At 58.2% G+C, this 107,684-nt stretch carries 122 protein-coding genes (1 of these 122 running past the window's edge); 68 read left to right on the top strand and 54 right to left on the bottom strand.

Annotation, left to right across the window (positions count from 1 at the left end; all coding sequences use genetic code 11):
- The 6 genes in view from AC2FIC_RS16800 to AC2FIC_RS16775 are tightly spaced (at most 40 nt apart) and all read left to right on the top strand, a layout consistent with a single transcriptional unit that may run on beyond the window.
- On the top strand, positions 1-79 hold the 3' end of the coding sequence (locus AC2FIC_RS16800; protein WP_281995708.1) for an ABC transporter substrate-binding protein. It extends 1,409 nt beyond the left edge of the window; 79 of the gene's 1,488 nt are visible here — the last part of the coding sequence; the start codon falls outside the window, past its left edge; it ends in the stop codon at positions 77-79.
- Between the two features lie 27 nt (positions 80-106).
- A complete protein-coding gene (locus tag AC2FIC_RS16795; RefSeq protein WP_496692785.1) occupies positions 107-1,126 on the top strand; it encodes a hypothetical protein in 1,020 nt (339 codons plus the stop codon).
- 40 nt (positions 1,127-1,166) lie between these two features.
- Complete coding sequence (locus AC2FIC_RS16790) at positions 1,167-2,114, top strand: ABC transporter permease (protein WP_496692784.1); 948 nt, start codon at positions 1,167-1,169, stop codon at positions 2,112-2,114.
- The gene (locus AC2FIC_RS16785; protein WP_496692783.1) at positions 2,111-2,926 is read left to right on the top strand and encodes an ABC transporter permease; all 816 of its coding nucleotides are present in this window, start codon (positions 2,111-2,113) and stop codon (positions 2,924-2,926) included. Before AC2FIC_RS16790 ends, AC2FIC_RS16785 begins: the two co-directional genes overlap by 4 nt.
- Positions 2,923-4,521, top strand: coding sequence for an ABC transporter ATP-binding protein (locus AC2FIC_RS16780; protein ID WP_496870194.1), 1,599 nt, complete (start codon positions 2,923-2,925; stop codon positions 4,519-4,521). Before AC2FIC_RS16785 ends, AC2FIC_RS16780 begins: the two co-directional genes overlap by 4 nt.
- Positions 4,522-4,553: 32 nt before the next feature.
- Positions 4,554-6,005, top strand: a complete 1,452-nt coding sequence (locus tag AC2FIC_RS16775; RefSeq protein ID WP_496692781.1) for an aldehyde dehydrogenase family protein — start codon at positions 4,554-4,556, stop codon at positions 6,003-6,005.
- A gap of 3 nt (positions 6,006-6,008) precedes the next feature.
- Here the strand turns inward: AC2FIC_RS16775 and pncB are convergent, their stop codons facing one another.
- Positions 6,009-7,301 (bottom strand): nicotinate phosphoribosyltransferase, encoded by a 1,293-nt coding sequence (gene pncB, locus AC2FIC_RS16770; RefSeq protein WP_496692780.1) that lies wholly within the window; start codon positions 7,299-7,301, stop codon positions 6,009-6,011.
- Between the two features lie 165 nt (positions 7,302-7,466).
- Between pncB and AC2FIC_RS16765 the strand changes: the two genes are divergently transcribed.
- Complete coding sequence (locus tag AC2FIC_RS16765; protein WP_496692779.1) at positions 7,467-8,000, top strand: hypothetical protein; 534 nt, start codon at positions 7,467-7,469, stop codon at positions 7,998-8,000.
- Here the strand turns inward: AC2FIC_RS16765 and pncA are convergent.
- Positions 7,997-8,590 (bottom strand): bifunctional nicotinamidase/pyrazinamidase, encoded by a 594-nt coding sequence (gene pncA / locus AC2FIC_RS16760; RefSeq protein ID WP_496692778.1) that lies wholly within the window; start codon positions 8,588-8,590, stop codon positions 7,997-7,999. The two genes, AC2FIC_RS16765 and pncA, sit on opposite strands and share 4 nt — an antisense overlap.
- Before the next feature lie 96 nt (positions 8,591-8,686).
- Between pncA and trhO the strand changes: the two genes are divergently transcribed.
- Both trhO and AC2FIC_RS16750 read left to right on the top strand, forming a co-directional pair.
- The gene (gene trhO, locus AC2FIC_RS16755) at positions 8,687-9,592 is read left to right on the top strand and encodes an oxygen-dependent tRNA uridine(34) hydroxylase TrhO (RefSeq protein WP_496692777.1); all 906 of its coding nucleotides are present in this window, start codon (positions 8,687-8,689) and stop codon (positions 9,590-9,592) included.
- Between the two features lie 73 nt (positions 9,593-9,665).
- Complete coding sequence (locus tag AC2FIC_RS16750) at positions 9,666-10,169, top strand: potassium channel family protein (protein WP_281973307.1); 504 nt, start codon at positions 9,666-9,668, stop codon at positions 10,167-10,169.
- Between the two features lie 13 nt (positions 10,170-10,182).
- Here the strand turns inward: AC2FIC_RS16750 and AC2FIC_RS16745 are convergent, their stop codons facing one another.
- The gene (locus tag AC2FIC_RS16745) at positions 10,183-10,512 is read right to left on the bottom strand and encodes a hypothetical protein (RefSeq protein WP_142638625.1); all 330 of its coding nucleotides are present in this window, start codon (positions 10,510-10,512) and stop codon (positions 10,183-10,185) included.
- Positions 10,513-10,678: 166 nt separating this feature from the next.
- On the opposite strand from AC2FIC_RS16745, the gene betB reads away from it, so the two are divergent.
- Positions 10,679-12,133: a betaine-aldehyde dehydrogenase gene (gene betB, locus AC2FIC_RS16740; protein ID WP_281995702.1), complete on the top strand. Its 1,455-nt coding sequence runs from the start codon at positions 10,679-10,681 to the stop codon at positions 12,131-12,133.
- Between the two features lie 122 nt (positions 12,134-12,255).
- Here betB and AC2FIC_RS16735 read toward each other — a convergent pair whose 3' ends face one another.
- Genes AC2FIC_RS16735 through AC2FIC_RS16715 form a run of 5 tightly spaced genes read right to left on the bottom strand, consistent with a single transcriptional unit; the run spans position 12,256 to position 16,889 of the window.
- Complete coding sequence (locus AC2FIC_RS16735; protein ID WP_496692776.1) at positions 12,256-14,391, bottom strand: hypothetical protein; 2,136 nt, start codon at positions 14,389-14,391, stop codon at positions 12,256-12,258.
- Complete coding sequence (motA, locus tag AC2FIC_RS16730) at positions 14,388-15,257, bottom strand: flagellar motor stator protein MotA (RefSeq protein WP_496678419.1); 870 nt, start codon at positions 15,255-15,257, stop codon at positions 14,388-14,390. Before motA ends, AC2FIC_RS16735 begins: the two co-directional genes overlap by 4 nt.
- A 46-nt stretch (positions 15,258-15,303) precedes the next feature.
- Positions 15,304-15,879 (bottom strand): MotE family protein, encoded by a 576-nt coding sequence (locus AC2FIC_RS16725; protein ID WP_496692775.1) that lies wholly within the window; start codon positions 15,877-15,879, stop codon positions 15,304-15,306.
- Positions 15,876-16,382: a hypothetical protein gene (locus AC2FIC_RS16720; protein ID WP_496692774.1), complete on the bottom strand. Its 507-nt coding sequence runs from the start codon at positions 16,380-16,382 to the stop codon at positions 15,876-15,878. The genes AC2FIC_RS16725 and AC2FIC_RS16720 overlap by 4 nt, the downstream gene beginning before the upstream one ends.
- Positions 16,383-16,391: 9 nt before the next feature.
- On the bottom strand, positions 16,392-16,889 hold the full coding sequence (locus tag AC2FIC_RS16715; RefSeq protein WP_496692773.1) for a flagellar basal body-associated FliL family protein: 498 nt from the start codon (positions 16,887-16,889) through the stop codon (positions 16,392-16,394).
- Between the two features lie 119 nt (positions 16,890-17,008).
- On the opposite strand from AC2FIC_RS16715, the gene fliF reads away from it, so the two are divergent.
- The 4 genes from fliF to fliP are packed head-to-tail and all read left to right on the top strand — an operon-like array spanning position 17,009 to position 20,199.
- Positions 17,009-18,595 carry a flagellar basal-body MS-ring/collar protein FliF gene (gene fliF / locus AC2FIC_RS16710; protein ID WP_496692772.1) on the top strand — a complete coding sequence of 529 codons (1,587 nt, stop codon included), beginning with the start codon at positions 17,009-17,011 and terminating at the stop codon, positions 18,593-18,595.
- The gene (locus tag AC2FIC_RS16705) at positions 18,595-19,191 is read left to right on the top strand and encodes a FliH/SctL family protein (protein WP_496692771.1); all 597 of its coding nucleotides are present in this window, start codon (positions 18,595-18,597) and stop codon (positions 19,189-19,191) included. Before fliF ends, AC2FIC_RS16705 begins: the two co-directional genes overlap by 1 nt.
- Positions 19,184-19,471 carry a FliM/FliN family flagellar motor switch protein gene (locus tag AC2FIC_RS16700; protein ID WP_271952383.1) on the top strand — a complete coding sequence of 96 codons (288 nt, stop codon included), beginning with the start codon at positions 19,184-19,186 and terminating at the stop codon, positions 19,469-19,471. Before AC2FIC_RS16705 ends, AC2FIC_RS16700 begins: the two co-directional genes overlap by 8 nt.
- Positions 19,471-20,199, top strand: coding sequence for a flagellar type III secretion system pore protein FliP (gene fliP / locus AC2FIC_RS16695; RefSeq protein ID WP_496692770.1), 729 nt, complete (start codon positions 19,471-19,473; stop codon positions 20,197-20,199). The genes AC2FIC_RS16700 and fliP overlap by 1 nt, the downstream gene beginning before the upstream one ends.
- A 4-nt stretch (positions 20,200-20,203) precedes the next feature.
- Here fliP and AC2FIC_RS16690 read toward each other — a convergent pair whose 3' ends face one another.
- Positions 20,204-21,655, bottom strand: coding sequence for a sensor histidine kinase (locus AC2FIC_RS16690; RefSeq protein WP_496692769.1), 1,452 nt, complete (start codon positions 21,653-21,655; stop codon positions 20,204-20,206).
- Positions 21,652-22,389, bottom strand: a complete 738-nt coding sequence (locus AC2FIC_RS16685; protein WP_496692768.1) for a response regulator transcription factor — start codon at positions 22,387-22,389, stop codon at positions 21,652-21,654. Before AC2FIC_RS16685 ends, AC2FIC_RS16690 begins: the two co-directional genes overlap by 4 nt.
- Positions 22,390-22,603: 214 nt before the next feature.
- Between AC2FIC_RS16685 and AC2FIC_RS16680 the strand changes: the two genes are divergently transcribed.
- From AC2FIC_RS16680 to AC2FIC_RS16660, 5 genes are all read left to right on the top strand, one after another.
- The gene (locus tag AC2FIC_RS16680) at positions 22,604-23,848 is read left to right on the top strand and encodes an ABC transporter substrate-binding protein (protein WP_142638650.1); all 1,245 of its coding nucleotides are present in this window, start codon (positions 22,604-22,606) and stop codon (positions 23,846-23,848) included.
- Between the two features lie 57 nt (positions 23,849-23,905).
- Positions 23,906-24,778 carry a carbohydrate ABC transporter permease gene (locus AC2FIC_RS16675; RefSeq protein ID WP_142638652.1) on the top strand — a complete coding sequence of 291 codons (873 nt, stop codon included), beginning with the start codon at positions 23,906-23,908 and terminating at the stop codon, positions 24,776-24,778.
- The gene (locus AC2FIC_RS16670; RefSeq protein ID WP_271952391.1) at positions 24,771-25,670 is read left to right on the top strand and encodes a carbohydrate ABC transporter permease; all 900 of its coding nucleotides are present in this window, start codon (positions 24,771-24,773) and stop codon (positions 25,668-25,670) included. Before AC2FIC_RS16675 ends, AC2FIC_RS16670 begins: the two co-directional genes overlap by 8 nt.
- A gap of 4 nt (positions 25,671-25,674) precedes the next feature.
- Positions 25,675-26,772 (top strand): ABC transporter ATP-binding protein, encoded by a 1,098-nt coding sequence (locus AC2FIC_RS16665; RefSeq protein ID WP_142638656.1) that lies wholly within the window; start codon positions 25,675-25,677, stop codon positions 26,770-26,772.
- 92 nt (positions 26,773-26,864) lie between these two features.
- A complete protein-coding gene (locus AC2FIC_RS16660) occupies positions 26,865-27,197 on the top strand; it encodes a putative quinol monooxygenase (RefSeq protein WP_271952393.1) in 333 nt (110 codons plus the stop codon).
- Between the two features lie 2 nt (positions 27,198-27,199).
- Here AC2FIC_RS16660 and AC2FIC_RS16655 read toward each other — a convergent pair whose 3' ends face one another.
- Together AC2FIC_RS16655 and AC2FIC_RS16650 are read right to left on the bottom strand one after the other, a co-directional pair.
- A complete protein-coding gene (locus AC2FIC_RS16655; protein WP_496692767.1) occupies positions 27,200-27,808 on the bottom strand; it encodes an MlaC/ttg2D family ABC transporter substrate-binding protein in 609 nt (202 codons plus the stop codon).
- The gene (locus AC2FIC_RS16650) at positions 27,798-28,568 is read right to left on the bottom strand and encodes an MlaA family lipoprotein (protein WP_142638706.1); all 771 of its coding nucleotides are present in this window, start codon (positions 28,566-28,568) and stop codon (positions 27,798-27,800) included. Before AC2FIC_RS16650 ends, AC2FIC_RS16655 begins: the two co-directional genes overlap by 11 nt.
- A gap of 345 nt (positions 28,569-28,913) precedes the next feature.
- On the opposite strand from AC2FIC_RS16650, the gene AC2FIC_RS16645 reads away from it, so the two are divergent.
- From AC2FIC_RS16645 to AC2FIC_RS16630, 4 genes are read left to right on the top strand one after another with little or no spacing between them, the layout of a single operon-like run.
- On the top strand, positions 28,914-29,369 hold the full coding sequence (locus AC2FIC_RS16645; protein ID WP_142638661.1) for a RidA family protein: 456 nt from the start codon (positions 28,914-28,916) through the stop codon (positions 29,367-29,369).
- The gene (locus tag AC2FIC_RS16640) at positions 29,366-30,133 is read left to right on the top strand and encodes a glycerophosphodiester phosphodiesterase family protein (protein ID WP_496692766.1); all 768 of its coding nucleotides are present in this window, start codon (positions 29,366-29,368) and stop codon (positions 30,131-30,133) included. Before AC2FIC_RS16645 ends, AC2FIC_RS16640 begins: the two co-directional genes overlap by 4 nt.
- A 45-nt stretch (positions 30,134-30,178) precedes the next feature.
- Entirely contained in the window at positions 30,179-31,366 is a 1,188-nt protein-coding gene (locus AC2FIC_RS16635) for a GNAT family N-acetyltransferase (RefSeq protein ID WP_496870193.1), read from the top strand.
- The gene (locus tag AC2FIC_RS16630; RefSeq protein ID WP_142638667.1) at positions 31,363-31,656 is read left to right on the top strand and encodes a 4a-hydroxytetrahydrobiopterin dehydratase; all 294 of its coding nucleotides are present in this window, start codon (positions 31,363-31,365) and stop codon (positions 31,654-31,656) included. Before AC2FIC_RS16635 ends, AC2FIC_RS16630 begins: the two co-directional genes overlap by 4 nt.
- Here the strand turns inward: AC2FIC_RS16630 and AC2FIC_RS16625 are convergent.
- From AC2FIC_RS16625 to AC2FIC_RS16610, 4 genes are all read right to left on the bottom strand, one after another.
- Positions 31,653-31,964: a hypothetical protein gene (locus tag AC2FIC_RS16625; RefSeq protein WP_496692764.1), complete on the bottom strand. Its 312-nt coding sequence runs from the start codon at positions 31,962-31,964 to the stop codon at positions 31,653-31,655. The genes AC2FIC_RS16630 and AC2FIC_RS16625 overlap by 4 nt on opposite strands.
- A gap of 33 nt (positions 31,965-31,997) precedes the next feature.
- Positions 31,998-32,342, bottom strand: a complete 345-nt coding sequence (locus AC2FIC_RS16620; RefSeq protein ID WP_142638671.1) for an EF-hand domain-containing protein — start codon at positions 32,340-32,342, stop codon at positions 31,998-32,000.
- An 11-nt stretch (positions 32,343-32,353) separates the two neighbouring features.
- The gene (locus AC2FIC_RS16615) at positions 32,354-32,599 is read right to left on the bottom strand and encodes a glycine zipper 2TM domain-containing protein (RefSeq protein WP_271952399.1); all 246 of its coding nucleotides are present in this window, start codon (positions 32,597-32,599) and stop codon (positions 32,354-32,356) included.
- 102 nt (positions 32,600-32,701) lie between these two features.
- Complete coding sequence (locus tag AC2FIC_RS16610) at positions 32,702-33,187, bottom strand: peroxiredoxin (protein WP_142638675.1); 486 nt, start codon at positions 33,185-33,187, stop codon at positions 32,702-32,704.
- Positions 33,188-33,286: 99 nt separating this feature from the next.
- On the opposite strand from AC2FIC_RS16610, the gene AC2FIC_RS16605 reads away from it, so the two are divergent.
- The 4 genes from AC2FIC_RS16605 to AC2FIC_RS16590 are packed head-to-tail and all read left to right on the top strand — an operon-like array spanning position 33,287 to position 35,887.
- Entirely contained in the window at positions 33,287-34,498 is a 1,212-nt protein-coding gene (locus AC2FIC_RS16605) for an NAD(P)/FAD-dependent oxidoreductase (protein ID WP_496692763.1), read from the top strand.
- Positions 34,495-35,055 carry a 16S rRNA (guanine(966)-N(2))-methyltransferase RsmD gene (rsmD, locus tag AC2FIC_RS16600; RefSeq protein ID WP_496692762.1) on the top strand — a complete coding sequence of 187 codons (561 nt, stop codon included), beginning with the start codon at positions 34,495-34,497 and terminating at the stop codon, positions 35,053-35,055. Before AC2FIC_RS16605 ends, rsmD begins: the two co-directional genes overlap by 4 nt.
- On the top strand, positions 35,036-35,683 hold the full coding sequence (locus AC2FIC_RS16595; protein WP_496678389.1) for an HAD family hydrolase: 648 nt from the start codon (positions 35,036-35,038) through the stop codon (positions 35,681-35,683). Before rsmD ends, AC2FIC_RS16595 begins: the two co-directional genes overlap by 20 nt.
- 24 nt (positions 35,684-35,707) lie before the next feature.
- A complete protein-coding gene (locus AC2FIC_RS16590) occupies positions 35,708-35,887 on the top strand; it encodes a hypothetical protein (RefSeq protein WP_496678387.1) in 180 nt (59 codons plus the stop codon).
- Here the strand turns inward: AC2FIC_RS16590 and map are convergent.
- On the bottom strand, positions 35,875-36,687 hold the full coding sequence (gene map / locus AC2FIC_RS16585; RefSeq protein ID WP_271952408.1) for a type I methionyl aminopeptidase: 813 nt from the start codon (positions 36,685-36,687) through the stop codon (positions 35,875-35,877). The genes AC2FIC_RS16590 and map overlap by 13 nt on opposite strands.
- Positions 36,688-37,277: 590 nt before the next feature.
- Between map and AC2FIC_RS16580 the strand changes: the two genes are divergently transcribed.
- Positions 37,278-37,937 carry a sulfotransferase family 2 domain-containing protein gene (locus tag AC2FIC_RS16580; protein WP_496692761.1) on the top strand — a complete coding sequence of 220 codons (660 nt, stop codon included), beginning with the start codon at positions 37,278-37,280 and terminating at the stop codon, positions 37,935-37,937.
- A gap of 221 nt (positions 37,938-38,158) precedes the next feature.
- Here the strand turns inward: AC2FIC_RS16580 and AC2FIC_RS16575 are convergent, their stop codons facing one another.
- Positions 38,159-38,308, bottom strand: a complete 150-nt coding sequence (locus AC2FIC_RS16575) for a hypothetical protein (RefSeq protein WP_496692760.1) — start codon at positions 38,306-38,308, stop codon at positions 38,159-38,161.
- A 46-nt stretch (positions 38,309-38,354) separates the two neighbouring features.
- On the opposite strand from AC2FIC_RS16575, the gene AC2FIC_RS16570 reads away from it, so the two are divergent.
- The 5 genes from AC2FIC_RS16570 (at position 38,355) to AC2FIC_RS16550 (ending at position 43,001) form a co-directional block, all read left to right on the top strand.
- Positions 38,355-39,017, top strand: coding sequence for a hypothetical protein (locus AC2FIC_RS16570; RefSeq protein ID WP_496692759.1), 663 nt, complete (start codon positions 38,355-38,357; stop codon positions 39,015-39,017).
- Between the two features lie 215 nt (positions 39,018-39,232).
- The gene (locus AC2FIC_RS16565) at positions 39,233-39,463 is read left to right on the top strand and encodes a hypothetical protein (RefSeq protein ID WP_496750626.1); all 231 of its coding nucleotides are present in this window, start codon (positions 39,233-39,235) and stop codon (positions 39,461-39,463) included.
- Between the two features lie 688 nt (positions 39,464-40,151).
- Positions 40,152-40,718, top strand: coding sequence for an OsmC family protein (locus tag AC2FIC_RS16560; protein WP_496692757.1), 567 nt, complete (start codon positions 40,152-40,154; stop codon positions 40,716-40,718).
- 27 nt (positions 40,719-40,745) lie between these two features.
- Complete coding sequence (locus AC2FIC_RS16555; protein WP_496692756.1) at positions 40,746-41,981, top strand: NAD(P)-binding domain-containing protein; 1,236 nt, start codon at positions 40,746-40,748, stop codon at positions 41,979-41,981.
- A 12-nt stretch (positions 41,982-41,993) separates the two neighbouring features.
- A complete protein-coding gene (locus AC2FIC_RS16550; protein WP_496692755.1) occupies positions 41,994-43,001 on the top strand; it encodes an NAD(P)H-dependent flavin oxidoreductase in 1,008 nt (335 codons plus the stop codon).
- Here AC2FIC_RS16550 and AC2FIC_RS16545 read toward each other — a convergent pair.
- A complete protein-coding gene (locus AC2FIC_RS16545) occupies positions 42,998-43,699 on the bottom strand; it encodes a winged helix-turn-helix transcriptional regulator (RefSeq protein WP_496692754.1) in 702 nt (233 codons plus the stop codon). The genes AC2FIC_RS16550 and AC2FIC_RS16545 overlap by 4 nt on opposite strands.
- 145 nt (positions 43,700-43,844) lie before the next feature.
- Between AC2FIC_RS16545 and AC2FIC_RS16540 the strand changes: the two genes are divergently transcribed.
- The 4 genes from AC2FIC_RS16540 to AC2FIC_RS16525 all read left to right on the top strand — a co-directional run bounded on the left by AC2FIC_RS16540 (position 43,845) and on the right by AC2FIC_RS16525 (position 45,649).
- Positions 43,845-44,405 carry a carboxymuconolactone decarboxylase family protein gene (locus tag AC2FIC_RS16540; protein WP_496692753.1) on the top strand — a complete coding sequence of 187 codons (561 nt, stop codon included), beginning with the start codon at positions 43,845-43,847 and terminating at the stop codon, positions 44,403-44,405.
- Positions 44,402-44,809, top strand: coding sequence for a DUF6632 domain-containing protein (locus AC2FIC_RS16535; protein WP_496692752.1), 408 nt, complete (start codon positions 44,402-44,404; stop codon positions 44,807-44,809). The genes AC2FIC_RS16540 and AC2FIC_RS16535 overlap by 4 nt, the downstream gene beginning before the upstream one ends.
- Positions 44,806-45,342, top strand: coding sequence for a GNAT family N-acetyltransferase (locus tag AC2FIC_RS16530; protein ID WP_496692751.1), 537 nt, complete (start codon positions 44,806-44,808; stop codon positions 45,340-45,342). Before AC2FIC_RS16535 ends, AC2FIC_RS16530 begins: the two co-directional genes overlap by 4 nt.
- A 64-nt stretch (positions 45,343-45,406) precedes the next feature.
- Positions 45,407-45,649, top strand: coding sequence for a GFA family protein (locus AC2FIC_RS16525; protein ID WP_496692750.1), 243 nt, complete (start codon positions 45,407-45,409; stop codon positions 45,647-45,649).
- Here the strand turns inward: AC2FIC_RS16525 and sfsA are convergent.
- Entirely contained in the window at positions 45,633-46,349 is a 717-nt protein-coding gene (sfsA, locus tag AC2FIC_RS16520; RefSeq protein WP_496692749.1) for a DNA/RNA nuclease SfsA, read from the bottom strand. The two genes, AC2FIC_RS16525 and sfsA, sit on opposite strands and share 17 nt — an antisense overlap.
- 49 nt (positions 46,350-46,398) lie before the next feature.
- Between sfsA and AC2FIC_RS16515 the strand changes: the two genes are divergently transcribed.
- The 4 genes from AC2FIC_RS16515 to AC2FIC_RS16500 are packed head-to-tail and all read left to right on the top strand — an operon-like array spanning position 46,399 to position 49,314.
- Positions 46,399-47,121, top strand: coding sequence for a competence/damage-inducible protein A (locus tag AC2FIC_RS16515; protein ID WP_496692748.1), 723 nt, complete (start codon positions 46,399-46,401; stop codon positions 47,119-47,121).
- On the top strand, positions 47,118-47,846 hold the full coding sequence (locus AC2FIC_RS16510) for a GNAT family N-acetyltransferase (protein WP_496692747.1): 729 nt from the start codon (positions 47,118-47,120) through the stop codon (positions 47,844-47,846). The genes AC2FIC_RS16515 and AC2FIC_RS16510 overlap by 4 nt, the downstream gene beginning before the upstream one ends.
- Positions 47,843-48,415 carry a peroxidase-related enzyme gene (locus AC2FIC_RS16505; protein WP_496692746.1) on the top strand — a complete coding sequence of 191 codons (573 nt, stop codon included), beginning with the start codon at positions 47,843-47,845 and terminating at the stop codon, positions 48,413-48,415. Before AC2FIC_RS16510 ends, AC2FIC_RS16505 begins: the two co-directional genes overlap by 4 nt.
- Complete coding sequence (locus AC2FIC_RS16500) at positions 48,412-49,314, top strand: OmpA family protein (RefSeq protein ID WP_496692745.1); 903 nt, start codon at positions 48,412-48,414, stop codon at positions 49,312-49,314. The genes AC2FIC_RS16505 and AC2FIC_RS16500 overlap by 4 nt, the downstream gene beginning before the upstream one ends.
- Positions 49,315-49,317: 3 nt before the next feature.
- On the opposite strand, the gene AC2FIC_RS16495 is transcribed toward AC2FIC_RS16500, so the two are convergent.
- Positions 49,318-50,280: a sodium-dependent bicarbonate transport family permease gene (locus AC2FIC_RS16495; protein WP_271952066.1), complete on the bottom strand. Its 963-nt coding sequence runs from the start codon at positions 50,278-50,280 to the stop codon at positions 49,318-49,320.
- Between the two features lie 96 nt (positions 50,281-50,376).
- On the opposite strand from AC2FIC_RS16495, the gene AC2FIC_RS16490 reads away from it, so the two are divergent.
- Positions 50,377-51,294, top strand: coding sequence for a hydrogen peroxide-inducible genes activator (locus AC2FIC_RS16490; protein ID WP_496679081.1), 918 nt, complete (start codon positions 50,377-50,379; stop codon positions 51,292-51,294).
- 57 nt (positions 51,295-51,351) lie between these two features.
- Here AC2FIC_RS16490 and AC2FIC_RS16485 read toward each other — a convergent pair whose 3' ends face one another.
- Positions 51,352-52,257 (bottom strand): LysR family transcriptional regulator, encoded by a 906-nt coding sequence (locus tag AC2FIC_RS16485; protein ID WP_271952071.1) that lies wholly within the window; start codon positions 52,255-52,257, stop codon positions 51,352-51,354.
- Between the two features lie 228 nt (positions 52,258-52,485).
- On the opposite strand from AC2FIC_RS16485, the gene AC2FIC_RS16480 reads away from it, so the two are divergent.
- Together AC2FIC_RS16480 and AC2FIC_RS16475 are read left to right on the top strand one after the other, a co-directional pair.
- Complete coding sequence (locus tag AC2FIC_RS16480) at positions 52,486-52,926, top strand: DUF4399 domain-containing protein (RefSeq protein WP_281973795.1); 441 nt, start codon at positions 52,486-52,488, stop codon at positions 52,924-52,926.
- 127 nt (positions 52,927-53,053) lie between these two features.
- Positions 53,054-53,662: a LysE family translocator gene (locus AC2FIC_RS16475; RefSeq protein WP_142639979.1), complete on the top strand. Its 609-nt coding sequence runs from the start codon at positions 53,054-53,056 to the stop codon at positions 53,660-53,662.
- 51 nt (positions 53,663-53,713) lie between these two features.
- Here AC2FIC_RS16475 and AC2FIC_RS16470 read toward each other — a convergent pair whose 3' ends face one another.
- Complete coding sequence (locus tag AC2FIC_RS16470; protein WP_496693058.1) at positions 53,714-55,741, bottom strand: FAD-dependent oxidoreductase; 2,028 nt, start codon at positions 55,739-55,741, stop codon at positions 53,714-53,716.
- A 138-nt stretch (positions 55,742-55,879) separates the two neighbouring features.
- Here AC2FIC_RS16470 and AC2FIC_RS16465 point away from each other — a divergent pair, with 138 nt between their 5' ends.
- Together AC2FIC_RS16465 and trhA are read left to right on the top strand one after the other, a co-directional pair.
- The gene (locus AC2FIC_RS16465) at positions 55,880-56,365 is read left to right on the top strand and encodes an RNA pyrophosphohydrolase (RefSeq protein ID WP_496693057.1); all 486 of its coding nucleotides are present in this window, start codon (positions 55,880-55,882) and stop codon (positions 56,363-56,365) included.
- A gap of 1 nt (position 56,366) precedes the next feature.
- Entirely contained in the window at positions 56,367-57,014 is a 648-nt protein-coding gene (trhA, locus tag AC2FIC_RS16460; RefSeq protein ID WP_496693056.1) for a PAQR family membrane homeostasis protein TrhA, read from the top strand.
- A 56-nt stretch (positions 57,015-57,070) separates the two neighbouring features.
- Here trhA and AC2FIC_RS16455 read toward each other — a convergent pair whose 3' ends face one another.
- Both AC2FIC_RS16455 and nth read right to left on the bottom strand, forming a co-directional pair.
- Complete coding sequence (locus AC2FIC_RS16455) at positions 57,071-58,060, bottom strand: adenosine kinase (protein ID WP_496693055.1); 990 nt, start codon at positions 58,058-58,060, stop codon at positions 57,071-57,073.
- Complete coding sequence (gene nth / locus AC2FIC_RS16450; protein ID WP_271952085.1) at positions 58,057-58,701, bottom strand: endonuclease III; 645 nt, start codon at positions 58,699-58,701, stop codon at positions 58,057-58,059. Before nth ends, AC2FIC_RS16455 begins: the two co-directional genes overlap by 4 nt.
- 210 nt (positions 58,702-58,911) lie before the next feature.
- Here nth and AC2FIC_RS16445 point away from each other — a divergent pair, with 210 nt between their 5' ends.
- The 3 genes from AC2FIC_RS16445 (at position 58,912) to AC2FIC_RS16435 (ending at position 61,859) form a co-directional block, all read left to right on the top strand.
- Positions 58,912-59,955 carry a heme-binding protein gene (locus AC2FIC_RS16445; RefSeq protein ID WP_496693054.1) on the top strand — a complete coding sequence of 348 codons (1,044 nt, stop codon included), beginning with the start codon at positions 58,912-58,914 and terminating at the stop codon, positions 59,953-59,955.
- 76 nt (positions 59,956-60,031) lie between these two features.
- A complete protein-coding gene (locus AC2FIC_RS16440; protein WP_281973788.1) occupies positions 60,032-60,883 on the top strand; it encodes a bifunctional helix-turn-helix domain-containing protein/methylated-DNA--[protein]-cysteine S-methyltransferase in 852 nt (283 codons plus the stop codon).
- Positions 60,884-60,959: 76 nt separating this feature from the next.
- Entirely contained in the window at positions 60,960-61,859 is a 900-nt protein-coding gene (locus tag AC2FIC_RS16435) for a cation diffusion facilitator family transporter (protein WP_496693053.1), read from the top strand.
- A 12-nt stretch (positions 61,860-61,871) separates the two neighbouring features.
- Here the strand turns inward: AC2FIC_RS16435 and AC2FIC_RS16430 are convergent, their stop codons facing one another.
- Positions 61,872-63,311 carry an aldehyde dehydrogenase family protein gene (locus AC2FIC_RS16430; protein ID WP_142639996.1) on the bottom strand — a complete coding sequence of 480 codons (1,440 nt, stop codon included), beginning with the start codon at positions 63,309-63,311 and terminating at the stop codon, positions 61,872-61,874.
- 207 nt (positions 63,312-63,518) lie between these two features.
- On the opposite strand from AC2FIC_RS16430, the gene AC2FIC_RS16425 reads away from it, so the two are divergent.
- Positions 63,519-64,169 carry a peroxiredoxin gene (locus AC2FIC_RS16425; protein WP_142639998.1) on the top strand — a complete coding sequence of 217 codons (651 nt, stop codon included), beginning with the start codon at positions 63,519-63,521 and terminating at the stop codon, positions 64,167-64,169.
- A 70-nt stretch (positions 64,170-64,239) separates the two neighbouring features.
- Here the strand turns inward: AC2FIC_RS16425 and AC2FIC_RS16420 are convergent, their stop codons facing one another.
- The 14 genes from AC2FIC_RS16420 to rbfA all read right to left on the bottom strand — a co-directional run bounded on the left by AC2FIC_RS16420 (position 64,240) and on the right by rbfA (position 74,888).
- Entirely contained in the window at positions 64,240-64,971 is a 732-nt protein-coding gene (locus AC2FIC_RS16420) for a glycosyltransferase family 25 protein (protein WP_282027884.1), read from the bottom strand.
- A gap of 48 nt (positions 64,972-65,019) precedes the next feature.
- Positions 65,020-65,550, bottom strand: a complete 531-nt coding sequence (locus tag AC2FIC_RS16415) for a helix-turn-helix transcriptional regulator (RefSeq protein ID WP_142640002.1) — start codon at positions 65,548-65,550, stop codon at positions 65,020-65,022.
- A 23-nt stretch (positions 65,551-65,573) separates the two neighbouring features.
- Entirely contained in the window at positions 65,574-65,846 is a 273-nt protein-coding gene (locus AC2FIC_RS16410; protein ID WP_496693052.1) for a PepSY domain-containing protein, read from the bottom strand.
- A 174-nt stretch (positions 65,847-66,020) separates the two neighbouring features.
- Positions 66,021-68,171 (bottom strand): polyribonucleotide nucleotidyltransferase, encoded by a 2,151-nt coding sequence (pnp, locus tag AC2FIC_RS16405; protein ID WP_281973783.1) that lies wholly within the window; start codon positions 68,169-68,171, stop codon positions 66,021-66,023.
- A 236-nt stretch (positions 68,172-68,407) separates the two neighbouring features.
- Positions 68,408-68,776 (bottom strand): DUF1761 family protein, encoded by a 369-nt coding sequence (locus AC2FIC_RS16400; RefSeq protein WP_142640007.1) that lies wholly within the window; start codon positions 68,774-68,776, stop codon positions 68,408-68,410.
- Complete coding sequence (locus AC2FIC_RS16395; RefSeq protein ID WP_271952105.1) at positions 68,773-69,195, bottom strand: SRPBCC family protein; 423 nt, start codon at positions 69,193-69,195, stop codon at positions 68,773-68,775. The genes AC2FIC_RS16400 and AC2FIC_RS16395 overlap by 4 nt, the downstream gene beginning before the upstream one ends.
- On the bottom strand, positions 69,176-69,529 hold the full coding sequence (locus tag AC2FIC_RS16390; protein WP_142640011.1) for an ArsR/SmtB family transcription factor: 354 nt from the start codon (positions 69,527-69,529) through the stop codon (positions 69,176-69,178). Before AC2FIC_RS16390 ends, AC2FIC_RS16395 begins: the two co-directional genes overlap by 20 nt.
- Positions 69,530-69,845: 316 nt before the next feature.
- Complete coding sequence (locus AC2FIC_RS16385; protein WP_142640013.1) at positions 69,846-70,055, bottom strand: hypothetical protein; 210 nt, start codon at positions 70,053-70,055, stop codon at positions 69,846-69,848.
- 689 nt (positions 70,056-70,744) lie between these two features.
- Positions 70,745-71,014 carry a 30S ribosomal protein S15 gene (gene rpsO, locus AC2FIC_RS16380; protein WP_142640015.1) on the bottom strand — a complete coding sequence of 90 codons (270 nt, stop codon included), beginning with the start codon at positions 71,012-71,014 and terminating at the stop codon, positions 70,745-70,747.
- Between the two features lie 145 nt (positions 71,015-71,159).
- On the bottom strand, positions 71,160-72,173 hold the full coding sequence (locus AC2FIC_RS16375; protein ID WP_496693051.1) for a calcium-binding protein: 1,014 nt from the start codon (positions 72,171-72,173) through the stop codon (positions 71,160-71,162).
- 94 nt (positions 72,174-72,267) lie between these two features.
- Positions 72,268-72,771: a DUF1643 domain-containing protein gene (locus AC2FIC_RS16370; RefSeq protein WP_496693050.1), complete on the bottom strand. Its 504-nt coding sequence runs from the start codon at positions 72,769-72,771 to the stop codon at positions 72,268-72,270.
- 21 nt (positions 72,772-72,792) lie between these two features.
- Positions 72,793-73,698, bottom strand: coding sequence for a tRNA pseudouridine(55) synthase TruB (gene truB / locus AC2FIC_RS16365; RefSeq protein ID WP_496693049.1), 906 nt, complete (start codon positions 73,696-73,698; stop codon positions 72,793-72,795).
- 60 nt (positions 73,699-73,758) lie between these two features.
- Positions 73,759-74,496: a phosphodiester glycosidase family protein gene (locus tag AC2FIC_RS16360; RefSeq protein WP_496693048.1), complete on the bottom strand. Its 738-nt coding sequence runs from the start codon at positions 74,494-74,496 to the stop codon at positions 73,759-73,761.
- Complete coding sequence (rbfA, locus tag AC2FIC_RS16355; protein WP_142640024.1) at positions 74,493-74,888, bottom strand: 30S ribosome-binding factor RbfA; 396 nt, start codon at positions 74,886-74,888, stop codon at positions 74,493-74,495. Before rbfA ends, AC2FIC_RS16360 begins: the two co-directional genes overlap by 4 nt.
- A 91-nt stretch (positions 74,889-74,979) precedes the next feature.
- Between rbfA and dapB the strand changes: the two genes are divergently transcribed.
- A complete protein-coding gene (dapB, locus tag AC2FIC_RS16350; RefSeq protein WP_496693047.1) occupies positions 74,980-75,789 on the top strand; it encodes a 4-hydroxy-tetrahydrodipicolinate reductase in 810 nt (269 codons plus the stop codon).
- A gap of 25 nt (positions 75,790-75,814) precedes the next feature.
- Here the strand turns inward: dapB and AC2FIC_RS16345 are convergent, their stop codons facing one another.
- From AC2FIC_RS16345 to tmpA, 3 genes are read right to left on the bottom strand one after another with little or no spacing between them, the layout of a single operon-like run.
- Positions 75,815-76,483, bottom strand: coding sequence for an ureidoglycolate lyase (locus tag AC2FIC_RS16345; RefSeq protein WP_496693046.1), 669 nt, complete (start codon positions 76,481-76,483; stop codon positions 75,815-75,817).
- Entirely contained in the window at positions 76,480-77,070 is a 591-nt protein-coding gene (gene tmpB, locus AC2FIC_RS16340; RefSeq protein ID WP_496693045.1) for a (R)-1-hydroxy-2-trimethylaminoethylphosphonate oxygenase, read from the bottom strand. The genes AC2FIC_RS16345 and tmpB overlap by 4 nt, the downstream gene beginning before the upstream one ends.
- On the bottom strand, positions 77,067-78,203 hold the full coding sequence (gene tmpA / locus AC2FIC_RS16335; RefSeq protein WP_282022384.1) for a 2-trimethylaminoethylphosphonate dioxygenase: 1,137 nt from the start codon (positions 78,201-78,203) through the stop codon (positions 77,067-77,069). The genes tmpB and tmpA overlap by 4 nt, the downstream gene beginning before the upstream one ends.
- 98 nt (positions 78,204-78,301) lie before the next feature.
- Here tmpA and AC2FIC_RS16330 point away from each other — a divergent pair, with 98 nt between their 5' ends.
- Complete coding sequence (locus AC2FIC_RS16330; protein ID WP_496693044.1) at positions 78,302-79,159, top strand: LysR family transcriptional regulator; 858 nt, start codon at positions 78,302-78,304, stop codon at positions 79,157-79,159.
- Here AC2FIC_RS16330 and AC2FIC_RS16325 read toward each other — a convergent pair whose 3' ends face one another.
- A complete protein-coding gene (locus tag AC2FIC_RS16325; protein WP_271952127.1) occupies positions 79,160-79,342 on the bottom strand; it encodes a DUF1674 domain-containing protein in 183 nt (60 codons plus the stop codon). It lies immediately after the preceding gene.
- Between the two features lie 89 nt (positions 79,343-79,431).
- Here AC2FIC_RS16325 and AC2FIC_RS16320 point away from each other — a divergent pair, with 89 nt between their 5' ends.
- The 7 genes from AC2FIC_RS16320 to AC2FIC_RS16290 all read left to right on the top strand — a co-directional run bounded on the left by AC2FIC_RS16320 (position 79,432) and on the right by AC2FIC_RS16290 (position 87,892).
- The gene (locus AC2FIC_RS16320; RefSeq protein ID WP_496693043.1) at positions 79,432-80,688 is read left to right on the top strand and encodes an RsmB/NOP family class I SAM-dependent RNA methyltransferase; all 1,257 of its coding nucleotides are present in this window, start codon (positions 79,432-79,434) and stop codon (positions 80,686-80,688) included.
- A gap of 90 nt (positions 80,689-80,778) precedes the next feature.
- Positions 80,779-82,518 carry a heparinase II/III family protein gene (locus AC2FIC_RS16315; protein WP_496693042.1) on the top strand — a complete coding sequence of 580 codons (1,740 nt, stop codon included), beginning with the start codon at positions 80,779-80,781 and terminating at the stop codon, positions 82,516-82,518.
- 22 nt (positions 82,519-82,540) lie between these two features.
- Entirely contained in the window at positions 82,541-84,130 is a 1,590-nt protein-coding gene (gene purH, locus AC2FIC_RS16310; RefSeq protein ID WP_496693041.1) for a bifunctional phosphoribosylaminoimidazolecarboxamide formyltransferase/IMP cyclohydrolase, read from the top strand.
- A complete protein-coding gene (gene lspA, locus AC2FIC_RS16305) occupies positions 84,130-84,600 on the top strand; it encodes a signal peptidase II (protein WP_496693040.1) in 471 nt (156 codons plus the stop codon). The genes purH and lspA overlap by 1 nt, the downstream gene beginning before the upstream one ends.
- A 50-nt stretch (positions 84,601-84,650) precedes the next feature.
- Entirely contained in the window at positions 84,651-85,169 is a 519-nt protein-coding gene (locus AC2FIC_RS16300; RefSeq protein ID WP_271952136.1) for a DUF3035 domain-containing protein, read from the top strand.
- 81 nt (positions 85,170-85,250) lie between these two features.
- Positions 85,251-86,591: a M16 family metallopeptidase gene (locus tag AC2FIC_RS16295; RefSeq protein ID WP_496693039.1), complete on the top strand. Its 1,341-nt coding sequence runs from the start codon at positions 85,251-85,253 to the stop codon at positions 86,589-86,591.
- Positions 86,588-87,892 carry a M16 family metallopeptidase gene (locus tag AC2FIC_RS16290; RefSeq protein WP_271952138.1) on the top strand — a complete coding sequence of 435 codons (1,305 nt, stop codon included), beginning with the start codon at positions 86,588-86,590 and terminating at the stop codon, positions 87,890-87,892. The genes AC2FIC_RS16295 and AC2FIC_RS16290 overlap by 4 nt, the downstream gene beginning before the upstream one ends.
- 3 nt (positions 87,893-87,895) lie before the next feature.
- On the opposite strand, the gene AC2FIC_RS16285 is transcribed toward AC2FIC_RS16290, so the two are convergent.
- The 3 genes from AC2FIC_RS16285 to deoC all read right to left on the bottom strand — a co-directional run bounded on the left by AC2FIC_RS16285 (position 87,896) and on the right by deoC (position 92,148).
- Positions 87,896-88,627, bottom strand: a complete 732-nt coding sequence (locus AC2FIC_RS16285) for a Crp/Fnr family transcriptional regulator (protein WP_281996041.1) — start codon at positions 88,625-88,627, stop codon at positions 87,896-87,898.
- Positions 88,628-88,804: 177 nt separating this feature from the next.
- Positions 88,805-91,138, bottom strand: coding sequence for an aldehyde dehydrogenase family protein (locus AC2FIC_RS16280; RefSeq protein WP_496693038.1), 2,334 nt, complete (start codon positions 91,136-91,138; stop codon positions 88,805-88,807).
- 11 nt (positions 91,139-91,149) lie between these two features.
- Complete coding sequence (gene deoC / locus AC2FIC_RS16275; protein ID WP_496693037.1) at positions 91,150-92,148, bottom strand: deoxyribose-phosphate aldolase; 999 nt, start codon at positions 92,146-92,148, stop codon at positions 91,150-91,152.
- Between the two features lie 198 nt (positions 92,149-92,346).
- Between deoC and AC2FIC_RS16270 the strand changes: the two genes are divergently transcribed.
- From AC2FIC_RS16270 to AC2FIC_RS16245, 6 genes are all read left to right on the top strand, one after another.
- Positions 92,347-93,300: a metal ABC transporter solute-binding protein, Zn/Mn family gene (locus tag AC2FIC_RS16270; protein ID WP_496693036.1), complete on the top strand. Its 954-nt coding sequence runs from the start codon at positions 92,347-92,349 to the stop codon at positions 93,298-93,300.
- Between the two features lie 3 nt (positions 93,301-93,303).
- Complete coding sequence (locus tag AC2FIC_RS16265) at positions 93,304-94,107, top strand: metal ABC transporter ATP-binding protein (protein ID WP_282022375.1); 804 nt, start codon at positions 93,304-93,306, stop codon at positions 94,105-94,107.
- A 3-nt stretch (positions 94,108-94,110) separates the two neighbouring features.
- Positions 94,111-95,316: a metal ABC transporter permease gene (locus AC2FIC_RS16260; RefSeq protein ID WP_496693035.1), complete on the top strand. Its 1,206-nt coding sequence runs from the start codon at positions 94,111-94,113 to the stop codon at positions 95,314-95,316.
- Entirely contained in the window at positions 95,313-96,242 is a 930-nt protein-coding gene (locus AC2FIC_RS16255; RefSeq protein ID WP_496693034.1) for a metal ABC transporter permease, read from the top strand. The genes AC2FIC_RS16260 and AC2FIC_RS16255 overlap by 4 nt, the downstream gene beginning before the upstream one ends.
- A gap of 283 nt (positions 96,243-96,525) precedes the next feature.
- On the top strand, positions 96,526-98,376 hold the full coding sequence (mutL, locus tag AC2FIC_RS16250; RefSeq protein WP_496693033.1) for a DNA mismatch repair endonuclease MutL: 1,851 nt from the start codon (positions 96,526-96,528) through the stop codon (positions 98,374-98,376).
- 52 nt (positions 98,377-98,428) lie between these two features.
- Positions 98,429-99,658, top strand: a complete 1,230-nt coding sequence (locus tag AC2FIC_RS16245; protein WP_142640068.1) for a DNA recombination protein RmuC — start codon at positions 98,429-98,431, stop codon at positions 99,656-99,658.
- 60 nt (positions 99,659-99,718) lie between these two features.
- Here AC2FIC_RS16245 and AC2FIC_RS16240 read toward each other — a convergent pair whose 3' ends face one another.
- The gene (locus AC2FIC_RS16240) at positions 99,719-100,369 is read right to left on the bottom strand and encodes a ChrR family anti-sigma-E factor (RefSeq protein ID WP_281996048.1); all 651 of its coding nucleotides are present in this window, start codon (positions 100,367-100,369) and stop codon (positions 99,719-99,721) included.
- 10 nt (positions 100,370-100,379) lie between these two features.
- Positions 100,380-101,036, bottom strand: coding sequence for a sigma-70 family RNA polymerase sigma factor (locus AC2FIC_RS16235; RefSeq protein ID WP_496693141.1), 657 nt, complete (start codon positions 101,034-101,036; stop codon positions 100,380-100,382).
- Positions 101,037-101,183: 147 nt separating this feature from the next.
- On the opposite strand from AC2FIC_RS16235, the gene AC2FIC_RS16230 reads away from it, so the two are divergent.
- The 3 genes from AC2FIC_RS16230 (at position 101,184) to AC2FIC_RS16220 (ending at position 103,562) form a co-directional block, all read left to right on the top strand.
- The gene (locus AC2FIC_RS16230) at positions 101,184-101,960 is read left to right on the top strand and encodes a DUF1365 domain-containing protein (RefSeq protein ID WP_496693140.1); all 777 of its coding nucleotides are present in this window, start codon (positions 101,184-101,186) and stop codon (positions 101,958-101,960) included.
- A gap of 79 nt (positions 101,961-102,039) precedes the next feature.
- Entirely contained in the window at positions 102,040-102,357 is a 318-nt protein-coding gene (locus AC2FIC_RS16225; protein ID WP_142640076.1) for a DUF3775 domain-containing protein, read from the top strand.
- Between the two features lie 257 nt (positions 102,358-102,614).
- Entirely contained in the window at positions 102,615-103,562 is a 948-nt protein-coding gene (locus AC2FIC_RS16220) for a tetratricopeptide repeat protein (RefSeq protein WP_496789871.1), read from the top strand.
- A gap of 41 nt (positions 103,563-103,603) precedes the next feature.
- On the opposite strand, the gene AC2FIC_RS16215 is transcribed toward AC2FIC_RS16220, so the two are convergent.
- Genes AC2FIC_RS16215 through AC2FIC_RS16195 form a run of 5 tightly spaced genes read right to left on the bottom strand, consistent with a single transcriptional unit; the run spans position 103,604 to position 107,378 of the window.
- Positions 103,604-104,746 carry a saccharopine dehydrogenase family protein gene (locus AC2FIC_RS16215; RefSeq protein WP_496693138.1) on the bottom strand — a complete coding sequence of 381 codons (1,143 nt, stop codon included), beginning with the start codon at positions 104,744-104,746 and terminating at the stop codon, positions 103,604-103,606.
- Between the two features lie 22 nt (positions 104,747-104,768).
- Positions 104,769-105,017 carry a SemiSWEET family sugar transporter gene (locus AC2FIC_RS16210; RefSeq protein WP_496693137.1) on the bottom strand — a complete coding sequence of 83 codons (249 nt, stop codon included), beginning with the start codon at positions 105,015-105,017 and terminating at the stop codon, positions 104,769-104,771.
- A 12-nt stretch (positions 105,018-105,029) separates the two neighbouring features.
- Positions 105,030-106,076, bottom strand: a complete 1,047-nt coding sequence (locus AC2FIC_RS16205) for a saccharopine dehydrogenase (RefSeq protein ID WP_496693136.1) — start codon at positions 106,074-106,076, stop codon at positions 105,030-105,032.
- Positions 106,077-106,091: 15 nt separating this feature from the next.
- Complete coding sequence (locus AC2FIC_RS16200) at positions 106,092-106,706, bottom strand: glutathione S-transferase family protein (RefSeq protein ID WP_271952162.1); 615 nt, start codon at positions 106,704-106,706, stop codon at positions 106,092-106,094.
- 21 nt (positions 106,707-106,727) lie between these two features.
- On the bottom strand, positions 106,728-107,378 hold the full coding sequence (locus AC2FIC_RS16195; protein WP_142640087.1) for a histidine phosphatase family protein: 651 nt from the start codon (positions 107,376-107,378) through the stop codon (positions 106,728-106,730).
- Positions 107,379-107,684: the final 306 nt, after the last annotated feature.

Genomic DNA, 107,684 nt, shown 5'->3' with positions numbered 1-107,684 from the left:
CAAGGCTGGCGTTCAGGGCCTTTGGGAAAACGCACCCACAGCGGCCATCGACCTGACCGCCATCAGTTGGGCGGAATAAGACCAGTTCCAGAGAGGAGACCGGCGCATGAGAAGATCAACCCTCGTTGCGTTGATGATTGCGGTTTTAGCCGTGATTGCGCCGGTCGCCAAAGGGGATACGCCGCTTGAACAGGCGGTGACACTGTGGCTGGAGGGCGATGATGAACGCGCTCTGCCACTGCTGGCAGAACTGGCGGCTGATGGTGACGCGCAGGCACGTCTGCTGTTGGGGCGAATTGAAACCGCCGATCTTGGACCATCTCCGTTCCGCCAATCGCTGGGCCGAAAGGGTTCGCGCAAGCTGTTTCGTCAAAAAGACCTGACGGCCTTTGGCCGATCCTGGCTGTTGGTTGAGGCGAAAGGTGGAAATGAGCTTGCCCAAGCGCTGTTGGATGCCAAACGCCCCACACCAGACCCGAAGCTGATTGCACAGCTCAATGCGTTGGGAGAACATCAAGCTACGGACTACCCGACGCGAATTGTGGCGCTCTATGGCGATCCAGAAATGCGCGGCGATCTTTTGGCGGATGGGCAGCTGATGCAGGACCTCAAACCTTACCTGAGTTATCTGACGGTCAATCCCGAGCCGCGTGGCGACGGTCTGGCCGCGCTGCGCCACATTCAGCCTGATCCAGTTGACATGAATTCCGATCAGGCGCTGGGCATGGCGGGGTTGCTGGCCCTGGGGCTGGGATATGGCGATCTGTCTGTGGACAATAGCTGGCGCCCGGCGGTGGAAAACTGGTTGATGACATCCCAGTCGACCCGCCCCATCGCGCAGCTCTGTTCTGACCAATGCGGGGCCGAGGCACCAAACTGCGCCTTTGCCTTCCTTGCCCTGTTTGGCGGCTATTTCGAGGTCATCCGCATCGACAGCCCGCTGGAAACGCTGATCCCGCAGGAGCAGTTTCTGGACAGCCCTCGCGCGCGCCTGATGGTCCTTCGTCGGGCGGCACTGGCCCGGAGCGAGACAAATCTGGAAACGCTGGTGGACAGCGCACCCGCGGCGAAGCTTTCGACCTGCGCGACCGATTTAGTCCGGCAAGAGCAGCAGTCCTACAAGTAGCTGTTGCGTAGGCGCGGCTCGCACCCGTAACCTGTTTGTAATGCTACGCTATGCCCTCAAACGTCTGATTTCGCTGGTGATCAGCCTGGCTATCGCCTCGGTGGTCATTTTTGCAGTGATCGAGGTCGCGCCGGGCGATCCGGCATCCTTCATGCTTGGCGTCAACGCGCAGGCGGACACGCTAGCCGCGCTGCGGGCCGAGCTGGGGTTGGATGTGTCCAAACCGCAGCGCTATTTCAACTGGGTCAGCGGAATGCTGGTCGGGGATTTCGGCACCTCATACACCTATCGCACGCCGGTGTCTCAGATGATTGCGGACCGACTTTGGGTGTCGTTGCCGCTGGCGCTTTATGCACTGACCCTTTCAACCCTGATCGCCTTTCCCGCAGGGATTTACGCTGCTGCGCGCCGGGCGCGGCCCGGCGATGTGGCGGTCATGGGGGCCACACAGCTCGGCATCGCCGTGCCCAATTTCTGGTTTGCTATGATGCTGGTGCTGGTCTTTGCCATCAATCTGCGCTGGTTCAACGCTGGAGGGTTCGCAGGCTGGGACGGCGGGTTTTGGACCGGTCTGCACTCGCTGACCCTGCCAGCCATAGCGCTGGCTCTGCCACAGGCGGCGATTCTTGCAAGGGTCATGCGGTCGGCCCTGCTGGATATTCTGGGTGAGGATTTCATGCGCACCGCACGGGCCAAGGGCCTGTCCCGCCGACAGGCGCTGTGGCGTCACGGGGTGCGCAATGCGCTGATCCCGGTGCTGACTATCATCGGGCTGCAGTTTTCCTTTCTTCTGGCCGGGTCCATCATTATCGAACAGGTGTTTTACCTGCCCGGCCTCGGGCGGTTGGTGTTTCAGGCGATCTCGGCCCGCGATCTGATCGTGGTGGAATCGGTGGTCATGTTGCTGGTTTTTGCAGTGATCACGGTGAATTTTCTAGTTGACCTCGCCTATGCCGCCGTTGACCCCCGTCTGAGGAGCAGGACATGAGCCGCAACCTCATCCTTGGTTCAGTGCTCTCCTCGCTGGTGGTCTTGGCGGCGGCAATTTCCTTTGTCTGGACGCCCTATGCGCACGCCGCGCTGAATATTCCCGCCAAGCTGCAACCACCCAACGCACAGCACTGGTTTGGCACCGATCATTTTGGGCGGGACATGTTCTCAATGATCATGGTGGGTGCGCGCACTTCAATCGCTGTGGCCTTGGTGGCGGTGGGGATCGGAATGACATTGGGCGTGCCACTTGGTCTGGCGGCAGCGGCGCGCAAAGGCACGTGGCTGGATGAGGTGATCATGCGCGGCAACGATCTGGTTTTTGCTTTCCCGTCGTTGGTCATCGCCATCCTGATCACTGCCGTTTTCGGTGCCGGGGCGGTCAACGCCATCATTGCCATCGGTATCTTCAACATTCCGGTCTTTGCCCGTATCACCCGTGGCGCTGCGCTGTCTCTGTGGGAGCGAGAGTTCATCCTGGCCGCCCGGGTCTCGGGCAAGGGCGCGGCGCGGATATCGGCGGAACATATCCTGCCTAATGTGGCGAACTTGCTGATCGTACAGGGCACCATCCAGTTCAGCCTTGGCATTCTTGCCGAGGCAGGCCTGTCCTATGTCGGGTTGGGTGCGCAACCGCCTACGCCCAGTTGGGGCCGGATGTTGGCAGATGCGCAGACGATGGTCAGTTTTGCCCCGCATTTGGCTCTGATTCCGGGGCTTGCAATCATTGTCACTGTTTTGGGGCTGAACCTGCTGGGCGACGGTTTGCGGGATTGGCTGGACCCCCGAATACGGGTGGCGCGCGCATGAGCTTGCTGGAAATCGAAAATCTCAACCTGTCGATTCATGGCATGGACATCCTCAAACAGGTCAGCCTGTCTGTTGCGTCGGGTGAGATCGTCGCCGTCACCGGTGAAAGCGGTTCGGGCAAGTCCATGACGGCGTTGGCGGTGATGCAACTGCTGCCAAACGGTGCGGATGCCGCGGGCGCGATCCGGTTGGACGGGCTGGACCTGCTGAACTGTTCCGAGGATGAGATGTGCGCCCTGCGTGGCGCCTCGGTCGGGATGGTGTTTCAGGAACCCATGACTGCGCTGAACCCGGTCAAAACCATCGGGGATCAGGTGATGGAGACAATCCTGATCCACAAGGCCATGCCTACTGCACAGGCCCGGTCCCGTGCCGAAGAAGTGCTGACGCGCGTCGGCCTTCCACCCGAAAGGTTCCCTCTGTCCCGGTATCCGCATGAGCTGTCCGGTGGTCAGCGTCAGCGCGTGGTGATCGCCATGGCCATCGCGTTGCGCCCAAGGTTGTTGATCGCGGACGAACCTACGACGGCGCTGGACGTCACTACGCAGGCGCAGATTCTAGACCTGCTCACGGGGTTGGTGCGCGAATACGACATGGGATTGCTAATGATCACCCATGATCTGGCGGTTGTGGCCGATATGGCCGACCGGATCATCGTCATGCGCTATGGCGAAGTCGTCGAGGCCGGCGCCACCGAACCCTTGCTGCGGAACATGCAGCACCCTTATACACGCATGCTGTTCCGGGCTTCGGGCCATCAGGTCGACCTGCCGGAACCCAAGCCGGCACAGCCTTTGCTTGAGGTTGCACAGGTGGTCCGGGATTACCGTTTGCCCCGAAAGGGCTTGTTTGATGCGCCGCGACACCACAGGGCTGTGGCTGGGGTCAGCTTTACACTGAACAAAGGCGAGCGCTTAGGCCTGGTCGGAGAGTCTGGGTGCGGAAAATCGACCCTAACACGGGCTATCCTGGGGCTGGAAGAGGTGCAGAGCGGCCAGATTCTGCTGGACGGGCAGCCAGTATTCACCGGGCACAAACCCAATCTGGCCGTCCGGCGTAAGATGCAGGTTGTGTTCCAGGACCCCTATGGCAGCTTCAACCCCCGACACCGGGTCACGCGCCTGGTCACCGAGCCGTTTCACCTGCTCGAACATCCCCCAACCGGGTCCGAGCGGCAGGATCGGATCGCCGAGATTCTGACGGCCGTAGGTCTCAGCCCCGATGACGCGGGTCGGTACATTCACGAATTCTCGGGCGGGCAGAGGCAGCGTATCGCCATCGCCCGTGCCCTGATCATCCGGCCCGAACTGATCTTGTTTGATGAGGCGGTCTCGGCCCTTGATGTTTCTGTCCGAGCGCAGATCCTTGATCTGCTGGCCGAGCTCTGCGGCGCCTATGACCTGACTTATCTGTTCATCAGCCACGACCTAAGCGTCGTGCGCACCATTACCGACCGGGTTTTGGTGATGCAGGCGGGGCAGATTGTCGAACAGGGTGAGACCGAACAGGTCTTTTCCAACCCGCAGCACCCCTATACCCAAACCCTGATCGCCGCCGCACCGACCCTGCCGGATATCAGTCAAAATGTGGCGTAAACTACAAAGTTAGAGACGAAATGGAGCCTGACATGACCAATCCCCTGTGGTTCGATCCCAGCTTGTGCCTGATTGGCGGCGCGTGGCAGCGGCCTGCGTCTCAGGCCGATTTGCCGCTGATCAACCCGTCGGACGGGTCCGAGCTATGTCGGATCGCGCGCGGGGATGCTGATGACATCGATGCTGCGGTGAACGCGGCGCAAAAGGCGCTGGATGGGGACTGGGGCCGCAAAACCGCACTGGAGAGGGGCCGCATTCTGACCCGATTGGGCCAGATGGTGCTGGAACGTGTCGATGATCTGGCTGCGTTGGAGGCGATGGATGTCGGCAAACCCCTGACACAAGCGCGCGCCGATGCGGTGGCACTGGCGCGGTATTGTGAGTTTTACGGAGGCGCGGCGGATAAGGTGATGGGCGAAACGATCCCTTATCTGGATGGCTATACCGTCTATACCCTGCGTGAACCGCATGGTGTGACGGGCCACATTGTGCCGTGGAATTATCCTATGCAGATCATCGGCCGCTCTGTCGGGGCGGCTTTGGCGATGGGCAATGCCTGTGTGCTGAAGCCAGCGGAAGAGGCCTGTTTGACCGCGCTTGCCTTTGCCCATCTGGCGCAGCAGGCCGGGTTGCCGGCGGGCGCTTTGAACGTGGTTCCGGGGCTGGGGGCCGAGGCCGGGGCGGCGCTGTCGGCGCATCCGGGGATTCAGCATGTATCCTTCACCGGCTCCGTTGCCACCGGCGCGTTGGTGCAACAGGCCGCTGGGCATAACGTGGTGCCAGTGACGCTGGAGCTGGGCGGGAAATCCCCGCAGCTGGTGTTCGACGATGCAGATCTGGATGCGGCCCTGCCGTTTCTGGTGAATGCGGGCGTTCAGAACGCAGGGCAGACCTGTTCGGCCTCCTCCCGCGTTCTGGTGCAACGCGCAGTGTATGAGCAGGTCAAATCGCGCATGGCCTCGGCCTATTCCGAGTTGACCGTTGGGCCCGCGTCCGAAGATTTGCGCCTGGGGCCCCTGATTTCAGCACGCCAGAAGGACATCGTGACGGGATTTATCGACAAAGGCGCAGATCTGAATATCGTGGGCCAGGGGCCGATTGTTGGCCACGCACCCGAGTCTGGCGCCTATGTGCAACCGACCCTGTTTGCCGACGTACCCCCTGATCATGTTTTGGCACAGGATGAGATTTTCGGCCCAGTCCAAGTGCTGATCCCCTTTGAGACCGAGGAAGAGGCCCTGCAGATCGCCAACTCCACCGATTACGGGCTGGTTGCCAGCATTTGGACACGCGATGGCGCGCGGCAGATGCGGCTGGCGAAGAAGTTGCGGTCGGGGCAGGTGTTTATCAACAATTACGGCGCTGGCGGCGGTGTGGAGCTGCCCTTTGGCGGTGTCGGGAAATCCGGCCATGGTCGCGAAAAAGGGTTCGAGGCGCTGTACGGATTCTCACAGGTGAAAACCGTAGCCGCGTTCCATGGTTAGGGCCTAAACGATGACCTCGATTGGCTGTTGCACGCCAACGCCAAAGACACGTTTGTAGCGCTCGATCTGATCCGCCGGACCCATCGCTTTTTCCGGGTTGTCCGACAGTTTGACCGTCGGGCGACCATTGGCCGAAACCGCCTTGCAGACCAACGAGAAGGGTGCCAGCGCGTCATCGGGAACCAGCCCTCTGAAATCATTGGTCAGTAGCGTGCCCCAGCCGAAGGATACTTTGGTGCGGCCTGCAAACTGACTTTGCAGTTCGCGGATTTTGTCGACATCCAGACCGTCAGAAAAGATCACGCGTTTCTGTTTGGGATCCTCACCGCGCGATTGCCACCATTTGATCGCAGTTTCTGCACCGGTTGCCGGATCACCGCTGTCGATTCTGATGCCAGTCCATCCCGCCAACCAATCTGGCGCGTCGTCCAGAAAACCCTTGGTGCCATAGGTGTCAGGCAGGATGATCCGTAGGTTGCCGTCATGTTCCTCGTGCCAATCGCTAAGCACGTCATAGGGTGCCTGCGCCAGTTTCTCATCAGTATCAGCCAGCGCAGAGTAAACCATGGGCAACTCGTGGGCATTGGTGCCGATGGCCTCGACCTCGCGCCGCATGGCGATCAGGCAGTTCGAGGTGCCGGTAAATGCAGGGCCCAGACCTTCGATCATGGCTTGGACGCACCAGTCCTGCCATAGAAAGGAATGCCGCCGTCTGGTGCCGAAATCGGCGATGCCCAGCCCCTGAATCCCTCGTAGATGTTCGATTTTCTCCCATACACGGGTCATCGCACGAGCATAGAGAATTTGTAGCTCGAACCGCCGCATCGCATTCAGCACCGAGCGGGATCGCAGCTCCATCAGGACTGCCAATGCGGGAATTTCCCACAGCATGACCTCGTGCCATTTGCCTTCAAAGGTCAATTCGTACTGATCACCATTGCGTTCAAGGTGATAGGGCGGCAGTCGCAGGTTCTCGAACCACCCCATGAAATCCGAACGGAACATCTGACGTTTGCCATAGAAGGTATTGCCGCGCAGCCAAGTGCTTTCCCCCCGGCTCAGGCTGAGTGACCGAATGTGGTCCAGTTGTTCGCGCAGCTCTCCCTCATCAATCAATTCAGCCAATGGAATGTGATTCGACCGGTTAATAAGTGAAAACACCACATCCGTTTGGGGCTTATTTCGAAACACTGACTGGCACATCAGCAGTTTGTAGAAGTCTGTGTCGATTAAAGACCGGACAATCGGGTCAATCTTCCATTTGTGATTGTATACTCGCGTCGCAATATCGACCATTGGGAACTCCTGCGATTTCCGTTGTTAGATCAATAGGTGCGTGGAATGGCAAGAGTCGCTAAATTGATGACAATGACAAGGTCAAGTCACAATGCGAGCATATTGTGGGGTCTTTTCACCGGTTAGTGGAAAGAGGGGGATGGATAGTCGAGGTTTAGTTAGTGAATGGTTCTCGAGTACGACTTTGATATTGTAACGATCGCTTCGGGGGAAAACGATCCGGAGACGACCCCGTCCGGGGCGCAAAACGGACGCAAAGTGCGTGCGCTGTTTCGGAATGTGAAAACAGCCGATGCATTGCGGGCAGCGTCACCCAAAATACGCAAAATTTTTCACGATGCCGGTTTTGGTCTGGATTCGACGCGCAGCGAGATTACCCATGGATATTACCGTCCACAGGATACGGCGGACAGGGATCGCATTCTGCGAGCCTTGTTTCACAATATCCGGACGACGGGAGTCAAAGGCGAATATTGCGGCGAGTTTGATTTCCTGAAGTTCATGAACGATGTAAAAGCCGCCAAGCCGCGCGCCGGGCTGCCCAAAGAGGTTCCGATGTGGAAACCCAGGCCACAGCAGGCGGAATCGGCCGGACCAAATCGCCGAACTGTACCAGGCCGGGTTGGGTTCGCTTTGGGGTTGGCGGTGATTATCTTTGCGCTGCTCAAGTATCTGGCGGCTGCGGGGGCAACCCCTTAAATCAGCCGAACGCCTGCGTCTTTCATCGCGGTCTCTGCAGAGGCCAATGACCCATCCAGGTTAATTGCCCGGCAGGCTCTCATCTGAACTGACACGTCGAAACCCAGCCGCGCTGCGTCAACTGCAGAGTAGTAGACGCAGAAATCCGTGGCCAGCCCGACGAGTGTCAGTCTCTCGATTTCACGGGTGCGCAGATACCCTTCCAACCCGGTGGGCGTGGTCTGGTCGTTCTCAAAGAACGCCGAATAGCTATCGATGTTGCTGCGGAACCCTTTGCGCAGGATCAGATCGCCATCCGTACGCAGGTTCGCATGAAATGCTGCCCCATTTGTTCCCTGCACGCAGTGATCTGGCCACAAAACCTGAGGCCCATAAGGCATCTCGGTCATGTCATAGGGATTTTTGCCCGCATGGCTGCTGGCAAAGGACGAATGCCCCGCAGGGTGCCAGTCTTGAGTCAGGATCACCGTGTCAAAATCTGGCATCATCGCGTTGATCGGAGCCACGATCTCATCCCCGCCGGGAACCGCCAACGCACCGCCGGGACAGAAATCGTTCTGAACATCGATCACAATAAGGGCATGGGTCATGGGGACCTCCTTGGGTTGCGTTATCGGTAGTGGGCGCGACAAGGGGCGTCAATCCGGTCTCTTGCGACTCTGTCCGCGCGGGTTTAGACCGCGCGCATGTATACGATCGCTGCTCTCTATCATTTCACCCGGTTCGCCAACCACGAAGCCCTTCGTGCGCCCTTGCTTGAGCTGTGCCGCGCGCAATCGGTCAAGGGGACGCTCTTGCTGGCACAGGAAGGGATCAATGGCACTATTGCCGGACCCCGCGCTGGCATTGACGCGGTTCTGGCCCATATCCGTGCGCTGCCCGGCTGTGCTGATCTGGAGTGGAAAGAGGCCACGTCTGACCAACCGCCATTTGGCAAGATCAAGGTACGCCTGAAAAAAGAGATCGTGACCATGGGCCAACCGGACATCGATCCGCGCGCCCGTGTCGGCAATTATGTCGAGCCCGAAGACTGGAATGATCTGATCCGCTCGGATGATGTGGTGGTAATCGACACCCGAAATGATTACGAGGTGGCAATCGGTACGTTTGAGGGCGCGTTAGACCCTGAAACAAGCAGTTTTCGTGAATTCCCCACCTGGTGGGAAGAAAACAAGGACCGGTTCCACAATAAGCGTGTGGCGATGTTCTGCACGGGTGGCATCCGGTGTGAGAAATCCACCAATTACCTGTTGGGTCAGGGGGTCGAGGATGTCTATCACCTGAAAGGTGGCATCCTGCGGTATCTCGAGGAAATGCCCGTCGAGAACAGCACCTGGCAGGGCGAATGCTTTGTGTTCGACAACCGCGTATCCGTTGGGCATGGGCTGGTCGAAGGGCCGCACAACCTGTGCCATGGCTGCCGTCGCCCGATCCTGCCTGAGGATGTGAAACGTGCCGAATACGAACACGGCGTGTCCTGCCATCAATGCATAGAGGAAACCTCTGAGGTCGACAAAACCCGGTTCCGGGAACGTCAAAAACAGATCCTGCTGGCACGTCAGCGGGGACAGGAACATCTGGGCACGGACTGATTTTCTGAAATCTGGTTGCCACGCAGGACAGTCCACCGGATAATCCCGGAGATTTCAGCGCGTTGGAGGTTCCATGTCCCGAAAACCCACGACTTTGGAAGAATGGAAATCAACGCTGCTGGCGGCAGCCGCAATGGTGGTTGCCAGTTTCCTCGCATGGTTCGGTCTGTCCCGTCTGAGCGAGGGCACCGCAGGTGACACGATCGGTACGATCGCCTCTGTGGGGCTGGTTGTGTGGATGGTGTCTCAATCCTGGTTCTATATGACTCAGGTGAAATCACCGCGCCGCATTCTGTTTTTGATGGGTGTGTCCTTTATTCAGGTCGTTCCGTTCCTGTTCGCCGCTGCCTATGGCGCATTCGGGTACCAGGATAACTGCGTCATCGGGGCGCAAGGGCCCGCTGATATCCTGTATTTTTCTTATGTTACATTCACCACCGTTGGGTACGGCGATATGTCCCCAACCGGGCTGTGCCGCGCCCTGGCCGTGGCCGAGGCGGTGACCGGCTATATCCTACTGGGCCTGTTCGTCGCGGCGGCGGTGGCGTTGTATGCCCGCAATCATAGTCCGGATTAGGCTCTGATTTCGTCTATTTGTTTTGATCTATCCAACGCGACATCATCTGTTTGTCGCGAAAGCACTCCGACGGGATTGGGCGGCGTTTGCTGCGCGAGATACGTTCGGCAAAGGTAACCTGCTTGCCGGTCGGGTAATTTGCAAATGGCGAGGGATCATCAGGTTTGTGTTTGGAAATCCAGGCAGACATGGACTGACGGTCGCGCTGCGCCTCGACCGGAATCTCAAGAGCAGTTTGCTCCGCGATGGCGCGGGCATAGCGTATCTGCCGATCGGTGGCGGGCAGCAGGTGATAGTCGTTTGTCGGGCCGTGCGGGGCGGTGTTTCGCAATGAATGGGCCATCGGTTGATCCTCTGACTATGTAGAACATAAATAGAACATTAACCGAAAATTTCAAGCCGTGGCCTGTTGGATTTGGCAGGAAATCGCTCTGGATCAGTTTTATTGACTGCTGAGTCAATAAAATATAAACGCGGAGGAAACAGCTTCTGATCAGGGAATCCCCACAATGAGATTTCAGCCCAAGGCGAGCCATTTCATCAACGGTGAATATGTCGACGACACGACCGGAGCACCCATAGACGTGATCTACCCCGCAACAGGGGAAGTGATCGCACGGCTGCATTCTGCTACTCCGCAGATCATAGATCAGGCTCTAAACAGTGCAAAATCGGCACAGGCAGACTGGGCCGCGATGTCTGGGACCGAAAGGGGCCGTGTTCTGCGCCGCGCCGCGGACATCATGCGCGAACGCAATCGTGATCTGTCGATCATCGAAACCCACGATACTGGAAAACCGCTGCAGGAAACGTTGGTTGCCGACGCTACTAGCGGAGCCGATGCGTTGGAGTATTTCGGAGGTCTGGCGGCCTCGCTGACCGGCGAGCATATCCCGCTGGGTGGCGGGGATTTCGTCTATACGATCCGTGAGGCGCTTGGGGTTTGCGTCGGAATCGGTGCGTGGAATTATCCAACCCAGATTGCCTGCTGGAAAGGCGCGCCTGCTTTGGCCTGCGGCAACACGATGGTATTCAAGCCTTCCGAGACCACGCCCTTGTCTGCTCTGCAAGTGGCCGAAATCCTGGTCGAGGCCGGGGCACCAAAGGGTGTCTATAACGTAATTCAGGGTTATGGCGATGTGGGCGCATCACTTGTGACGGACCCCCGTGTTGCCAAGGTCTCGCTGACCGGATCGGTACCGACAGGGCGCAAGGTTTATGCCGCAGCAGCCGATGGCATGAAGCATGTCACGATGGAACTAGGCGGCAAGTCCCCCATGATCGTGTTCGACGATGCGGATATCGAAAACGCCGTGTCTGGCGCCATTTTGGGGAATTTCTACTCCTCGGGTCAGGTCTGTTCCAACGGCACCCGCGTTTTTGTACACAAAGGCATCAAAGAAGCCTTCCTCGATCGCCTGTCCCAGCGTCTGGCGAATGTGAAAATCGGCGACCCGATGGATGAAGAGGTTAATTTCGGTCCGATGGTTAGCGAAAACCAGATGAATATCGCTCTGGGTTATGTTGAAAAAGGCAAGGCAGAAGGTGCGCGTTTGGTCTATGGCGGTGCGCGTATCGAAGGCGACGGGTTCTACATTCAGCCCGCCGTCTTTGCCGATGTGACCGATGACATGGCCATCGCGCGCGAGGAAATCTTCGGCCCGGTTATGTCAGTGTTGGATTTCGAAACCGAGGAAGAGGTGATGGCCCGCGCCAATAACACCGAATTCGGTCTGGCAGCCGGTGTGTTCACCAAAGATCTGACCCGAGCCCATCGTATCGTGGCCGCGTTCGAGGCGGGCACCTGCTATATCAACACCTACAACCTCGCACCGGTTGAAGCCCCGTTTGGCGGGTCAAAAATGTCTGGGGTCGGGCGGGAAAACTCGAAATTGGCAATCAATCATTTCAGCGAGATGAAAACGGTCTATGTCTCGATGAATGATGTCGAGGCGCCTTACTGACTAAATCCACCAATTCAGGCTCTGTTCATGGGGTTTTCCCTCGGGAACAGGGCATTGGATGCCGCGGTTCGTCAGGAGATCAGCCCTGACTAAGTGGCCACCCTGAGTTTTTCCCAGACGTTTCAGTCCGCCCTCACAAGTGCGAGAAGCTGAGCGATGCTCTCTCGGGCGTTGGCCGTGTTTTCAAGCAGGGCAGTTGCATCCGCCAATGGTCGTTCTTCAATCCTGGTTACAGGTTCTGCCAATGCCAGAGTCGCCCGCCTGACCTGTCCAAATTTTTGGTCGACCTCAGGCTGCGGGACGTCTTCCATATCAGAAAGCCAGAACAATCTTTCTGCTTCGTTCACCCTGTCAAACTGCAACAATACCCGCCCTGCATTTTCAAACTCACCTATATCCAGATCGGCCTGCGCCCGAAGTGACATGGCCTTGTCCGAGGGGTCATCCCCTAACTCCAGCAAGGCTTTGTGTGGCTGGCCGGACAACAATGCCGCCTGCGCGCGCAAAAGGGCTCGGTCCTTTCGCCTGATAGTGTCCTGAGGTCGGTTGGACCAAAATAGCGTTGGACGGGCAAACCCCAGCGATGCCAACCTTTCGGCAATGGAGATTGCGGTTTCGGTTTTCAGCGATTGTGCCATCGGTTCGGGCAGGTTGAAGATGCGCCGCAAAAAAGTATCGTCGTCGGCGCGCGCAGTCAGTACTTGAACGGCCCGGTCCAGCGTTTCAGCTGAATTCGGAATATCTTCTAACAGATCAAAAGACTGGTCGAACTCTTGGCCCAAACTCAGCGCCAGCGCATATGTCCGTTGCATAAGTGGGCCGATCTCAGATCGGCGCAATTCGACCGTGTAAGATGCGGCAAGTTCGAGCTCCCGGGCGGAGGCTGACCCGCGTTCCGCCCACCGCTGTTCAATCAGTCGCGCCAGCGCCAGAGGCGCTTCGAGCCCTGCTTCCGAGCTGCCCACCACGTCTTTCAGCAAGGTTTCGGATTTCTCCTGATCGCCTTCGGCCTTTGCAACACCGGCCTTGGCCTGAATCGCGCCGGGGCTGGGTTTGGTTTCGATGCGATTAACAGCCCGCAAGACGCGCCGCGCGGCTTCAAGTTTTTGGGCTGCAACGAAAATGTCGGACAGCATGGGTCCGACTTGCCGGCGCAGATGATCCGGTAGTCGCGCAAACGATTGTTCCATAACCCTTATCTGGGCATCTTCGGCGAGCTTACCCTCGGTCAGAGCGGCCCAGATTGCGGCGTCACTTTCGCAACGCTGTAGGTCGCGGAATGGATTTGACCCTTTCAGTGGCCGGTTGTCCAGAACAGCGGCAATCGCAGAAATCCGGTTCGTTTCCGGCGTCTCTTCACCAATCCAGCCAAGGCTGCGAACCGCCTCGGCACCGAAGCCGAAATACGCATAGAGCTTGGCAAGCTTCATGGCCCGTCCTTTGTCAACGCGATCAAACTCCTGAAACAGGCCAGTGCGCAGCTCTGCCACCTGTTCGGGGAACAGGCGCCCATCGGACCAGCTGTCAAAGCCTAGCTCGGTGCTGGAAATGCAGGCCGGTTTCTTCTCCAGTTGTGGAATGGATGGTCCCAGCAAGCCATCCAGATCATCCAGTACCGAAGTGACCGCGATGTTCAGGTCCATGCGTGGCGGCATGTTCAGTGATTGATTGCCGTTCGAATCTCGTGGGCCGATCTGGGACAGTTCAAGATCAACCAGATCTCGGTCAGCGCCCTGCAACAATCGCGTCGATAGCTGGTCCTCAATTACCTGCGCATTGAGATTCAAAAGCGGCAATACCAGAGGATCAAGCGCCTGTGGCCCGGGCAGCGGGGCGTTTACCACTGCCGTTTTGGGCAGCGTTGGGGGTGGAATGTCGCTGCTGATCGGTGGAAGGGCTGCCCCCGGCGCAATATCCACAACGATCATCGTGTTTTGATGCAGAAATGCGGTGGCAAAGCAGTCGCAGCCGAATTCCATCTCTAACGCATCACCCGGGTTGGTCTGTGAGATCGCAGACAGACGGTTCTGCGACAGCCGCTGAAACACTGCCCCGGTCTGAAATTCGGCATCAAAAAGCGCTATGTCGAGTCTTGCGCCATTCTTCGTTTGCTTCAGACCCCATTCCGTTCCCGGGGGCACCTGCACAACAAGACGCGTATATCCGTCATGCTCGCCCGATCGCACAGAAATGTCGCGCGCGCCAGCCTGTCCAGCGGCCGTAAGCGCCGCTGAAACCATTAGGGCGTATCGGATCATGCCGCTGCCTGCTTTAGCTCTTTCAAGGCCTCTTCAAGTTCTGAGAAACCCGGCCTGTTATGGGTGGGAGTGTTCTGCCGTCCGACTTCGATGCACATGGCAGGGTTGTGGTTGTGCAGGTTGGCAACCAGAACCTCTTTGATCAACTGATAGAAATGATTGTCTTCCTCCACCACGGATTTGAGTTTTCCTGCAAATGGGCCGACCAACCCATAAGCCAGAAAGACCCCCAGGAACGTCCCGACCAGAGCGCCACCGATCAGCTTTCCCAACACTTCTGGGGGTTGATCGATCGAGCCCATCGTTTTGATAACGCCCAGAACTGCCGCAACAATTCCAAGTGCGGGAAGGCCGTCAGCAACAGTCTGTAGCGCGTGGCTAGAGTGCATGGCGTGGTGAAAATTCGCCTCCATCCGCTTTTCCAGCACCTCTTCGACCTGGTGGGGATCGTCATAATTCAAAGAGGCGGCCCGCATCGTGTCGCAGATCAAGTCGACGGCTTCTTTGTCGGCCTGAATTTTCGGATATGTCGAAAACAGAGGCGAGTTTTCGGGGTCTTCAATATGTTGTTCAACCTCGACCGGGTTGGCCTTGGCGATACGGATCAGCGAAAACAACAGGCACAGCAGGTCACGGTAGTCATCTGGTTTCCACTTCGGCCCTTTGAATACTTTTGCCATATCCTTGATCGTGTGCTTCACGGCGCTCAGGTCATTGCTGATCATAAATGCGCCGACCGCAGCGCCACCAATCATCATCATTTCAAACGGCAGGGATTTCATGATGATGGTCATTTTCCCGCCAGCCGCCAAATAGCCGCCGAACACCATGACGAAAATAACGACAATTCCGACAATTCCGATCATAAGAGGTCTCCGGCGAATTCCGATGCAGGGTTGAAAATCATGGGGGCTACTCCTGCGGAGCCGAAGCGTTTCGCCCGGCCATAATCACGCTGATTGTATAGGCAGCCTCGGGGTTCAGGCCTGCCAAAACACCGGCTGCGGCATCGGGCGGCATCCGTGACAGGAATCCGGCGGCAAAGGTCGGGTCCATCGTTTCAAACAGGGCGGCCGCATCTTTCGGCTTCATGTTCTGATAGACATCCGTCAGGCGCGTAAGGTCTGTCTCAGCCGCTTTTTCTGCAATGGCCAGCGTCTCACGCAGCGCCTCTTCTGCCTGCTGCAGGGCGGCCAGGCGGGTCTCGATGGCCTCATCGGCAATGGCCAGCGCCTTTTCCCGATCAATGGCTGTGGCTTCGCGTTTTTTCAACGCTTCTTCGCGCCGCAGCAATTCGGTCAGCAGTATCCGGGCTCCGGGCAGCTCTGCTGGGGTCTCTTTCGGTTTTGCTTCTGCCTGCTCGGCCCCTTTTGCCAGGGCTGGTGCAGCCTCAAACCCCAGCCGAATCGCGGCTGACCCAAGCATCAACAGTGAAATAACTGTCAGGACACCGCTTCTTGGTCGTTTCTCTTCAATGTGTCCGCTCATGTCGCGGCCTCTCCGCTATTGCGGTCGTGGCGGAAAAACATCAGCCCGCCCGGGCGTTTTTCCTGAGTGTCCTCAAATTTGGACGCCGTAGGATCCTCTGGCTTTTCCACCGCCTCGATTGGAACCTCTTCAGGCACAGGATCCGTCGTTGGTTCCTCGGCCTTGGGTTCTTGCGGCTTGGGATCTTCAACCTTGATGTCATTGGCGGGTTCTTCGGCCGGAATGACATCATGCATCGAAGCCATCATCAGTTCGAGCCGCTGAGCAACCGATTCCGCCCTTTGGGTCAGTGCCTCAAGTACAAGGCCCGACTGGTCCGAAGCAGTTCGTGCCGAATCAAGCGATTTCTTCAACTCATCCGCCTGAGATGACAGGACAGCGACCGCGCCACCGACACCTTGTTCCAGATTAGTGAACCGCTTTAACCGACGGGACAGCACGAAACAGTAAAGACCCGCACCCAGCGCACCTGCGACCAGCAAAATATCTGCAATCAGCTCCATCTCGGCCTCCTAATTCAATACGAATTCCATCACGAGGACATCGCGCACGCGCCCTTCCCCGACGACGATTTCAATGCGGCGCAAAAGGTGACCGCGGATGCGCATCAGTGCGAGCGAATCCTCCAGATCCGACACTTCGACCGCCCGCAGATACCCGTTCAGAACATCCATGATTCGCGGCTTCATCTTCTCGACATCCGAGGCGTAGCTGCTGTTCACCTCAAGCTGGGCATGGAATTTCAGGTGCCGCGAATCGCCGGCATTGACCGAGACGATCACCGCCGGCAGGTCGATAAAACCAACCTCAGGCAGGGCTTTAACCTCGGTCCCTTTGTCTTTTTCCTTGGCGTCTTCCGCGGCTGGTTGCCCGCCAAATGGCAGTAGCCCCGAAGTGGTCAGGAAATACCCGCCCGCAGCCCCGGCAACGGCCAGAATCACCCCAATGACCAATCCTTTTTTCCCCGATTTTTCCGGGGCTTCTGCCTGTTCTGCAGTCGCGTCAGTCATGACGTCCTCATTCATTCAGTCTGGGGATGTCATAACCCGGCAGGGACTAACCGATTGTTAAGGGCAATCGTCCAAACAGGGGGTGCGCCGGGCAGAATGTCGGTGAGTCGGAGGTGAGCGTGCAGCAGATCGGAACTGTCTGGGCAAGTTTGGACAGGCGAAAGCAAATCATTGTCGCCGGTGCAGTCGTGCTGGTGTTTTTGGGGGTCCTAGCGATGTCGCGGTTGGCGACGGCGCCGTCGATGACCCTACTCTATGCCGGGCTGGAAAGCGGCGCGGCGGGGGATATCGTTCGATCACTGGATCAGCGCGGCGTACAGTATGAGATTCGGGGCGGTTCGATTTACGTGCCCGGCTCGCAGCGGGACGAATTGCGCATGACTCTGGCCAGCGAAGGCCTGCCTGCGAACGGAAACCGCGGGTATGAGCTTTTGGATTCACTCAGCGGGTTTGGCACCACCTCGCAAATGTTCGATGCGGCCTATTGGCGTGCGAAAGAGGGTGAGCTTGCGCGCACGATTGTCGGCAGCCCTCATATAAGCCAGGCGCGCGTGCATATTGCCAACGGGTCGACGAATCCGTTTCAGCGCAGCGTCGCGCCGACGGCGTCGGTCTATCTGGTGTCCTCGGGTGCGGATATCACTTCGGATCAGGCCAAGGCGATCCGGTTTCTGGTCTCTTCCGCCGTCAGTGGCCTCGCACCCGAGAATGTGGCGGTGATTGATTCCAATGGTGCGGTCATTGGCGCAAAAGAGACTGCGGTGGCAGCAGATACCGCGGATGACAAGTCGCGCCAGCTGCGCGAACGGGTCCTGCGTCTGATTGAGGCCCGAGTGGGGGCCGGAAATGCAGTCGTTGAGGTCAGTGTTGATACGGTCACCAAAACCGAATCCATCCGCGAAAGGCGCTTTGATCCTAAGGGACGCGTGGCCATCAGCACCGATGTCGAGGAACGGTCTGACAGCGCCCGGAACCAATCGTCCGACGTCACGGTGGCGTCGAACCTGCCCGATGGGGATGGCGCGGGCGGGGACGCAACCAATTCAAATGCCACACAGACGCGGGAGCGGGTCAACTATGAAGTATCCGAGACTGAGTTAGAGGTTCATACCGCACCCGGGGCGATCAAGCGTCTGACCGTTGCGGTTCTGGTAAATGGAACGCGCTCGGTTGATGCCTCGGGTGCAGAAAGCTTTGCGCCATTGCCCCAGACCGAGCTTGACGCATTGGGAGAGCTTGTGGCCTCGGCCGTTGGGTTCGATGCCGAACGTGGCGACGTCATCACCCTGAAATCGCTGGATCTGCCCGCAGTAGAGCCTGGCGGAACTGTGGTTTCGTCTTCGATCTGGCAGCAGGTTCATTTTGACGCGATGTCACTGGTCCAAATGGCCGTTCTGGCGATCGTGATGCTGGTTCTGGGATTGTTCGTGATCCGCCCGATCCTGATGAAACCGGCCCTTGCCCCCGCCCTTTTGCCGGCGGGAACACCGCCAGAGCCCGAGGCGGTTCTGACCGGTGAGATCGCGACCGAAGAGGACGGGCAATTCGCCGCTATTCCGGGACATACCCCGGGGGATGTACCCGCGCTGGCGGCAAATCCGGGCGCTGATCCGGTTGATCGGCTGCGGGCCATGATCGGCGACAAGCAGGAGGAGACCGTGGAAATCCTGCGCAGTTGGCTTGAAGAAAGCGAGGAGCGTGCGTGATGTCGATAGCCCATCTTCTTGAGGATTTCACCGTACAGGCAGGCGGCGGCAAAGTTCATTTACTGGACGAAGAGGCGCTGGAAGAACAGCGGCTTGGAGCCTTCGAACACGGCTATCGCGCCGGATGGGACGATGCCCTTCAGGCCCAAGAACAGGGTCGTGGACAGGTATCAGACAACCTCGCCCGCGCGCTTGAGGATATGTCCTTTACTTATCACGAGGCGACGAGCCGGATGACACTGTCGTTGGAGCCCATGTTCCAAAGCCTGGTCAATCTGGTGTTGCCGGACACCCTGGATCGGGGGCAGGCCCCGCGGCTGGTCGAACAGCTTACCGAAATGGCCCGGGAACAGATTGGTCAGCCGATGCAGGTCTTTGTGCCTTCGGGTTTCGCGGATGCGGTCGAGGGGCTGTTGCCCCCTGAATTGGCCACCCCGACACGGGTTGTCGAGGACCCGTCTCTGGTGCCTGGTCAGGCGCGTCTGCAGGTTGGTACCTCGCAGCGAGAGGTGGATAGCAGCGCCTTGCTAGAGACAATCCGTTCAGCATTTGACGCTTACGTGTATGAGGCAAAAGAGGCATTGAACAATGAGTGACCCGCAATCCCCCAAACCCGAAAAAGCCAGCCCGTTTGATTCCGTTCCGATCGAGGTAACCGTGTCAGTCGGTCGGGCGCGCCCGCTAATCCGAGATCTGCTGAATATGGGGGAAAACGCTGTTCTCACCCTGGACAAACGGATCGAAGATCCTGTGGACCTATATGTTGGCGATCAACTGGTGGCGCGCGGTCTGCTGGAAGAGATGGAGGGTGATCAAGCCGGGCAACTGGCCGTGCGCCTAACCGAAATCGCGGATCTGCAGAACGGGATCGGGTAATGCGTTTCCTGTTTTGGGTGGCGGTGCTGCTGACGCTGACGCCGTCTCTGGCCGCCGCGCAAGAGGTGTCGCTGTCACTGGGCGAAGGCGGGTCGATTTCCGCGCGCACCATTCAGTTGATTTTGCTTATTACCGTGCTCAGCCTCGCGCCTGGGCTGGCGATCATGATCACCTGTTTCCCGTTCCTGATCACCGTTCTGGCCATCTTGCGGCAAGGGATCGGATTGCAGCAATCCCCCCCCAACATGCTGATCGTCAGCCTCGCACTGTTTCTGACCTATTTCATCATGGAGCCGGTCTTTTCGGAGGCCTGGACCACAGGTATTCGCCCCATGGTCGAAGAAACGATGGAGGTCGAACCAGCGTTGGAGCGCGCGTTGCAGCCGTTTCGTGCCTTTATGGCAGGGCGAGTTGATCCGGATACTTTCCACGCCATGGCAGCATTGCGACCCGGGGGTGATACGGTTTCCTTGTCGGCCGAGGCACCCTTGTCGATCTTGATGCCGTCTTTCATGCTCTCTGAGATAGCGCGGGCCTTTCAGATCGGGTTTCTGATCTTCCTGCCGTTTCTGATCATTGATCTTGTGGTGGCCGCTGTGCTGATGTCGATGGGGATGATGATGGTTCCGCCTGCAACAGTGTCGCTGCCGTTCAAACTAGCCTTCTTTGTCATTGCCGACGGCTGGTCGCTGATCGCAAGCGCGCTGGTGCGTAGCTATATGACATGAATCGTCACTGCCTGGTGATCTGCAGACGTGCGCGCAGGCCTTGCTCTCCGGCTTCGAAGCTGAGGGTGCCGCCATGCTGTTCCGCGATTGTCGCCGCGATTGTCAGACCCAGACCAAACCCATCCGAAGACCCGGTGTTTGACCCGCGCCGGAACGGGGCCATCAGGGCTTCGATATCCGAGACGGACAGATCGGCCCCTTTGTCCTCGACGGTGATGGTTGCTATTTTGGCATCGGTTTCCAGCTGAACCTCGGCATGGCGACCATATTTCAGCGCATTGTCGATCAGGTTGGTCAGGGCGCGCTTCAGCGAAATTGGCCTGCCGACGACCAGCATTCTCCGGGTCTCGGGCAGGGATCCATGCCCTCGGCGCGACATGAAAACGGAGGTGCCCCCCTGAACCGCCACCGGGGTCAGCTTTTTCAGGGTCACCGGCAGATCCATATCCTGATAATCCGCCACCAAGGCTTCGACCAGCGATGTCAGTGAAATCTGGCGCGGTTCTTCGATGCTCAGCTCGGACCTTGTGTAGGTCAGAACGCTTTCGATCATGCCGGTCATCTGATCGACATCGGCCTCAAGCTTTTCGCGCAGCTCTACATCCGGGATCAAAGCGGCACGCAACCGGACGCGGGTGGCCGGGGTGCCCAGATCGTGGCTGACACCCGACAAGACAGTGGCGCGCTTTTCCAGCTGCATGCGCTCGGCGTCCAGATGCTCGTTCACGGCCGAGACGATGTCGCGCAACTCGGCCGGGCCATCGGCCTCATAGCTGTTCGGCCCGCCCCGTCTTTTGCGGTCGCGCAAGGCAGTAGAGAAGCGGGTGAAACTGTCCGATACATTGCCGACCGAGGTAAGGATCACCGCCAGCGCGACAATGGCGACCAGAATCGTGGGCAGACGCAAGTCGGTTGGGGCTGCACGGCATCCCCAGATATCTGTCCCGTCCACCTGTTGCCATGCGCCGCGCCCATAGCGGGCGATCAGTATGGGTTCGCTGCAATAGGTCGCCAAAAGCCGGGTCAGGTTGCCCATTTTCTCTGGGCCGGTCTGGTCGATGCCGGAGAGGATGTCGGACACTGGGTAAACCAGCCGGTCTGACATCACAGCCAGCGTCAGCTCTCGGCCCGAAACCGGTGCCGAGCTGTCGGTCAGGATCGACAGGTTGGTGACAAAGCTGCGATCCGAAAACCCGGGGAGTTGTTCGAACTGCCCGGCGTCCGCCAGGCTGGCGGATTTGGGTGGCAATGGAGTAATGGTGATGCCCGGCGGTGGGGATTTACCGATGCGCAAATCCTCATAGACCGCGAACCCGGCAACATAGGCGCGTGTCTGGAATTCCTGCCATGCGCGGGCCGAGGCGAACCAAAGGCCTGCTGCCAGCAACCCCGAGGTAAAAGCGGCGCAGGTCCAGATCCAGCCCAGGCTGCGCAGGCGAGTGGCGCGGACGGTCATGCGGTTTCGTCCACAGAGACCTCTGCGGCAAAGATATAGCCCACACCGCGTTCGGTCTTCAGCATTTGCGGGTCTTTGGGGTTGGCCTCGATCTTGGATCGCAGCCGCCCGACCAGCATGTCGATGGCGCGCCCCTGGCCTTCGCTCTTGTCAGTAGCGCCTGTTACATCCAGGGCCGCGGCGATTTCATCCCGGGTCAGGGGAATATGCGGGTTGGCCAGAAAAACCTTGAGCATTGCTGTTTCTCGCTGGGACAGGGATACCAGATATCCGTCCGGCGAATGCACTTCGTCCCGTTTGCCGTCATAGAGCCAGCCGTCAAACCTAAAGGTGCGGGTGCGGCGGCGATAGGCAAGCGAAGGTGTACGACGCGCCCGTTGCATGACGGCGCGAACGCGAGCCAGCATCAGTTGCGGATTAAAAGGCTTGGCGATGTAATCGTCGGCGCCTACCTCATACCCGGCCATGCGTTGATGATCGGCGGACAAGGCCGAGACCAGAATGATCGGCACGTCCTGTTCGGCCCGCAGGCGGGCACAGATATCAACGCCGTTTTCATCCCCCAGCATCACATCCAATAGAATCAGGTCGATCCGACCCGACTTGAGATGGGCGCGGATTTCGCTTTCGGAACTGGCGGGCAGCGCAATGAAGCCATTCTGTTGCAGGAACTGGGTCATCATCGACCGCATTTCAGGGTCGTCATCCACCACCAACAGCCGCGGAATGCTCACAGTGTTCTTCCTCCTGTTCTCTGGCCCCAAACTTCGTCCATTGTAACGAACGGAAACAGATTCAATGCTAACGTAACACGCTGTAACAAAAGCGGTGAAAATTTGCGCCTTTCCCGGGTATTGGCCCGGATTAAGCGTTGTCAGACTCAGATAGGGGCACAGTATTGCGGCATTGCCATTTTGACTGGCACCGAATTCTCAGGGAGGAGAAAACATGAAACGATTTTCTTTTGCGACTGTGTCCGCATTGGCCGTCGCAGCCGGATCATCTGTGGTGGCCGAACCACAGGCGGAGGTCTTGCATTGGTGGACATCCGGTGGCGAGGCCAAATCGGTGGCCGTGCTTCAGGAAGAGTTTGCCTCGAACGGGGGCACATGGACCGATATGCCTGTCGCAGGCGGCGGCGGTGATGCAGCCATGACGGCGCTGCGGGCGCGGGTTCTGGCAGGCAACGCGCCGACAGCGGTTCAGCTGAAAGGCCCGGCGATTCAGGAATGGTATGAAGAGGGTGTTCTGGCCGATATCTCGAACGTGGCCGCCGCCGAAGGCTGGGCCGAGGTTCTGCCCGCGTCGATCGCTGGTCACATGATGTGCGAAGGCACTTGGTGCGCGGCGCCTGTGAACGTTCACCGCATCGACTGGATCTGGGCCAATGCCGATGTGCTGGCCGCAAACGGAATCGAGATGCCGACCACATGGGAAGAGTTCAACGCCGCAGCCGAAAAACTGCAGGCCGCCGGTGTGATCCCGCTGGCGCATGGCGGTCAGGCCTGGCAGGACGCTACGGTTTTCGAAGCCGTCGCGCTGGGTCTTGGCGGACCGGAATTCTATCAGAAAGCCCTGGTCGATCTGGACCCCGAGGCGTTGACCTCGGACACAATGATCCAGGTCTTTGACCAAATGCGCACCCTGCGTGGTTATGTGGACGAGAATTTCTCGGGCCGCGACTGGAACCTGGCCACCGCGATGGTGATGAACGGCGAAGCGGCCTTTCAGATCATGGGTGACTGGGCCAAGGGCGAATTCCTGGCAGCGGGCAAGAAGCCTGGTGAGGATTTCCTGTGCGCCTCGACCCCCGGCGATGGATATCTGTATAACGTCGACAGTTTTGCCATGTTCGAGGTTGAGGGCGACGACAATCGCGCCGGTCAGGAATTGCTGGCCAAGCTGATTGTTGCACCGAACTTTCAGGAAGTGTTCAACCTGAACAAGGGTTCGATCCCGGCCCGGACCGATGTGTCGCTGGATGCCTTTGACATCTGTGCGCAAATCTCGGCCGAAGACATGGGCTCGACCTCGGCAGGTGGTTCGCTGCTGCCATCTTATGCCCATGGCATGGCGCTGCGCGGGTCGCAGGCTGGTGCGATCACAGATGTTGTGACCGCGCATTTCAACTCGGATATGTCCTCGGCTGACGCGGTTCAGCAACTGGCGGACGCGGTGGCCAACAGCTACTGATCCAAAACGCTCTGCCCCCCAAGGTGTGGGGCAGAGCATCTTTCCCCGGAGGAAAACATGTCCGAATGGCTGGAAAACCACCTGCCCAAGGTGGTGCTGGCACCGTCGTTCATCGCCGTATTGATCTTTGTCTACGGATTTATCGGATGGACCGCATGGGTGTCGCTTACACGCTCAAAACTGCTGCCGAAATACGAGATCCATGGCTTCATCCAATATGAGCGCCTGTTCGACTCTCCTCGCTGGGATACGGCGATTGGCAACCTGTATATCTTTGGTACTCTGTTCATCGTGATCGCGATGCTGCTGGGCCTGCTGCTGGCCATCCTGCTGGATCAGAAAATCCGCGTCGAAGGAGCGATCCGAACAATCTATCTCTACCCCATGGCGCTGTCGATGATCGTCACGGGCACGGCGTGGAAGTGGATCCTGAACCCCGGTCTGGGGATTGAGTCCATGGTGCAGGGTTGGGGCTTTCCCAACTTCGAATTCGATTGGCTTGTGAATCCCGATTACGCGATCTACACCATCGTCATTGCCGCACTCTGGCAAAGCTCGGGCTTTGTGATGGCGTTGTTTCTGGCCGGTCTGCGCTCGGTTGATGGCGAGATCATCAAGGCCGCACAGGTCGATGGTATTCCAACATGGCGTATCTATACCGCGATCATCATCCCGTCGATGGCCCCGATTTTCCTGTCCGCTTTCATCGTGTTGGCGCATCTGGCAATCAAAAGCTTTGACCTTGTCATCGCCCTGACTGGCGGCGGCCCGGGTTATGCCACTGATCTGCCGGCCACTTACATGTATGCGATGGCCTTTTCGCGCGGCGATATCGGTCAGGCGGCGTCTTCTGCAATGATCATGATGCTGGTCGTCTTTGCCATCGTGGTTCCTTATCTCTACTCAGAATTGAGGGCTAAAAATGACTGATCTGTCGATGCCCCACACCCAAACCCGCAGCCAAAGTAACATGAGCAAAATCGCCCTGCGCTGGCTGCTTTACGTGGTGCTGTGCCTGTTCGCGCTGTACTATCTGATGCCGCTGTTTGTGATGTTGACGACATCGCTGAAAAGTCTTGAGGAAATCCGTACCGGTAGTCTGATATCGTTACCGCGTGAGGTGAGTTTTGAGGCCTGGAAAACCGCTTGGTCGGGCGCCTGCACGGGTATCCAATGCGAAGGTCTGCGGCCTTACTTCTGGAACTCGGTCCTGATTGCGGTGCCTGCGGTGGCTATCTCGACCCTGCTGGGTGCTCTGAATGGTTACGTTGTCGCGCAGTGGCGGTTCAAAGGGGCTAACATCATCTTCTCGCTGATGCTGTTTGGTTGCTTCATTCCGTTTCAGGTCGTCCTGCTGCCGATGGCGCGCCTTCTGGGCATGATGGGTATTGCCGGAACCATTCCGGGCCTGATCTTTGTCCACGTAATCTATGGTCTTGGCTTCACCACGCTGTTTTTCCGCAACTATTATGTCTCTATCCCGGCCGAGCTGACCAAGGCCGCCCGCGTCGATGGGGCCGGGTTCCTGCGGATTTTCTGGTCGATCTTCCTGCCACTGTCACTGCCGATCATCGTGGTAACCGTGATCTGGCAATTCACGCAGATCTGGAATGATTTCTTGTTCGGCGTCTCGTTCAGCCAGGCGGGCACACAGCCTGTGACCGTGGCGCTTAACAACATCGTAAACTCCACCACCGGTGTCAAAGAATACAATGTCGACATGGCCGCCGCGATCATCGCGGGTCTGCCGACGCTGCTCGTCTATGTCGTTGCCGGTAAGTATTTCATCCGCGGCCTGACCGCTGGCTCTGTGAAGGGATAGAATGATGGCTCCCATCCTTGATATCAACAAGCTGTACAAGAATTACGGCGCAACCGAGATCCTGAAAGATATCAATATCTCGATCGAACCGGGCGACTTTCTGGTGCTGGTTGGCCCCTCGGGTTGTGGCAAATCCACCTTGCTGAACTGTATTGCCGGGCTTGAACCGATCACTGGCGGCACGCTGGCCATTGGCGGCAAAGACATGACCCATGTCAGCCCCAAGGACCGGGACATCGCCATGGTGTTTCAGTCCTACGCCCTGTACCCAACCATGTCTGTGGCCAAGAACATCACCTTTGGCATGAAAGTGCGCGGCGTGGATCAGGCTACGATGGACGCTAAGCTAAAGGATGTGGCCGCGCTGCTGCAAATCGAACCGCTGCTGAACCGCCGTCCCAGCCAGCTGTCCGGTGGTCAGCGTCAACGGGTGGCGATGGGACGGGCGCTGGTGCGCGACCCCAAACTGTTCCTGTTTGACGAGCCGCTGTCGAATCTCGACGCCAAGCTGCGGGTCGAGATGCGGACAGAAATCAAGAAGCTGCACCAGACTCTGGATGCCTCTATCGTTTATGTGACCCACGACCAGATCGAGGCGATGACGCTGGCCACCAAGATTGTGGTTCTGAAAGGCGGGATCGTGCAACAGATCGGCAGCCCGGCCGAGATCTATAACAACCCCGCCAACCTGTTCGTGGCTGATTTCATGGGCTCACCTGCGATGAACCTGATCCCTGCAAAGGCCACCAAGAACGGCACGGGCACCGAAATCGCCATTGAGCGGTCATCCGGTGAAACGCTAGTCCTGAAGGATGCCCGTGATCTGTCACTGCCGCAGGATGTCATTCTGGGCCTGCGCCCCGAGGATATCGCCGAAGCCGGTTTCCGCGCCGGGGACGGCGTGCAGGAAGCGGTTTGCATGGTCGACATGGTCGAACCTGCCGGAGCTGACACCTATGTAGTGTCCGAACTGGGCGGCAAACAGGTCACTGCGCGCCTGCACGCGGAAACCAGCGCCCAGGCCGGGCAAGAGCTGAACCTGGCCTTTGACATGAGCAAAGTGTCCTATTTTGCCAAGGAAACCGGCGAGCGGTTGAACTAGCGCACTGCGCAGGACTTGTTCTTGCTAAACTCGGGCAATTTCGCCAAGTACTGACGCCATGTCAGGCCAACGAGATTGCCCGGGGAATATCGATGATACTGGAAATTCGACATTACACACTAAAACCGGGCCGCCGAGAAGCGTTCATAGAATTCTTTGAGAAACACAATCGCGCTGCGTTGCGGGATGCAGGAATGCTTGTGTTTGGGCCGCTCAGAGATCTGGAAAATCCTGACAAAGTGCATTGGATGCGCGCGTTCTCTTCGTTGGAAGAACGCGACAGGATAAAGGACAGCTTCTATGGTGAGGCGGTCTGGAATGACCAGATCGAACCCATTGCAATGCCAATGATCGCACACTATGAGGCCGAACTGGTCGAAACTACGAGCGGATTTGAGAGTTTTGACTGCAGCAAATCGCTGTGAATTCACCCGGTTCGCTTCATATCCTTGATCAGACGGTTCAGATCACCGCCGCGCGCGTCCAGCATGGCGCCAATCTCGGTACGTTCGGTCAGCAGCATGTTCACGCCTTCGATAAACATGTTGAAGAATTTGTCGCGGCCGGATTTGTCGGACACCAGGAAGGTCACCTCAAAAGGCGAGGAGCCCTGCAACTTGACCGAGGTACGCACCTCGTATCCCGCTTTGATCTTGCGCGCATTGCGAACGGTCACCTGGCCGCCAATAAACTCGCGAAAGCGACGCCCGTATTTGCTGGAGATATAGCCCTGAAACGCGTCGGTGAACTGCCTGATCTGCGACGCACTGGCCGAGCGGCCATCGGCCCCCAACACATAGCGCGCCATGATCGGAACATCGGCATATTGCACGAAAATCTTCTCAAAATCGCGGATCATGCTCTTTTCGGATTTTCCCGAACTGATGACGCGATTGATGTCATCCACAACGCTAACGACCAACGCTTTTGCACTGGCCTCTGTCTGGGCAAAGCCTGGCAAGGGGAGGGTGGCTAGCGCCAGGCCGGCGATGCCAGATGCTATAAACTCTCTTCTCTTCAAATAATTACTCGGCATATGGATCCTCGTAGGGGTCAAGGTAGGGGTCTCTGACAGGGTCGGTCCCGATATCTGCATAGGGATCGTCATACAATCCCAGATAGGCGTCCTCATCATCGCGTGCCAGTTCGAAACGTCGATTTTGCAGGTAAATTGTTTGTGCCTGCTTATAGCTGTCAGCACTTTCATAGAGGATGGAATCGACTGTGTCCGAGAACCGTCCACGGTCGCCCATCCGCCTTACGATTTCGGCGTAGACGCCGATATTTTCGACCGGGCGCACCGGTGTGAAGTTGATCGGGTTCGAAAACAGGTTGACGACGACGCCGACCGCATCCCTGGATGTTGAGGGACCATAGAAGGGCAATTCCACATAGGCGCCTTCGCCAAAACCCCAGACGTGCAGGGTTTCACCGAAATCGGTATCCACGGGCGGCAGGTTCAATTCGCTGGCCGGGTCAGACAGACCCGCGCCACCAACGGTCGTATTGATGAGGAACCGCAGTAGGGCATTGCCCGACTGCTTCAGATTGCCCTGCAGCAGATAATCCAGAGCCTGACCCGGCATAGTCAGGTTTTCGGCAAAATGGTTGAAACTGGTCACCATCGGATCGGGCACGATCTTCACATAGCCCTTCGAGGCCGGACGGAACAGGAACCGGTCGACGCCCAGATTGAACTTGTGAATGCCGCGGTTTGTATTCTCGTAGGGATCGAAAGTATCGCCGCGCGCGGCCTGATCGGCGGGTTGGGACGCACAAGCGCCAAGAACGGTCATCAGGGTCACGACAATCAGGGGCTTGAATCTGATCTTGCTCAACACGGTATTTCAACTCCAAACGCGCCAGCCGTTTTGTGAGAGGGGCTGGACGCTCAATCAATAATGCCTGCGGCCATTTTGCGGCTCAATCTGTCGTCACATAAAGGTTTTGGGCCCATTTTGAAACAGTTCGCGTTTAACCCGGCCGACTGCATCTGGTAAAGTGACACAAGTTCAACACCTCGGGATAAGAGAAGTTACGCTTAATACGCCACTGACCGCAGTTTTACTGGTTTCACACTTTTCCAGCCGAACGATCCCGGATAGCGTCCCGCCGAGTCTATATCAGGTGAGGATCAACAGATGAGTATCGCAGCAAAACTGGAAAGCCTGGGAATCAGTCTGCCGGACGGGCCGGCGCCCGCCGCCAATTATGTGCCTTTCGTGCGGGTCGGCAATATCGTCTACGTTTCAGGACAGATTTCCAAGGATGCGGAACTGATCACCGGCAAGCTGGGTGATAACATGGATGTTGCAGCGGGTGCTGCGGCTGCCAAGGTCTGCGCGATCAATCTTCTGGCGCAGGTCAAGGCTGCTTGCGGTGGTGATATAGAAAAGCTGGTGCGTGTGATCAAACTGACAGGGTTTGTGAATTCAACCGCCGATTTCACCGACCAGCCGCAGGTGATCAATGGTGCGTCGGACTTTCTGGTCGAGGCGCTGGGCGAGGCTGGTCGCCATTCGCGCTCGGCCGTGAGTGCAGCGTCGTTGCCGTTGGGCGTCGCGGTTGAGATCGAAGGCATCTTCGAGATCGCATGACCCCGGTACTGCCCGCTACGTTCCTACAGGCCCCGATCACGCATCGGGCCCTGCACGACAAATTGGACAACCGCCCGGAAAACAGCCGGGCGGCGGTTCGTGCCGCTGTTATGGCCGGTTACGGGATTGAGATTGATCTGCAGTTGAGCGCCGACAACCGGGCTTTGGTCTTTCACGACTATGACCTGGGGCGACTGACCGGGCGACCGGGGCCAGTTCGGCAGATTTCGGCGCAGGTAGCGTCCGAGACACAGCTGTTGCACGCTGATGACGGCATTCCGACACTGGATGATGTGCTGGAAATCGTGGCGGGCAAGGTACCCCTGCTGATCGAGCTTAAGGATCAGGACGGTGTGATGGGCCTGAATGTGGGCCCGCTCGAGCGTGATACTGTACGAGCCCTTGAGGGTTATGAAGGTCCGGTGGCGCTGATGTCGTTCAACCCCAATTCGGTGGCTGAACTGGCGCGGTTGGCGCCGCATTTGCCCAGGGGGATCACGACCTGTTCGTATCAGCCCAAAGTCGAACTTTTGCCTGCGGCGGTGTGCGATTACCTGCGGGACATCCCGGATTTCGCAAGGGTCGGGGCCAGTTTCATCAGCCACGAAGCCGAAGACTTGTCCCGCCCAAGGGTTGCCGAGCTGAAGGCGCAGGGTGTTCCGGTCCTGTGCTGGACCGTTCGCTCGGCTGCGCAAGAGGCCGAGGCTCGCAAGATTGCCGATAATGTGACTTTCGAAGGGTACTTAGCCGCGCATCCGGGTTGAACCGCGCCCCTTCCGTCACAGATAAAGATCAAACGCAGAGGGCACATGGATCAGGCACAAATCGAGGTTCGGGTACTTGGATCGCTCTCGCAGATTATTGCGGCAGAGTGGGACAGCTGTGCCTGCCCCGAGGCTGCGGATGGGGGCCGTCCGCTTGATCCCTTTACCACTCATCGCTTTCTTTTGGCTTTGGAGGAAAGCGGGTCGGTCGGGCCGGGTACCGGTTGGCAGCCGCAATACCTGACGGTTTATCTGGACGGAATGTTGATCGGGGCCGCCCCGATGTACGCAAAATCGCATAGTCAGGGTGAATATATCTTCGACCACAACTGGGCGCATGCCTATGAAAACGCCGGCGGGCGGTATTATCCCAAACTGCAGATTGCCGTGCCGTTCACCCCGGCCACCGGGCGCCGCTTTCTGCTGCGGCCGGGATATCAGGCGGTGGGCATGTCCGCCTTGGTGCAGGGGGCGGTGCAGCTGGCGGTGGATAATCAGGTATCGTCGGTCCATGCGACCTTTTGCACTGAAGATGAGGCGTTGGCGGGCGCGCAGATGGGCCTGATGCTGCGCCATTCCCAGCAATTTCACTGGCTGAACGACGGGTATGCGAATTTCGATGGATTTCTGGCCGCTTTGTCCTCGCGCAAACGCAAGAACATTCGCAAGGAACGCGCGCAGGCCTGCGCCTTTGGCGGTGAAATCCGCGCGTTGACGGGTGATGACCTGCGCCCTGAACATTGGGATGCGTTCTGGGAGTTCTATCAGGATACCGGCGCTCGGAAATGGGGCGTGCCCTATCTGACGCGGCAATTCTTTGATATCGCTCAGGAAACCATGGCGGATGACATGGCATTGGTTCTGGCCGAGCGCGGCGGGTATCCGATTGCGGGCGCGCTGAACTTTATCGGGCGCGAGACGCTTTATGGCCGTTACTGGGGCTGCGTCGAACATCATGCCTGCCTGCATTTCGAACTGTGCTATTATAGGGCAATCGACTTTGCTATTGCGCAAGGCCTGGCTCGGGTCGAGGCTGGGGCGCAGGGCGAACACAAGCTGGCGCGCGGCTATCTTCCCACGCGCACGCACAGCCTGCACTGGGTCAATGACCCCAGCTTTGCCGATGCGATCAAAAAATATCTGGACGCCGAGGCCCAAGCAGTGGGAGAAGAAATCGAGATTCTGACTGATTATGGCCCGTTCAGAAAGTCGAACCCGGAGGAACACCAATGACTGAACTTCTGTCGACCGAGACCCGTGGCCCCTTGCTGGACCCGCTGTTCAAAAGCGGCTGGACCATGGTCAAGGACCGGGATGCGATCACCAAGACCTTTATGTTCGAGGACTTCGTCCACGCCTTTGGTTGGATGACCCAAGTGTCTATGTTTGCCGAGAAATGGAACCATCATCCCGAATGGTTCAATGTCTACCGCACGGTCGAGGTGACGCTGTCCACCCATGATGTCGGCGGGCTTTCGGCGCTGGACGCCAAACTGGCCCGCAAGATGGACAGCCTGGTCTAACCGCTGTCACCGCGTGATCCGACACCACCGGCAAGGCTGGCAACCTGACCCAGCCGCCTGAACTCGGCTGAGGTGACCAGGTTGTCACTAACGTCGATTTCGGCAGGTATCCGGGTAGTTCTGTTGCCGATCATGCGCACGGACCGTGCTGCGGGGTTGATGTCGAGACAACGCCGGTCATAGCAGGTCAGGCCATTGGTACTGATCTCTATCCTCGGTTGGCCATCAGGGCCGGTCACAATAGGGGCCTGCGGCACATCACATGCCGCAAGCAACCCCAACGCAAAAAGAGCACTCCATTTGGTCATTGCATACTCCTGTCTGGCCCAAGGCCGCAGAGCCTAGTCCAGTTGACCGTTGCTGTTCTGATCAGCAGAAATAAAATCTTCGGTCATATGCTGATCGTATTCCGTTCTTGAAATATTACTATCCCGGTCCCGGTCAACCTTTTGGAATTGCTTTATATCCAGAAACGGCTTGGCTTCATCCAGGCCCAATGTGCCGTTCTTGTCCTCATCCATCGTCTGGAACGCATAGTCGGAAAAGGCGTCGAACTCATCTTTCGACAGGAAGCCGTCATTATTGGTGTCGATGGCCTTAAGCTCATTCTCATGCAGCTCTGCCACGGTTTCGGCCGTAGCGGCACCCGCCAGGGACAACATCGACAGGACGATTGCGGTTTTCATCTTCATCCCTCTCAACATGCGAACCTCTGACCTTCAACGCCGCCGACCGCAGCACCCGCTGCCGTCAGAATGGTTTTCCCGGAACCGCCTCCAAATTGATTGCCGATGACGCCGCCCAGCAAGGCACCACCCACTGTGCCGCTCAGGCAGGCGATCTCATGCTGTCGTGCGGCCTGTTGCTGCGGGGTAGGGGCCGGTCCACAAGCGCCAAGTGCGCCGGTCAGACCTAAAAGAAAGGTAAATGTCTTTAGGTTCATAAACAAACTCCCTGATGAATATGTACCAAGTATTCGCCCATCATAAGAGTGTCGCAAGTTAAATTGCGAAAATGGCCCCAGCAGCACTGGGGCCAGATCAGGTCAGATAACCTCTAACAGCCCTTCACCTGCGGAAATCTCGCAGACGCCGGGATTTTCCTCCAGGTTCATGGCGACCACTTTGCCGTCTTCGACCAGCATCGCATAGCGCTTGGACCTGCCGATCAGACCAACGGGCGGGGCGTCGAAATCCATCCCGATGGCTTTGGTGAATTCTGACGCCGCATCGGCCAACATGGTTAGGCCAGTCGCAGTTGCGCCGGTGGACTCACCCCAGGCGCTCATGACAAAGGGATCGTTGACCGAGATGCAGATGATTTCTTCCACGCCTTTTGCATCGAACTGGTCTTTGGTACGCATAAAGCTTGGAACATGCGCCGTTGTGCACGTGCCGGTATAGGCGCCGGGCACGGCGAAAATGACAACCTTGCGCCCTTTGGTCTTGTCCGAAACGCGGACCTCTTCAGGGCCATTTGCCCCCATTTGGGTCAATGTGGCGTCGGGCAGAGTGTCACCTGTTGAAATCATTTTTTCGCTCCTGTCATTTGGATTTGCAGAGTCGGGCCTAGCCGCAATATAGGTGAGCTAACAAAAGTGACCACGGGAATTCGACAGGGTGAGGGGAATATGAGCCATATTGTCGTGATTGGCGCTGGCCAGGCAGGTGCTTCGCTTGTCGCCCGGCTGCGCAAAGATGGGTTCGACGGCGAGATTACTCTGATCGGCGCAGAGCCGCATTTGCCCTATCAGAGACCGCCTTTGTCCAAGGCCTATCTTTTGGGTGAGATGGGGCTAGAGCGCCTCTTCCTGCGCCCCGAGAATTTCTATGCCGAAAACAACATCACCCTGCGCCTTGGTCAGCGTGTGACCGGTATTGACCCGCAGGCCAAGACGGTGACGCTGGGTGATGAGGTTGTTTCTTATGATGAGCTGGCCCTGACCACTGGATCGGACCCGCGCCGCCTTCCTGCTGCTATCGGTGGCGATCTGGACGGGGTGCATGTGGTGCGTGATCTGGCCCATGTGGACGAAATGGAACCCTATGTGTCCGAAGGCGCGCGTGCGCTGATCGTGGGCGGAGGATACATCGGGCTTGAGGCCGCAGCCGTTTGCGCCAAGCGCGGGGTCAAGGTGACCCTGGTTGAAATGGCCAACCGCATTCTGCAACGGGTCGCCGCCCCTGAAACCAGTGACTATTTCAGAACGCTGCATTCCGAATATGGCGCCGATATCCGCGAAGGTGTCGGGTTGGACCGACTGCTGGGTGAAAACGGCAAGGTCACCGGCGCGGTGCTGACCGATGGAACAGAACTGGCGGTCGATTTCGTTGTTGTCGGCGTTGGCATCGCTCCTGCAACCCAACTGGCCGAGATGGCCGGGCTTGAGCTGGACAATGGCATCAAGACCGATGCGCATGGGCGCACCTCTGATCCGTCGATCTGGGCGGCGGGCGATTGCGCCTCATTCCCGCATGCTGGCGGGCGTATCCGTCTGGAAAGCGTGCCAAACGCGATTGATCAGGCCGAGATTGTTGCCCAGAACATGTTGGGCGCGGCAAAGGATTATACCGCGACCCCGTGGTTCTGGTCGGATCAGTATGACGTCAAACTGCAGATCGCGGGCTTGAACACCGGGTATGACCGGGTGGTGACCCGCAATGGTGACGGGCAGACCGTGTCCTTCTGGTACTATAAGGGCGATCAGCTGATCGCGGTCGACGCGATGAACGATCCGCGTGCCTATATGGTTGGTAAGCGTCTGATTGAAAGCGGAAAAACAGCTGATCCTGCTATTGTGGCCGACCCGGATGCGGACCTGAAACCGCTGCTCAGAGCGTGAGGATCATCGCCGGAGCCTTCCGAGGTCGGGCTTTGGCCTCGGTCGGCAAGGGGGACGCCGGCGCGCATCTGCGCCCGACCACAGACCGGGTACGCGAAAGCCTGTTCAACGTACTGGCCCATCAGATTGATTTTGACGGGCTGCGCGTGTTGGACCTGTTCGCAGGCACCGGTGCGCTGGGGCTTGAGGCCTTGTCGCGCGGTGCGGCACATGTGAGCTTTGTCGATGATGGCCGCGTGTCACAGGGCCTGATCCGCAAGAATATCGACCTGACCCGCAGCTCTGACTGTACCGAGCTGATCCGTCGCGACGCAACGCGGCTGGGGGCCAATCCCGACGCGCCTTATGACCTGATCTTCCTGGACCCGCCCTATGGCAAATCCCTTGGGCAAAAGGCGATTGCGGCTCTTTCTGACGGCTGGTTCGCACAAGGCGCCCTTGTCGTCTGGGAGGAAAACGCGCCCATGCAGCCGCCCGACGGGTTCGTGTTGCATAACAGCCGCAAATATGGCGACACGCATATCACCCTGATGTGGAATGGCGATCCGGATGCATGATCTGGTGATCTTTGATTGCGACGGAGTCCTGGTCGACAGTGAGCCGCTGTCCAATCAGGTACTGGTCGACAATCTTGCCCGTTATGGCCTGAACCTGACAATCGAAGACAGTATGAAGCTGTTCGTTGGGGGCACCATGACCGGGGTGCGGGACAAAGCCCGGGCGCTGGGCGCGGAGCTGCCCACAGGCTGGGTTGATGAGGTCTATGCGGAAACCTATGACCGGCTCCGACTTGGCGTGCAGCTGATGCCCGGCGTGGCGGACCTGCTGGCGGTTCTCGAGGCAAACGGGCTGCCCTTCTGTGTCGCCTCGAACGGCAGCCCGGACAAGATGCAGATCACTTTGGGTCAGAACGGGTTATGGGATCGGTTTCGCGATGTCGCCTTTTCGGCCCATGTCCTGAGAACGGCCAAGCCGGACCCGACATTGTTTCTGACTGCGGCTGAACGCTTCAACGCGTCAAACCCTCTGGTGATCGAGGACAGCCTCAGCGGCGTGACCGCAGCAAGCAGGGCACATATGCGCTGTTTGGCCTATGCACCGCATGGTGGCGGTAAAAAACTGGCCGCTGCGGGGGGCGAAGTCTTCTCTGACATGGCGCAGGTTCCGGCGCTTTTGGGGATTTGACCCGGTCATGTTACCCTGCGGGGCATGGACCGTGCACTGACCCCGTCGAATTGGTCACTTCCGCAAGAGGCTGACACCGCAACCGATCCCCAGCGCACGCCTCTGCGCGCGCCGGTTTTCATCCATGATGCGGTCACGCCATGGGGGCAGGAAACCCTGCTGCTAAAGCTGCTACGGGATCAGGCGGCGGATCAGGAAGAATAGGTCGGGTGGTACTTGCCGCCTGGCGACAGGGTAAAGATCTCGACCCCATCTGCCGTTACACCGACCGAGTGCTCAAACTGTGCCGACAGTGACTTGTCGCGCGTCACGGCGGTCCAGTCATCGGCCAACGTCTTGGTCTCGGGGCGGCCCAGATTGACCATCGGCTCGATGGTAAAGAACATGCCCTCTTCCAGAACCGCACCAGTGCCCGGACGGCCATAGTGCAGAACGTTTGGCGGTGCATGGAAGACCCGGCCCAGCCCGTGGCCGCAAAAATCGCGGACTACGCTCATCCGGTGTGCCTCGACAAATGATTGAATCGCGTGGCCGATATCGCCGAACGTGTTGCCGGGTTTGACCATCTCGATGCCCTTGAACAGGGCATCATGAGTGATCTGGATCAACCGTTCGGCTTTGCGCGGCAGCTTTCCCGCTACATACATGCGCGAGGTATCCCCGAACCAGCCGTCGACAATAACGGTCACGTCGATATTCAGGATATCGCCATCCTTCAGCTTTTTGTCGCCGGGAATGCCGTGGCAGACCACATGATTGACGCTGATACAGCTGGCATGCTGATAGCCCTTATATCCAATCGTGGCCGAAGTTGCGCCCGCATCCTCGACCATCTGCGTGATGAGCCCGTCAATCGCGCCAGTGGTCTGGCCGACGAACACATGATCGGCAATATCATCCAATATCCGCGCAGCCAAAGCCCCTGCCGCCTGCATGCCGGCAAAGTCACCCTGTTCATAGATACGGATACCGTCCTTGGTCAGACGGCCACGATGTTCTTTCATCGATGCGAGGCTCCAAATATTTCGCGCAGCACCCTTTTTACGCTGCTTGTGCAGAAAGTACCAGAGGGCGCACGGTCGCGGGTTAAGATGGGGATCAATGCCGTGGCTTCAAGGATTGGTCGGATCGCCTTTGTTTGGGCGGATCCTTTTTCTGAGCTCTATGCCCAGCCAGAGAGGTTCCGCCAATGTCGGCTTGGCAGACATCTTGCGGGTCATCCTCCCTTGGTGAGCGGCTGGTGGTTGCTTTCTGTGCCCATCTCGAAAAAGACCCGATGCAACGAACTATGGATTGCTGCGGATGCGAAAGGACACATAGGGCAGATCCGAGAGCGGTCGTTCAAACTCACATTTTCAAACTTACTGCGCCGGGTGGCCCCGTTTTTGACTAATCCCGCAAAAAGCACAACCGTCTGCTAGCCTGACTAAAGCGACAACCGAAGCTTCTTGCAAGGTGTTCGACCCAGTTAATCGGGAGTGCAAAACCGCCCTCATTCGCGGTCTCTTCAATAGGCGAAACAAAGTTATTGCTTTCTCTCTATCAACGATCTTGCTAGAAAACGCGGCGCTATCGACACGGGAGGGAAGCCCATATGTTACTTAGCTTTTTTACGGCAAGACGCATCAAATGCGACTGTCCGACGTGCGGCTGCCCAGGTTCCGGAGGACGAGGAAACTATACTTTTCGGTATGTAAACGCACCTTTGGTCTATTTTGACGTCCCCAAGAGTGCTTCTAGTTCTATCCGCAGATCTTTCTTTGGAGAAGATGAAAGCAAAAGCCTTCGTCATCTGCCCCTTTTTTCAAAGAACCTTTTTCGATTTTCTTTTGTCCGGAACCCTTGGTCCAGAGCTGTGTCGAATTGGAAGATGTTTACGACGCAGCCTTTTCGCGTGAATCAACTGCGTTCTATGGGTGGGCGAGAAGACATGGACTTTCTGCAGTTCCTTCAATTCTCGAAAGAGAAGGTCAATCATCATTGGCTTCCTCAATCTCTTTACGTACCTTTGGAGTTGGATTTCTTAGGGAAACTGGAGAACTTCGCATCCGACTTCGAGGTCGTTGAACAAGTTGCGCTCGAATATGGTCTTTTCGATGTGAGAAGCACACCACCGCACCTTAATAAGAGCAGCACTGAGAAAGTTCACTATTCAAGCTACTACGGCCCCCGTGAAAGAGAGATAGTCGACCAAGTTTATAAACTCGACATTGAACGATTTGAGTACGAGTTTGAAACACGCGCCGTTGACTAAGCCGCCCAGAGACTCAGCTCAGTCCACGACCGAGTCATTACCGACGCAATATTACAGGAGATGGGACGAACGGCAGGAATGCGAAAGCTGCATCGCGGCGAAAATAGCAGATCTGTGCGTTTGGATTGGACCGTACTAATGAAACGAGGAGGCGGCCTTCCGCGCATTGCGCCAGTCCGTTCGTCATGCAAAATTGGTCACCCAGGGCTCAAACTACCCCTTCAACGCTTCTGCATGAACGATAGTTTTTCGGCTAAGTTCACCCAAATCGCCCTCAGGCGATATCCGCGTGCCGTAGACCAGTTTCTCGACACCCCTAGCTGCGCCGCCTCGAACGCCGCTGCATAGGTCGGGTCGATATCTGCGGCCATGGCAATTCGTCCACAATCGCCGTTTTGCCATTCCACAACCTGAGCGATGATCCAGAACAGTTTTTTCAGTGATGGTATTACAGAAGACATCATCACAGGATTGTCGCGCTTTTGCACGCTTCAGTTGGTCTCAAGGAACGCCTCTTTTCGCTTCCGAGGCAAGGAAGCCGATCCAGCTGAAATTGCAGCGACTTTGGGCGCGGATTATCTTGTCGAAGGTAGTGTGCGAAAAGCAGGGAGCCGGGTCAGAGTTTCGGTGCAGCTCTCCGACTCAATTTCGGGATCGCAGTTGTGGTCGGATCGAAATGATCGTGAATTAGAGGATATTTTGGAGGTTCAAGACGATGTGACACGAAGCATCGTGGCGGTCCTCCCCGGGCGGGTTCAGCACGATGTTGACGATCGTTCGACCCGAAAGCCAGAAAATGAAATGAAGGCTTACGAGCTAATGCTAAAGGGCAAAGCCCTTCGCGAGGGCCTGAATGCCCGAGATACGACAAAGGCACGGGCCCTGCTAGAACGGGCGGTAGCCCTCGACCCGACAATCGCGCGATCGTTCATGTACCTTTCAGATACCTATGCCATTGATATTTGGCTAGGGTTAGCGGGTACCGAAGCGACCAACCATGTATTGCACATTTCTCGAAAGAGGGCGGCACTGGACAACCGGGATGTCTACATCCAGGACCAACTCTGTTTCGCCTATTAGTGCGCAGGCCTTTGGCAAGAGGCTGAGACCCAGTTTGAAAAAACGCTGTCTTTGATCGAAAACGAGGCAGAGTCCATGGCTTGGTGTGGATACGCCTTTCTTTTGCTCGAGAGGCATGAGAAGGCGCGTGAGGTCGTATCTGAGGCAATGCAGTTGGATCCTTTGCACCCCCCGGCCATCGATTGGATTATGGGAGAGGCTTGGCTCAATTCCTTGTGACAGCATTCGTGGCGGCCTTCTATGCAAAGCTTGATCGTCAGGCAGAGGCCGAAGCAGCCCTCGTTGATTTTACAGCCGAGCGTCGCGACGAACTCATGAGCCGAGGTATCCGAGTGAATGAAGAAACCGTTTCTACTCTCACTCATGGGTTTCAGACGATGTGGCGGCAACCAGATGATTTCGAACACCTTGCTGCTGGCCTACGCGCAGCCGGTTTGCCCAGTTGAACTTAAGTATAGAAATTGCTTTCGACTTTGTAGGGCTGGACCAGACCTTGGAGGCAGAAGGAAATTCGGGGTTCAGACACATTTACTTGGATGAGGACGGCCTAGAGCAGCCACTCGATCCGGCCCTGTCATGCTGCGGTGCAGCCCGCCATTGCCGCCGTTGATACATGGCGCAGCATTCACAAAGGATCAGTTTTATTGTTGGGGCAAACCAATCCCTGATGCGTTTCTAAATAAGGGTACGATCGGATTGATTTGATTCCAGTTGCCCAACATCATGTCCAAGCCTGAACTCGGTGGTATCAATCCGGTCTCAAACCTAATAAACCTGCCTGCAACCAAGAGAGGACACCCAATGCCTAAATCCAAAAAGCCCAAGGCGAGGCGCCCGGGTGCAAACCCTGTCAAGAAGCCTGCTTGGCATCAAGCGCTCAACGGTACTGCCGGACAACATGGGGAGCGGCCTACCAAGACAGGCAAAAAGGCACAGAACAAATCGGCTTAGGCAAATAGCCAATTTCGCCAGATCCATCCTTCGCAATGCTAGCGGCGTTAGCTTCTTTTTCTTACTATCAAATATGTAGTGGATTGCTTTCGACCGTGAAGTTTCTCGCAGAGCGCGTGTTCCCTAGAAGTCGTCGTATCGAGCCGCACCGACAGCTCAACACACTTCTAAAGGAACAACACAATGACCACGCAACCCCAAGACAAGCCCGTTTCAAATGGCGTAAATACCGAGGCCCTGATCGGGGCACGGGGCGCATTTGCCGAGATGCCAAAAGCTGCGTCCTTCACATTCCGCAGCACTTGCGACTGGGTCGACGGCAGTGAAAGCCGCAACACCATCAATGGCTATTTTGGCCTGGGTGAAGAACACACACGCAAAGAAACTTTTTCAATTTGCTCGGACCATCCAGAAGTTTTCGCTGCTCGTGACAGCGCGCCGACCCCCCCGGAAATCGCATTGTCCGCATTGGCGAGCTGCCTGACCGGTGGCATCGCTGCAGTTGCGCAACATCGGGGCATCCAACTGCATGACGTACAATGCGTTGTCGAGGGTGATATGGATATGCGCGGGATATTGGGCATGGACCCCGACATTCGCAACGGCTTCAGCGCAGTCCGTGTGACCTTTGATATCGATGCGGACGCAAGCGACGATGACATTCGCGCTTTGGTCGCACAGTCACAAAAACGATCCACTGTTTTTGATCTTATGACCAATCCGACCAACGTACATGTGGTCGTCGCCTAGGCCGCGATTGCTACAGGAGCGAGCGTCATGCGACATATTTCGACTGTCATCATTGGCGCCGGGCAAGCCGGGCTCGCAATGAGCAAGTGTCTTTCGGACCGTTCCGTTGCGCATGTTGTGGTGGAGCGGGGCGAGGTGGCGCAGTCCTGGATGAAAGACAGGTGGGACAGCCTGCGGCTGCTTACTCCAAATTGGCAGTCAAGGTTGCCGGGGTATGGGTATAAAGGACCTGATCCGGACGGGTATATGAACATGCCCCAGATCACTGGTTATCTGCGTGACTATGCCCATGCGATCGATGCCCCGGTCGAAGAGCACACAGCTGTTCATTCTGTGACCTCTCACGGGAACAACTATCTGGTTCGCACCAACAAGGGCGATTGGATCTGCGACCATGTCGTTGTCGCCAGTGGGGCTTGCGCACGGCCTAAACTGCCTCAGTTGGCGGGCGCTGTTCCGGAAGGCGTCACGCAGCTGTCGCTCGGAACGTATAAATCGCCTGATCAAGTTGCAAAGGGCGGTGTGCTGGTGGTTGGAGGGTCAGCCAGCGGCGTGCAGGTTGCCGCTGAACTCTGCAAAGCGGGGCATGCTGTGACCCTTGCCGTTGGGGAGCATATCCGTGCGCCGCGGCGTTATCGTGGGCGGGATATTCAATGGTGGATGGATCGTAGCGGCATTCTGGACGTCCGCGTCAAGGATGTGGACGATATCGAACGCGCCCGCCGCGTGCCCTCGTTCCAACTGATGGGTGATTCTGGAATAGGCTCCATTGACCTGAATACGCTTCAGCCGATGGGGGTTGCAGTAACGGGTCGACTGGTCGGCATTCAAAACGGTATGGCGCAGTTTTCCGGCTCAGTTGCCAATCACTGTGCCATGTCGGACTTGAAGATCGGCCGCCTTCTTAAGCATTTCGACGACTGGGCCGAACGCGTGAACATTACAGGCCTTCCCGAGGCGCAGCTGTTGCCCCCGACGTTATTGTCCAACCCGCCACACCTCATGTCCAATCTGAGAAACGGAGCGATCTGCACCATCATCTGGGCAACGGGTTATTCCCCCGAATTCAGTTGGCTGAAGCTTCCTGTGTTCGACCGGAAAAGCATTTTAGTCCACGATCAGGGCATCGTTGCACCCGGTCTATACGTCCTGGGATTGCCCTTCATGCGGCGTCGGAAGTCGGCGCTGATTGATGGCGTGGGCGGTGATGCGCAGGCCCTTTCCGATCACCTTATTGCCAATCGAAACCGCCACGCGGCTTGAAGGAGTTCAATCATGAACAAGGCGATCAAAACCCACGCAATTTCAACGGCGTTTACAGATCTGGTTGCGGTTGATCACCCTATCGCGCTGGCCCCCATGGCCGGCGCCGTGGAAAGCGACTTGGCTGCTGCTGTTGGCAATGCAGGCGGCTATCCGATCATGCCCTTCTCGTGGAGCAGCAGAGAGACTATTGAGGCTGAACTTACAAACCTGCGGGCAAAGACCGGTGCGCCATTTGCCGTAAACCTTTGCCTCGACATGCCGCAAGAAGCCCGATTAGAGCTTTGCCTATCGCATCGCCCTCATGCTGTGCATTTCTTCTGGGGGGATGCAGCGCCCTTCGTAAAACAAGTGCATGCCAGCGGGGCATTGGTAATCCAAACCGTCTCGTCTGCGAATGAGGCAAAACGCGCCGTTGATGCGGGCGTTGATGTGTTGGTCGCGCAGGGTTGGGAAGCAGGCGGGCATGTTCGTGGGGCCGTTGCGACCCTGCCGCTGATCCCGGCCGTCGTGGATGTGGCAGGATCGGTGCCAGTTCTGGCGGCCGGAGGTATCTCGGACGGGCGCGGGTTGGCTGCGGTCCTCTGTTTGGGGGCCAGCGGCGTTGTCATGGGAACTCGTTTTCTGGCAACCCCAGAAAGTGCGGCGCATTCCGAATACATCGCACAGCTTTTAGCGGCCCAGCATTCAGACACAGTCCATGAGACCGATCTTTATAATGTTGGATGGTCAAATGCTGCACATCGCGTGCTGCGTAACGCCGTAGCGGATCGTTGGCTAGCAGAGGGTCGCCCCGGCAATCGGGCACGTCACCGGTCCGGTGAAACGGTTGCAATGCGAGGCATCGCCCCAATCAAGGCCTATCAATCCACGACACCCCATCATTCGATGACCGGTGAGATTGAAGCGTTATCGATGTGGGCAGGTCAAAGCGTTGGCCTGGTGAACAGCACTGAACCCGCTGGAACGATTGTCGACAGTATTATGGCACAGGCCGGCGCTGCGCTAAGATTGTCCTAACGTGTTGCCAAAATCTCTTCGGCATTCGGCAAGCTTGCAAAAATGCAATCGGAAAGCCAGCTTGATATATTACGTGTCAGAGCCGCCGGTCCGATGATCTCCATCGTGCCAGAGGCTTTGGCAGCCTTATAGGTCGTGTGACCCAACCATGCATCCGCCATCGCGCGCACCTTGGTTGTGATGAATACGTCCACGTCCAGACCGGGGTCGGTTGTGCAGACATCAACATTGCCACCTTCAACCGTGATCCACCATTTAGGTTGCTCAGCGAAATCCGTAAACTGGAACAACACGACCGTTCTGCTGCCGGGCAGGTTCTCGGGAACAATACTTCGTTGAAGATAAAGCATCAAAAGTTCGACGTCGTAATCCGCGTCGCTCATAAACGCCTTTGACCATTCCATGCCCCAACTTCCAAGTGCCAGTAGGATTGGCTGCAGCTGCCGGCAGCTTGCGGTTGGTAGGTATTCGTGCCCCCGACCGCCTTGAATACGACGCTTATAGACAAGGTCATACTCCTCGAGCGTGACCAATCTGCGCGTCAAAAGCGTGGGAGAGATCGCGCCCAACCCACGCTGGAGCTCTGAAAAACGTGTGCTGCCCATCAACAGTTCGCGTACAATCAGCATGGTCCATTTTTCGCCCAAGATTTCAGTTGATTTGGCGATGGGGCACCATTGGCCATAGCTGTGCGACATCAAAGTTACTCCAGAAAGTGTAGTAAGGCACTCCAATCGGTATAGTGCTTTGCTCCAATCTGTAAAGCATCGCGTAGGGACGCCGTCAGATAGATCTCATGACATCAAGCAGCCCAACTGCGGATCTGCAAAACAGAGAGTGCTTATGACCCTATCCATACACACGCCCCAGACAGCGGCCCCACAATCACGTCCGATATTCAACGCGATCACGCAGGCACGTGGCTTTGTTCCTAACGTTTATGCCGTCTATGGCGGTCTTCCTGATGCGATGACCGGGTTTGCCGGGCTGACCGGCGCCTTTGGGAACAGCAGCCTGTCGCCCGCCGAACGCGAGGTGATCCAACTTGCGGTTAGCGTGGCCAACAAGTGCCGCTACTGCGTCGCAGGTCACACAGCTTTTGCTGCTGATGCCGAACTGAGTGACAGCCATGTTCAAGCGATGCGTGCGGGGCGCGACCCTGAAGACGATCGTCTTGGTGCTCTGGCACGGTTTGCCCGGAAACTCACAATAGACCGTGGTCGTGACTGCACCGAAGAATACGCGGAATTTTTGGCGGCAGGTTATCACCCAGAGCAGGCGCTGGAGGTAATCATAGGCGTTGCAAACAAGACGCTAAGCAACATGACCGCCAACTTACTGGACCTGCCGCTAGACGCGGAATTTGCGCCCTATGCATGGACTCCTAAGGCAGACGCAGCATGAGCCCCGAAAGCCGCGCGAAGGGATTAAAGATCGCCTTGGCCCTGTTTGGGACCATCTGTTTTCTGATCTATCCACTGGCCGTTATCTGGCCTTCGGGGTGGGTCTGGCATGGTGGCGGAGGTCAGCACTATTTCCAGATGATCTGCGGTATTTACGCGGTTCTGGGATGGTTCCTGATCCGGGCATCCTCAGCCCCGCAAAACCATATGAGTCTGATCAGTTTTGCCATCTGGTCCAGTATCGTCCACGCAGCGATTATGGCCGCTCAAGTCAGCCGGGACCATATGGAGATCGGTCATTTGGTGGGCGATATCCCAGCCCTGATCATTATGGCTGCGGTGCTTTGGTATCTGTCGCCACGCCGATCAGAGACACCCAGAACCAGCGAAGGAACACCCAAATGAAAACCGCAGCTCTGCAGCGCGTGGCCGTCAAGACCGCCCAGACACCCGCTGAAATCGCCGCCATACAAAACATGATGCGCGCCTTGGTTGATTGGTTGTTCGTGCGCCATCACGCCTATCGCGATCTCGTCGCCCGCTATTTCGACCCGGTTGAATTTGAACGAGAGCTCTCAGACCTGCATCGCATATATGGAGCGCCCACAGGAACGCTGTTAATCGCAACCATTGATAAGGAATTCGTTGGGTGTGTCGGACTGCGCGCACTCGATTCAGAAAATTGCGAAATGAAGCGCATGTTCGTCGATCCGAAATTTCACGGGCAAGGCGTAGGTCAGGCTCTTGCAACGCATCTTACCCACCGTGCCCGCGAATTTGGGTACTCAAGAATGTATCTTGATACCGGGCCAGAACAAATTGAGGCACGAGGATTGTATCAAAAGCTCGGTTTTAAGCCGATCAAACCCTATTATGATGTCAGCGAGGAAATGGCGGATTGGCTAACCTTCATGGTCCTGCAACTCGACCCACAATGACTGGATCAAAGTTGGGGACTGACTATGACAGCACTGCGTGTAATGACGCATTTCTCAGATACTCATGGAAGATATCTGCCTGGTCGTGACTGCTGACCCAATGATCGTACATTGTTGTCATTGCTCTATGTGCCAGCGGCAAACAGGCAGCGCATTCGCCGCAATCCCACTTCTTACGGCAGACAATGGGTGTTTAGATCAGGATGGCCAGCGCCCCGGTTTTCTTGCTCACGCAGAGAATCCCACGTTGCTAGAAGGTCGAATTCACAGGATGGGATCAAAGGGCCTTTTCAACGCTTCTGCATGAACGATTGGCTTTCGGTCACGTTTACCCAAACCCCTTCAGGCGATATCCGTGTGCCATAGACCAATTTCTCGACACCCCTAGCTTGCGCCGCCTCGAACGCCGCTGCATAGGTCGGGTCGATATCTGCGGCCAATGCAATTCGTTCACAATCAGTGCGCTGGACCAGATACAGCAGGATTGCGCGATGCCCCTGGTCCACCATAGCCGTCAGTTCCCCTAGATGTTTGGTTCCGCGCGCTGTGACGCTGTCGGGGAATTCGGCCAGACCGGTTTCGCGAGACAGGGTCACGCATTTGACCTCGACATAAGCGTCCTGAAGGCCCGGCTGGGTCAGCAGGAAATCAACGCGGCTGTTCTCGCCGTATTTCACCTCAGGGCGTACAGTTTCATACATTGCCAGTTCGGGGATCTCCCGCGCGATCAATGCCGCGCGCAACGCCCGGTTCGGGACGGATGTATCCACGCCGGTGAAATGCCCGTTTTCGTGATCGACCAGCCGCCAGCCATATTTCAGCTTTTTCTTCGGGTCGTCATTGGGCTCCAACCATATTTTCTCGCCCGGGTCGGCCAGTCCCATCATCGAGCCGGGATTGGCGCAATGCGCTGTCACCTCGCGCCCGTCCTCAAGCCTGCAATCGGCTAGAAAGCGTTTATAGCGGCGGATCAGGTGGGCGGGGACAAGAGGGGTTTCAAATCGCATGCTTCAGGGCCTATACCTGCGGAAAGGGTCGATCAAGGGGGCGCAGGCCATGCAAAATCCAACCGCAGCCATGCTGGTGATCGGGGATGAAATCCTGTCGGGTCGCACCCGCGACGCAAACATGCATTATCTCGCGCAGGAGCTGACCAAGCAAGGGATCGACCTGAAAGAGGTCCGTGTGGTCAGCGATGACGCCGCTGCAATCGAAGCCGCCGTTCAGGCGTTGTCGGAAAATTTTGATCATGTCTTCACCAGCGGCGGGATTGGACCGACCCATGATGATATCACCGCCGATTGCATCGCCCGTGCCTTTGGCGCACATATCGACATCCGCGACGATGCCCGCGCTTTGCTTGAAGCGCATTACGAGAAATCCGGGCTGGAACTGAACACTGCCCGTTTGCGCATGGCGCGCATCCCTGATGGTGCCGCGCTGATCGACAATCCGGTGTCGACCGCGCCAGGCTTTACCATCGGCAATGTTCATGTGATGGCTGGGGTGCCCTCGGTCTTTCAGGCGATGGTGGCGAGTGTATTGCCGGGTCTGACCGGCGGTGTTCCTCTGCTGTCCCAGACCTTGCGGGTGGATCGCGGCGAAGGCGATATCGCCGCCCCCCTTGCGGCACTAGCAGCGGATTTTCAGGATCTGTCCATCGGGTGTTATCCGTTTCAGATCAACGGTGTGTTTGGCGCCAATGTGGTCATTCGCGGAACCGAAGGTGCCCGGATCGACGCGGCCTCAACCCGGTTGGCGAAAGAGCTTGGTCTGTGAGCGTTACCTGGCCTGACGTCGTCGAGGGTACATGGCCATCTGCGCAGCGCCAAAAGCTGGGGCCGTTTCTGGTGCGTCAGGGTCTGGGCGGCGGATCGCGGGTAAGTGCGGCCAATGCGCTGGGGCCTGCCTCGGATGAGGATATTGCGGCGGCCGAGGTCGCGATGCAGGCACTGGGGCAAAAGCGCATCTTTTGCCTGTGGCCAGGGGACGAGGCGCTGGATGCGCAGCTTGAAGGCCGAGGCTATTCCGTGTTGGATCCGGTCAATATTTACACCTGCCCGGTTGAGCATCTGACTGATCTTCCGCTCCCCCGCGTAACGGTGTTCTCGATATGGGAGCCGCTGGCAATCATGCGTGAGATCTGGGCCGAAGGCGGGATTGGACCAGAGCGGCTGGCCGTGATGGAGCGAGCCCCGGGTCCAAAGACCGGCCTGCTGCTTCGCCATAGTGACCAACCTGCTGGTACCGGGTTTGTTGCGATGCACGGGGACGTGGCCATGGTCCACGCACTTGAGATTTTGCCCGCTCATCGCCGTCAGGGCCTGGGCCAATGGGCGATGCGCGCGGCTGCGCTCTGGGCACAGGATCAGGGCGCCGTGACGCTCAGCGTGATTTGCACCAAGGCGAATGCGGGTGCCAATGGCCTTTATCGCGCGCTTGGGATGGAGCTTGCCGGAGAATACCATTACCGTCAGCTGGCTGAAGGAGAGAACCCAAAGTGACCGATCTTACCCTACCCACCGCGCTGAACCTTCCGATGGTGGATCCGCTGCCGCCGGAGACGCAGAAATATTTCGACATTTGCGTCGAAAAGCTGGGTTTTGTGCCCAACGTTCTGCGGGCCTATGCCTTTGACATCGACAAGCTGAACGCGTTCACCGCGATGTATAATGATCTGATGCTAGCGGATAGTGGGTTGTCCAAGCTTGAACGCGAGATGATCGCGGTGGTCGTGTCGGCAATAAACAAGTGTTTCTATTGCCTTGTCGCACATGGGGCGGCTGTCAGGCAGTTGTCGGGTGATCCGCAACTGGGCGAAATGCTGGTCATGAACTACCGGGTTGCGCCTTTGGATCAGCGGCAGCGTGCCATGCTGGATTTCGCGGCCAAAATGACCACCGAAAGCACCAAGATCGAAGAGCCCGACCGACAGGTCCTGCGGGATGCCGGGTTTAGCGACCGCGATATCTGGGACATTGCCAACGTGACCGGCTTTTTCAACATGTCGAACCGTGTTGCAAGCGCGACCGCGATGTCCCCCAACCCCGAGTATCACGCCCAATCAAGATGATCCGCCGTCTCGTTATATTCCTGTTGCTCATGGCATCGCCTGTTGTCGGGCAGGAGCTGACGCTTCCTTCGGGTACGCGATTGGTCAGCGACCGCACGAGCCCGTTGGACAGCTATGACCTGCCCACTGGCCCCTATACCGACGGAGCAGTCCCGGCGCGCCGGGTCGAAGGGCGGGTCGAGCGCTATACCTGGCGGCTGCAGGCCGGGTCCAGCACCACTTTGCAGCTGCTAGCCCCGTTGCGGGAACAGATCAAAGCCCAGGGGTATGAGGTTCTCTTTGACTGCGACGCCCGCAGTTGCGGCGGCTTCGATTTTCGCTTTGGAACCGAAGTTGTCCCCACGCCTGACATGTATGTGGCCATCCAGGACTATCGCTTTTTGTCCGCTGCCAAGGGCGACGAAGTTCTGAGCCTGTTGGTCAGCCGAAACCCGCCCGATGGCTATGTGCAGATGATCCGCGTGTCACCTGAAGGGGCCGAAGCCGCGCCTCCGTTGGTGATCGAAGAAGAGGTCGATCAGGCACAGGGGCTGTTGGCAGAGCTTGCACAGGAGGGCCATGTGATTCTGGGTGATCTGCATTTTCGCACGGGCGAGATAACCCTGGGTGACGGGCCTTTCGGCTCTCTGAATGAGATTGCGCAGTATCTGTCGGACAATCCCGGAACGCGGCTGGCTCTGGTCGGGCACACGGATGATACTGGCGCACTCGAGGCCAACATATCGGTCAGCACCGGCCGGGCGCAGACCGTGCGCGCCCGGTTGATCGAGAAATACGGCGTGGCCTCCGACCGGGTCGAGGCGCGGGGGATCGGCTATCTGGCTCCGATCACCTCGAATGCAACGGCCGAAGGTCGCGATTTGAACCGCCGGGTCGAGGCGGTTCTGCTGATCAACTGATCCCTACATCACCCACCACAGGTACAGCGGCAGCCCGATCGTGATGTTGAACGGGAAGGACACACCCAGCGACAGGGTCAGATAGATCCCGGCCTCGGCCTTTGGCAGCGCGATCTTCATCGCCGCGGGCACAGCGATATACGAGGCGGATGCAGACAGGACCATGAACAGGAACAGGCTGCCTTCGGGCAGGCCGATCACCGCCCCGACCACCCAGGCCATCGCAGCGCCGATCAGGGGCATCAGCATTCCAAAGGCAAACAGACCCAGCGAGAGCTTGTCGCGGTTCTTGATCAGGCTGCGCCCCGCGGAAATGCCCATATCCAGCAGGAAAAGGCACAGGATGCCGGTGAAGGGTGTGACGATGAAGGGCGCAATCATCTGCATCCCTTCGCCACCCGTGACCGCGCCGATCAGGAAAGCCCCGGTCAGCAGGACAATCGACCCGTTTGCCAAAAGATCACGCCACAGCCCCTTGTCCTTGACGCCATTACTGCTGGTTTTATGCGCCAACCACAGGGCCGACAGGATGGCCGGAACCTCCATTGCGGCGGCAACAGCGACCATGAACCCATCATGGCTGAGCCCTACCAGATCCAGCAGGCTGATGGCAGTGACGAAAGTCACGATTGAGATTGACCCATAATGCCCGGCAACAGCCGCCGCATTCAACGCGTCCAACCGTGTCATGACCCGGAGCAGGCCGAATGCCACAAAGGGGATGACAAAAGACAACCCCACACCGCCTAGCAAAGTCAGGAACAGATCCATGTGGATGCCATGCTCGGCCAGGCTGCTGCCGCCTTTGAAGCCGATGGCCAGCAGCAGATACAGCGACATGAACTTGGCTGCCCCACCGGGGATCGACAGATCGCTGCGGGCAAAAGCCGCTAGCAGCCCGAGGACGAAGAAAAGGATGGTTGGGACCAGCAAGTTGCTGGAAAGGGTTTCGATTACGCTGGGCATTTTGGCTCCTGTCCCGATTTCACGGGCTAAGTGCCTTGCCTATATTTGTTATCCAAATATTATCTTTCTAAATTTTGGATAGTTTAAAGCTATGAAATGCGCCCAACACTAAGGCAACTGGAATATATCGTTACGGTCAGCCGACTGGGTCGATTTGGATTGGCAGCTGAGGTTCTGAATGTCAGCCAGCCCAGCCTCTCGGCGCAAATTGCCTCTGTAGAACAAGAACTTGGCCTGCGCATCTTTGATCGTAACCGGGGTGGTGTTCAGGTGACTGCCAAAGGCCAAGAGTTCATCGAGCGCGCCCAGAAGATCCTTGCCGATGTCCGGGATCTGCGCCACGCGATGAGCAGCGAGACACCGGTCTCAGGACGGCTAAGGCTGGGCGTGTTGCCCTCAATCGGGCCCTACCTGCTGCCTCAGGTCATCAAAAAGGTCCATCAAGACCGCCCCGGTCTGCGCATTGTCGTGCGCGAGGAAAACACGCGTGATCTGGAACAAGGGCTGAAATCCGGTCGGTTCGATCTGATCCTGTCCACGCCCGAGGACCATCCGAACACAATCCAGCAGCGCCTGTTCAACGAATCCCTGTGGATCGGGGTCGCTGTGGATGATGTGCTGGCGGGTGATACCCAGGGTGTCACCGCCCAGGATTTGCGCGACCGGCTGATCCTGACCCTGGACCAAAGCCACCGTCTGTCCCGGATCGTCTATGCGCTTGCGGCGGAATGCGGCGGGGTGGTGTCGGATGAATACGAGGGCACCACGCTTGATTCCATCGTGCTGATGGCAGCCTCGGGGGTTGGGGTTGCGGTGTTGCCGGACCTGTATGCAAGACGTCAGGGGATTTACCGCGATGAAGTCCATTTGCGCCCGTTGACCATAACAAATGCCAACCGCGATATCGCGCTTCTTTCCCGCAGAAAAGAAGCTGATCTGCCCGGACAGAATATCCTGATCCAATCCTTGCGTACGGTCGCGCAGAGTATGGGGCTGGCCGTGTTAAGCGACTAAAAAAATGGCCCACACAACATGTGCGGGCCGTTCAGTTTCCACCGGGAGAAATTAGAATTACCAGTCCATCGGGCCTTTTTCGTTGAAGGCATCGACGAGGAAATCAATGAATGCCCGCACCTTGGGCTGCGTAAAGCGGCCGGGCGGGTAGACGGCATAAACGCCTTGCACTTCATCGGGCAGCGACGGCATTGCGTCGACAACTTCGCCCGACTTCAGCGCCTCGGCATAGAGATAGCTGGGCAGATGCGCGATCCCAAGCCCCGAGACCGCAGCGTTCAACAAGGATTGCCCATCATTCACGCTGAGCCACCCGGCGGTGCGGACCTGACGTTTTTCACCCGAAGGTGCGGTCAGTTTCCACACATTGCCCGAAGACTGGCTGGAATAATGTAACAGCTTGTGTTCGTTCAGGTCGTCGATCTTTTGCGGACGCCCGAATTTCTCGATATAGGTGGGCGCGGCGACCATCCGCTTGACGGTTTCGGTCAGCTTGCGGGCGCGCAATGTACTGTCTTCCAGCTCACCAATCCGCACAGCAACGTCGAACCCTTCCGAGATCAGCTCAACATAGCGATTGTTCAGCACCATATTCACCGTGATGTCGGGATAGGCAGCTAGAAATCCTGACAGAACCGGAGAAAGGTGATTCACGCCGAAATCTGTCGCCACACTGATCCGCAGCAGACCAGAGGGGGCAGATTGCATCGAGGTGACCAGCGCATCAGCCTCGCCCGCGTCATTCAGAACGCGGCGGGCCCGGTCATAATAGGCCAGCCCGATCTCGGTTGGTGACACGCGGCGCGTCGTACGGTTCAGCAGTCTTGCGCCCAGGCGTGCTTCCAGGCTGGAAACGTGCTTGGACACAGCCGATTTTGAGATGCCCATTTTCTTGGCCGCGTCGGTGAAACCGCCTTGGTCCACCACGTTGGCGAAGGCTTCCATTTCGGTCAGTCGGTCCATTCTTGTTCCCCAGGTGTAGGTTCTTTAGCTGATCTTTACGTCAAATCTGGGCGGAAACAGGGCGGACATGGGATAATATCAGGGATTTGAATCGGATCGTTTGCGCTTGGGAAACTCTGAAACAGTGGTTTCCATATGGGCCACAAGCCTTTTGACAACGGGTATCCTCGATTTCGGGCCGAAACATGCTACCATGAGGATGGCAAATTTGTGACAACGGAGAAGATTATGAAAGCTGTTTTAGCTATTGCCGCAACCTGCCTGTCGGCGACATTTGCACTGGCCGGGGGTGAAACACCATCAAACCCCGAAGCGCAGGTCTATTTTGTGAAATTGTCTGACGGCGACGTTGTCCAATCTCCGGTCACCGTGGTCTTTGGCCTCAGCGGCATGGGGGTCGCGCCGGCGGGTACTGAAAAGGAAAACACCGGGCATCATCATCTGCTGATCGACCGACCGCCTTTGGGGCAGGGAGAGGACGGTGCGGATGAGTTGTCTTATGGTCTGCCCGCGGATGACAATCATATCCATTTTGGCGGCGGTCAGACCGAGGTGACGCTGGAAATGGCTGCAGGCGAACATACGCTTCAGCTAGTGCTGGGCGATGCAGGTCATGTACCGCATTCCACGCCCATCGTGTCTGAGGTGATTACGATAACCGTTGAATAAGCGATAAGGGACTTCTGCTGTTGGTATCCGGCGGGCTTTCAGGAATATCGCCGGGCCACAGTGATGTATGGCGTTTACTTTTCCTTTCGAACCGGAAATTCTGCGTGCTAGGAAAGGGAGGGCTGGGATGTCGACAGAGTTCCTACTGACGTCTCTGATCGTTGTGCTTTTACCGGGCACCGGCGTGATCTATACGCTTGCGGTTGGGTTGGGGCGTGGCTTTTGGGCCAGTTTTGCGGCGGCGATTGGCTGTACCATAGGGATCGTACCTGCTGCGCTGGCCAGTATCGTCGGTCTTGCGGCCCTGCTGCATACCAGCGCGCTGGCCTTTCTGGTGCTAAAATACCTTGGGGTGCTGTATCTGTTTTACATGGCCTGGGGGATCGTCCGGCAAGGCGGAGCATTGGATGTACAGAGCCAGAAACCCGCAAAAGGGTATGTGAAGATTGCAATCACGGGCACCTTGATCAATGTGTTGAACCCCAAGCTATCTTTGTTCTTTCTGGCCTTTCTGCCGCAATTCATTCCCGCCGGTACAGGTGCCGCCGAAGCAGAGCTGATCAAGTTGGCCTTGTCCTTCATGGCCATGACCTTTGTCGTCTTTGTTGGTTATGGCGCTTTCGCTGCGGTGGCACGCGACTATGTGATCCAGCGGCCCACTGTCATGGCTTGGGTCAGGCGCTGTTTCGCCGGGGCCTTTGGGGCATTGGGTGCAAAGCTGGCGCTGGCCGACTGACCCCAATACCAGCAGAGCGATTGGCCCGGTTCTGGACCGGGCCAAGGCATATCAGAAACTGGTTGCCAGCCGCGTGCCCTGATTGATGGCCCGTTTGGCGTCCAATTCGGCTGCAACATCCGCGCCGCCGATCACATGTGGGGTGATGCCACGTTCGATCAACGTATCGGCCAGGCTGCGGTCCGAGATCTGGCCCGAGCACAGAACAATCGTATCCACCGCAATTACTGTCGGGTTCTCGCGTGCTTCGCCGAAACTCACATGCAGCCCGTCATCGTCGATCCGCTCATAATTCACGCCACCGACGAAATTGACGTTTTTCATCTTCAGCGTTGCGCGATGAATCCAGCCGGTGGTCTTGCCCAACCCTTTGCCATGGGCTTGCGCCTTGCGCTGCAGCAAAGTCACCTGGCGCGCGGGGGCGGCAGGTTGTGGCCCTTCAGGTGCCAGCCCCGAGCGATGCTCGGCCGGGTCGGTAACGCCCCATTCCTTCATCCAGGCAGGCAAGTCGGTGGTGATGCTGTGGCCTTCTTCCAGCAGGAATTCGGACACGTCAAAGCCGATCCCACCTGCTCCGATCACGGCCACTGATTTGCCAACCGGGGTCTTGTGGCGCAGGACGTCGATATAATCGACGACATTGTCACGGTCCTGACCGGGGATTTTCGGATCACGCGGGACGACGCCGGTGGCGATCACCACCTCGTCATAGCCGGCCAGATCATCGGCGCACACTTCACGCTCAAGCTCGACCTTAATGCCCAAATCGGCAATCATGGTGCGGTACCAGTCGACCAGACCCCAGAATTCCTCTTTGCCCGGAACCTGCTTGGCCATGTTCAACTGACCGCCGATCTCACTGGCGCGGTCAAACAGGGTCACGTCATGGCCGCGCTGGGCGGCGGTCATTGCGGTCGACAGACCTGCGGGGCCCGCGCCGACGACGGCAACTTTCTTGACGCTGTCGGCCTGTGTGATCACCAGTTCAGTTTCGTGACAAGCGCGCGGGTTTACCAGGCACGAGGTCAGTTTGCCCTGGAATGTGTGATCCAGACAGGCCTGGTTGCAAGCGATGCAGGGTGCAATCGTCGCCGCCTCAGCAGCGATGGCTTTGTTAACGAAATCCGCATCTGCCAGCATCGGGCGGGCCAGCGAGACCATGTCGGCGCACCCCGTGGCAAGAACCTCTTCGGCGACCTCCGGCGTGTTAATCCGGTTCGACGTGATGACCGGGATCGAGACCTTGCCCATCAGCTTTTTGGTCACCCAAGCAAAGGCCGCGCGCGGAACGCTGGTGGCAATGGTGGGAATCCGCGCCTCATGCCAGCCAATGCCGGTATTGATGATCGTGGCGCCAGCCTCTTCGATCCGTTTGGCCAGTTCGACAACCTCGTCATGGGTGGATCCGTTGGGAACCAGATCAATCATCGACAAGCGGTAGATGATGATGAATTCCGTGCCGACGGCCTCGCGCGTGCGGCGCACGACATCTATCGGCAGGCGCATCCGGTTCTCATAAGAGCCGCCCCAACGGTCCTCGCGCTTGTTGGTGTGAGTCACCAGAAACTGGTTGAGGAAATACCCTTCGGACCCCATGATCTCGACCCCGTCATAGCCCGCCTTCTGGGCCAGGACCGCGGCGTTCACGATATCGCTGATCTGTTTCTCGATACCCTCTTCGTCCAGCTCGGTCGGCGGGAAAGGAGAGATCGGAGATTTCACTGGGCTGGGTGCGACACATTTCGGCCCGTAGGCATAGCGCCCCGCATGCAGGATCTGCATCGCGATCTTGCCACCGGCCTCATGCACCCGTTGGGTGACGATGGAGTGGTTTGCCACTTCTTTGTCGTTGGTCATCATTGATGCCCCCGGCAGTACCGAACCTTCAAGATTTGGTCCGATCCCTCCAGTCACCATCAGCGCCACGCCACCGCGCGCGCGGTCGGCATAGAACTCGGCCACCCGATTCCAATCGCCAGTCTCCTCAAGCCCGGTATGCATCGAGCCCATCAGCACGCGGTTCTTCAGCGTGGTAAAGCCCAGATCCAGCGGGGCCAGCATGTTTGGGTATGCAGTCATCCAGAACTCTCCCTTATAGAATTTGGCTGCCAGATTGACCTTCGCGTCATCTTTGTCACGCGAAACCTAACGTCATACCCTTTGCCTTGGGCCCGCTGCTTGTTACAGAAGCTCCAAAGCATGTTCACGAGGCCGCGTATGACCCCCGAAGAGATTGCCAAACTGCCCTACCGCCCCTGCGTCGGGCTGATGTTGATGAATGCCGAGGGTAAGATATTCGTCGGCCAGCGCAACGACCGCCACAAGGACGCCTGGCAGATGCCTCAGGGTGGCGTGGACCAGGGTGAAGACCCGCGCGATGCGGCGCTGCGCGAGCTGTGGGAAGAAACCGGCGTCACGGCAGATCTGGTCGAGATCATCGCCGAGACCGAGGGGTGGTTGCCCTATGATCTGCCGCATGACATCGTGCCGAAGATCTGGAAAGGTCGGTATCGGGGGCAAGAGCAGAAATGGTTTCTGATGCGGTTCTCTGGCCGCGACGATCAGATCGACATTCAGACTGAGCATCCCGAATTCACCCGCTGGAAATGGCAGGAACCGGGCCAGCTGGTTGCCGAAATCGTGCCGTTCAAACGCGACGTGTATGAACACGTGGTTGCAGCGTTTTCGGATCACCTGAACTGACATGATCCCACAGACCTATCCCAGTCCGGACCCATGCCACCGCCGCGCCGATCTGGTCGTGCATCTTATCGGTCTGGCGTTGATTTTGACCGCTGGCGGAGCGCTGATCCGCAAATCGTACCTGATGCTCGACAGCGGGCTTATTCTTGCGGTTCTGGTTTATGTAGCCTGTGCGTTGGGCTCTAATCTGGCCTCGTGTTTTTATCACTTTTCCCGCTGGCACCAGCGTCGGCAGCTGCTACGACGCATAGACCATGCCGCAATCTATTCCAGTATCTGCGGCACCTTCACACCCTTTTTCCTGCTGGCCGGTACCGGCTGGACCATGACTTTGCTCTGGTTGTGCTGGGGGCTGACTGTGGTGGCCATCTGGAACAAGATCGCCAACAAGACGGTCAAGTCCCGATGGTCAACAGCATCTTATCTGGGTTTGGGCGCGCTGGGGCTGTGCGCCATACCCGATCTGAAAGATGTCCCCGTTTCAGTCCTGTGGTGCATTCTGGCCGGGGCGGCAAGCTATGTGATCGGAACAGTCTTTTATGCCCGCAAGACACTGCCTTTCCGCTATGCGATTTGGCACGCTTGGGTCAATCTTGGCGGCATATTCATGTTCGTAGGCATCTGGATCGCCATGTTCGTGCAGGGATAACTGTGAGGGGAGGGGCTCTGCCCCCTCCCACATATTATAGGCCAGTCCTGATCCGATTAAAGCAAGCCGCCCTGCTTGAGCAAATCGATCATATCCGCCTTGGGGCGCGGGCCGATATGGCTGATCACCTCACGGGCGCAGACATTGCCCATCTTGGCGCAGGTCTCATAGTCGCGCCCAGTGGCCATGCCAAACAGGAACCCGGCTGCGAATTGGTCGCCTGCGCCGGTGGCGTCGACGGGAACGATTTTTTCCACCGGAATGTCAAAGCGCTGACCTTCATTCAGCACAGTTACCCCGTCGCCTGACCGGGTGCAGACCACCAGAGGGCAGATATCGGCGGTTTTCGCCAGTGCATCCTCAAGATCGTTGGTTTCGAACAGGGATTTGATCTCGGCCTCGTTGCCGATCACAAAATCCAGTTCATTTTCGATCAGCAGTAGGAAATCGACCCGGTGCCGTTCAACACAGAACGGGTCAGAAATGGCGATCCCGGCCTTGCCGCCGCCCTTGTGGCAATCCCGTGCGGCCTGAAGGAACGCAGCTTTGCCTTTTTCCTTGTCGAACAAATAGCCTTCAAGGAACATGATCTGGCTGTTATCCGCGACCCCGGCTGACACATCCGCCGAGGAAAGCTCCGAGGAAATCCCCAGATAGGTGTTCATCGACCGTTCACCGTCGGGTGAGACAAAAATCATCGAGCGCGAAGTCGGAAGCTCTCCACCCGGTACGGGCGGATTCACGAAATCCACACCGTCCTCGTGCATCGCCTCTGCGTAGAATCGTCCCAACGCATCATCATGTACGCGTCCGATAAAGGCTGCGCTCAGTCCCAGTGCGCCGGCACCGGCAATCGTGTTAGCAACGGATCCGCCCGGCGTTTGCACGCGGCCTTCCATAGCGGCGTAAAGAAGTTCACCCCGCTCCTGTTCTATCAGCTGCATGATGCCCTTCTCGATGCCCATCAGTTCCAGAAAACTGTCATCGGCCTGAGAGATCACGTCCACAACGGCGTTTCCAATACCGGTGAGCTGGTAGGTTTTCATAGGTTCTTGTCCTCGAATTGGCAGAGATCGCGGATGATACAGGTTCCGCACATAGGTTTGCGTGCTTTGCAGTGATACCGGCCATGCAAGATAAGCCAGTGATGTGCGTGCAGTTGGAAGTCGGTCGGGATGTTATCTTCGATTGCGCGTTCAACCGCATCCACATGTTTTCCCGGACAGATGCCTGTTCGGTTTCCGACACGGAAAATATGCGTATCCACGGCCTGCGCCGGATAGCGCCACCACATGTTCAACACCACATTGGCGGTCTTACGCCCGACGCCCGGCAGCGATTGCAACGCGGCGCGGGAATTGGGAACTTCGCCGTCATACTCTTCGACCAGAATACGGCTGAGCTTGATGACGTTCTTTGCCTTTTGGCGGAATAGACCGATGGTTTTGATATGCTCGATCAGGCCATCTTCGCCCAGGTCCAGCATCTTTTGCGGGGTGTCGGCGGTTTTGAAAAGGGCGCGCGTAGCCTTGTTGACGCCGACATCGGTGGCCTGTGCAGACAGCGCCACCGCTACGACCAGAGTATAGACATTCACATGCTCTAGCTCACCCTCAGGTTCCGGGTCAGCCTGCTGAAAGCGGGTAAAAATCTCTCGGATAGTGTGGTAATCAAGTTGCTTGGCCATGCGGCGACGTATGCACGTATTGCGGCGCAGGGCAAGCCGATGGCTCGGGTAACCACACAAGCAAGAATCTGCTTAGCGGATAGCTGTGGGTTTTGGATTACGTAGGGTAAGCCTGATTCGTGTTATTCTCGCGATGCGCAGCCAATTCTTATTTCAGCGCATTTTTCCCGCATTGGCGGATATTTTATTTAATTATTGAAAGGTTGATCCATGGCGAACCCAGATCTTGCCGCAAAAATGCAGTCCCGTTATCGGTCTGTTGAGCTGGCCCATCAAGGCGACGAAGACCTCGGCCCCCTGAAATTATTGCCCGGAGTTTGGAAGAACGGCGACAGCACGCGCGGACGTGGCTGGAACATGATCGCGCTTCCGTTTGCGACCGAGCCTGGCAGCCGTCTCAACTATCGTCTGCTGGTTAATCAATTCGAGGAAACGCTTCAATTCACGACCGTTGACAAAGCGGTTCCAAACCGCGGGATTGAGCGTCCGAACCCGGCCTCAGGAGACCCGACCATTAACACCGATCAGTTTGTGGTTACGCTGGATTATCAGCAGTCCATCGCGCAGCTCTCGGCTGAAGATCGCCCCGACAGCGGACTGGCAGGACCTGCCGATCTGGCCATCCATCACGAGCCCGGTCTGTTCCTGCATATGACCAATCTGACCACAAACAATCTGAACGTTGCACGTTTGGGAACGGTGCCACATGGCGACTCGCTGTTAGGTCTTGGAGAAGCGAGCGAGATCGATGGACCGCCAACGATTCCGGTGGTGGACGGGCTGCCCGAAGGGGCCACAAAGGACCTGAACAGCGGATATCTTTCGCCCTACAAACATTATCACGATAATCCGTTCAACGGCGTTGTGACCGCCCCGGGGTTCCCAGGCTTCGATCCTGTGCACCCGCATCTGTTGCTGGCAGCTGGAATACCGAACAATGTGAAAAAAACCACGATATTGCCGTTCAACACCGCGCTTGAGGATGCCGGGATCGTCAACATTCCGTTTGTTGTCAAACAAGCCAACGCGGCGGTTATGGATTCGATCTTTTGGATCATGGAGCTGGACGAGCCGGGAATTGGCGGTGAACCCAAGCTGCTGATGATGTATCTGCAGAATGTCGGTCTGGATTTCTTCCCACGCTTTGACGGGAAGCCCGGTCTGATCCGCTGGCCGCATGTCAGCATCAACGTCATGGAAAAGGTTGCACCCCCGGAAGAGGCGGCACCCTATACCGTTATCCCGCAGGTCTGAGGGGCAGATAGCGCAAGAATCGGGTCGCACTCTGGTCGGTAACAGGCCATCTTCTGTCTATCGAAGGAGTGCGACCATGAATGTCCAGACCCCAGAAAGCGGCTATCATTATAATGTCATGCGCCGGGCGATTGACCTGATTGATCAGGGTGGAGAGGCCCTGAGTCTTGAGGAACTGGCACAGCAGATGGATATGAGCCCCGCGCATTTCCAGCGCCTGTTCTCACGTTGGACCGGGGTATCGCCCAAGCGGTATCAGCAATATCTGACGCTAGGCCATGCCAAGGCGTTGCTGCGCGAGCGGTTCACGACACTGGAAACCGCTCTGAATGTTGGCCTGTCCGGCAGCGGTCGCCTGCATGATCTGTTCCTGAAATGGGAATCCATGAGCCCCGGCGAATATGCCCGTAGGGGTGCCGGTTTGACCATCTATTGGGGATGGTTTGAATGTCCTTTTGGTCCTGCTTTGGTGATGGGCACCGACAAGGGCATCTGCGGAATGGCCTTTGGGGCCGAAACCGGCGAAGAAAATGCCATGGCGGATATGTTGTCGCGTTGGCCCAATGCCAATTTCGTCGAGGACCCGATGCGCCTGCGGCCCTGGGCGCTCAGTGCATTTGGCGCGGTGAGCGACCGATTGGAACCAACGCCTCTGTATCTGATAGGCTCGCCCCTGCAGATCAAAGTGTGGGAAGCGCTGATGCATATCCCTTCGGGCCAGGTCACAACCTATTCCGAGATCGCGCAACGGGTGGGATCACCGCAAGCTGTGCGCGCCGTCGGGACGGCCGTGGGTCGAAACCCGGTCAGTTGGCTGATCCCTTGCCACCGCGCGCTGCGAAAATCCGGGGGGCTGGGTGGGTATCATTGGGGCCTGCCGGTGAAACGCGCCATGCTGGCCTATGAGGCGGCACAAGCAGACGCTTGATTTCTGATCAGAAAAAGCCATAGGGATCATCGAACAAAGTGATAGACCTGTCCCAAGGTTGCAGGACACCAATGCGATGATCCAGAAATTTGCCCTGTGGTCGATCCCGATTTCCATCGCGGTTCTGGCCTTGAAACTCTTGGCCTGGTGGTTGACGGGATCAGTCGCCTTGTTGTCCGATGCGATGGAATCCGTGGTCAATGTGGTCGCGGCCTTGCTGGCGTTCTTTGCGGTTTCGATCGGCGGCAAACCTCCTGACGATAATCACCCCTTTGGGCACAAGAAAGCCGAATACCTGTCTGCTGTTGTCGAAGGTGTGCTGATCGTGCTGGCGGCACTTCTAATCCTGCGAGAGGCCGTTGCCGCGCTGTCATCGTCGCATCTGGACCAGGCCCCGCTGACCGGGGTGGCAATCAATGTGCTGGCAACCGCTCTGAACGGTGCCTGGGCCTATATGTTGCTGCGGGTCGGGCGGCAGTACGCCTCTCCGGCGCTTGAGGCCAGCGCAAAGCATATCTTTACCGATGTGTTCACCTCGGTGGGCGTTGTCATCGGATTGGTGTTGGCCCTTGCCACCGGCTGGCTGATCCTGGACCCGATCCTGGCCATTCTGGTCGCCCTGAACATTCTGTGGGAGGGATGGAAGGTCATTCGCAAGTCGATTGACGGTCTGATGGACGTGTCCCTTACTGATCCCGAACTGGATGAGGTGCGGAGCATCATCGATGCAAATCTGGGCCGGGCGCTGGAATATCACGACCTGCGGGGCCGTCGATCCGCCAGCATGATCTTTGTCGAGTTCCATCTGGTCGTTGACGGTGGCATGAGCGTGGCGACGGCCCATGATATCTGTGACGATATCGAAGACGCTTTGACCGATCAGTTCCCCGGATCGGTTTTTGTGATTCATCTCGAGCCGGATTCAGAGTCTAAAGGGCCCGGCGCAGATAGCGCACGGGCCCCGAAAGCAGGTTAGACGGCAGGTGGGTTACTCGGCAGCCCAGCCGCCGACGGCCTTGACCTCAAGGAAATCCTCCAGCCCCCAGACGCCGCCTTCGCGCCCGTTGCCGGATTGTTTCATGCCGCCGAACGGGGAACCCGCGCTGCGGGATTTGCCATTCATCTCGACCATACCCGACCGCAGAGCGCGGGCCATGCGGTTGGCACGGACGTTATCCTGTGTCTGGACATAGTTGGTCAGCCCATAAGGTGTGTCATTGGCGATTTCGATGGCCTCTTCCTCGGTATCGAAGGGGATCATGGTCAGAACCGGTCCAAAGATCTCTTCGCGGGCGACGGTCATCTGGTTGTTGACGTCGGCAAAGACCGTGGGCCGCACGTAATAGCCCTTGTTCAGCCCTTCAGGCCTGCCAGTGCCACCAGCGACAAGGCGCGCGCCTTCGTCGATACCCTTTTGGATCAGGTCCTGAATCTTGCCCCATTGCAGCTCGTTCACAACCGGGCCGATATGGCGGCCTTCTTCCATCGCCGGGCCAACGGTGACACCTTTGGCAACCTCAGCTGCGGTTTCCACCGCCGCGTCATAGATGGGACGCTGAACCAGCATCCGGCTAGGGGCGTTACAGCTTTGACCGGTGTTGTTCATCATGTGCAGCACGCCACGTTTGACGGCCTTTTCATCCGCATCGGCAAAGACCACGTTTGCACCCTTGCCGCCCAGTTCCAAATGCACCTTCTTCAGTGTATCGGCTGCGGCTTTGGAAATCGCCGTGCCCGCGCGGGTGGATCCCGTAAAGCTGACCATATCCACATCGGGGTGCGTGGACAGCTGAGACCCGACGCCAACCCCGTCACCGTTGACAAGGTTGAAGACACCGGGCGGGAATCCGGCCTCATCCATCAGCTCAGCAAAGATCATCGCGTTCAGCGGGCTTTGCTCCGAGGGTTTCAGAACCATTGTGCAGCCCGCTATCGCAGCCGCACCGACCTTCAGCGTGACCTGGTTCATTGGCCAATTCCACGGTGTGATCAGGGCGGCGACGCCGACGGCCTCATAGATGATCTGGTCGTTGGGAGCGTGATCGCCCAGCGGCCGCTCAAAAGGAAACGCTTTGGCAGCGCGGATGAAATTTGCCAGGTGCCAACTTCCTGCTCCGACTTGCTGGCTACGCGCCATGTCGATCGGGGCGCCCATCTCCAACGACATTGCCTGGGCCAGATCCTCGGACCGTTCGGCATAAAGCGCGATCAGCTTTTCGACCATCGCGATGCGGGTTTCCGCCGGGGTTTCCATCCAGCCGGGCAACGCCGCCTTGGCCGCTGCAACAGCCGCGTCTGTATCGGCCTGATCGCCCAGCGAAATCACGGCACATGGTTCTTCGGTCGAGGGGTTGATGACCTGAAAATCATGCGTAACCGATGGGGCAACCCACTGACCGTTGATGTAAAAATTGCGTTTCTCGATCATGGTGCATCCTCCTGACCATGCGACGGGGATTCTTGGTTCGGCGCCACTGTGTCAGGCCTTCAGGAAACCGGCAAGCGCGATTTGATCAAATGGAATTTTGAGGTCTGGCCTAGGGCTAAAGTGACTTGCTGACTGTTTAACATCGGCGCAAAGTGATTAGGTTCTGGACAACCGACTCGGTTTTGTAATTAGCAAAGGAGATGCTTCATGGGTTTGCGCATCAACGACACAGTCCCCAATTTCACTGCAGAAACGGATCAGGGCACCATTCAGTTCCACGACTGGATTGGGGATAGCTGGGCCATTCTGTTCTCGCACCCCAAGGATTTCACTCCTGTCTGCACCACCGAGTTTTCGGCCGTCGCGCAGCTAAGCGATGAGTGGGCCGCGCGCAACACCAAGGTCCTGGGCGTTTCGGTTGACGGCGTCGAAGACCACAAGAAGTGGAAAAAGGATATCGAGGCCTATGGCAACGCGCATCCCGGTTTTCCAATCATTGCCGATGATGGTCTGGCCGTTTCAAAGGCCTTCGACATGCTGCCCGCCGAGGCCTATTTGCCGGACGGGCGTACCCCGGCCGACAGCGCGACCGTGCGGTCGGTCTTTATCATCGGGCCAGATAAGCAACTGAAGCTGTCGATGACCTATCCTATGACTGTGGGACGTAACTTTGCCGAGATTCTGCGTGCACTGGACGGGTTGCAGATGTCGTCGAAAGGCGTGGCTACCCCGGCGAACTGGGTGCCTGGCGAAGACGTAATCATTCCGCCTGCTGTCTCAAACGACGACGCCAAAGCAAAGTTTGGCGAGTTCGAGACCATCTTCCCCTATCTGCGCAAGACCAAGGCGCCGTCGTAAGACGGCCCAGGTCAGGGGGGCTGTCTGCCCCCCATCGCGCCTCGTGGCGCGATTCCCCCCGAAGGTATTTTCAGCCAGATGAAGCAGGCGGGCGCTGCGGGTGCAGGTGCAGCTTGGCGCGGTAGGCTGCGCGCTTGAACTCTCGGGTTAATTTGTCTGACAGGGGCGGTTTTGTCTGAATGGTCGAGCCGCCGATTTCCTGGGCCACTTCTTGATTTCCGCTGCCTTGCAAGGCGTGAACCGGCTGGTCTGTCAGCCAGTGCATCTGCAAGAAGGTATCGACAGGGCGGTCGATTTGGTCGGTGGTCGCCAAAAGGCGTTCGGCGGCGTTTTTCCCCACCATCTGACATACGCATTGCAGGCCGATCACCTTGGGTAGGATCAGCCGCAGGCCATCTTGTTCTGCCAAGACCTCTGCCGGTACTTCGCGCTGTTTTACGGGGATGCGGATATAGTGATCGGGGGTGGCGATTGAGGCCAGCAACCCAAGCGCCTGTTCCATTCGCGCCCGATCTATGCGCAGGTCATCCTCGGTGATGATGGCCAGGTCGATATCGTCCTCGACCAGCTTGCGCCAGATGCGTCGATGGCTTTCGAACACGCCGATTTCTGCGGGTCGCAAGGGGAATGGGTAATGCGGGCGGTGCAGATTTCCGGAATGCAGTTCGACACCGGAAATCTGGTCAGGGTCGCGGCCATTTACGGCCTCAAACAGTTCAGCATTGGGCAGGGCCGCGCAGAGCTGATCAGCATTGGGACGGCGCGCGGTGCTCGAGGACATATGGATGACAAAGGATCGCATGCCCCGTGCATAGAACACCGCGTCAGGCGGGGAAAGAGCAACCGTGGATTAAGCCTGGCTCTGGTCGGCGGGTTCTGACGATGAGGACGTGTTGACTAGGGGTTCGGACAAAAGCTCTTCGACAAAAAAGCTGAGCAGTTGAAGCCGTCCCGAGACACCCGCCTTGCGGTAAATCGCAGCGCTTTGTGCCTTGATAGTCCCTTCTTTCGTCTGTCTCAGCTCGGCGATTTCTGCGATCGACAGACCTTTGATAGACAAGATTGCGACATCGCGTTCCGCATTGCTGAGCTGCCACTGCGTGAATTGATTTTCGATGACCTGCGAAAACGCGCCCTGCGCCACGCCCAGTTGACGCTGCATGTCCTGCACGCGCAAGCTCTGAGCCCGGATCAGGGTGATTGTCGCCACCAAACCACCGATCAGAGCCAGGGACAGGAACAATTCGAACTGGTGCAAATGCCGAAACCCGGCAGTTTCGCCGCCAAACCAATCTAGCGCTGCATCGGTTAGGAAAAAGGTGGCGCAGACAGCCTGCACCACCAGAAGGAGCCAGAGTAAAGACGTCTGTGAAATCTTCATAGCGCTCCTTTAAGATTGTCTGGTCAGTCGTCGTCCTCTTCAAGCTCGATCGCGGTGACAACGCCATCGGTCTTGTTCAGGACCAGTTCAGTTTCCACGCCATCCTTGACGAGTTCAACCTCGATCTCGCCATCTTCGAATTCGATCTCTTCGATCTGGTATCCCTGCGCCTCGAGAGTGGTGCGGATATCGGTCTCGGTGGTGCCCAGCATGTCCCCGACTGTCACGTTGGCAAAAGCCAGCACCGGGGCGGTCGCGATCAGTCCGGCCAGAGTCAGCATTTTGAAAGTCTCCATTTCGCATCTCCTAGATTTGTTGCGTCGATTTAGGAGACGTGGGTTCGCCTGGCCGGTGGTGCGATTGGATTTCGGTTGAATTGGGCGGAATTGGTCCAAGGTTTATGCTGACTGAACAAAAAAAAGACCCCGGACAAAGCCGGGGTCTTTCGAGAAATCAGAGGGGCGAGCAGATTATTCTGCGCCTTCCTCTTTCTTTTCTTTCTTCTCAGGTGCGATCTCTTCGCCGGTTTCCTGATCGACGATTTTCATCGACAGGCGCACCTTGCCGCGGTCGTCAAAGCCCAGCAGCTTGACCTTCACTTCCTGGCCTTCCTTCAGAACATCCGACGGATGGTTCAGGCGACGGTTTTCGATCTGGGACACATGGACCAGACCGTCGCGCTTGCCAAAGAAGTTCACGAAAGCACCAAAGTCGACGATCTTGACCACTTTACCGGTGTAGATCTGGCCTTCTTCGGGTTCGGCAACGATCGAATGGATCATCTCATAGGCCTTCTTGATCGATTCCCCATCGGGCGAGGCGATCTTGATCACGCCATCGTCGTTGATGTCGACCTTGGCACCCGAGACTTCGACGATTTCGCGGATGACTTTGCCGCCGGAACCGATCACTTCACGGATCTTGTCGGTGGGGATGTTCATGGTCTCGATGCGCGGTGCGTGGACCGAGAAATCATTGGTCTCGGACAGGGCTTTGCCCATCTCGCCCAGGATGTGCATCCGGCCGTCCTTGGCTTGCGCCAGGGCTTTCTCCATGATCTCGGGCGTGATGCCCGCAACCTTGATGTCCATCTGCAGAGAGGTGATGCCGTTTTCGGTACCCGCAACCTTGAAGTCCATGTCGCCCAGGTGGTCTTCGTCACCCAGAATGTCCGACAGGATCGCGTAATCGCCGTCATCTTCCAGGATCAGACCCATGGCAACACCGGCAACCGGTGCTTTCAGCGGAACGCCCGCATCCATCATCGACAGCGAACCGCCGCAAACAGACGCCATCGAGCTGGAGCCGTTGGATTCGGTGATCTCGGACACGATGCGGATCGTGTAGGGGAAATCGGTTGCCGCAGGCAGAACCGCCTGCAACGCGCGCCATGCCAGTTTGCCGTGACCAATCTCACGACGTCCCGGAGGGCCCACGCGACCCGCTTCACCAACCGAATAAGGAGGGAAGTTGTAATGCAGCAGGAAGTTCGATTTGAAGTTGCCGTGCAGGGCGTCGATGAACTGCTCATCATCACCGGTGCCCAGCGTGGTTACAGCCAGCGCCTGTGTTTCACCACGGGTGAACAGGGCCGAGCCGTGTGTCCGCGGCAGCATCGAGGTTTCTGCAACGATCGAACGGATATCGGTGGTCGAACGACCGTCGATCCGCTTGCCGCCTTTGACGACGTCGCCGCGCAGGATGCCTGCTTCCAGCTTTTTCATCGCCGAGCCAAGGTTCGCGTCTTCCAGCTGTTCCTCGGTGAGGGCTTCCTTGATTGCGTCGCGGGCAGCGGAAACAGCGGCAGTGCGCTCTTGCTTGTCGGTGATCGCGAAGGCTGCGCGCATCTGCTCTTCACCTGCGGCCTTAACGGCAGCGGACAGCTCAGAATAATCGGGCGCCTGGAAATCAAACGGCTCTTTTGCCGCGTCTTCGGCCAGTGAAATGATCAGGTCGATCACCGGCTGAATCTGCTCGTGTGCGAATTTGACCGCACCCAGCATCTCGGCTTCGGACAGTTCGTAAGCCTCCGATTCAACCATCATCACGGCGTCTTTGGTGCCGGCAACAACCAGATCCAGACGCTGTTCAGGGTTCAGGCGCAGGTCCTGCATGTCGTCCACAGTCGGGTTCAGAATGTATTCGCCATCCTCGAAACCAACGCGGCAACCAGCAATCGGGCCTCTGAACGGTGCGCCGGAAATGGTCAGCGCGGCAGAGGCTGCGATCATCGCAACCATGTCGGGGTCGTTGACCAGATCGTGGCTGAGCACGGTGCACATCACCAGAACTTCGTTTTTGAAGCCGTCAACAAACAGCGGGCGGATCGGCCGGTCGATCAGACGCGCGGTCAGCGTCTCTTTTTCAGTCGGGCGCGCCTCGCGCTTGAAAAAGCCACCCGGAACTTTACCGGCGGCATAATATTTCTCTTGGTAGTGGACGGTCAGCGGGAAAAAGTCCTGACCGGGTTTTTGCTTCCGCGCAAAGGTCACGTTTGCCATCACGCTGGTCTCGCCCAGCGTGGCAATCACACTGCCGTCCGCCTGACGGGCAACCTTGCCGGTTTCCAGTGTCAGCGTCTCTTCGCCCCACTGAATTGATTTCTTTGTTACATCAAACATTTGCGTATCCTAGAAGGGAGCACTCCCGCCCCTGCGGGTCTCCCGTTTGCGTGGCGGCCCCATTGCCGCCGACCCCACTTTATCTTCCATTCGAGTGCCGGAGTCAGAGCACAACGTCTCAGATGGACCGCCCATACAGCAGTTTGGGGGCTTTGGAAAGGCAGGAGTTCCGAGGAAGAGTAAGGGTATAAAGGGCGCATGCCCGATCCATCGAGGATCGGGCATGCGCTGCGATCCTACAGGATCGCGTGGGCCAGGATCATGACGATACCACAGCCCAGCGCATAGCCGGTGTCGACCGCAATGGCGAAGCCGCTTTTTTGCGCCCATGTCCCGACCGAGGCTGTCTGCGCCGCCACCGCAAGGATCGCAAGCAGGGCGACGCCCAGGCTATTGGTGGTCTCGGTCACCGCGATTACCGCAGCCAGCAGGATCAGGAACACGATCTGTGTGGCCATCGCGCCCAGTGGCGGGGTTTCGGGCGGCGTCGGGTCGATGCGGGTGCCCTCGGCCCAGCGTTTCTGAAAGCCCATAGGGCCGTAGACCAGCCAGCCCAACAAAAAGGCAGCGACCACCCCTGCACCGAGGGCCAGCCAGTTGATCATAGTGCCGTCTCCAGCGCCGCAAGGATAGCGGACCAGCCGCCCTCGTGATTGTCCCGGCTTTCCTGCGAGGGAAAGCGGATGTGGTGCAGCCGCAGCTCGGTACCCTTTTCGGTGGGTGTGAAATCCAGTGTGACCGTGGAATCGTCTTGGCTGTAGGGCGAATTCCAGGTGAATTGCAGCCGGTTGGGGCGGTCGATGATCTTGTATTCGCCCTCATGCGGCAAATCGCCAGCCTCGGGCGCGCGCATGATGATTTTGAACCGGCCGCCGACCTTGGCGTCGGAATGCGCTTCGGGCACGGTCATGCCCGGTGCCGGCAGCATGAATTTTGCCAGCATCTCGGGGTTGAGCCAGGCATCAAACACCTTTTCGGGTGGATGTGGAATGGCGCGCGTTATTTCAAGTGACAGGTCCGTCATCTTCTGGGTCCTCCAAAGCAGTTTCCAAGGCGTCCAGCCGAAGCGCCCAAATCGAACGCAACCCGGCAAACCAAGAATCAACGGCTGATAAAGGAGCCATCTGAACCTCGATCAGATGTTCGCGCCATTCGGTCCGGCGCTGCACCAGCTCGGCGTTTTCCAGCACCTTGATGTGCTTGGAGACCGAGTTGAGGCTCATATCGAATTGCCGCGCAATGTCCGTCACCCGCAATGGTCCCTGCTGCGCAAGCATCGTCAGAATAGCGCGGCGGGTCGGGTCGGACGCGGCCTTCAATATTGCATTGAGGTCATATCGACTCTCTCGTTCAACCATTTGGATGAATTACAACCTTATTCTGCTTCAGTCAACCATTTGGGTGAATAACATGTTGAAACCCTGATTGACCAGTCGCCAAATGCACCCTGTTGGATAAGGGTTTGGCCCTGATCGGTGCAGATGTGGCCGAATACAGTCTGAGTCAGGTAAAATTTGGGGAGGACTTGTGTGGCTAACGATGTTGGTGGAGCCACTGATTACGGGTGAGATCGGACCGTATTGGCCCCGTCTCCAGCTTAAAGAAGAAGATCCATTCTATTATGATCGTGCAGAAAGCGGTTTTCATATATCCGGGATCAAAGCGGGTCTGGGCCTATTGCAACGAATCTTCTTTGCTACGCGGTTGGGGAGACCCCAGTTCTTCTTCTTTCAGTATGCCGCGGAGGATTGCGGCAGTTTCCACCTCGGACATTCTTTTTACGATGCCATCTGTGCCAGAGACCATTGTTGACTTTTTTTCTGATTTAGGAGCCTGGGAAAGATTAGCTGCAAAAACGCGGTTCAAAACTGATTTTAGAGGCATTGTTAAACTCCAGTAAAATAGTCGTCAGACACTGTCGCTGCGGGCCAGTCCGAACCACGAGGGTGGGAGGGCTCAAAGACCGTTTGCCGTGAGTGTGTACCCGCAGCGACAGGCGGCATTTAGGAACCGACCGATCCTGTGCAAAGGGGGAAGATATTGGCCTTTCGCGTCATTTTTTGACTCTCTGATAAAAAAACACGACGTTGCTTACGTTTACGTCAACTTTCTAAACCAGCGCTGAGATTCTGCGACGCAACGTCACAATTTGACACCTGTTCATCACGGGCAAATTCAACGGTCCTGAAGGCAAAAAAGCGGCCGTCTTTAGGGGCGATTCTATCGTGCAAGCAGGCGGAACCGTGGCTCCCAATAAAAACGGGCGCGCCCATTGTGGGCGCGCCTTGAAAAGGGAGGACTATGAAAAACCTAACGCTCGAAAAAAAATAAGCGCCTACTCACTACAGTTCCTAGACTGCAGCGATTTGAGCAGCTTGTCGGTGAAGTGGATCACACGGCGCGAAAAAAGTTTCCATCGTCCGAGATGTTGTCGTGATCGGTCATCGAGAAGGCAGCGAAAGGCTTTGCTTCAAGGTCGTAGAGAACCCCAAAACCAAATACGCCCGCCGAATGGCGAGCGTATCATGATCTATTGGCTTTTCAGCGTCTGTATCAAAAACAGCAGCGCGCGCTTAGCGGCGGATGCCCAGCTTTTTGATCAGGTCCTGGTACCGTGCTTCTTCTTTGCCTTTCAGATAGTCCAGCAGCTTACGGCGCTGGGCAACCATCTTCAGAAGACCACGGCGACCGTGGTTGTCTTTCTTGTGGGTCTTGAAGTGCTCGGTCAGGGTGGTGATGCGCGAGGTCAGGATGGCAACCTGGACTTCTGGCGAACCGGTGTCGCCGTCCTTGGTTGCGAATTCTTTCATGACGCGATCTTTTTCAGCGGCAGTAATCGACATCGGGGTCTCCTTTGAAAAGGTTAGGGTTGATGGCACAGGCCGGGATGTCGTCCAGCGCAGGCCCATGGAGAAAACCGCATCGATTCCGACACGGATGCGCGCATATAGGCGCATTTGCGGTCAATGGCAAAGGGATTCTGGAAATTCAGCCCAGCGCGCTGAGCTGCGCCAGATCGCCTGAGGATATCAGTTGAATGTCATCGGCGCTGACTCCGTCTGCCCCGATCAGTTGCACCACGTTCTGCCCGTCGACAATAACATGGGTCAGGTTCTCGTCTTCGGTGTCTGTCTTGATCTGAATGTCCGGGTTTTCCTGACCTTCCCATGAGATCAGCAGCTTGTCTTGACCGGGCTGAAAATCCATGACGGTTACGGCGTCGTCATCCGGTTCGGGCGAAACAGCGATGTCATCATCGCCTTCGCCTCCGGTTACGATATCCCCGCTTTCAGCAATGATCGTATCATCCCCGGCGCCACCGTTCAGGAAATCCACCGCGTCGGGGTGCCCTCCATCCTGACCGTCCAGAATATCGTCGCCATCACCGCCGAACAGCACGTCCTCGCCTTCGCCACCGCTCAACCGGTCATCACCAAACCCGCCATGCAGTGCGTCATCGCCTTCACCGCCGGTCAGAATGTCGTCATCTTGCCCGCCATACAGCTCATCCTCGCCCATCCCACCCTCCAGGTGATCTGCGCCGAAATGCCCGAAAAGAGCATCATCCCCCTCACCGCCCGAGATTTGATCATCGCCCGCTTCGCCGTGAATGACATCCTGGCCAGTGCCGCCAAAGATCGAATCTGCACCTGTTCCCCCATGCAGGGTGTCATCGCCTTCGCCACCATAAATCGTGTCATCCCCCGCATATCCATTGATCTGATCGTCGCCGTCCTGGCCGGTCAGGATGTCCAGATCCTCGGTACCCGCGATGATCATGTCGCCCTCGATTTCGGATATGATCGTCCCGGTCGAAATCTCGGGCGCTTCGGGTTCCTCGACATTCTCACCGACGTCAAGGAATTCGCCGGTTTCGACCGCAGGAGGCTGGTCGTCGGCGACATCGTCCTCACCGGGATCTTCATCTATGTCAAAGACATCGCCGATGGCATAGGCGGCCCCGCCGACAGCTGCCAGACTCAGCAATCCGATCAGAAACATGACAACCTCCTTGAACGCATTGCTTCGAGGGTGAAATGTCTCATGCAATCAGGGCTTTGGTCAAAGCCTAGCTGAGCTTGTGGTTAACCCTTTGTCACCAGGGTTCGGGGTTTTGCGTGTAAGCGATATAGAGCGGATGCTTGGGGTGGCCGTCCTTGGTAAGCCCAAGGTGGTACATCGGCTGACCGGTGTCGCGCAGCAGGGTTTCGACGGCGGTGCCTCGATCCAAATGCGCGCCATGGGTGCCCCAGGCAGCGATGACCTGATCGGCCCAGTCCACGCCATTCAGAATGGCCATGTCATTCTCAGGCCCCACCGGATCGGCAGCGGCCCGCATCTTGCGTGGATCAGTATCGCGCCATGCAAAGATATTGGTGACCTGAAACGCGCCGAACCCCAGCGCGCGCGCCCGGCGTTCGCAGCGTTCCACCGTGGGATCGTTCTGCACCTCGGTCGCGGTGGACGGATTCAGCATCACAAACAGCGCCTTGCGCCCGGCCGGATCCCAGATGCGCGTCAGGCTATAGCGGTATCTTTCGCAATCCGAATAAACAGCGGTCGAGGGCGCGTCGCCCTTGGTATGTGTGCGCGTGATCATGGGTTTCGACTAGCACGCAGATTACGTGACGAACACCCGGCTGGGATGCAATTCGCCGGATTTATAGATGCCGACCGCCACAGCCTGACCATCCAGCGAGGCCCAGGCCTCATCCCCGTATTCCACATCGGACGCCAGAACCATACCAGGGTTGCCGTTACGCAGACGGGTCGCACCTTCGGGCGTGCATTTCAGTTCGGGCAGGTCCGATAAGCCAGTTTCCAGCGGGTGCAGGTAATCATCCAGCGCGGTGGTTTTGGCCATCTCATCGATCTGTTCAATGCTCAGTCCGTCTTTGGTCTCGAACGGGCCGGACCAGATACGGCGCAGCTCGCGGACATGGCCGTAGCATCCCAGCGCCGCGCCCAGATCACGCGCGATCGATCGGACATAACCACCCTTGCCGCAGGTCATTTCCAGCATGACGTGGTCGGCATCTGGGCGATCAACCAGAACCAGTTCCTCGACCCACAGAGGGCGCGCAGCGAGTTCCACATCCTCGCCATCGCGAGCCAGCTTATAGGCACGTTGCCCGTCGATCTTCACCGCCGAGAATTTCGGCGGGACTTGCATGATTTCACCGATAAAGGGCGCGAGGGCCTCTTTGATGTCATCATCCGAAGGGCGCGCATCGCTGCTTGCGATTACCTCGCCCTCGGCGTCATCGGTATTGGTGGCCTGACCCAGTCGCACGGTGAAGGTATAGGCCTTGAGTGCGTCGGTGATATAGGGAACGGTCTTGGTCGCCTCACCCAACGCCACGGCCAGAACTCCGGTAGCCTCGGGGTCCAGCGTGCCCGCATGGCCCGCTTTTTTCGCGTCCATCGCCCAACGCACCTTGTTGACCACGGCGGTCGAGGTCATGCCTGCGGGCTTGTCCACCACCAGCCAACCGGAAATGTCGCGACCCTTGCGTTTGCGTCCCATTGTGCACCTTGTTCTTTGCTGAGGCGCGCGAGTTAGCGGATCGGTCGGGCCCTGTCAATTTCAGGGCGTGTCTTCGACCACACCAACAATCGGCCCCAGTGAAAACCCGACATCGGATCGATTATTCGCCCGGTCATACATACGTGAGATATTGCCATCAAAGAACAGCGCATTCGGGGTTTCCAGTACGTCGCGGAACAGGCTGCCGAATTGGTGGAAGGTGACGTAATCTTCGGAAATGGCAAACACTGCGCGGGCGCCATCATCGCTGGTACCCACACCATTGCGAACATAAACCGACGTCGAATCAGACAGGAATCGAGGGTGCAGCTCTCCGTCGATTACCAGCATCGGGCCGGATTGGCTGGCAAAGCGGCAATCCGGGGCTTGATCTATAAAGTCCAGCGTCTCGAACACGTCGGCGCCGCCCTCGCGGATGCAGAACACCCCGTTGGGCAGAAGGCCGAAGTTTCCGGGACCGGGGTTCGGGATCACACGCATCTGCTCCTGCCCGTCCTCGACATAATGGCCGACGGGCGAGCGGTCGTCGTGATACATGCCTGCGTTCATCGCAAAGGCCAGACGCTTGCCAACGGGCTCCAGCGCCTCATTCACCGCCGAGAAATGCCCTAGCAGGTCGCCATTCTCGTCATTGAGGAACAAGCGCATGTCCTCATTCGCGGCATCCACCTCGCAGACAGTGTAGCGTTTGTCACTATGCGTGACCTTTTCGCATGTCACTGCCCCGGCTTGCGCCGCCCACAGGAAAGCGACCAAAGTGACAAATGCCCGGATCACTCGTCGAGATCGCGGCGCACCGCGTCCTGATCGAACATGCGGCGGGTGTCATCCAAACGGTCGAATGTGTCATCCAGCCGGAATCGCAGATCGGGGGAGAATTTCAGCCCGACCTTTTTACCAACCATGCGCCGCAGCTCGTGTTTGTTGCGGGCCAGCAGTTCGATTACATCCTCCTGCCCTTTGCCGCCCAGGGGCAGCACAAAGGCGGTGGCGATCTTCAGATCGGGTGAGGTGCGCACCTCACCCACGGTGATTGACATGCGATTCAGGTCGGGATCGTGGACATCTCCGCGCGCCAGAACCTCGGACAGGGTGCGGCGGATCAGTTCGCCGACACGCAGCTGTCGTTGGGACGGGCCGGGGCCATCGTGGAATTTGTTCTTAGCCATATCCCCGATCTAAGCGCAAAGCGGGGCTTTGCCAAGCGGGTGCGAACCGGGTAGGAGGCTTTGAGCCAATCAATGTGAAAGGACCAGCGCAATGACCCATATTCCGGGGATCGTCATCACAGGGGCTTCGGGCCGTATGGGCCAGATGTTGATCAGGACCGTGACCGACAGTGATCAGGCCCGCCTGGTCGGCGTGGTCGAGCGCACGGGTCATGATTGGGTTGGGCAGGATGTGGGCGTGGCCATGGGCGGTGCAGCGCTGGGCGTCACGGTGACCGACGATCCGCTGGAGGCCTTTGCCCAGGCGCAGGCCGTGATTGATTTCACCGCACCCGAGGCGACGCTGGAATTCGCCGCGTTGGCGGCGCAGGCGCGCTGTGTGCATGTGATCGGCACTACCGGGATGAGTGACGAGCAGATTGCCGCTCTGGAGCCGGCCTCACGTCATGCGGTGATCGTGCGGGCGGGAAATATGAGCCTGGGTGTGAACCTGCTGGTACAGCTGACCAAAAAGGTCGCTGCCGCGTTGGATGAAGATTTCGATATCGAGGTGATCGAAGGGCATCACCACCACAAGGTCGATGCGCCCTCGGGCACCGCGCTGATGCTGGGCGAGGCCGCTGCCGAAGGGCGTGGTGTAGATCTGGCTGAGGTGTCCGATCGGGGCCGCGATGGTATGACCGGCGCGCGCAAGCGGGGCGATATCGGGTTCCATGCCATTAGGGGTGGTGACATTGTGGGCGAACACGACGTGCTATTCGCAGCACCGGGCGAACGCATCGTGCTGCGCCATCTGGCCACCGACCGGGCGATCTTTGCCCGTGGGGCGCTGAAGGCGGCACTGTGGGGGCAGGGCAAATCCCCCGGCCAATATGACATGGTGGATGTTCTGGGGCTTTGACACCACCCGGGAGCCGACAGACCGACTACAACTCTCGGATCTTATCTGCGCGCAAAGGGCAGGCGAGATAGACGCCGAATTCTTTGCCGATATCCGCACTGACCCGCGCGTGAACCTTGCCCTGCCGATCCAGAAAACGCTGATTGTCCTCGACCGGGAATATCCCCTCGTGCCAGATGCCAGGATGGATATACAGCCCGCGTGACCCATCACACCAAAAGGCCACCACCTTATCCGGTGTCAGATTGTCGCCCGGCAATGCGGCAGGGATGATGAAAGGCTTGTTGTCGATCGGCCAGAACATCTGTCCGCCATCGGGGTGATAGTTCATGTGCCAAAGCAGAACCTGATCGCGCGGAGCAGTTTGCCGGTTGGCGTTGGCCTGTTGCGGATCAGTGGACCAGCCGAGGACATAGTGGCCGTTGACCGCTTCGTTCTCGCCGTAAAGGACGTCCCCTTTCCACTCACCATGAAATGTGCCTTCGACCCAACCGGCTTCATCGCCGGTACCTTCGTCGATGGACCGCCAACCCTGTTGCGGCCAACGGACGATTTCAATTTCGAATTCTTCGGGGTCGTCGACCAGACAGCCATAGTCCTTGACCGACTTGTCAGTAGCACGGATCAAGGGGACCTCGTGCCAAGGCAGGGAGGGTTTGGTGTTGGCCTCAAAAATGTATTCTGGGGCGTTCATGTGAGCTCCTGATATTTTTCGACCATTCGCTGCACCATCGGCGCAAAATGGTTGAAATCGGGGGTTTCCATGTCTGCACGTTTACCTGCTTCGTCCAGATAACGCACCTGAATGATCTCTTTCAGGTTCGGGTTCTGCTCGAATTCGGCAACTTCTCTGGCACTCATCGGCCCGCCTTGCAGTTCCAGTGTATGAACCGAAGCCGTGGACAGGCGGTTGAAATATTCGGGCTTGGTAGCGCAAAGATACCGTTTGGCCGCCACGTGATAGCGGCAGCAATCGGTGATAACTGACGGAAAGAACTGTTCCAGCACCTCGGCGCCTGCATCTTCGTGATGGCGGTCTTCGGTGTCGTCGGGGTGGTACGTGCCGAATTCGGATGTGAAATGACCGATATCATGCAGCAATGCCCCTACGATGATCTCTTCGGGCATGCCGTTCTGTTCGGCAATGGTCGCGCCCTGCAGCATGTGTTCTGCCATGGTGACGGGTTCGCCCAGATATTCCTCGCCGCCGCGGCGGTCAAAGATATCCTCGATGAAGGCCACGATATTGTCGGGGGTCAGGGTCGAGAAATCAGGTTTCATTCCGCCGCCTCCAGTGTCGCCAGTTCCATCGCCGCCAGCGTTGACAGTAAGCCGTCCTTGTCGGCATAGCAGCCTTGCAACCACCGCGACCCGGCGCCGGAATAGCCCAGACGCGCGTGCAGGACGCGGGTGTTGTCAACGATGAAGCTTTCACCCGGCTCCAGCTTGAACGACACGCCCATGGCCGGATCGTCGATTATCTCACCCAACTGGCGATAGGCGGCGTAATAGGCCTCCATCAGATCGAAAGGGATGTCCACAAACGGAGCCGACGAGCGGTTGTTAAAGCGGATACCGATCAACTCGCCATCGGGCGATAGCTCAATCATTGGGCGGCGCGACCGCAGGCAGACCCCGTCCGAGCCCTTGTATTCGAACCGCGCCGGGAAACCTGCCAACAGCGCAAATCCATCGGGGTTCTGATCGCGCAGTTTTTCCGCCGCCCGGAACCCGTCCACAACAATGGAATCGCCACCCTCGGCGCTGTTCTCCAGGCAGTACAGGATCTGCAATGTCGGTACCGGGTCGCGATAAGGGTTGTCCGTGTGCGCCTGCAGGCCAAGCCCTGTAAAGGCCAGGTTGGTCGGGTTCACCTCGGTTCGAACCTCGAAATAGGGGCCATAGTTGGTCTGACGGACGTATCCGAACAGATCAGCCACCTTCAACAGGGATTCCGGTTCGGTCGGGCCACTGGTCAGTTTGGCAAACCCGTATTCGGCGACCATTGCCAGCCAGCCGCGCTTGGCTGCGGGGTTGGCGTGGACGTCGCTCCAGTCGGCGCTGGGCGCGTCGAGCCCTTGCTCCCAGGTGGTGATCCCGGGCGCGGTGCGGCCAAAGGTGCGGCTGTCCTCTTGGTCATAGCTATGCGCAGCCAGCCAATCGGCGGGGAAAGTGACAGTCTTGTTTTCGGGTTGAAATGTGACAGTGAGGTCGCCGTTGGCCACTGAGGCAGCGCTGACCATGGTATCGGCGGGGATATCGCCAATGGTGATCAGGCGCTGTCCGTTGCCCGGTGCCCGTGTGTCAGGATCAAGCGCGTTGTCGCGTAGCCAGATGGCGTGAAAGCGGGCACTTGGGCCTGTATCGAATTCCACGGTGACGATTGACGGAGTATGGGTGGCAGAGCGCAGCATGGGGTTTCTCCTGTTCGCGCGGGCTTTGCTTGAGGATATACGCCCCCTGTGGCATTACGACAATTAATCCTTGTTACTGCTGAGGCCTGGAAAAACTTATGGATAAAAAGAAGATCGGCTTGCCCCCTCTGGACTGGTTGCGCGTATTCGAAGCGGCGGGGCGGTTGGGTGGATTCTCGGCAGCGGCGCGCGAGTTCGGTCTAACGCAGGCTGCCGTCAGTCAGCGCATCGGCAACCTTGAGGCCTGGTTGGGCCGCACGCTGTTTGTGCGCGAGGCGCGCGGTGTATCGCTGACCGTCGAGGGCGAAAGCTATCTGCCGCTGGTTCAGGACAGCTTGCAGGCGCTCGAGCGCAATACCGAAGACCTTTTCGGAAAATCCCCGCGCGAATTGCGGGTGGCTGGCCTGTCGTCCCATATTAAAGCCCTCGTCATACCCGCTCTTGCACGTTTTCACGACCTGCGCCCCAAAGTTCGGGTGCTGACAGATTCTGTGGCGCGACGGTCTTCGCTGGATGAAGAAAGGACTTGGCTTCAAATCCGCTATGGGCGTGGGGCGTGGCCCGGGCGAGATGCCGAACTGATTGCCGCCGAAGTGCTGTTGCCGATGGCAGCGCCGGGTGTGGATTGGTCCGCGCCCTTGATTGATCTGCGCGGTGAAAGGCCCGGCTGGCGTGATTGGGCGAAAAACACCACTCAGACCGACCTGCCGCCCTCGAAAATGAGCTTCGATTCGATGGAACATGCGATTTCGGCGGCTCGGCAGGGTTTGGGCGTTGTGTTGGGATCCATGCCCTTGGCGCAATCGGACTTGCGAGCGGGGCGGTTGCGTCGACTGGATTTGCCCGAATTGAACGCAAAAGATGGCTATTGGCTGACCTGGCCCGAAGAGCGTGCGAAATCCAATAAGCAACGGGCGCTCATCGCGGATTTTCTGCAGGCACTGCGCGGGGATTGATCAGAAATCTATCGCGATGCCTTTCTTTTCCCAATCGCCATAACGTGCAGGATCGGGGCCGTCGCGTCCGCCCAGCTCTTTGGGTTGCGCTTTTGCGTCGGCTTCGGCCTTGCGGCGGCGGTCCTCCGCCTCGGCCAGCGCGCGTTGGGCGGCAGGCGGCAGGTCTTTGGGCTCGTCATTCATGACATCGGGTTCCTTTCAGTGCATTGGCTTGATATACGCCCCCGTCCGCCCTTGGCAATGCGGACGAGGGTCACATCAAAGGCGATTCAATGTCCGATAACGCAACGGCCGCGCGACGCAGCGCAATCTACCTTCTGGATCAGATCTTGGGTGAGGGGCGGCTGATGTCAGAATGTCTGGCTGCAGGTGCGCTGGAGCGATTGGCACCAGAAGACCGGGCGCGGGCACAGCGGCTGGCGTTGCAAACGCTGCGTGGGCTCGAACGCGCCGACCGTCTGTTGGACAATCACCTGAACCGCACCCCCGCCCTGACCGTGCATAATGCCCTGCGTCTGGGAGCGGTTGAGCTGTGCCATGGCGAGGCAGCGCATGGCGTCGTAAATTCCATGGTTGAGATTGTCGGTCGCTCGCGCAAGCATGGGCGGCTCAAGGGGTTGGTGAACGCGGTTCTGCGAAAGGTCGCGGCAGAAGGGCCAGAGGCTTGGCCGAAAATGCGTGTGCCGCGCCTGCCCGAGTGGCTGCGTGATCCGTTGATCATAGCCTGGGGTGCCGAGGCCATGACCGGAATGGAACTGGCGCATTTCGAGGGCGCGCCGCTGGATCTTTCGGTCAAGCCCGGGGCAACAGCGCCGGGTGAGATGCTTCCGACCGGTTCGATGCGGGTTCGGGATGCGGGGCAGGTGTCTGCTCTGCCGGGATATGATCGCGGTGACTGGTGGGTTCAGGATGCCGCCGCCGCACTGCCTGTCCGAGTTCTGGCGCCTAAGCCCGGAGAGAAAATTCTGGACCTTTGCGCTGCGCCCGGTGGCAAGTCGTTGCAGCTGGCGGCTGCGGGGGCCGATGTGACTGCGCTGGATATCTCGGAATCGCGCCTGGAACGAGTGCGCGAGAACCTGACGCGGACGGGCCTGATGGCTACGGTCATCGCGGCTGACGCGCTGGAACACCAGGGTCAGTATGACGCTATCCTGCTGGATGCGCCCTGTTCCGCCACCGGCACGATCCGCCGCCATCCTGATCTGCCCTTTGCCAAGGACGGGTCGGAATTCGGCGCGCTGATCGAGCTGCAAACGCAGATGCTTGCTCATGCCTGGACCCTTCTGAAACCGGGCGGGCGGTTGGTGTACTGCACCTGCTCGTTACTGCCCGATGAAGGCGAGGTGCAGGTTGAAGAGGCGCTGCAGATGTATCCGGACATGCAGCTGGACCGGGCCGCTTTGCAGGTCGTAGGGATCGAAACCAGCTGGATCACGGAAGAGGGCGGTTTGCGTCTGCGGCCTGACTATTGGCCGGGCACGGGCGGCATGGACGGGTTCTATATCGCCTGTCTGACGAAATCGACCTAAAGGCACGCTTTTCGATGACTTGACGATTGCTCCGGTCTATCGTTGGGTCTCAGGCGCCAGCAGAGCGCAAGGGGCAGAGTAACAAGCGTCATGTCAAATTCGGACACCATGGCAAACCGATGGTCGCGGTTTCAGAACCGGCTTTATGCGCGGCTCAGTCAGCGGCGCAAGGCCGTTACCGGATTTGTGGGCGATCCGGAACCACGCACGGTTGGATCATTTGCGCGCGGGCGTCAGTTGGTGGCTGGGAACCTGCTGTTCTCGGGCTATCTGGTTGAGGCGCAGGATACAGGCTTATGGGATGTCACCGCGCCCAGCACCGGATTCGACGATGAACGCCACGGTTTTGCCTGGCTGGATGATCTGGCGGCTGTTGGCGACATCCGGGCGCGCGAAAAGGCGCAACGCTGGGTCTGGGGCTGGATCGAAGCACATGGGCGCGGGCACGGGCCCGGTTGGGCACCTGATCTGACAGGCCGGCGAGTGATGCGTTGGATCAATCACGCGATCTTTTTGCTGCGCGGTGTGGATGAGCAACAAAGCAAGGTCTTTTTCAGTTCGCTATCTCAGCAGGCCTGGTTCCTGTCGAAACGCTGGCATGCTGCGACGCCTGGCCTGCCCCGGTTCGAGGCGCTAGCCGGTCTGGTGCAGGCTGGTTTGGCTTTGGAAGGGCTTGAGCAGATGGCAGAGCCCGCCCTGCGCGCTCTGGCGCGGGAATGTGACAGTCAGATAGATCAAAAAGGTGGTATCTCCACGCGTAACCCCGAGGAGCTGCTGGAAGTCTTCACGCTGCTCGCCTGGACATCGGCGGCACTTAGCGATTTGGGGCGGGGTACACCTGGGGCGCAGGCGAATGCGATTAAACGGATGGCCCCGACCATGCGCAATCTGCGTCATTCGGATGGTGCACTGGCCCGTTTCCACGGGGGCGGGCGCGGGGTCGAGGGTCGTCTGGATCAGGCTCTGGCGCAAAGCGGCGTCAGACCGCAGAGCGAGAACGGCCTGTCCATGGGATTTGCCCGTCTCTATGCGGCACGGACCAGTGTGATTATTGATGCCAGTTCGCCGCCCAAAGGCGATGCGTCATATAACGCACATGCGTCGACCTTGGCGTTCGAGCTGACCTCGGGCCGCCGACCTCTGATTGTGAATTGTGGGTCTGGGGAAACCTTTGGGCTGGAATGGCGTCGGGCCGGGCGCGCCACGCCGTCGCATTCGACACTTTGTCTTGACGGCTTTTCAAGTGCGCGTCTGACCTCAGCTGTTCCTGGTACGGAACGTGAAGGGCTGGTCGACGCGCCAAAGGATGTTCCGGTCGAGTTCGAAGACGCGTTCGAGGGAACCCGGTTCATGGCCGGGCACGATGGCTATACCAAAGTGTTCGGCCTGACCCACGCCCGAACGTTCGAGCTGCGCTTTGACGGGCGGGAGCTGACCGGCGAAGATATTCTGCTTACCACAAGTGACAGGGCCAAGCGGCAATTTGACAAGGCGCTGGATGCGTCGAACCTGACTGGTATCGGCTTTGACATACGGTTCCATCTGCATCCGGACGTGGATGCGGCGATAGATTTGGGCGGTGCGGCGGTGTCCATGGCGCTCAAAAGCGGTGAGATTTGGGTGTTCCGCCATGATGGTGTGGGGAAATTGTCAATCGAGCCAAGTGTTTATCTTGAAAAAGGCCGTCTGAAGCCACGCGCGACAAAACAGATCGTTCTATCTGGCCGCGCAATGGAGTATGCGACGCGCATCCGGTGGACGTTGAGCAAGGCGCAGGATACAGCCTTTGCCGTGCGCGACTTGCACCGGGACGAGCCCGAGTTTGACTGACGCCAAAAGGACCTTTGGACCCATGACCGATCTTCACCCCGTGCGCCGCGCGTTGCTTTCCGTATCCGACAAGACCGGGCTGATCGAGCTGGGTAAGGCGCTGGCCGACCGCGGGGTCGAGCTGTTGTCGACCGGCGGCACAGCAAAAGCGTTGCGCGATGCGGGGTTGGAGGTGAAGGATGTCAGCGAGATCACCGGTTTCCCCGAGATGATGGATGGCCGGGTCAAAACGCTGCACCCGATGGTGCATGGCGGCTTGCTGGCCTTGCGTGACAATGACACCCATATCGCCGCGATGAACGAACACGGCATCGACGCGATCGACCTGCTGGTAGTGAACCTCTATCCGTTCGAGGCGACCGTGGCTAAAGGCGCTGGCTATGACGAATGTATCGAGAATATCGACATCGGCGGCCCAGCGATGATCCGTGCCGCGTCCAAGAACCACGCGTTCGTCAATGTCGTGGTCGATGTCGAGGATTACTCGTCGCTGTTGGATCAGCTGGACGAGAATTACGGCAAGACCGCATATGGTTTCCGTCAGTGGTTGGCCCAAAAGGCCTATGCCCGCACCGCTGCTTACGATACCGCCGTGTCGAACTGGATGGCTGATGCGCTGCAGCTTGAGGCCCCCAAACGCCGCGCTTTTGCGGGCGAGTTGAAACAGACACTGCGCTATGGCGAGAACAGCCATCAGACCGCTGCATTTTATACCGACGGTACCAACCGACCCGGTGTGGCGACCGCCCTTCAGCATCAGGGCAAGGAACTGAGCTATAACAACATCAACGACACTGATGCGGCGTTTGAGCTGGTCGCGGAATTCGATCCCGTCAAGGGTGCGGCCTGTGCCATCATCAAACATGCCAACCCGTGTGGCGTTGCGACAGGAGGCACGCTTCTGGACGCCTATAAGGCCGCGTTCGACTGTGACCGTACCTCGGCCTTTGGCGGGATCGTGGCCCTGAATCAGCCGCTGGACGCTGAAACCGCGCAGGAGATCACAGGGATTTTCACCGAGGTTGTGATCGCACCTGGCGCCTCGGATGAGGCCAAGGCGATCTTTGCCGCCAAGAAAAACCTGCGCCTTCTGACGACCGAAGGCCTGCCGGATGTGACCGCCGGTGGCAAAACCGTGCGTCAGGTCGCGGGCGGTCTGTTGGTGCAAGACAAGGATAACGGTTTCGTCGGCATGGATGACCTGACGGTTGTCACCAAAAAGGCCCCGACGGATGAACAGATGCGCGACCTTCTGTTTGCCTGGAAGGTGGCAAAGCACGTGAAATCCAACGCCATCGTCTATGTTAAGGACGGCGCGACCGTGGGTGTCGGCGCTGGCCAGATGAGCCGCGTGGATTCGGCGCTGATCGCGGCCAAGAAGGCCGAGCGCATGGCCGATGTTCTGGGCCTGCCACAGCCGCTGACCATCGGCTCAGCGGTGGCGTCGGACGCGTTCTTCCCCTTTCCCGACGGTTTGATGGAGGCCGCAGAGGCCGGGGCCACCTGCGTGATTCAGCCTGGCGGCTCGATGCGGGATGACGACGTGATCGCCGCCGCAGATGAGGCCGGTCTGGCCATGGTCTTTACCGGCATGCGGCATTTCCGTCACTGATGCGTGCCCGATTGCTCCTCTGGGCGGCGCTGACCGCGTTTCTGATCGACCAGATCAGCAAGTACCTTGTCGTTCATGTGATGCGCGTGGCCGAAGAGCCGATCAGCGTTCTGCCGCCCTTTCTGGTGTTCAGATATGGCGAGAATCGCGGCATCAATTTCGGCCTGTTTCAGGGCAATGGCGACGCCGCGCGCTGGGCTCTGATCGGAGTTTCACTGGTGATTTCAGTGGGCGTGTTGATTTGGTTGATGCGCACGGCCCCCTCAAAGCTCATGTTGGTCTGTGGCGGCCTGCTGATCGGCGGTGCGCTTGGCAATGTGGTGGACCGCGTGTTGTACGGATATGTGCTGGATTTTCTGAACATGTCCTGCTGTGGTTTCGACAACCCCTATGTGTTCAATCTGGCCGATGTATTCATATTCGCAGGTGCGTTCGGGTTGGTGCTGTTTGATAGGAAAAAGCCCTCGTGACGCGGGTTTGGAAATACGATAAAAGCGCCTGAAACAGGCTGGAGACTTTCATGCGGTTGCCGCGTTCCATATTTGTTGTGACTATGAGTCTTGCGGTTGCGGGATGTTCGGATATCGGTCTGCGCCACCTCGAGCCGCCGGGCCCGGGCCCGGACGAGTTTGCGATTCTGCCGGTCAAACCTCTGACCCAGCCCGAGAACTACAACTCTTTGCCCGCACCGACACCGGGTGGCACAAACCTGACCGATGCCAATCCCACAGGGGATGCTATTGCCGCGCTGGGCGGGAATCCGGCTGCTTCGAATCCAAATACCGCTGTGCCTGCCTCTGATGGCGCGCTTGTCACGGCCTCCAGCCGATATGGCGTTCCGTCAAACACACGGCAGGTCGTCAACCAAGAAGATGCGGATTTCCGCAAGCGTCAGGGGCGCTGGACCCGTTTGCGGCTGTTCAACGTAGACCGATATTCGCAGGTTTACCGTCGCTGGGCTATCGACCCGAACAAGCAAACCCAGGCTGCGCGGAACGCTGGGATCGAAACGCCATCGGCGCCGCCGGTCAATGAATAATTCTTAACTTTCCGTCATCGGGGTTGAACCCGCGCGGCACCACCGTAGTTTGAACACCAGAAACGAAACGGAGGATGCCCCATGGTTCGGGCTCTGGCACTGTCGGCTGCTCTGATCGCCGCCACCCCGGTTTTTGCCGAAGATGGGCACGAGGCGGTCACCACCTTTACTCTGGATAACGGTATGGACGTTGTCGTGATCGAGGATCACCGCGCACCAGTCGTGCAGCACATGGTCTGGTATCGCGCCGGATCGGCGGATGAGCCGGTTGGTTCGTCCGGTGTGGCGCATTTTCTGGAACACCTGTTGTTCAAGGCCACCGACACGCTGGAGGCGGGCGAGTTTTCTGCCACCGTCGCGGCCAATGGCGGCAATGACAACGCGTTCACCTCGTATGATTACACCGCCTATTTTCAGCGTGTTGCTGCCGACCGGCTTGAGCTGATGATGCGGATGGAGTCAGACAGGATGCGCAATATCCGCCTGTCCGATGATGACATCGCCACCGAGCGCGACGTGATCCTGGAAGAACGTAACCAGCGTACCGAAAACAACCCGCGCGCCCTGTTCGGTGAACAGGTCAGCGCGGCGCAATACCTCAACCACCGCTATGGTGTCCCCGTTATCGGTTGGAAACATGAGATGGAAACGCTGGACCTGGACGATGCACTGTCCTTCTATCAGATCCACTATTCGCCAAATAACGCCATCCTGGTGGTGACCGGCGATGTTGAGCCAGACGAGGTCAAATCCCTGGCCGAGCAATATTACGGGGTAATCCCGGCAAACCCGGACCTGCCCGAACGGGTGCGATCACAGGAGCCGCCACAAACCGCTGAACGCCGTCTGACCTTTAAGGATGCGCGCGTATCGCAGCCCTATGTTCAGCGCAGCTATCTTGCACCCGAACGGGACGCAGGTGCGCAGGAAAAAGCCGCCGCCCTGTTCCTTCTGGCTGAACTACTGGGGGGCAGCACGACGTCGTACCTGAATGAAAAACTGCAGTTCGAGCAACAAAAGGTCGTCTATACCGGCGCGTTCTACCGTGGCGTGTCGCTTGACGATACCACATTTGATCTGCTGGTTGTTCCGTCCGAAGGCGTGTCGCTGCAAGAGGCCGAAGATGCGATGGATCAGGCCGTGACCGATTTCATCGCCGAAGGTGTGAACGAAGAGGATCTGGATCGGATCAAGATGCAGCTGCGCGCCGCGCAGACCTATGCGCGTGACAATGTGGACGGGATCGGCAATCGCTATGGCCGTGCCCTGACCAGCGGGCTGACGGTCGAAGATGTACAGGCTTGGCCTGATGTCCTGCAGGCGGTGACCGGTGATCAGATCATCGCCGCCGCGCGCGAGGTGCTGCAGCCTGAAACCTCGGTCACGGGCTGGCTGATGCGAGACGATGAGGTAACGCAATGAAGCGGATATTTGTAACTCTGATTGCTTTGGTCATCGCAGTTCCTGCATGGGCCGAGATCGAGATTGAAGAAGTCACCTCGCCGGGTGGCATCACCGCATGGCTGGTCGAGGATCACTCGATCCCCTTCACCGCCCTGGAACTGCGGTTCCGCGGCGGCACGTCGCTGGACGACCCGACAAAGCGCGGCGCGGTCTATCTGATGAGCGGCCTGATCGAAGAAGGCGCTGGCGAAATGGATGCCCGCACCTATGCGCGCGAGCTGGAATCTCTGGCCGCGTCGTTCGGGTATAGCGCCTCAGACGATTCAGTGTCGATCTCGGCACAGTTTCTGACCGAAAACAGGGATGAGGTGATTGACCTGTTGCGGACCACGATTCACGAACCGCGTTTCGATCAGGATGCTGTAGACCGTGTTCGCGCTCAGGTTCTGTCGGGTCTGCGGTCAGATCAGACCAGCCCCAGTGACATTGCCGGGCGCAGCTTCGCGGAAATGGCCTATGGCGATCACCCCTACGGTTCCGAAGGCAAGGGCACGATCGAGAGTGTCAGCGCCTTGACCCGCGATGATGTGGTCACGGCATATGAGAACGTGTTTACCAAGGATCGTCTGTATGTAGGCGCGGTCGGCGATATCACCCCAGAGGAACTGGGCGCGGTGCTGGACGAGCTCTTGCTTGATCTGCCGGATACCGGCAAACCGATCCCCAAGCGGGCCGATGTGACGATCACTGGCGGAGTGAGCGTAATCGAGTTCGATACGCCGCAATCGGTGGCTCTGTTCGGCCATGCCGGGATCGACCGTGACGACCCGGATTTCTTTTCCGCCTATCTGTTGAACCACATTCTTGGCGGCGGGGGGTTCGAAAGCCGCCTGATGCAGGAAGTGCGCGAAAAACGCGGTCTGACCTATGGCGTGGCGACCTATCTGGTGCCAAAGGATCTGGCCTCTGTGTATCTTGGGTCGGTGTCCTCGGCCAATGACCGTATCGCCGAAGCCGTTGATGTGATCCGCAACGAATGGGCGCGCGCCGCATCCGAAGGGGTCACTCAGAAGGAGTTGGACGACGCCAAGACCTATCTGACCGGTGCCTATCCGCTGCGCTTTGATGGCAACAGCCAGATCGCCGGGATCATGGTGGGTATGCAGATGGAGGATTTGCCTATCGACTATATCGCCACACGCAATGACAAGGTGAATGCAGTGACGCTTGAGGATGTGAACCGGGTGGCGTCCGAACTGCTGGACCCAGATGGTTTACACTTTACCATCGTTGGCAAACCCGAAGGTCTGGACGGCTGACCCTTAGGCCGCTGCAGGTCTTCTCTGGGCCTGCAGCGTGTGCTTGTTGCTGTTCAACAGCTTTTGCCGTGTATGTCGGAAATGCGCTGCTTTCAATGCATCGTCGATATGGCGGCTCCGCCGCAGCAAGCGCATCAGGCTGATATTGTCGAAGACCAGGCATTTGGTGGGTTCGGTGGCTATTACCGTGGCTGTGGCAGGCAGCCCAAGGCCAAAGGTCAGCTCTCCCAAAATCTCATCTTCTCCACATTGGTTGATGACCCGGCCGTTTTTCAGGATCGTAGTCCGCCCCTTTAAGACAAAGCCCAAAAAGTCGGTTGTCTTGCCTTCTTCGATCAGGATGTCACCGTTTTCATAGGTCTTGACGGCGGCGGTGTTCAACAGTTTCCGGGCTTGGTGGGGTTTCAGCGATTCAAGGTGCAGGGCAATGAACTGACGTTCGTCATCTGAAAATCGAAGCAGATGCCGGGACAGAAACCCGCGCAGCAGGCCTAGGATCGAGATCGAGATATAGGCCAGCTGAATGATCGAGCCCGCGAGGTTGAATTCTTCCGACATGCTGAACAGAACACATCCGGCTGCGGCGATCACAAGCAGGGGGTAGAGGCTGCCGTTGCCCCGGATGATCCCCATCTGCAGCAGAAAGTAGCTGGTGATGTAGAGGCCCGCGCCAAAGACGCCGATCATCGTGGCGACCTGTACCAGTTCTGGAAACTCGTATGGAAAACTCAGCATGGACCGATCCAACCTTGTAAAGACTGGATCCAAGCTGAGGGATAGTGGCGGCGCTGTATATGAACAATGTCACATGTTAATCATCGTTATGTGCATTCAATGATCACTCTATGCAGCAGCGCGCCATCTGTACCCGAACAAACTGTTTGCACCCCTGGGTTTTCCAGGGCTGGGGCCCTACTCGCCGTAGGGCACCCAGATGTTTTTAACCTCGGTCGCAGCCTGCAGGAAGCGGCGAGTCTGATCCTCGTGCCAGTCGGTTGCCATGGCGTTATTAACCCAACTCCGTTTCAGGTTCCCGGCCGAAGCCCGCTCGATCTCGGCCGACAGATCGGTAGACGAGAATGACCAGATCGCATCCACATTCAGATGCGAAGCCAGCGGCTTCGCCAGTTCCGTGTGGCTGCCAGTCAGGATGTTGACCACGCCAGCGGGCACGTCAGAGGTTTCGAGGATTTGGTAGAAATCCGTCGCCGCCAGCGGGTAAGGCTCGCTTGCCGCAAGAACCACCCGGTTGCCCATCGCAACAGCAGGCGCCATGGCCGAGACCAGACCCAGCAGCGGCGCCTCGTCAGCACAGAGCGCGCCGATCACGCCGACAGGTTCTTTCATGGCAATGGCCACGCCCCGGATCGGAACGCCGTGCACCTGGCCGTCATACTTGTCGGCCCAGGCAGCGGCAGTGAACAGGCGCTGGATCGCGACTTCGACCTCTTTCGCGCCGTCTTTCCTGCCGGTCATGGCATCAAGGCGCGCAGCGAATTCACCCGCGCGGGCCGAGAGGTTTTCGCCGATGTAATACAAGATCTGTGCCCGTAGATGGCCGGTGGTCTTGGACCAACCCTTGGCCCCCGCTGCGGCCTCGACCGCGTTGCGGACGTCTTTGCGGTTGGCCAGACCCACATGGCCCAGCAGTCCAGACTTGCCCCAGACGGGTTTCGAATATCCGCTGTCAGGACGGGCCTGTTTGCCGCCGACATACATTTTGGCAGTACGGTCAATCGGATCGACCGGGGCACCTTCGCCCATCGCGGCCTCGGCCTTGGCCAATGGTTTGCCTTTGCCTTTGGGCTTGGTGTAAGCGGTCAGACCTTCCCAGCCACCTTCGCGGCCAAAGCCGCTTTCGCGCACACCGCCGAACCCGGCTGCGGCATCGAACAGATTGGTGGCATTCACCCAGACAACGCCCGCGACCAGCTTCGGTGCGATATCCAGTGCAAGGTTCACGTTCTCGGTCCATACCGTCGCCGCCAGCCCGTAACGGGTGTTGTTGGCCAGCTCAACCGCCTCTTCCGGAGTACGGAAGGTCGAGGACACCAGCACCGGACCGAAAATTTCCTCCTGCATCAGTTGATCGGAGGTTTCGAGGCCCGAGATCAGCGTTGGCGGGTAGAAACAGCCATTTTCGGGCAGCGCGCCAGCCGCCTGATAAACGTGACCCGCGGTGTTGCTGTCGACCATGCTCTTGATGGTCTGCAACTGGACCGGGTCGACCACAGCACCCACGTCGATGCATTTGTCCAATGGATCACCGATGCGCAGAGTGTCCATTCGGGCGCGCAGTTTCTCGTGGAACCGATCGGCGATGCCTTCCTGAACCAACAGACGCGAACCCGCGCAACAAACCTGACCCTGATTAAACCAGATCGCGTCGACCAGCCCTTCGATGGCGGAATCGATATCGGCGTCGTCAAAGACGATATAGGCGGACTTGCCGCCCAACTCCAAAGTCAGCGCCTTACCCGAACCGGCGGTCGCCTCACGGATGCGCCGCCCCACTGCGGTTGAGCCGGTAAAGGCGATCTTGTCCACGTCCGAGGCCACGATCATCTCACCCACCGCGCCATCGCCCGTGACGATGTTGACCACACCCTTGGGCAGCCCGGCCTGTGAGCAGATATCGGCAAACAGCAGCGCGGTCAGAGAGGTATATTCGGCAGGTTTCAGAACGACCGTGTTACCCATGGCCAGCGCCGGAGCAATCTTCCAAGCCAGCATCAGCAGCGGGAAGTTCCAAGGAACGATTTGTCCACACACTCCCAGCGCTTCGGCGTTGGGTAGTTCGCTTTCCATCAACTGCGCCATGCCGGCGTGGTAGTAAAAGTGGCGCTGTACCAGAGGGATGTCGATGTCGCGCGATTCACGGATCGGCTTGCCGTTATCCAAGCTTTCCAGCACTGCAAACAGGCGCGAGTGCTTTTGCAGCAGGCGCGCGATGGCATAGAGGTAGCGCGCACGACCCGCACCGCCCATCTTCTCCCATTTTGGCTGCGCCTTGCGGGCGGCGGATACGGCGGCGTCGACATCGGCTTGCTTGGCTTGGGTCAGCTTGGCCAAAACCTCTCCGGTCGCCGGGTTGCGGCTGTCGAACCCCTTGCCCGGTTTGGTGAAGGCCCCGTCGATATAGTGACCAAATTTGTCACCCTGATCGACCAGCCAGGCCAGCGCTTCGGCTGAGCTTTCGGGGGCAGGGCCGTAATCCATGGTCTCGAAAATCTCTTTGACTGTCATTGTTTTCGTCCTCAGCCCATCGAGTGCCTGTAACCGGCGGAATAAGCACCCGTTAAGAAATGTTCTAGCTGCCGTTCGATATCGCCCAACAGCGACGACGCGCCAAAGCGAAACAGGTCCGGCTCCAGCCAACGGTCGCCCAACTCATCCTTGATCAGCGACAGGTAAACTAGTGCGTCCTTGGCTTTGGAAATCCCGCCTGCGGGTTTATATCCGACACGATACCCGGTGCGGTCATAGTAATCGCGGATCGCCCGGATCATCACCAGCGACACGGGCAGCGTGGCGTTGACGCTTTCCTTACCGGTCGAAGTCTTGATGAAATCCGCCCCCGCCATCATGCAGACCAGCGAGGCGCGCGCCACGTTGCGTAGGCTGCCCAGTTCGCCGGTTGCAAGGATGGCTTTGACATGCGCGTCGCCACAAGCCACGCGGAACGCTTTCATCTCGTCATACAAGGCCTGCCAGTCGCCCGACAGCACATGACGCCGAGAGATTACGATGTCGATTTCCTCGGCTCCGGCTTTGACGCTTTCTTCGATCTCGGCCACGCGCAGGTGGAACGGGGACAAGCCTGCAGGGAATCCGGTCGATACGGCGGCCACCGGAATCCCGGTGCCCTTCAGCGCATCCACAGCGGTTTCGATCATGTCGTGATAGACACAGACCGCGCCGGTGGTGATCGGTGGCATGTCCAACGCCTGAAGTGTTGCAGAAGCAACGGGTTGCCGCGCTTTGGCGCACAGGCGCCGGACACGGCCGACGGTATCGTCTCCCGATAGGGTGGTCAGGTCGATCATGGTGATCGCCTTGAGCAGCCACGCCGCCTGGTAGTCCTTTTTCACCGAGCGCCGACCCGGCAGGGTGGCGGCGCGGCGCTCAACGGCCGAGGTATTGACCTGTACGGCCCGCACCCAATCCAGATCAAGCTCCATTCCAGGGTTCCGGGGCTCGGTCACTTGCGGCAGATGCGCGGTGCGCACGGGGCTTTCTGAGCTCTGCGTTTCCATTTTCACATCCTTTGGGAGGTTTGTACCAAATTCGCACGGGTAAGATGCAAATGGAAGGCCATCCGGCATTGGAAGGGTAAATTTTTTGACCAAATGGACAAAATAGGCGTTTTCTTGCGAATAATTCTCAATAGCATTGACTTAGTTGCGAGCGGTTCTCATATTCATCTTAGCAAGATACCAATTCTGGGGCCTGACATGATTCGTCGTAGTTTCCTTGCAGCGCTGGCATTCGCCGCTGTATTCCCATTCTCGGCCTGGGCCGATGCGCCGCTGAAAGTGGTGGCCACGACCGGTATGATTGCCGATGCCGCCCGTCAGGTCGGAGGTGATCAGGTCGAGGTGAAGGGCCTTATGGGCCCCGGCGTCGACCCGCATGCCTATCGTCAGACCCGCAGTGATATCGTCGCTATGACCAGGTCCGATCTGATCCTGTGGCATGGTCTGTATCTTGAGGCGCAGATGGAAGAGTTCTTCCATGACCTAGGGCGTAAACGCATGGTCGTTGCGGTAGCCGAAGGCGTTGATAAGTCAAAGCTGCACGCGCATGACAATTATGCTGACAAATACGATCCCCATCTTTGGATGAGCCCGGCCCTGTGGCGCGATGTCGTGGTCGAGGTGCAAAAAGCCCTGACACAAGCGCGCCCCGAGGCCGCGGACACCTTTGCGGCAAACGCAGAGGCCTTTCTTGCGCAGATCGCGGAACTGGAGGCTTATGGCAAGCAAGTGCTTGCAGCGGTCCCGGAAAACAACCGTGTTCTGGTGACGGCACATGATGCCTTTGGGTATTTCGGTGCTGAATACGGGTACGATGTGCTTGGAATTCAGGGCATTTCAACCCAATCCGAGGCGGGATTGAACCGGATTAGCGAATTGGTCGATACGCTGGTTGACCGGCAACTGACGGCAGTTTTCGTGGAAAGCTCGGTCTCGGATCGGTCGATGCGTGCACTGATCGAGGGCGCAGCGGCCAGGGGACATCAGGTCGAAGTCGGTGGACAGCTTTATTCGGACGCGATGGGCGAGCCCGGCACCTATGAGGGTACCTACATCGGGATGCTGGATCACAATATCACTGTAATTGCAGGCGCTCTGGGGGCTGATATTCCCAAAACCGGCATGAGCGGCAATCTGTCGGCGGGGTTTTAAGAGATGCTGGAACTGGCGGCACATCAGGGCATCCCCCTTTCGGAAAACGACATTGGAGAAAGTCCGCTGGCCATTCGTGGCCTGACCGTCTCGTACGGGCAGAAGCCGGCGGTTTTCTCGGTTGATATGACCGTGCAACCGGGTGCCATGACAGCGATCATCGGGCCAAACGGTGCAGGTAAATCGACCCTGTTGAAGGCGGCTTTGGGGATTGTCTCACCCCTGTCCGGTCAGGTGACGGTGTTTGGCGATCGGCTGGATCGACAGCGGTCCCGGATCGCATATGTGCCGCAGCGGGCCAGCGTGGACTGGGACTTCCCGACGCGCGTGATTGACGTGGTTCTGATGGGCTTGTCGCGCGAACTGGGGCTGTTGGGACGGGTGCGCGCCCGGCATAAGGCGCAGGCGATGGATTGTCTGCACCGTGTAGGGATGCGTGACTTTGCCGACCGGCAGATCGGCCAGTTGTCAGGCGGCCAGCAGCAGAGGGTCTTTCTGGCGCGCGCCTTGGCGCAGGCCGCCGATCTGTATCTGCTGGACGAACCTTTTGCCGGGGTTGATGCGGCAACGGAAAAGGCCATCATTTCCGTCCTGAAATCGCTGAAAGAGGCGGGCAAGACCGTGGTTGCGGTGCATCATGACCTGGCGACCGTCACCGACTATTTCGACCATGTTTTCCTGATCAACACGCGCAAAGTCGCCGAGGGGCCCGTGGCCGAGGCTTTTACGGCCAAGACATTGCAATCTGCCTATGGCGGCCGTCTGGCTACGGCGCAGATCGACCAGATCTCACGCGCGCTGGGGTGAGTCATGCATTGGGATGCTCTGACCCTTCAGCTTGGCTATAACGCCACGCTGGTCGCAATCGGCGCCAGCCTGCTGGGCATTTCCGCCGGGGTGACCGGAACATTTCTGTTCTTGCGCAAACGTGCACTGGTCAGCGATGCGATCAGCCATGCGACATTGCCGGGTGTGTGTCTGGCCTTTATGGTGCTTGTGGCCCTCGGTGGGGACGGCAGAAACCTGATCGGCCTGCTCGTCGGGTCGGCAATATCCGCTTGGATCGGCCTTTTATGTATGAACTGGCTGACGCGGCACACGCGGCTGGCCGAGGATGCCGCGATCGGAGCGGTCCTATCTGTATTCTTTGGTTTCGGCATTGTGCTGCTGACGGTGATCCAGACCATGGGTGTGGGCCGACAGGCGGGGCTTGAAGGGTTTCTGCTGGGCTCGACCGCTGGGATGCTTTGGGCAGATGCGATGATCATTGCGATCGGAGGCGCGGCAACGCTGGCGCTTGTCATGATTATCCGCCGTCCAATGACGATCGTGGCCTTTGATCCTGAATTTGCCGCAGCCAGGGGCCTGCCGGTGCATCGCATCGACCTTGCAATGATGGGTCTGGTTATGGCCGTCACAGTGGTTGGCCTGAAAGTTGTCGGGTTGATCCTGATCGTTGCGCTTTTGATCATTCCGCCGGTGACAGCCCGGTTTTGGACTGAGCGATCCGAAAGAGTAGTGTTGCTGGCGGGTCTGATCGGGGGCGTCTCGGGTTATATCGGTGCGGCGCTGTCGGCGGCGGCTCCCAATCTGCCGACGGGTCCGCTTATCGTTCTTGTCAGTTTTGCTGTGTTTGTCCTGTCGTTGCTGTTGGCGCCGGTTCGCGGTGTTCTGGCGGCGGTGTTGCGGCACCTGCAATTCCAGCGTCGGGTTCATATCCGGCAGGGCTTGCTTGCGTTGGCACAAGGGCAGAAAATCTATGAGCCGCTGACCCTACGCCTGTTGCTCCGGGCCGGGTTGGCCCGCCCCGACGGCGTGGCAACCGGGGCTGGCAAAGCCCGCGCCGCCAAAGCCCTGCGCGACGAAAAACGGTGGGAGGTCGTTCGCACGGACCAGGCCCACGAAGCAACGGCGGCGTTGTATGATGGGCTGCGCGATATCGAAACAGTGCTGACACGCGACCAGATTACCGAAATCGACCGGCAGATCGGTGGCCCGCAGGGGATAGCAACATGAGCGGCGAAGAATTCGTTCCCCTGTCACTGACACCGTTGCTGATCGGGACATTTGCGGCCATCGCCTGCGCCCTTCCGGGGAACTTTCTGGTTCTGCGCAAACAGGCGCTGATCGGGGATGCGATCAGCCATGTAGTGTTGCCAGGCATCGTGGTGGCCTTTCTGCTGACCGGCGCGATCTCGACCTGGCCGATGATGCTGGGCGCGGCGGGTGCTGCCGTGGTTGCCGTTGTGATGATCGAGGCGATCCGCAGGCTGGGTCAGATCGAACCCGGTGCGGCAATGGGCGTGGTCTTTACTACCCTGTTTGCAGCGGGCGTTCTTTTGTTGGAGCAGACGGACACCTCGACCGTGCATCTGGATGTGGAACACGCGCTGTATGGCAATCTCGAAAGCCTGATCTGGCTGGACGCAACGGGATGGGTCTCGCTGTGGGACCCGGCAGCGCTTGCAGGGTTGCCCCCGGAATTGCCGCGTATCGCGCTGACACTTGCAGGGGTTTCGCTGTTTACCTGGGTATTCTGGCGACCATTGAAGATTTCGACCTTTGACGAAGGTTTTGCCAGCACGATTGGTATTCGGACCGGTCCTTTGGGGTTTGCGCTGGTGATCACAGCGGCGATAGCTGCCGTCGCAGCCTTCGACGCGGTTGGCTCGATCATCGTGATCGCCATGTTCATCTGCCCCCCCGCTGCGGCGCGGTTGATGACCAACCGATTGGAAACTCAAATCGCATGGAGCGTTGTATTTGCCGTTGTTTCGGCCGTGATGGGCTATGTTCTGGCGGGCTATGGCCCATTATGGCTGGGTGCCCGCGATGCCGTGAGTGCCGCCGGAATGATCGCAACGGTATCGGGTGTGATTCTGGCGCTTGCGGCTGTTTTCGGCCCCTGCCGGACCCGCGCGGGCGCTCCAGGCACTGTCTGATCCGGCAAATTCCTGCTGTTGGCTGATGCCGTATTTCGGCTGAACTTTGCCAACGCGAACAGCACGGCCAGAGTTAATGAGCCTTAATCTGCAGATCGTGCTAAGGTTGTTGTATTGTTAAGCAACTGACCACCACTCACCCCGGCTTGTTCGGGCAATCGTGATCAAGGTCGTCGCCTTGCAGGCCGACATGGCGCGATTGTCCGAACGCCCCCCCTCTTGCACAAAATCTGAATACCATAGCAGTGGCAGAATCGTGTGCGCATGTGCTAGGTCTAGGGGTATGGAGCAGGCAAACCCCAATATCAACGAGTTTCGACCGGTAATTCGGCAGTTGGACGATGCTGCAATCAACCGGATCGCAGCCGGCGAAGTGGTCGAGCGACCGGCCTCTGCGGTCAAGGAATTGATCGAGAACGCCATTGATGCAGGTGCCACGCGGGTTGCGATAGAGATCGCCAATGGGGGCAAGACGCTGATTCGCGTCACCGATGACGGCTGTGGTATTGCGGCGGCGGACTTGCCGTTGGCTTTGTCCCGCCACGCAACCTCGAAAATCGACGGGTCGGATCTGCTGAACATTCATACTTTCGGATTTCGCGGTGAGGCGTTGCCGTCGCTGGGCGCGGTCGGGCGTTTGACCATAACCAGTCGTGTTCCGGGGGCGGATGCGGCGCAGATTCAGGTCGCTGGTGGCACAATGTCCGCGGTGAAACCCGCGGCTCTGCGCGCGGGTACCGTGGTCGAGTTGCGCGATCTGTTCTTTGCCACGCCTGCGCGTCTGAAATTCATGCGTACCGACCGCGCCGAGACACAGGCCATCGCCGATACGGTCAAACGTCTGGCCATGGCCGAGCCCTCGGTCACCTTTACCCTCCGCGATGTCTCGGGCGGCGGCGAGGGGCGCGTGACCTTCCGGGCTGACCGTGAGAATGGTGATCTGTTTGACGCGTTGCATGCCCGACTGGCCCGCGTGATCGGGCGCGAGTTTGCCGAGAACGCGTTGCAAATTGACGCAACGCGTGAGGGTATCCGGTTGTATGGCTATGCCGCTCTGCCGACCTATTCTCGGGGCGCAGCGGTGGCGCAGTACCTGTTCGTCAATGGACGGCCTGTGCGTGACAAGATGCTGACCGGTGCATTGCGGGCGGCCTATTTCGACTTTCTCAGCCGTGATCGACATCCGGCGGCGGCTCTGTTCATCGACTGTGATCCGACGCTGGTGGATGTGAACGTGCACCCCGCGAAATCCGAGGTCCGGTTCCGCGATCCCGGCGTCGCACGCGGGCTGATCGTCTCGGCCCTGCGGCACGCACTGGCGGAAGCGGGGCACCGGGCGTCCTCGACCGTCGCAAACGCGACGCTTGGCGCGATGCGACCCGAGCCGTCTCACTCCACCCCGGCGCGGGTCTACCAGATGGACCGCCCTTCACCCGCCGCGCGCCAGATGGCCTATCAGGCGCAGGCACCGGGCTTTGCTGAACTGACCCGCGATTACAGCGGCAGCGTGGTCGAGCCGGTCGCGGAATCTGTTTCCGAGGCGCCGGTAGAAGACCTGCCTTTGGGGGCTGCACGCGGGCAGGTGCATGAAAACTACATTATCGCCCAGACCGCTGATGGTATGGTGATTGTCGATCAGCACGCCGCGCATGAGCGGTTGGTCTATGAAAAGCTGAAAGCCCAGATGGCGGCGAACGGCGTGGCGGCGCAGGCGCTGCTGATCCCCGAGATCGTAGAGTTGTCTGAAGGCGACTGCGCGCGACTTATGGCTGTGGCAGATGATCTTTCGCGCTTTGGCCTGAAGCTCGAGCCCTTCGGCGGCGGTGCGGTTGCCGTGCGTGAAACCCCGGCCATTCTGGGTGAGGTCAACGCCCGCGCAATGATTCTGGATATTCTGGATGAGCTGTCCGATCAGGGTGAAAGCCAGATGGTGCAGGCGCGGATTGAGGCGATCCTCAGCCGTGTCGCCTGTCACGGTTCGATCCGCTCGGGCCGCCGAATGCGGGCCGAAGAGATGAACGCCCTGCTGCGCGAGATGGAGGCGACACCCCATTCCGGCCAGTGCAACCATGGGCGGCCAACTTATGTGGAACTGAAACTGGCCGATATCGAACGATTGTTCGGACGCAGTTGATCCCGCGGGGTGCGCGGGCTATGAAGAATAAAACAAGAACACCCGAGGCAAAATGATCGAGATCGCAGGAACCCAATTTGCATTGAACGACCCCGTGATCCTGATCGTTGGCGGGGTGGTGGCATTGATCCTGTTGCTGCTGTTCCTGTCTTTGCGAGCGGCCAACCGGTCAGCCAGGATGGCCGAGCCACTGTCGCGGCAAATGGCGCATCTGGGTCAGCATGTTCAGCAGTTGGGACAAGGACAAGAGCAGCTGCGCGGTGGTCTGCAGCATGTCTCGGACACGCAGGCCAATGCGCAGCTGCAGGTGATCCAGACGGTTGAATCCCGCCTGTCTTCGGTGCAGCAGCAGATGAACGATCGGCTGGCAGATAACGCGATGAAATCCGCGCGTGCGCTGGCCGAGATGCAGGAGCGGATGAAGGAATCGCTGCACGGCTCGTCGAAACAGACGGCGACGTCACTGACCCAGTTGCAGGAGCGCCTGGCGGCCATCGACAAGGCGCAGGATAACATCACCAAACTGTCGGGCGATGTGCTGTCGCTTCAGGATATTCTGTCGAACAAACAGACGCGCGGTGCGTTCGGAGAGATTCAGTTGAACGATATCGTCTCCAAGGCATTGCCCTCGGACAGTTTCAAGCTGCAGGCGACCTTGTCGAACGGGCGTCGGGCGGATTGCCTGATCCACCTGCCCAACCCACCTGGCCCCATTGTGATCGACAGCAAATTCCCGTTGGAAGCGTATGAGGCTCTGATCGGGTCGACCAATGATACGGAGCTGAAAGCGGCGGTGCAGATGTTCCGAACAACTGTGCGCAAGCATATCAACGACATCTCCGAGAAGTACATTCTGGACGGGGAAACCGCCGATGGCGCGTTGATGTTCCTACCTTCCGAAGCGGTTTATGCCGAGTTGCACGCCAAGTTTCCCGAATTGGTGCAGGAGAGCTTTACCAAACGCGTTTGGATCGTCTCGCCCACCACCTGCATGGCAACGCTGAACACGATGCGCGCGATCCTGAAGGACGCAAGGATGCGGGAACAGGCGGGTGCTATCCGCAAAGAGCTGGGTCTGCTGCACAAGGATGTAGATCGCCTGGGCGATCGGGTTTCCAATCTGGACCGTCATTTCGGGCAGGCGGCCAAGGATATCTCGGAAATCAAGATCAGCGCTGAAAAAGCCGGGCGCCGGGCGCAGCGACTGGACAATTTCGATTTCGAAGAGATCGCACCTGACGACACGCCGGGCGTTGTACCGCTGGCGCGGCACGAAATCTGACAAGCCGTTCGATGCGACATTGGCCGGATTTGGCCAGCGCACCGCGTCAGGTCCCAGAGATCAGATACGCAGGAAGGGCTGGAACAAGCGGGGCATGAGCTTGGTGAATTTTAGCGGCGCGTCGGTAACGGCCAGACAGATGCAATCTGCGGTAATGTCTGCGGTCGGGGTGTGATGCAGCTCTTCATCGGCAATCTCGACATCGCCGCGTGCAAAGTGATCAACTTCATCCGAGAAAGCACCCTGCAGAACCATGGTCAATTCCATACCGTTATGGCTGTGATCCGGAACTGCGGTTCCGGCCGGAATGAACAGCAGACGTGCCGAAGCGTCGCCGCTCGTCGGCAAGATAGCTTGTCTGACGCCCATTCCGATGGGACGCCATCGGATGTCATTGACAGTGCCGCCGACGTAGCCCTGCAGGGGGGCAGGTAGGACGGCGCAGCTCTTGTTCACTGGCTTGGGGGTCGGTGCGCCTTGGGCGATCAGCGCCATCGTCGCAGCCAGCGCGCTGTCGCTCATTTGGGCAGGATAGGGCAGCTCGTCCAGTATCTGTCCGCCAACCGCATCAAAGCTTTCAGCCTGCGCGCGGCAATGGTCACACAGCGACAGATGGGTCGCGACCATCAGATCGAACGCTTCGGGCAGGCTGCCGGCGGCATATGCCATCAGCAGATCTTCCGTCAGGTGATGCTTAATCTGTTTGCTCATCGTCTCTGTCTCAGTTCATTGCGTGGCGCAGGCGATCCAGCGCCAGCCTAATTCTTGATTTGATCGTTCCCAGAGGCAACCCAGTCTGAGATGCAATTTCCCGGTGACTCAGGTCTCCGAAATAGGCCTTTTCGATCAAGTCTCTTTGCGCGTCAGGCAACGCCATCAAGGCAGTGCGTAGCTGCGCGGTTTCTTGTTGCAAGACGATCACGTCGTCCTGATCAGGTTCGGACTCGGGGCCCCAGCCCAGTTCTTCCGGTTCGGGGCGCCGTTGCTTGCGCAGGGCGTCGATGCGTTTGTTCCGTGCGATGGTGAACACCCATGTGGCCACCGTTGCCCGGGTCGGATCGAACAGATGGGCCTTGTGCCACAAGGTCGCCATCACCTCTTGCGCACATTCCTCGGACATAGTCGCGTCCGAGCCTGACTTCATCAGGAACGCCTTGATCCGCGGCGCAAAATGCTGGAACAGCTCGGCAAAAGCCGCCTGATCCTGCGCATCCCGAATGCGCCTGACATGGTCCACCCACTCAATCCTGGTGTCGCAACTGCTTTGTGTTCCGTTCACCTGTTTACCCTTGATGCGTTTTCTTGCGCGCCATGGCTTGAGGACGGCGGGTGTAGCCGCCGGCTCGTCCAAGGTCACGGTGTCTATCTCGGTAAACATAACCACAATACGGTTGGTGTCCCAAGCCGGATCACTCTGAAGCGATATTTTTGATCCAATCCTGGCTGGATGCCGTATTCTAAGTAACAGAAACCTTCAGAAAACCACGCCCCTCCGGGCGGTTACAAGCGGGCCGGACCATACTGAATGACACAAACCGTTGATCATGTTGCGGGCCATACCTTTCACGGGCGCAAGGGGGCGATCGAAAACGCCTTCCGCTATTCGGTCGACTACATTCTTCTGAACCCTGAAAGCGATCTGACCACTCCGGCGCTATTTTCGGTGAACCGGGCCAATCTTGCCAACTGGCGGTCGCAGGATCACGGGGGTGAGCCGGGCCAGGGCGACGGTGCCGCCTGGCTGCGCGCGCGGTTTGATCAGTTGCAGGTGGCGCAACCGGCGCGCCTGATGTTGCTGACCCAGCCTCGGGTTCTGGGGCATGTGTTCAACCCGGTCAGCTTCTGGTTCTGTTTTGATGGACAGGATGTGCTTAATGCGGTGGTGGCCGAGGTGACCAACACCTTTGGCACGCGCCACAGCTATCTGTGCCACAATCCCGGCTTTTCACCCATCAAGGCAACCGACAGGATGGTGGCTGACAAGCTGCTGCATGTCTCGCCCTTCCAGAAAATCGAAGGAAGTTACACCTTCCGTTTTGACTATCGCCCCGAACGTGTTGGCGTGTGGATCGACTATGCCCGCCCCGAGGGCGGTTTGATCGCGACGTTAACCGGGACACGCCGTCCGCTGACCAACCGGGTGATCCTGTGGTCGCTGCTGCGCCGCCCATTTGGTGCGCGGCGGACCTTTGCGCTGATCATCTGGCAGGCACTTAAACTTTGGGTGAAAAAAGCCACCTTTCGCCCGTTCAGAACCGCACCGGTGCCGGATCAGCCGGTTTCGCGTGTGCGCCTGCGCTAACGCGTTTGTTCAAGATCAAAGACTCGGGCTCTGCCTAGTGGTTGTTTCATTCGAAAGCCGCGAACACAGGAGTCGGGTCATGTTGGAAATTTCAGCAAGAAAAGTTGCTCAGGTTGCGCTGATGGGGCGCGAGCTGAATCGGGCCGAGGGCGAGTTGCGCGCGTTCATTGATCACATGAGCGAGGACGAACAGGCCGAACTGGTGGCTATCATGTGGATCGGGCGTGAAAGCTTCTTCGCCGAGGATCTGGTCGAAGCCATCGCCACCGCAAGGGCCGAAGCCTCAACCCCCTGCGCTGATTACCTGATCGGCACGCCGCACATGTCAGATCATCTGGAAAATGGTTTGGATGCGCTGGGGGTATCGGCGGAAGATGTGGAAAACGATCTGATGTAGGCGATTGCGCAACGGATCGAGGACAGAGTTTTCCACACCTTCTTGTCTGGCGGTTTAATCGGATAAAGGGATGGTCGTGGACAATTTCAGCCAGGTTTGATTTAGGTTCGGGTGAACTACTTTTGGTTGAATGAATGACATCCGATACCCCAGCTTCTTTGCGACACAGAAAATCGAAGCTCGCCCGTGTTCTAACGGGTATTGTCTTGATCGCAATCGCTGGGGTTTTGGTGCTAGGCCAAGAACGTAAAAAGCTGATGGCTACCTGCAACTTTAGTAAGGCTGACTTGGAAGACAAGTTGGCCGCCTGTGATACGTTGTTGATATGGGCGGCATATAACCCGTCAACCCGGTCGCTGATCCATCGACACAAGATGCGGGCACATATGTGGAATAGAGACTGGGAGGCTGCCCAAAGCGAGGCTGATCTGGCTATTGCAGAAGACCCTGAAAGCCGCGTGCCGTGGCAGTGGAAGGCGCTGGCCCACGCCCGCGCCGAAGAATACCCAGCGGCGATGGAGGCAATTGAGGCCGCGCTGGAGATTGCCCCGGGTAATGACTATTCGCTAGAGACAAAAGCCAAACTCTTGCGCCGGATGGATCGGTTGTCAGAGGTTGAGCCTCTGGTTGAAGACGCCATAGCCAACCATAAAGTGGGCCCGTGGGCCTGGAGCTATGCTGGCTATTTCAGATTGCGGGCAAAGGAGTATAGACCCTCGGCTTTGGCCTTTTCCGAAGCGTTACATGCCGATCCACACAATGCATATGATCGCCGCAAGTTCCTTGAGGCCTGCCGACTTGCTGGCCCAGATTGCCCGCCTCTGTTTCCTGAAAAACGCGCGAGCTATGCTGAGCTTAGCTGCGAAGACATTGCATTGCAGTTTGCAGAGCAATATCCAGGTTTTGACAGCGGAGCTGGTTTTGATACGCCGTATGACCTGATCGACCAAGGTGATTGGCGTGCAAAGGTCCTGGTGCAGGTTGTTTACCTCGGCACAGCAATCGGATTCGAACAGACTGCGTCAAAAGAATATGCAAATAGGTTGATAGTAGACAGCGCCATGTTTGAGTGTGTTTCGGGTGGCGAATATTACTTTTCGGGCTCGGATAAGGGCTCCGAAGAACACCGCTATGCAGCTGAACACTTGTTTGGACCGGAATTGCGTAGAAACCTTGTCGATCTCGCGTATACGCATCTGAATTGATGTACCAACCCGGCCAATCCAGGTTGGTGCGGGCTTAGTTTTCAGCCCGCATGATCCACCACCTGCAGATGCTGCGCCAGCCGGTCAATTTCAGCCATCCAACTCTGCACCAGCTTTGGATCATTGGGGGCCGCATGAACGCCTGCCGGGATAGCGCGGTTCAAGACGGCTTCGACAGCCAGTGAAACCGGGACCGAGACCAGCCGCGCCATCGCCGTGCCGCGGTCGTCACCCCAGGCATCCATCACATAGGTTTTGTGCCAGACCGGAACGCCGTCTTTTTCCGCCTTCAGGCCCACACACAGAACCACACGGTCCGGCTCACCCTCGTCATAGGCGTTTTCGGCCCAGAACTGGTCCGACATCTCCTTCAGGCGTGCATCGCCTTCGGGCCCGGACAGGGTTTCGATTTCGGAAAACACACCCGACCAGGCGCCGGCCCAACCGTTCAGGCGCAGGGTACCGCGGACGAATTCCTTGACCGGCCAGTGATCCTCGAAATGGTACTGCGCCATGAACGGGATCGAGTCGCGGTTCGGGTAGACCTCAAAGCTTTCGGGTGTGGGCAGGGGTGCGATATAGCTGGTAATCGCATCCCATGGGCGCGCCACGTCCAGCGGAGCATAATTGCGAATTGATTTCGATGGTGAACGCAACGCCTTGAGCACACCCAGCGGTGACCAGCTGAACTTGTACCGGAACGGGTTCGGATGCTTGGGGATACCACCGCAATAAGAGATGAAACTCAGGTGGTTCTGCGGGTCGAAGGCGTCCGAAGCGCGATAGTCGTCGATCAGTGCATGAGCCATCAGGTGATCGATGCCCGGGTCCAGCCCGACCTCGTTGACCAGCGCCACCCCGGCTTCGCGGGCCGCGCCGTCCAACGCGCGCATCTCGGGGGCGATATAGGAGGATGAGACGAAATTCGCCTGTTTCGCGATTGCAAGCTCGGCCAAGGGCACGTGCCAATCGCCGGGCAACATCGAAACGATGACATCGCCCTGTTCCAGCACCGCCGCCAAGGCGTCGATATCAAAAACGCGGATATCGCTGGTCAGATCACCAACTTCGGCCTTGGCCTTTTCGATTGTCCGGTTCCAGACTGTGACCTTTTGCCCGCCTTCGATCAGGCGGCGTAAGCCGGGAATGGCCGACAGGCCGGTGCCACACCAGTGAATCGTCATGTGAAAACTCCTTTACGGCTGTTCAGCCAAACCTCAGTTTTGCAATCACGATCGCGCTGACAAGCAGGATCGATATCACATTACCCAATATCAGCGGCCATGCCGTAATCATCACTCCGTAAATCAGCCACAGGCTCAACGTGGCCAGAATCAGCAGGTTCGCCGGCATAGACAGATCCTTGGTCTCGCGGGAGCGCCAGGTCTTTAGGGTTTGAGGAAGCCAACATACAGTGCCTAGAACTGCTGCCGCGCCTCCGATCAGGTGTTCCATGCGTGGCTACTCCTAGACATGGTTGTCGAACGTATCGCGGGCCCGGCCCCAGACGCCGCTGTCCAGATCGGTGAGGGTCAGCAGAGAAGGCAGAAGCTGTGCTGCATAATCTTCCGAGCTTTCGACCGGTAGCATCGACGGCAGATTGTCGATTGCAACTACATCAAGAACCGGATTGGTCGCCACGCGCAGGGCAGGTGCGTCCCAAGTGGTTGCTCGGTCATAAACCGGAACAGGGTTATAATCGCTGTCAGGGTCACAGGCGACATCGCCGATGGCGGTCAGCTTGCGGTCAGCGGCCAGTGCCTTTTGCGGGACAAAAATCGGCGTACCTGGGCGCGCGAAGATACAGTTCAGGAACAGGTCGTGGTCGAGGATTTCAGGGAACGGCCCGCCGCTGGCGGTTTCGGCCATGTCCCACTTGGTGACACTGACACCCATCGCCGTGCAAAGGTCGCTGGCGCCGGTACCCACGCGGCCAAGAGCACCGATGACGATGGCCCTTGGTCTATTGGCCACGATGGCATCTAGTTCAGCCAGAAGCTCGGAATTCAACGCGTCCTTGCTGGGATAGACACCAACCGGAGGGCATTCCGCGCCCCGCTGCTGCGCGGCCCAAGTCTTGAGTGTCACCGCAGCCCCGGCATAGCCGGCCCAATAGCCAAAGGCGGCGACTCGGCGGTCGTTTTCGTCGACTAGATATTCCAGATCATACAGCGTTCCGCCCCCGGCCTTGAACCGTTCTAGCAGCGCCCGGCCGGAATGCTGACCCTTATAGGCATGGCCGAACATGATGTGGCGGTGAGGCAGGGGCGTGCCATCCTCGGGCAGTTCCTTGAGGCCAAAGATGATCGCGTCCTTAGGTGCATCTGGCCAGGAATTCTCGGGCGCGATCTCGCAGCCAGCAGCCTTGTAACCGTCGATGGGGATGGCGCGAACATGGCTTTCCTCGACCGTTACGCGGATGCCAGCAGCGATCAACGCCAAAGCGCCTTCAGGGGTCAGCCCGACCCGTTCTTCGTTCGGGCGCTGTTCGGCCCGGACCCATAGATGCGTCATATTTTGTCCCCTTTATCAGAGCATTCCGGCGGCACGCACGGCTTTCAGTGAAGCGCGCGCCTCTGCCGCCTCACGAAAGGCGACGATCTTGGGGTAGGTTGCAACGTCGACGCCGTCGCCTTCCAACCAACTGCAAACCACATACAAATAGGCATCGGCCAGCGAGAACGCCTCGCCCAGCACAAACGGTCCACGCAGACCGTTCGAACAGATATAGTCGCAGGACGCTGCCATGGTCTGCGCGACTTTTGCCGTCATATCCTTCCAGCTGGATTTCTTGTCGGCCCACCGCGCGCCGCGCAGCTTATGGGCGTGGTTCACATGCATGGTCGAGGCAAGGTAATACATCACCTCGCGCATCCGGGCGGCCATGATCGGGTCCGCAGGCACCAGCCCGGCCTTCGGAGCCATTGCTGCGATGAACTCCAAAAGTGCCCCGGTTTCGGTCAAAATCCCACCGTCTACCACCAGCGCCGGAACCCGGCCTTTTGGGTTGATCTGCTTGTAGGCGGATTTGGTTTGCTCTCCACCGGCAAAGTCCAGTTGGATCGCTTCATAGTCCAGCCCGGCCTCTTCCAGTGCAATCGCAACGGCGACCGAAATCGTGCGAGGGGCATAGTAAAGTTGCATCACAAAGCCTCTGGTTTGGGGTTACAAGTGGGTCTGTGCAAACTGCCGGTCTGGTGCTTCCAGATGCGGAACGGCATTGAACAGAACCGGGCTGAGCTGTGTACCTATCGGGTATAAACGGTGCATTGACGTGTTCATGATGGCAAGAGCCACCCGCGCCATGGCCGGGATATCCAGCCCCATCGCCTGCCGGACAACCATCGAAATCAACCCGCCCGAGGTCACAACGATGGCAGGGCCGCCTTCGGTTCCGATATCGGTCAGCGCGTCGCGCACCCGGGTTTCGAATTCCTCGAAGGTTTCCGGTGTGTTTTTGATGGCGCCATCGGCCCAGGCGGCAAAGGTGCGGGGCAGATGCTCGACAAAACCTTCGCGATCAGTGGGCACTTTCACGCCGTGCTGTTCCTCGAACAGCTGCGCGATGGTGAAATACTCGATCTCGTTCAGCCGCGGATCGCGGATCGGATCAGTCAGCCCCATGCTGGCGGTGGTCTCGGCGTGGCGGATCAGGGTGCCGCAATAGACCCGGGGAAAATGGCTGCGTGTGTCCTGCAGATGCGCCCCCAGCCAGCGGGCCTGTTGATGTCCCAGATCGCTGAGCTTGTCATAGTTCTTTTCGTCGCGCGCGGTGGTGTTGGCCTGCCCGTGACGCACCAGTGTGATATGTGACATGTCGGTCCCTCTTGCGTGGCAAGTCTTAGGACAGGTCTAGGTCCGGGGCCAGAGCCGTTCGTTGCGGTTTGGAAATTATTCTCGCTCACCCCCGAATCTGGCCGGGCGGTATTGTTGTTGACTCGCAAGACCGTCCACAGGAACCTTGGTGATATCAGACTGTCCAGCAAATTCATCGTTGCAAGCTATTCGATGACCTCGGAAAACTGGCTTGGGAAAGGATTTATTTATGACGGATATTAAGCGCACGCCTTTGCATGGTTTGCATGTTGAGTTGGGTGGGAAGTTGGTTGATTTTGCGGGCTG

The organism is Ruegeria sp. CDSC079, from assembly GCF_059610505.1.
The sequence above is the reverse complement of the archived record's forward strand: the minus strand, read 5'-3'. Positions and strand labels throughout refer to the sequence as shown.

What these genes read in the sequence shown, in the direction of transcription:
- AC2FIC_RS16795 (WP_496692785.1), top strand. Translation starts at nt 107, where the DNA reads ATGAGAAGATCAACCCTCGTTGCGTTGATGATTGCGGTTTTAGCCGTG.
- AC2FIC_RS16790 (WP_496692784.1), top strand. Translation starts at nt 1,167, where the DNA reads ATGCTACGCTATGCCCTCAAACGTCTGATTTCGCTGGTGATCAGCCTG.
- AC2FIC_RS16785 (WP_496692783.1), top strand. Translation starts at nt 2,111, where the DNA reads ATGAGCCGCAACCTCATCCTTGGTTCAGTGCTCTCCTCGCTGGTGGTC.
- AC2FIC_RS16780 (WP_496870194.1), top strand. Translation starts at nt 2,923, where the DNA reads ATGAGCTTGCTGGAAATCGAAAATCTCAACCTGTCGATTCATGGCATG.
- AC2FIC_RS16775 (WP_496692781.1), top strand. Translation starts at nt 4,554, where the DNA reads ATGACCAATCCCCTGTGGTTCGATCCCAGCTTGTGCCTGATTGGCGGC.
- pncB (WP_496692780.1), bottom strand. Translation starts at nt 7,301, where the DNA reads ATGGTCGATATTGCGACGCGAGTATACAATCACAAATGGAAGATTGAC.
- AC2FIC_RS16765 (WP_496692779.1), top strand. Translation starts at nt 7,467, where the DNA reads ATGGTTCTCGAGTACGACTTTGATATTGTAACGATCGCTTCGGGGGAA.
- pncA (WP_496692778.1), bottom strand. Translation starts at nt 8,590, where the DNA reads ATGACCCATGCCCTTATTGTGATCGATGTTCAGAACGATTTCTGTCCC.
- trhO (WP_496692777.1), top strand. Translation starts at nt 8,687, where the DNA reads ATGTATACGATCGCTGCTCTCTATCATTTCACCCGGTTCGCCAACCAC.
- AC2FIC_RS16750 (WP_281973307.1), top strand. Translation starts at nt 9,666, where the DNA reads ATGTCCCGAAAACCCACGACTTTGGAAGAATGGAAATCAACGCTGCTG.
- AC2FIC_RS16745 (WP_142638625.1), bottom strand. Translation starts at nt 10,512, where the DNA reads ATGGCCCATTCATTGCGAAACACCGCCCCGCACGGCCCGACAAACGAC.
- betB (WP_281995702.1), top strand. Translation starts at nt 10,679, where the DNA reads ATGAGATTTCAGCCCAAGGCGAGCCATTTCATCAACGGTGAATATGTC.
- AC2FIC_RS16735 (WP_496692776.1), bottom strand. Translation starts at nt 14,391, where the DNA reads ATGATCCGATACGCCCTAATGGTTTCAGCGGCGCTTACGGCCGCTGGA.
- motA (WP_496678419.1), bottom strand. Translation starts at nt 15,257, where the DNA reads ATGATCGGAATTGTCGGAATTGTCGTTATTTTCGTCATGGTGTTCGGC.
- AC2FIC_RS16725 (WP_496692775.1), bottom strand. Translation starts at nt 15,879, where the DNA reads ATGAGCGGACACATTGAAGAGAAACGACCAAGAAGCGGTGTCCTGACA.
- AC2FIC_RS16720 (WP_496692774.1), bottom strand. Translation starts at nt 16,382, where the DNA reads ATGGAGCTGATTGCAGATATTTTGCTGGTCGCAGGTGCGCTGGGTGCG.
- AC2FIC_RS16715 (WP_496692773.1), bottom strand. Translation starts at nt 16,889, where the DNA reads ATGACTGACGCGACTGCAGAACAGGCAGAAGCCCCGGAAAAATCGGGG.
- AC2FIC_RS16705 (WP_496692771.1), top strand. Translation starts at nt 18,595, where the DNA reads ATGTCGATAGCCCATCTTCTTGAGGATTTCACCGTACAGGCAGGCGGC.
- AC2FIC_RS16700 (WP_271952383.1), top strand. Translation starts at nt 19,184, where the DNA reads ATGAGTGACCCGCAATCCCCCAAACCCGAAAAAGCCAGCCCGTTTGAT.
- fliP (WP_496692770.1), top strand. Translation starts at nt 19,471, where the DNA reads ATGCGTTTCCTGTTTTGGGTGGCGGTGCTGCTGACGCTGACGCCGTCT.
- AC2FIC_RS16690 (WP_496692769.1), bottom strand. Translation starts at nt 21,655, where the DNA reads ATGACCGTCCGCGCCACTCGCCTGCGCAGCCTGGGCTGGATCTGGACC.
- AC2FIC_RS16680 (WP_142638650.1), top strand. Translation starts at nt 22,604, where the DNA reads ATGAAACGATTTTCTTTTGCGACTGTGTCCGCATTGGCCGTCGCAGCC.
- AC2FIC_RS16675 (WP_142638652.1), top strand. Translation starts at nt 23,906, where the DNA reads ATGTCCGAATGGCTGGAAAACCACCTGCCCAAGGTGGTGCTGGCACCG.
- AC2FIC_RS16670 (WP_271952391.1), top strand. Translation starts at nt 24,771, where the DNA reads ATGACTGATCTGTCGATGCCCCACACCCAAACCCGCAGCCAAAGTAAC.
- AC2FIC_RS16665 (WP_142638656.1), top strand. Translation starts at nt 25,675, where the DNA reads ATGGCTCCCATCCTTGATATCAACAAGCTGTACAAGAATTACGGCGCA.
- AC2FIC_RS16660 (WP_271952393.1), top strand. Translation starts at nt 26,865, where the DNA reads ATGATACTGGAAATTCGACATTACACACTAAAACCGGGCCGCCGAGAA.
- AC2FIC_RS16655 (WP_496692767.1), bottom strand. Translation starts at nt 27,808, where the DNA reads ATGCCGAGTAATTATTTGAAGAGAAGAGAGTTTATAGCATCTGGCATC.
- AC2FIC_RS16650 (WP_142638706.1), bottom strand. Translation starts at nt 28,568, where the DNA reads ATGACCGTTCTTGGCGCTTGTGCGTCCCAACCCGCCGATCAGGCCGCG.
- AC2FIC_RS16645 (WP_142638661.1), top strand. Translation starts at nt 28,914, where the DNA reads ATGAGTATCGCAGCAAAACTGGAAAGCCTGGGAATCAGTCTGCCGGAC.
- AC2FIC_RS16640 (WP_496692766.1), top strand. Translation starts at nt 29,366, where the DNA reads ATGACCCCGGTACTGCCCGCTACGTTCCTACAGGCCCCGATCACGCAT.
- AC2FIC_RS16635 (WP_496870193.1), top strand. Translation starts at nt 30,179, where the DNA reads ATGGATCAGGCACAAATCGAGGTTCGGGTACTTGGATCGCTCTCGCAG.
- AC2FIC_RS16630 (WP_142638667.1), top strand. Translation starts at nt 31,363, where the DNA reads ATGACTGAACTTCTGTCGACCGAGACCCGTGGCCCCTTGCTGGACCCG.
- AC2FIC_RS16625 (WP_496692764.1), bottom strand. Translation starts at nt 31,964, where the DNA reads ATGACCAAATGGAGTGCTCTTTTTGCGTTGGGGTTGCTTGCGGCATGT.
- AC2FIC_RS16620 (WP_142638671.1), bottom strand. Translation starts at nt 32,342, where the DNA reads ATGAAAACCGCAATCGTCCTGTCGATGTTGTCCCTGGCGGGTGCCGCT.
- AC2FIC_RS16615 (WP_271952399.1), bottom strand. Translation starts at nt 32,599, where the DNA reads ATGAACCTAAAGACATTTACCTTTCTTTTAGGTCTGACCGGCGCACTT.
- AC2FIC_RS16610 (WP_142638675.1), bottom strand. Translation starts at nt 33,187, where the DNA reads ATGATTTCAACAGGTGACACTCTGCCCGACGCCACATTGACCCAAATG.
- AC2FIC_RS16605 (WP_496692763.1), top strand. Translation starts at nt 33,287, where the DNA reads ATGAGCCATATTGTCGTGATTGGCGCTGGCCAGGCAGGTGCTTCGCTT.
- AC2FIC_RS16595 (WP_496678389.1), top strand. Translation starts at nt 35,036, where the DNA reads ATGGCGATCCGGATGCATGATCTGGTGATCTTTGATTGCGACGGAGTC.
- AC2FIC_RS16590 (WP_496678387.1), top strand. Translation starts at nt 35,708, where the DNA reads ATGGACCGTGCACTGACCCCGTCGAATTGGTCACTTCCGCAAGAGGCT.
- map (WP_271952408.1), bottom strand. Translation starts at nt 36,687, where the DNA reads ATGAAAGAACATCGTGGCCGTCTGACCAAGGACGGTATCCGTATCTAT.
- AC2FIC_RS16580 (WP_496692761.1), top strand. Translation starts at nt 37,278, where the DNA reads ATGTTACTTAGCTTTTTTACGGCAAGACGCATCAAATGCGACTGTCCG.
- AC2FIC_RS16575 (WP_496692760.1), bottom strand. Translation starts at nt 38,308, where the DNA reads ATGGCCGCAGATATCGACCCGACCTATGCAGCGGCGTTCGAGGCGGCG.
- AC2FIC_RS16570 (WP_496692759.1), top strand. Translation starts at nt 38,355, where the DNA reads ATGATCCAGAACAGTTTTTTCAGTGATGGTATTACAGAAGACATCATC.
- AC2FIC_RS16560 (WP_496692757.1), top strand. Translation starts at nt 40,152, where the DNA reads ATGACCACGCAACCCCAAGACAAGCCCGTTTCAAATGGCGTAAATACC.
- AC2FIC_RS16555 (WP_496692756.1), top strand. Translation starts at nt 40,746, where the DNA reads ATGCGACATATTTCGACTGTCATCATTGGCGCCGGGCAAGCCGGGCTC.
- AC2FIC_RS16550 (WP_496692755.1), top strand. Translation starts at nt 41,994, where the DNA reads ATGAACAAGGCGATCAAAACCCACGCAATTTCAACGGCGTTTACAGAT.
- AC2FIC_RS16545 (WP_496692754.1), bottom strand. Translation starts at nt 43,699, where the DNA reads ATGTCGCACAGCTATGGCCAATGGTGCCCCATCGCCAAATCAACTGAA.
- AC2FIC_RS16540 (WP_496692753.1), top strand. Translation starts at nt 43,845, where the DNA reads ATGACCCTATCCATACACACGCCCCAGACAGCGGCCCCACAATCACGT.
- AC2FIC_RS16535 (WP_496692752.1), top strand. Translation starts at nt 44,402, where the DNA reads ATGAGCCCCGAAAGCCGCGCGAAGGGATTAAAGATCGCCTTGGCCCTG.
- AC2FIC_RS16530 (WP_496692751.1), top strand. Translation starts at nt 44,806, where the DNA reads ATGAAAACCGCAGCTCTGCAGCGCGTGGCCGTCAAGACCGCCCAGACA.
- AC2FIC_RS16525 (WP_496692750.1), top strand. Translation starts at nt 45,407, where the DNA reads ATGGAAGATATCTGCCTGGTCGTGACTGCTGACCCAATGATCGTACAT.
- sfsA (WP_496692749.1), bottom strand. Translation starts at nt 46,349, where the DNA reads ATGCGATTTGAAACCCCTCTTGTCCCCGCCCACCTGATCCGCCGCTAT.
- AC2FIC_RS16515 (WP_496692748.1), top strand. Translation starts at nt 46,399, where the DNA reads ATGCAAAATCCAACCGCAGCCATGCTGGTGATCGGGGATGAAATCCTG.
- AC2FIC_RS16500 (WP_496692745.1), top strand. Translation starts at nt 48,412, where the DNA reads ATGATCCGCCGTCTCGTTATATTCCTGTTGCTCATGGCATCGCCTGTT.
- AC2FIC_RS16495 (WP_271952066.1), bottom strand. Translation starts at nt 50,280, where the DNA reads ATGCCCAGCGTAATCGAAACCCTTTCCAGCAACTTGCTGGTCCCAACC.
- AC2FIC_RS16490 (WP_496679081.1), top strand. Translation starts at nt 50,377, where the DNA reads ATGCGCCCAACACTAAGGCAACTGGAATATATCGTTACGGTCAGCCGA.
- AC2FIC_RS16485 (WP_271952071.1), bottom strand. Translation starts at nt 52,257, where the DNA reads ATGGACCGACTGACCGAAATGGAAGCCTTCGCCAACGTGGTGGACCAA.
- AC2FIC_RS16480 (WP_281973795.1), top strand. Translation starts at nt 52,486, where the DNA reads ATGAAAGCTGTTTTAGCTATTGCCGCAACCTGCCTGTCGGCGACATTT.
- AC2FIC_RS16475 (WP_142639979.1), top strand. Translation starts at nt 53,054, where the DNA reads ATGTCGACAGAGTTCCTACTGACGTCTCTGATCGTTGTGCTTTTACCG.
- AC2FIC_RS16470 (WP_496693058.1), bottom strand. Translation starts at nt 55,741, where the DNA reads ATGACTGCATACCCAAACATGCTGGCCCCGCTGGATCTGGGCTTTACC.
- AC2FIC_RS16465 (WP_496693057.1), top strand. Translation starts at nt 55,880, where the DNA reads ATGACCCCCGAAGAGATTGCCAAACTGCCCTACCGCCCCTGCGTCGGG.
- trhA (WP_496693056.1), top strand. Translation starts at nt 56,367, where the DNA reads ATGATCCCACAGACCTATCCCAGTCCGGACCCATGCCACCGCCGCGCC.
- AC2FIC_RS16455 (WP_496693055.1), bottom strand. Translation starts at nt 58,060, where the DNA reads ATGAAAACCTACCAGCTCACCGGTATTGGAAACGCCGTTGTGGACGTG.
- nth (WP_271952085.1), bottom strand. Translation starts at nt 58,701, where the DNA reads ATGGCCAAGCAACTTGATTACCACACTATCCGAGAGATTTTTACCCGC.
- AC2FIC_RS16445 (WP_496693054.1), top strand. Translation starts at nt 58,912, where the DNA reads ATGGCGAACCCAGATCTTGCCGCAAAAATGCAGTCCCGTTATCGGTCT.
- AC2FIC_RS16440 (WP_281973788.1), top strand. Translation starts at nt 60,032, where the DNA reads ATGAATGTCCAGACCCCAGAAAGCGGCTATCATTATAATGTCATGCGC.
- AC2FIC_RS16435 (WP_496693053.1), top strand. Translation starts at nt 60,960, where the DNA reads ATGATCCAGAAATTTGCCCTGTGGTCGATCCCGATTTCCATCGCGGTT.
- AC2FIC_RS16430 (WP_142639996.1), bottom strand. Translation starts at nt 63,311, where the DNA reads ATGATCGAGAAACGCAATTTTTACATCAACGGTCAGTGGGTTGCCCCA.
- AC2FIC_RS16425 (WP_142639998.1), top strand. Translation starts at nt 63,519, where the DNA reads ATGGGTTTGCGCATCAACGACACAGTCCCCAATTTCACTGCAGAAACG.
- AC2FIC_RS16420 (WP_282027884.1), bottom strand. Translation starts at nt 64,971, where the DNA reads ATGCGATCCTTTGTCATCCATATGTCCTCGAGCACCGCGCGCCGTCCC.
- AC2FIC_RS16415 (WP_142640002.1), bottom strand. Translation starts at nt 65,550, where the DNA reads ATGAAGATTTCACAGACGTCTTTACTCTGGCTCCTTCTGGTGGTGCAG.
- AC2FIC_RS16410 (WP_496693052.1), bottom strand. Translation starts at nt 65,846, where the DNA reads ATGGAGACTTTCAAAATGCTGACTCTGGCCGGACTGATCGCGACCGCC.
- pnp (WP_281973783.1), bottom strand. Translation starts at nt 68,171, where the DNA reads ATGTTTGATGTAACAAAGAAATCAATTCAGTGGGGCGAAGAGACGCTG.
- AC2FIC_RS16400 (WP_142640007.1), bottom strand. Translation starts at nt 68,776, where the DNA reads ATGATCAACTGGCTGGCCCTCGGTGCAGGGGTGGTCGCTGCCTTTTTG.
- AC2FIC_RS16395 (WP_271952105.1), bottom strand. Translation starts at nt 69,195, where the DNA reads ATGACGGACCTGTCACTTGAAATAACGCGCGCCATTCCACATCCACCC.
- AC2FIC_RS16390 (WP_142640011.1), bottom strand. Translation starts at nt 69,529, where the DNA reads ATGGTTGAACGAGAGAGTCGATATGACCTCAATGCAATATTGAAGGCC.
- AC2FIC_RS16385 (WP_142640013.1), bottom strand. Translation starts at nt 70,055, where the DNA reads ATGCCTCTAAAATCAGTTTTGAACCGCGTTTTTGCAGCTAATCTTTCC.
- rpsO (WP_142640015.1), bottom strand. Translation starts at nt 71,014, where the DNA reads ATGTCGATTACTGCCGCTGAAAAAGATCGCGTCATGAAAGAATTCGCA.
- AC2FIC_RS16375 (WP_496693051.1), bottom strand. Translation starts at nt 72,173, where the DNA reads ATGTTTCTGATCGGATTGCTGAGTCTGGCAGCTGTCGGCGGGGCCGCC.
- AC2FIC_RS16370 (WP_496693050.1), bottom strand. Translation starts at nt 72,771, where the DNA reads ATGATCACGCGCACACATACCAAGGGCGACGCGCCCTCGACCGCTGTT.
- truB (WP_496693049.1), bottom strand. Translation starts at nt 73,698, where the DNA reads ATGGGACGCAAACGCAAGGGTCGCGACATTTCCGGTTGGCTGGTGGTG.
- rbfA (WP_142640024.1), bottom strand. Translation starts at nt 74,888, where the DNA reads ATGGCTAAGAACAAATTCCACGATGGCCCCGGCCCGTCCCAACGACAG.
- dapB (WP_496693047.1), top strand. Translation starts at nt 74,980, where the DNA reads ATGACCCATATTCCGGGGATCGTCATCACAGGGGCTTCGGGCCGTATG.
- AC2FIC_RS16345 (WP_496693046.1), bottom strand. Translation starts at nt 76,483, where the DNA reads ATGAACGCCCCAGAATACATTTTTGAGGCCAACACCAAACCCTCCCTG.
- tmpB (WP_496693045.1), bottom strand. Translation starts at nt 77,070, where the DNA reads ATGAAACCTGATTTCTCGACCCTGACCCCCGACAATATCGTGGCCTTC.
- tmpA (WP_282022384.1), bottom strand. Translation starts at nt 78,203, where the DNA reads ATGCTGCGCTCTGCCACCCATACTCCGTCAATCGTCACCGTGGAATTC.
- AC2FIC_RS16330 (WP_496693044.1), top strand. Translation starts at nt 78,302, where the DNA reads ATGGATAAAAAGAAGATCGGCTTGCCCCCTCTGGACTGGTTGCGCGTA.
- AC2FIC_RS16325 (WP_271952127.1), bottom strand. Translation starts at nt 79,342, where the DNA reads ATGAATGACGAGCCCAAAGACCTGCCGCCTGCCGCCCAACGCGCGCTG.
- AC2FIC_RS16320 (WP_496693043.1), top strand. Translation starts at nt 79,432, where the DNA reads ATGTCCGATAACGCAACGGCCGCGCGACGCAGCGCAATCTACCTTCTG.
- AC2FIC_RS16315 (WP_496693042.1), top strand. Translation starts at nt 80,779, where the DNA reads ATGTCAAATTCGGACACCATGGCAAACCGATGGTCGCGGTTTCAGAAC.
- purH (WP_496693041.1), top strand. Translation starts at nt 82,541, where the DNA reads ATGACCGATCTTCACCCCGTGCGCCGCGCGTTGCTTTCCGTATCCGAC.
- lspA (WP_496693040.1), top strand. Translation starts at nt 84,130, where the DNA reads ATGCGTGCCCGATTGCTCCTCTGGGCGGCGCTGACCGCGTTTCTGATC.
- AC2FIC_RS16300 (WP_271952136.1), top strand. Translation starts at nt 84,651, where the DNA reads ATGCGGTTGCCGCGTTCCATATTTGTTGTGACTATGAGTCTTGCGGTT.
- AC2FIC_RS16295 (WP_496693039.1), top strand. Translation starts at nt 85,251, where the DNA reads ATGGTTCGGGCTCTGGCACTGTCGGCTGCTCTGATCGCCGCCACCCCG.
- AC2FIC_RS16290 (WP_271952138.1), top strand. Translation starts at nt 86,588, where the DNA reads ATGAAGCGGATATTTGTAACTCTGATTGCTTTGGTCATCGCAGTTCCT.
- AC2FIC_RS16285 (WP_281996041.1), bottom strand. Translation starts at nt 88,627, where the DNA reads ATGCTGAGTTTTCCATACGAGTTTCCAGAACTGGTACAGGTCGCCACG.
- AC2FIC_RS16280 (WP_496693038.1), bottom strand. Translation starts at nt 91,138, where the DNA reads ATGACAGTCAAAGAGATTTTCGAGACCATGGATTACGGCCCTGCCCCC.
- deoC (WP_496693037.1), bottom strand. Translation starts at nt 92,148, where the DNA reads ATGGAAACGCAGAGCTCAGAAAGCCCCGTGCGCACCGCGCATCTGCCG.
- AC2FIC_RS16270 (WP_496693036.1), top strand. Translation starts at nt 92,347, where the DNA reads ATGATTCGTCGTAGTTTCCTTGCAGCGCTGGCATTCGCCGCTGTATTC.
- AC2FIC_RS16265 (WP_282022375.1), top strand. Translation starts at nt 93,304, where the DNA reads ATGCTGGAACTGGCGGCACATCAGGGCATCCCCCTTTCGGAAAACGAC.
- AC2FIC_RS16260 (WP_496693035.1), top strand. Translation starts at nt 94,111, where the DNA reads ATGCATTGGGATGCTCTGACCCTTCAGCTTGGCTATAACGCCACGCTG.
- AC2FIC_RS16255 (WP_496693034.1), top strand. Translation starts at nt 95,313, where the DNA reads ATGAGCGGCGAAGAATTCGTTCCCCTGTCACTGACACCGTTGCTGATC.
- mutL (WP_496693033.1), top strand. Translation starts at nt 96,526, where the DNA reads ATGGAGCAGGCAAACCCCAATATCAACGAGTTTCGACCGGTAATTCGG.
- AC2FIC_RS16245 (WP_142640068.1), top strand. Translation starts at nt 98,429, where the DNA reads ATGATCGAGATCGCAGGAACCCAATTTGCATTGAACGACCCCGTGATC.
- AC2FIC_RS16240 (WP_281996048.1), bottom strand. Translation starts at nt 100,369, where the DNA reads ATGAGCAAACAGATTAAGCATCACCTGACGGAAGATCTGCTGATGGCA.
- AC2FIC_RS16235 (WP_496693141.1), bottom strand. Translation starts at nt 101,036, where the DNA reads ATGTTTACCGAGATAGACACCGTGACCTTGGACGAGCCGGCGGCTACA.
- AC2FIC_RS16230 (WP_496693140.1), top strand. Translation starts at nt 101,184, where the DNA reads ATGACACAAACCGTTGATCATGTTGCGGGCCATACCTTTCACGGGCGC.
- AC2FIC_RS16225 (WP_142640076.1), top strand. Translation starts at nt 102,040, where the DNA reads ATGTTGGAAATTTCAGCAAGAAAAGTTGCTCAGGTTGCGCTGATGGGG.
- AC2FIC_RS16220 (WP_496789871.1), top strand. Translation starts at nt 102,615, where the DNA reads ATGGCTACCTGCAACTTTAGTAAGGCTGACTTGGAAGACAAGTTGGCC.
- AC2FIC_RS16215 (WP_496693138.1), bottom strand. Translation starts at nt 104,746, where the DNA reads ATGACGATTCACTGGTGTGGCACCGGCCTGTCGGCCATTCCCGGCTTA.
- AC2FIC_RS16210 (WP_496693137.1), bottom strand. Translation starts at nt 105,017, where the DNA reads ATGGAACACCTGATCGGAGGCGCGGCAGCAGTTCTAGGCACTGTATGT.
- AC2FIC_RS16205 (WP_496693136.1), bottom strand. Translation starts at nt 106,076, where the DNA reads ATGACGCATCTATGGGTCCGGGCCGAACAGCGCCCGAACGAAGAACGG.
- AC2FIC_RS16200 (WP_271952162.1), bottom strand. Translation starts at nt 106,706, where the DNA reads ATGCAACTTTACTATGCCCCTCGCACGATTTCGGTCGCCGTTGCGATT.
- AC2FIC_RS16195 (WP_142640087.1), bottom strand. Translation starts at nt 107,378, where the DNA reads ATGTCACATATCACACTGGTGCGTCACGGGCAGGCCAACACCACCGCG.